The 113,551-nt window shown below is 65.0% G+C and carries 105 protein-coding genes, 1 pseudogene and 1 riboswitch (2 of these 107 running past the window's edge); of the genes and pseudogenes, 55 read left to right on the top strand and 51 right to left on the bottom strand.

Translation table 11 applies throughout. The annotated features are described in order from the left end of the window. Together B9Z03_RS23840 and B9Z03_RS23845 are read right to left on the bottom strand one after the other, a co-directional pair. Positions 1-157, bottom strand: partial view of a 3-oxoacid CoA-transferase subunit B gene (locus tag B9Z03_RS23840; protein WP_085466499.1) — the 5' portion only. 512 nt of this gene lie to the left of the window's left edge; the window shows 157 of its 669 coding nt (coding positions 1-157); the start codon lies at positions 155-157; its stop codon lies beyond the left edge, outside the window. Next, the gene (locus B9Z03_RS23845; RefSeq protein ID WP_085466500.1) at positions 154-873 is read right to left on the bottom strand and encodes a 3-oxoacid CoA-transferase subunit A; all 720 of its coding nucleotides are present in this window, start codon (positions 871-873) and stop codon (positions 154-156) included. The genes B9Z03_RS23840 and B9Z03_RS23845 overlap by 4 nt, the downstream gene beginning before the upstream one ends. 408 nt (positions 874-1,281) lie before the next feature. Here B9Z03_RS23845 and B9Z03_RS23850 point away from each other — a divergent pair, with 408 nt between their 5' ends. Together B9Z03_RS23850 and B9Z03_RS23855 are read left to right on the top strand one after the other, a co-directional pair. Further along, a complete protein-coding gene (locus B9Z03_RS23850; protein WP_085466501.1) occupies positions 1,282-2,052 on the top strand; it encodes an IclR family transcriptional regulator domain-containing protein in 771 nt (256 codons plus the stop codon). Positions 2,053-2,362: 310 nt separating this feature from the next. Next, positions 2,363-2,806 (top strand): hypothetical protein, encoded by a 444-nt coding sequence (locus tag B9Z03_RS23855; protein ID WP_085466502.1) that lies wholly within the window; start codon positions 2,363-2,365, stop codon positions 2,804-2,806. Positions 2,807-2,903: 97 nt separating this feature from the next. On the opposite strand, the gene B9Z03_RS23860 is transcribed toward B9Z03_RS23855, so the two are convergent. After that, complete coding sequence (locus B9Z03_RS23860) at positions 2,904-4,391, bottom strand: mannitol dehydrogenase family protein (protein WP_085466503.1); 1,488 nt, start codon at positions 4,389-4,391, stop codon at positions 2,904-2,906. Further along, positions 4,391-5,605, bottom strand: a complete 1,215-nt coding sequence (uxuA, locus tag B9Z03_RS23865) for a mannonate dehydratase (RefSeq protein ID WP_085466504.1) — start codon at positions 5,603-5,605, stop codon at positions 4,391-4,393. Before uxuA ends, B9Z03_RS23860 begins: the two co-directional genes overlap by 1 nt. 124 nt (positions 5,606-5,729) lie before the next feature. Continuing rightward, a riboswitch (TPP riboswitch) is annotated at positions 5,730-5,841 on the top strand. Here uxuA and B9Z03_RS23870 point away from each other — a divergent pair. From B9Z03_RS23870 to B9Z03_RS23885, 4 genes are all read left to right on the top strand, one after another. After that, complete coding sequence (locus tag B9Z03_RS23870) at positions 5,831-6,439, top strand: YkoF family thiamine/hydroxymethylpyrimidine-binding protein (RefSeq protein WP_085466505.1); 609 nt, start codon at positions 5,831-5,833, stop codon at positions 6,437-6,439. (Overlaps the previous riboswitch by 11 nt.) Positions 6,440-6,478: 39 nt before the next feature. Beyond that, the gene (locus tag B9Z03_RS23875; protein WP_244561827.1) at positions 6,479-7,078 is read left to right on the top strand and encodes an ECF transporter S component; all 600 of its coding nucleotides are present in this window, start codon (positions 6,479-6,481) and stop codon (positions 7,076-7,078) included. Next, positions 7,071-8,726, top strand: coding sequence for an ATP-binding cassette domain-containing protein (locus B9Z03_RS23880; protein WP_139832378.1), 1,656 nt, complete (start codon positions 7,071-7,073; stop codon positions 8,724-8,726). The genes B9Z03_RS23875 and B9Z03_RS23880 overlap by 8 nt, the downstream gene beginning before the upstream one ends. Continuing rightward, on the top strand, positions 8,720-9,448 hold the full coding sequence (locus B9Z03_RS23885; RefSeq protein ID WP_085466508.1) for an energy-coupling factor transporter transmembrane component T family protein: 729 nt from the start codon (positions 8,720-8,722) through the stop codon (positions 9,446-9,448). The genes B9Z03_RS23880 and B9Z03_RS23885 overlap by 7 nt, the downstream gene beginning before the upstream one ends. 9 nt (positions 9,449-9,457) lie before the next feature. Here the strand turns inward: B9Z03_RS23885 and xylA are convergent, their stop codons facing one another. Both xylA and xylB read right to left on the bottom strand, forming a co-directional pair. Continuing rightward, on the bottom strand, positions 9,458-10,768 hold the full coding sequence (gene xylA / locus B9Z03_RS23890; RefSeq protein WP_085466509.1) for a xylose isomerase: 1,311 nt from the start codon (positions 10,766-10,768) through the stop codon (positions 9,458-9,460). Then, the gene (gene xylB / locus B9Z03_RS23895) at positions 10,765-12,219 is read right to left on the bottom strand and encodes a xylulokinase (protein ID WP_085466510.1); all 1,455 of its coding nucleotides are present in this window, start codon (positions 12,217-12,219) and stop codon (positions 10,765-10,767) included. The genes xylA and xylB overlap by 4 nt, the downstream gene beginning before the upstream one ends. 232 nt (positions 12,220-12,451) lie before the next feature. Here xylB and B9Z03_RS23900 point away from each other — a divergent pair, with 232 nt between their 5' ends. Then, entirely contained in the window at positions 12,452-12,772 is a 321-nt protein-coding gene (locus tag B9Z03_RS23900) for a hypothetical protein (RefSeq protein WP_085466511.1), read from the top strand. Between the two features lie 434 nt (positions 12,773-13,206). Here the strand turns inward: B9Z03_RS23900 and B9Z03_RS23905 are convergent, their stop codons facing one another. The 15 genes from B9Z03_RS23905 to B9Z03_RS23975 all read right to left on the bottom strand — a co-directional run bounded on the left by B9Z03_RS23905 (position 13,207) and on the right by B9Z03_RS23975 (position 28,299). Next, positions 13,207-14,526 (bottom strand): tetratricopeptide repeat protein, encoded by a 1,320-nt coding sequence (locus B9Z03_RS23905; RefSeq protein WP_085466512.1) that lies wholly within the window; start codon positions 14,524-14,526, stop codon positions 13,207-13,209. 91 nt (positions 14,527-14,617) lie between these two features. Further along, positions 14,618-15,241, bottom strand: a complete 624-nt coding sequence (locus B9Z03_RS23910) for a LysE family translocator (RefSeq protein WP_085466513.1) — start codon at positions 15,239-15,241, stop codon at positions 14,618-14,620. A gap of 72 nt (positions 15,242-15,313) precedes the next feature. Continuing rightward, positions 15,314-16,039, bottom strand: a complete 726-nt coding sequence (locus B9Z03_RS23915; protein ID WP_244561828.1) for an MBL fold metallo-hydrolase — start codon at positions 16,037-16,039, stop codon at positions 15,314-15,316. Further along, positions 16,036-16,686 carry a sulfite oxidase-like oxidoreductase gene (locus B9Z03_RS23920; RefSeq protein WP_085466514.1) on the bottom strand — a complete coding sequence of 217 codons (651 nt, stop codon included), beginning with the start codon at positions 16,684-16,686 and terminating at the stop codon, positions 16,036-16,038. The genes B9Z03_RS23915 and B9Z03_RS23920 overlap by 4 nt, the downstream gene beginning before the upstream one ends. Before the next feature lie 94 nt (positions 16,687-16,780). After that, positions 16,781-17,527: a cysteate racemase gene (locus B9Z03_RS23925; protein ID WP_176247604.1), complete on the bottom strand. Its 747-nt coding sequence runs from the start codon at positions 17,525-17,527 to the stop codon at positions 16,781-16,783. Continuing rightward, positions 17,524-18,894 carry a dicarboxylate/amino acid:cation symporter gene (locus tag B9Z03_RS23930; protein ID WP_085466516.1) on the bottom strand — a complete coding sequence of 457 codons (1,371 nt, stop codon included), beginning with the start codon at positions 18,892-18,894 and terminating at the stop codon, positions 17,524-17,526. The genes B9Z03_RS23925 and B9Z03_RS23930 overlap by 4 nt, the downstream gene beginning before the upstream one ends. Positions 18,895-18,896: 2 nt before the next feature. Further along, positions 18,897-19,745, bottom strand: a complete 849-nt coding sequence (locus B9Z03_RS23935) for a substrate-binding periplasmic protein (RefSeq protein ID WP_085466517.1) — start codon at positions 19,743-19,745, stop codon at positions 18,897-18,899. 114 nt (positions 19,746-19,859) lie between these two features. Beyond that, the gene (locus B9Z03_RS23940; protein WP_085466518.1) at positions 19,860-21,026 is read right to left on the bottom strand and encodes an alanine racemase; all 1,167 of its coding nucleotides are present in this window, start codon (positions 21,024-21,026) and stop codon (positions 19,860-19,862) included. A gap of 11 nt (positions 21,027-21,037) precedes the next feature. Next, complete coding sequence (locus B9Z03_RS23945; protein WP_085466519.1) at positions 21,038-22,903, bottom strand: adenine deaminase; 1,866 nt, start codon at positions 22,901-22,903, stop codon at positions 21,038-21,040. After that, positions 22,900-23,556, bottom strand: coding sequence for a helix-turn-helix domain-containing protein (locus B9Z03_RS23950; protein ID WP_085466520.1), 657 nt, complete (start codon positions 23,554-23,556; stop codon positions 22,900-22,902). Before B9Z03_RS23950 ends, B9Z03_RS23945 begins: the two co-directional genes overlap by 4 nt. A gap of 13 nt (positions 23,557-23,569) precedes the next feature. After that, complete coding sequence (locus B9Z03_RS23955; protein WP_085466521.1) at positions 23,570-24,508, bottom strand: N-carbamoyl-D-amino-acid hydrolase; 939 nt, start codon at positions 24,506-24,508, stop codon at positions 23,570-23,572. A gap of 1 nt (position 24,509) precedes the next feature. Further along, a complete protein-coding gene (locus B9Z03_RS23960) occupies positions 24,510-25,598 on the bottom strand; it encodes an ABC transporter ATP-binding protein (RefSeq protein ID WP_085466522.1) in 1,089 nt (362 codons plus the stop codon). 3 nt (positions 25,599-25,601) lie between these two features. Beyond that, complete coding sequence (locus B9Z03_RS23965) at positions 25,602-26,390, bottom strand: ABC transporter permease (protein WP_085466523.1); 789 nt, start codon at positions 26,388-26,390, stop codon at positions 25,602-25,604. Between the two features lie 5 nt (positions 26,391-26,395). Further along, the gene (locus B9Z03_RS23970; protein ID WP_244561829.1) at positions 26,396-27,247 is read right to left on the bottom strand and encodes an ABC transporter permease; all 852 of its coding nucleotides are present in this window, start codon (positions 27,245-27,247) and stop codon (positions 26,396-26,398) included. A 17-nt stretch (positions 27,248-27,264) separates the two neighbouring features. Then, positions 27,265-28,299 carry an ABC transporter substrate-binding protein gene (locus B9Z03_RS23975; RefSeq protein ID WP_210191382.1) on the bottom strand — a complete coding sequence of 345 codons (1,035 nt, stop codon included), beginning with the start codon at positions 28,297-28,299 and terminating at the stop codon, positions 27,265-27,267. Positions 28,300-28,528: 229 nt separating this feature from the next. Here B9Z03_RS23975 and B9Z03_RS23980 point away from each other — a divergent pair, with 229 nt between their 5' ends. The 7 genes from B9Z03_RS23980 (at position 28,529) to B9Z03_RS24010 (ending at position 34,942) form a co-directional block, all read left to right on the top strand. Next, positions 28,529-29,503, top strand: coding sequence for a nucleoside hydrolase (locus B9Z03_RS23980; RefSeq protein ID WP_085466524.1), 975 nt, complete (start codon positions 28,529-28,531; stop codon positions 29,501-29,503). A gap of 220 nt (positions 29,504-29,723) precedes the next feature. Next, positions 29,724-30,200, top strand: coding sequence for a DUF3830 family protein (locus tag B9Z03_RS23985; RefSeq protein ID WP_085466525.1), 477 nt, complete (start codon positions 29,724-29,726; stop codon positions 30,198-30,200). 29 nt (positions 30,201-30,229) lie between these two features. Continuing rightward, positions 30,230-31,270: an ABC transporter substrate-binding protein gene (locus B9Z03_RS23990; RefSeq protein WP_085466526.1), complete on the top strand. Its 1,041-nt coding sequence runs from the start codon at positions 30,230-30,232 to the stop codon at positions 31,268-31,270. A gap of 24 nt (positions 31,271-31,294) precedes the next feature. Next, positions 31,295-32,116 (top strand): ABC transporter permease, encoded by an 822-nt coding sequence (locus B9Z03_RS23995; RefSeq protein WP_085466527.1) that lies wholly within the window; start codon positions 31,295-31,297, stop codon positions 32,114-32,116. Further along, entirely contained in the window at positions 32,109-32,912 is an 804-nt protein-coding gene (locus tag B9Z03_RS24000) for an ABC transporter permease (RefSeq protein WP_085466528.1), read from the top strand. The genes B9Z03_RS23995 and B9Z03_RS24000 overlap by 8 nt, the downstream gene beginning before the upstream one ends. A 12-nt stretch (positions 32,913-32,924) precedes the next feature. Next, the gene (locus tag B9Z03_RS24005; RefSeq protein WP_244561932.1) at positions 32,925-33,956 is read left to right on the top strand and encodes an ABC transporter ATP-binding protein; all 1,032 of its coding nucleotides are present in this window, start codon (positions 32,925-32,927) and stop codon (positions 33,954-33,956) included. 65 nt (positions 33,957-34,021) lie between these two features. Continuing rightward, on the top strand, positions 34,022-34,942 hold the full coding sequence (locus tag B9Z03_RS24010; RefSeq protein ID WP_085466530.1) for a LysR family transcriptional regulator: 921 nt from the start codon (positions 34,022-34,024) through the stop codon (positions 34,940-34,942). A gap of 20 nt (positions 34,943-34,962) precedes the next feature. Here the strand turns inward: B9Z03_RS24010 and guaD are convergent, their stop codons facing one another. From guaD to add, 9 genes are read right to left on the bottom strand one after another with little or no spacing between them, the layout of a single operon-like run. Then, positions 34,963-36,333, bottom strand: a complete 1,371-nt coding sequence (guaD, locus tag B9Z03_RS24015) for a guanine deaminase (RefSeq protein WP_085466531.1) — start codon at positions 36,331-36,333, stop codon at positions 34,963-34,965. A 2-nt stretch (positions 36,334-36,335) separates the two neighbouring features. Continuing rightward, a complete protein-coding gene (locus B9Z03_RS24020) occupies positions 36,336-37,670 on the bottom strand; it encodes an amidohydrolase family protein (RefSeq protein ID WP_244561830.1) in 1,335 nt (444 codons plus the stop codon). Further along, positions 37,667-38,521, bottom strand: coding sequence for an aromatic ring-hydroxylating oxygenase subunit alpha (locus B9Z03_RS24025; RefSeq protein WP_210191427.1), 855 nt, complete (start codon positions 38,519-38,521; stop codon positions 37,667-37,669). Before B9Z03_RS24025 ends, B9Z03_RS24020 begins: the two co-directional genes overlap by 4 nt. A 17-nt stretch (positions 38,522-38,538) precedes the next feature. Beyond that, positions 38,539-39,939: an 8-oxoguanine deaminase gene (locus tag B9Z03_RS24030; protein WP_085466533.1), complete on the bottom strand. Its 1,401-nt coding sequence runs from the start codon at positions 39,937-39,939 to the stop codon at positions 38,539-38,541. A 10-nt stretch (positions 39,940-39,949) separates the two neighbouring features. Next, a complete protein-coding gene (locus B9Z03_RS24035; RefSeq protein ID WP_085466534.1) occupies positions 39,950-40,885 on the bottom strand; it encodes an ABC transporter permease in 936 nt (311 codons plus the stop codon). A gap of 21 nt (positions 40,886-40,906) precedes the next feature. Further along, positions 40,907-41,959 (bottom strand): ABC transporter permease, encoded by a 1,053-nt coding sequence (locus tag B9Z03_RS24040; RefSeq protein ID WP_085466535.1) that lies wholly within the window; start codon positions 41,957-41,959, stop codon positions 40,907-40,909. 2 nt (positions 41,960-41,961) lie between these two features. Then, the gene (locus B9Z03_RS24045) at positions 41,962-43,545 is read right to left on the bottom strand and encodes an ABC transporter ATP-binding protein (protein ID WP_085467850.1); all 1,584 of its coding nucleotides are present in this window, start codon (positions 43,543-43,545) and stop codon (positions 41,962-41,964) included. A gap of 29 nt (positions 43,546-43,574) precedes the next feature. Next, positions 43,575-44,690: a BMP family ABC transporter substrate-binding protein gene (locus B9Z03_RS24050; RefSeq protein WP_085466536.1), complete on the bottom strand. Its 1,116-nt coding sequence runs from the start codon at positions 44,688-44,690 to the stop codon at positions 43,575-43,577. Positions 44,691-44,715: 25 nt separating this feature from the next. Continuing rightward, the gene (add, locus tag B9Z03_RS24055; RefSeq protein WP_085466537.1) at positions 44,716-45,756 is read right to left on the bottom strand and encodes an adenosine deaminase; all 1,041 of its coding nucleotides are present in this window, start codon (positions 45,754-45,756) and stop codon (positions 44,716-44,718) included. Positions 45,757-45,960: 204 nt separating this feature from the next. Between add and B9Z03_RS24060 the strand changes: the two genes are divergently transcribed. From B9Z03_RS24060 to B9Z03_RS24120, 13 genes are all read left to right on the top strand, one after another. Then, the gene (locus B9Z03_RS24060) at positions 45,961-46,233 is read left to right on the top strand and encodes a hypothetical protein (protein ID WP_085466538.1); all 273 of its coding nucleotides are present in this window, start codon (positions 45,961-45,963) and stop codon (positions 46,231-46,233) included. Then, on the top strand, positions 46,230-46,949 hold the full coding sequence (locus B9Z03_RS24065) for a Rieske (2Fe-2S) protein (RefSeq protein ID WP_085466539.1): 720 nt from the start codon (positions 46,230-46,232) through the stop codon (positions 46,947-46,949). The genes B9Z03_RS24060 and B9Z03_RS24065 overlap by 4 nt, the downstream gene beginning before the upstream one ends. Further along, positions 46,949-47,581 (top strand): glutathione S-transferase family protein, encoded by a 633-nt coding sequence (locus B9Z03_RS24070; RefSeq protein ID WP_085466540.1) that lies wholly within the window; start codon positions 46,949-46,951, stop codon positions 47,579-47,581. The genes B9Z03_RS24065 and B9Z03_RS24070 overlap by 1 nt, the downstream gene beginning before the upstream one ends. A gap of 50 nt (positions 47,582-47,631) precedes the next feature. Next, entirely contained in the window at positions 47,632-49,431 is a 1,800-nt protein-coding gene (locus B9Z03_RS24075) for an adenine deaminase C-terminal domain-containing protein (protein ID WP_085466541.1), read from the top strand. Positions 49,432-49,481: 50 nt separating this feature from the next. Continuing rightward, entirely contained in the window at positions 49,482-50,402 is a 921-nt protein-coding gene (locus tag B9Z03_RS24080) for a LysR family transcriptional regulator (protein WP_085466542.1), read from the top strand. A 91-nt stretch (positions 50,403-50,493) separates the two neighbouring features. Then, positions 50,494-50,994, top strand: a complete 501-nt coding sequence (locus B9Z03_RS24085; protein WP_085466543.1) for a thiamine pyrophosphate-binding protein — start codon at positions 50,494-50,496, stop codon at positions 50,992-50,994. Further along, on the top strand, positions 50,991-51,599 hold the full coding sequence (locus tag B9Z03_RS24090; protein WP_085466544.1) for a thiamine pyrophosphate-dependent enzyme: 609 nt from the start codon (positions 50,991-50,993) through the stop codon (positions 51,597-51,599). Before B9Z03_RS24085 ends, B9Z03_RS24090 begins: the two co-directional genes overlap by 4 nt. Positions 51,600-51,606: 7 nt before the next feature. Next, positions 51,607-53,172 (top strand): GMC family oxidoreductase, encoded by a 1,566-nt coding sequence (locus B9Z03_RS24095; protein WP_085466545.1) that lies wholly within the window; start codon positions 51,607-51,609, stop codon positions 53,170-53,172. A gap of 43 nt (positions 53,173-53,215) precedes the next feature. Then, positions 53,216-54,598: an amidohydrolase family protein gene (locus B9Z03_RS24100; RefSeq protein ID WP_085466546.1), complete on the top strand. Its 1,383-nt coding sequence runs from the start codon at positions 53,216-53,218 to the stop codon at positions 54,596-54,598. A 16-nt stretch (positions 54,599-54,614) separates the two neighbouring features. Beyond that, on the top strand, positions 54,615-55,481 hold the full coding sequence (locus tag B9Z03_RS24105) for an aromatic ring-hydroxylating oxygenase subunit alpha (protein ID WP_085466547.1): 867 nt from the start codon (positions 54,615-54,617) through the stop codon (positions 55,479-55,481). Further along, positions 55,478-58,639: a molybdopterin cofactor-binding domain-containing protein gene (locus tag B9Z03_RS24110; RefSeq protein WP_244561832.1), complete on the top strand. Its 3,162-nt coding sequence runs from the start codon at positions 55,478-55,480 to the stop codon at positions 58,637-58,639. The genes B9Z03_RS24105 and B9Z03_RS24110 overlap by 4 nt, the downstream gene beginning before the upstream one ends. Continuing rightward, positions 58,636-59,127 (top strand): (2Fe-2S)-binding protein, encoded by a 492-nt coding sequence (locus B9Z03_RS24115; RefSeq protein WP_085466548.1) that lies wholly within the window; start codon positions 58,636-58,638, stop codon positions 59,125-59,127. Before B9Z03_RS24110 ends, B9Z03_RS24115 begins: the two co-directional genes overlap by 4 nt. Then, entirely contained in the window at positions 59,124-60,626 is a 1,503-nt protein-coding gene (locus B9Z03_RS24120) for an aldehyde dehydrogenase family protein (RefSeq protein WP_085466549.1), read from the top strand. The genes B9Z03_RS24115 and B9Z03_RS24120 overlap by 4 nt, the downstream gene beginning before the upstream one ends. Before the next feature lie 90 nt (positions 60,627-60,716). Here B9Z03_RS24120 and B9Z03_RS24125 read toward each other — a convergent pair whose 3' ends face one another. Beyond that, on the bottom strand, positions 60,717-61,019 hold the full coding sequence (locus B9Z03_RS24125; RefSeq protein ID WP_085467852.1) for an STAS domain-containing protein: 303 nt from the start codon (positions 61,017-61,019) through the stop codon (positions 60,717-60,719). 15 nt (positions 61,020-61,034) lie between these two features. After that, complete coding sequence (locus tag B9Z03_RS24130) at positions 61,035-61,505, bottom strand: ATP-binding protein (RefSeq protein WP_085466550.1); 471 nt, start codon at positions 61,503-61,505, stop codon at positions 61,035-61,037. 417 nt (positions 61,506-61,922) lie between these two features. Between B9Z03_RS24130 and B9Z03_RS24140 the strand changes: the two genes are divergently transcribed. The 3 genes from B9Z03_RS24140 to B9Z03_RS24150 are packed head-to-tail and all read left to right on the top strand — an operon-like array spanning position 61,923 to position 65,762. Then, entirely contained in the window at positions 61,923-63,395 is a 1,473-nt protein-coding gene (locus tag B9Z03_RS24140; RefSeq protein ID WP_244561833.1) for a DUF308 domain-containing protein, read from the top strand. Then, positions 63,392-64,579, top strand: coding sequence for an MFS transporter (locus B9Z03_RS24145; RefSeq protein WP_280174849.1), 1,188 nt, complete (start codon positions 63,392-63,394; stop codon positions 64,577-64,579). Before B9Z03_RS24140 ends, B9Z03_RS24145 begins: the two co-directional genes overlap by 4 nt. A 16-nt stretch (positions 64,580-64,595) precedes the next feature. Continuing rightward, a complete protein-coding gene (locus B9Z03_RS24150) occupies positions 64,596-65,762 on the top strand; it encodes a M20 family metallopeptidase (protein ID WP_085466554.1) in 1,167 nt (388 codons plus the stop codon). A 59-nt stretch (positions 65,763-65,821) separates the two neighbouring features. On the opposite strand, the gene B9Z03_RS24155 is transcribed toward B9Z03_RS24150, so the two are convergent. The 4 genes from B9Z03_RS24155 to B9Z03_RS24170 all read right to left on the bottom strand — a co-directional run bounded on the left by B9Z03_RS24155 (position 65,822) and on the right by B9Z03_RS24170 (position 70,053). Continuing rightward, a complete protein-coding gene (locus tag B9Z03_RS24155) occupies positions 65,822-66,880 on the bottom strand; it encodes an ABC transporter ATP-binding protein (protein WP_085466555.1) in 1,059 nt (352 codons plus the stop codon). Positions 66,881-66,907: 27 nt separating this feature from the next. Continuing rightward, positions 66,908-67,750 (bottom strand): carbohydrate ABC transporter permease, encoded by an 843-nt coding sequence (locus tag B9Z03_RS24160; protein ID WP_085466556.1) that lies wholly within the window; start codon positions 67,748-67,750, stop codon positions 66,908-66,910. Continuing rightward, a complete protein-coding gene (locus B9Z03_RS24165) occupies positions 67,750-68,616 on the bottom strand; it encodes a carbohydrate ABC transporter permease (RefSeq protein WP_085466557.1) in 867 nt (288 codons plus the stop codon). Before B9Z03_RS24165 ends, B9Z03_RS24160 begins: the two co-directional genes overlap by 1 nt. 180 nt (positions 68,617-68,796) lie before the next feature. Then, on the bottom strand, positions 68,797-70,053 hold the full coding sequence (locus tag B9Z03_RS24170) for a sugar ABC transporter substrate-binding protein (RefSeq protein ID WP_176247606.1): 1,257 nt from the start codon (positions 70,051-70,053) through the stop codon (positions 68,797-68,799). A gap of 161 nt (positions 70,054-70,214) precedes the next feature. Here B9Z03_RS24170 and B9Z03_RS24175 point away from each other — a divergent pair, with 161 nt between their 5' ends. Both B9Z03_RS24175 and B9Z03_RS24180 read left to right on the top strand, forming a co-directional pair. Further along, entirely contained in the window at positions 70,215-71,219 is a 1,005-nt protein-coding gene (locus tag B9Z03_RS24175; RefSeq protein ID WP_085466559.1) for a LacI family DNA-binding transcriptional regulator, read from the top strand. A 21-nt stretch (positions 71,220-71,240) separates the two neighbouring features. Continuing rightward, the gene (locus B9Z03_RS24180) at positions 71,241-72,209 is read left to right on the top strand and encodes a nucleoside hydrolase (RefSeq protein WP_176247608.1); all 969 of its coding nucleotides are present in this window, start codon (positions 71,241-71,243) and stop codon (positions 72,207-72,209) included. On the opposite strand, the gene B9Z03_RS24185 is transcribed toward B9Z03_RS24180, so the two are convergent. Next, positions 72,189-73,100, bottom strand: a complete 912-nt coding sequence (locus tag B9Z03_RS24185) for a GntR family transcriptional regulator (RefSeq protein ID WP_085466561.1) — start codon at positions 73,098-73,100, stop codon at positions 72,189-72,191. The genes B9Z03_RS24180 and B9Z03_RS24185 overlap by 21 nt on opposite strands. A 207-nt stretch (positions 73,101-73,307) precedes the next feature. On the opposite strand from B9Z03_RS24185, the gene B9Z03_RS24190 reads away from it, so the two are divergent. The 7 genes from B9Z03_RS24190 (at position 73,308) to B9Z03_RS24220 (ending at position 81,507) form a co-directional block, all read left to right on the top strand. Continuing rightward, complete coding sequence (locus tag B9Z03_RS24190; protein ID WP_085466562.1) at positions 73,308-74,480, top strand: C45 family autoproteolytic acyltransferase/hydolase; 1,173 nt, start codon at positions 73,308-73,310, stop codon at positions 74,478-74,480. Positions 74,481-74,482: 2 nt separating this feature from the next. Beyond that, positions 74,483-75,427 carry an ABC transporter permease gene (locus tag B9Z03_RS24195; RefSeq protein ID WP_085466563.1) on the top strand — a complete coding sequence of 315 codons (945 nt, stop codon included), beginning with the start codon at positions 74,483-74,485 and terminating at the stop codon, positions 75,425-75,427. Beyond that, entirely contained in the window at positions 75,424-76,242 is an 819-nt protein-coding gene (locus B9Z03_RS24200) for an ABC transporter permease (protein WP_085466564.1), read from the top strand. The genes B9Z03_RS24195 and B9Z03_RS24200 overlap by 4 nt, the downstream gene beginning before the upstream one ends. Continuing rightward, positions 76,239-77,879, top strand: a complete 1,641-nt coding sequence (locus tag B9Z03_RS24205) for an ABC transporter ATP-binding protein (RefSeq protein WP_085466565.1) — start codon at positions 76,239-76,241, stop codon at positions 77,877-77,879. Before B9Z03_RS24200 ends, B9Z03_RS24205 begins: the two co-directional genes overlap by 4 nt. A gap of 10 nt (positions 77,880-77,889) precedes the next feature. Next, positions 77,890-78,753 (top strand): alpha/beta hydrolase, encoded by an 864-nt coding sequence (locus B9Z03_RS24210; RefSeq protein WP_085466566.1) that lies wholly within the window; start codon positions 77,890-77,892, stop codon positions 78,751-78,753. 46 nt (positions 78,754-78,799) lie between these two features. Next, a complete protein-coding gene (locus B9Z03_RS24215; RefSeq protein ID WP_244561834.1) occupies positions 78,800-80,335 on the top strand; it encodes an ABC transporter substrate-binding protein in 1,536 nt (511 codons plus the stop codon). A gap of 113 nt (positions 80,336-80,448) precedes the next feature. Beyond that, complete coding sequence (locus tag B9Z03_RS24220) at positions 80,449-81,507, top strand: peptidoglycan DD-metalloendopeptidase family protein (protein WP_085466568.1); 1,059 nt, start codon at positions 80,449-80,451, stop codon at positions 81,505-81,507. A 126-nt stretch (positions 81,508-81,633) separates the two neighbouring features. On the opposite strand, the gene B9Z03_RS24225 is transcribed toward B9Z03_RS24220, so the two are convergent. Together B9Z03_RS24225 and B9Z03_RS24230 are read right to left on the bottom strand one after the other, a co-directional pair. Then, positions 81,634-82,953 carry a protoporphyrinogen/coproporphyrinogen oxidase gene (locus B9Z03_RS24225; protein ID WP_085466569.1) on the bottom strand — a complete coding sequence of 440 codons (1,320 nt, stop codon included), beginning with the start codon at positions 82,951-82,953 and terminating at the stop codon, positions 81,634-81,636. Next, the gene (locus tag B9Z03_RS24230) at positions 82,950-84,596 is read right to left on the bottom strand and encodes a thiamine pyrophosphate-dependent enzyme (protein ID WP_085466570.1); all 1,647 of its coding nucleotides are present in this window, start codon (positions 84,594-84,596) and stop codon (positions 82,950-82,952) included. Before B9Z03_RS24230 ends, B9Z03_RS24225 begins: the two co-directional genes overlap by 4 nt. 411 nt (positions 84,597-85,007) lie before the next feature. On the opposite strand from B9Z03_RS24230, the pseudogene B9Z03_RS24240 reads away from it, so the two are divergent. The 6 genes and pseudogenes from B9Z03_RS24240 (at position 85,008) to B9Z03_RS24265 (ending at position 90,729) form a co-directional block, all read left to right on the top strand. After that, positions 85,008-86,411: pseudogene (locus B9Z03_RS24240) on the top strand (ABC transporter substrate-binding protein). A 29-nt stretch (positions 86,412-86,440) separates the two neighbouring features. Continuing rightward, positions 86,441-87,109: an aspartate/glutamate racemase family protein gene (locus B9Z03_RS24245; protein WP_176247611.1), complete on the top strand. Its 669-nt coding sequence runs from the start codon at positions 86,441-86,443 to the stop codon at positions 87,107-87,109. A gap of 14 nt (positions 87,110-87,123) precedes the next feature. After that, positions 87,124-88,116, top strand: coding sequence for an ABC transporter permease (locus B9Z03_RS24250; protein ID WP_139832506.1), 993 nt, complete (start codon positions 87,124-87,126; stop codon positions 88,114-88,116). Continuing rightward, positions 88,116-88,952, top strand: a complete 837-nt coding sequence (locus B9Z03_RS24255) for an ABC transporter permease (protein WP_085466575.1) — start codon at positions 88,116-88,118, stop codon at positions 88,950-88,952. The genes B9Z03_RS24250 and B9Z03_RS24255 overlap by 1 nt, the downstream gene beginning before the upstream one ends. Next, the gene (locus tag B9Z03_RS24260) at positions 88,949-89,920 is read left to right on the top strand and encodes an ABC transporter ATP-binding protein (RefSeq protein ID WP_085466576.1); all 972 of its coding nucleotides are present in this window, start codon (positions 88,949-88,951) and stop codon (positions 89,918-89,920) included. The genes B9Z03_RS24255 and B9Z03_RS24260 overlap by 4 nt, the downstream gene beginning before the upstream one ends. Then, complete coding sequence (locus B9Z03_RS24265; protein ID WP_085466577.1) at positions 89,920-90,729, top strand: ATP-binding cassette domain-containing protein; 810 nt, start codon at positions 89,920-89,922, stop codon at positions 90,727-90,729. The genes B9Z03_RS24260 and B9Z03_RS24265 overlap by 1 nt, the downstream gene beginning before the upstream one ends. A 37-nt stretch (positions 90,730-90,766) precedes the next feature. Here the strand turns inward: B9Z03_RS24265 and B9Z03_RS24270 are convergent, their stop codons facing one another. From B9Z03_RS24270 to B9Z03_RS24290, 5 genes are all read right to left on the bottom strand, one after another. Then, a complete protein-coding gene (locus tag B9Z03_RS24270; protein ID WP_085466578.1) occupies positions 90,767-91,828 on the bottom strand; it encodes a helix-turn-helix transcriptional regulator in 1,062 nt (353 codons plus the stop codon). Positions 91,829-91,928: 100 nt separating this feature from the next. Next, positions 91,929-92,516, bottom strand: coding sequence for a UbiX family flavin prenyltransferase (locus tag B9Z03_RS24275; protein WP_085466579.1), 588 nt, complete (start codon positions 92,514-92,516; stop codon positions 91,929-91,931). Beyond that, positions 92,513-93,346 (bottom strand): tryptophan 2,3-dioxygenase, encoded by an 834-nt coding sequence (gene kynA / locus B9Z03_RS24280; protein WP_085466580.1) that lies wholly within the window; start codon positions 93,344-93,346, stop codon positions 92,513-92,515. The genes B9Z03_RS24275 and kynA overlap by 4 nt, the downstream gene beginning before the upstream one ends. Further along, positions 93,343-94,536 carry a kynureninase gene (gene kynU / locus B9Z03_RS24285; RefSeq protein ID WP_085466581.1) on the bottom strand — a complete coding sequence of 398 codons (1,194 nt, stop codon included), beginning with the start codon at positions 94,534-94,536 and terminating at the stop codon, positions 93,343-93,345. The genes kynA and kynU overlap by 4 nt, the downstream gene beginning before the upstream one ends. 15 nt (positions 94,537-94,551) lie before the next feature. Continuing rightward, positions 94,552-95,943 (bottom strand): aldehyde dehydrogenase family protein, encoded by a 1,392-nt coding sequence (locus B9Z03_RS24290; protein WP_210191384.1) that lies wholly within the window; start codon positions 95,941-95,943, stop codon positions 94,552-94,554. A gap of 169 nt (positions 95,944-96,112) precedes the next feature. On the opposite strand from B9Z03_RS24290, the gene B9Z03_RS24295 reads away from it, so the two are divergent. From B9Z03_RS24295 to B9Z03_RS24305, 3 genes are all read left to right on the top strand, one after another. Next, entirely contained in the window at positions 96,113-97,441 is a 1,329-nt protein-coding gene (locus tag B9Z03_RS24295) for a UbiD family decarboxylase (RefSeq protein ID WP_085466582.1), read from the top strand. Positions 97,442-97,481: 40 nt separating this feature from the next. Beyond that, positions 97,482-98,021: a TIGR02444 family protein gene (locus tag B9Z03_RS24300; RefSeq protein ID WP_085466583.1), complete on the top strand. Its 540-nt coding sequence runs from the start codon at positions 97,482-97,484 to the stop codon at positions 98,019-98,021. 89 nt (positions 98,022-98,110) lie between these two features. After that, positions 98,111-98,491 (top strand): RidA family protein, encoded by a 381-nt coding sequence (locus B9Z03_RS24305; protein ID WP_085466584.1) that lies wholly within the window; start codon positions 98,111-98,113, stop codon positions 98,489-98,491. Positions 98,492-98,522: 31 nt separating this feature from the next. On the opposite strand, the gene B9Z03_RS24310 is transcribed toward B9Z03_RS24305, so the two are convergent. The 6 genes from B9Z03_RS24310 to B9Z03_RS24335 form a co-directional block, all read right to left on the bottom strand. Further along, positions 98,523-99,827, bottom strand: coding sequence for a branched-chain amino acid ABC transporter permease (locus tag B9Z03_RS24310; protein ID WP_085466585.1), 1,305 nt, complete (start codon positions 99,825-99,827; stop codon positions 98,523-98,525). After that, positions 99,824-100,834 (bottom strand): branched-chain amino acid ABC transporter permease, encoded by a 1,011-nt coding sequence (locus B9Z03_RS24315; protein ID WP_085466586.1) that lies wholly within the window; start codon positions 100,832-100,834, stop codon positions 99,824-99,826. Before B9Z03_RS24315 ends, B9Z03_RS24310 begins: the two co-directional genes overlap by 4 nt. A 4-nt stretch (positions 100,835-100,838) precedes the next feature. Beyond that, positions 100,839-101,519: an ABC transporter ATP-binding protein gene (locus B9Z03_RS24320; RefSeq protein ID WP_085467854.1), complete on the bottom strand. Its 681-nt coding sequence runs from the start codon at positions 101,517-101,519 to the stop codon at positions 100,839-100,841. Positions 101,520-101,557: 38 nt separating this feature from the next. Continuing rightward, positions 101,558-102,373 (bottom strand): ABC transporter ATP-binding protein, encoded by an 816-nt coding sequence (locus B9Z03_RS24325; protein WP_085466587.1) that lies wholly within the window; start codon positions 102,371-102,373, stop codon positions 101,558-101,560. A 61-nt stretch (positions 102,374-102,434) separates the two neighbouring features. Next, a complete protein-coding gene (locus tag B9Z03_RS24330; RefSeq protein WP_085466588.1) occupies positions 102,435-103,619 on the bottom strand; it encodes an ABC transporter substrate-binding protein in 1,185 nt (394 codons plus the stop codon). Positions 103,620-103,801: 182 nt separating this feature from the next. Beyond that, positions 103,802-104,683, bottom strand: a complete 882-nt coding sequence (locus tag B9Z03_RS24335) for an alpha/beta hydrolase (protein WP_432417012.1) — start codon at positions 104,681-104,683, stop codon at positions 103,802-103,804. A 184-nt stretch (positions 104,684-104,867) separates the two neighbouring features. Here B9Z03_RS24335 and B9Z03_RS24340 point away from each other — a divergent pair, with 184 nt between their 5' ends. The 7 genes from B9Z03_RS24340 (at position 104,868) to B9Z03_RS24370 (ending at position 112,879) form a co-directional block, all read left to right on the top strand. Further along, positions 104,868-106,487, top strand: a complete 1,620-nt coding sequence (locus B9Z03_RS24340) for an AMP-binding protein (RefSeq protein WP_085466590.1) — start codon at positions 104,868-104,870, stop codon at positions 106,485-106,487. Between the two features lie 95 nt (positions 106,488-106,582). After that, positions 106,583-107,107, top strand: coding sequence for a MarR family winged helix-turn-helix transcriptional regulator (locus B9Z03_RS24345; RefSeq protein ID WP_244561835.1), 525 nt, complete (start codon positions 106,583-106,585; stop codon positions 107,105-107,107). A 168-nt stretch (positions 107,108-107,275) separates the two neighbouring features. Next, positions 107,276-109,603, top strand: a complete 2,328-nt coding sequence (locus B9Z03_RS24350) for a bifunctional salicylyl-CoA 5-hydroxylase/oxidoreductase (protein WP_085466591.1) — start codon at positions 107,276-107,278, stop codon at positions 109,601-109,603. Then, positions 109,600-110,376: an SDR family NAD(P)-dependent oxidoreductase gene (locus B9Z03_RS24355; protein WP_085466592.1), complete on the top strand. Its 777-nt coding sequence runs from the start codon at positions 109,600-109,602 to the stop codon at positions 110,374-110,376. The genes B9Z03_RS24350 and B9Z03_RS24355 overlap by 4 nt, the downstream gene beginning before the upstream one ends. A 2-nt stretch (positions 110,377-110,378) precedes the next feature. Continuing rightward, positions 110,379-111,221, top strand: a complete 843-nt coding sequence (locus B9Z03_RS24360; RefSeq protein WP_244561836.1) for an enoyl-CoA hydratase family protein — start codon at positions 110,379-110,381, stop codon at positions 111,219-111,221. A 3-nt stretch (positions 111,222-111,224) separates the two neighbouring features. After that, entirely contained in the window at positions 111,225-112,448 is a 1,224-nt protein-coding gene (locus B9Z03_RS24365) for an acyl-CoA dehydrogenase family protein (RefSeq protein ID WP_085466594.1), read from the top strand. Between the two features lie 35 nt (positions 112,449-112,483). Next, on the top strand, positions 112,484-112,879 hold the full coding sequence (locus B9Z03_RS24370; RefSeq protein WP_085467856.1) for a RidA family protein: 396 nt from the start codon (positions 112,484-112,486) through the stop codon (positions 112,877-112,879). A 21-nt stretch (positions 112,880-112,900) separates the two neighbouring features. On the opposite strand, the gene B9Z03_RS24375 is transcribed toward B9Z03_RS24370, so the two are convergent. Beyond that, positions 112,901-113,551, bottom strand: partial view of an ABC transporter permease gene (locus B9Z03_RS24375; RefSeq protein ID WP_085466595.1) — the 3' portion only. Its footprint extends 258 nt past the window's final position; only the last 651 of its 909 coding nucleotides appear in the window; its start codon lies beyond the right edge, outside the window; it ends in the stop codon at positions 112,901-112,903.

The following is a 113,551-nucleotide window of genomic DNA, read 5'->3' on the forward strand; positions in this document are numbered from 1 at the left end:
CGAGAATGCCGTTCTCCGTGTGGTAGACCACCTCGCGCCCCGCGGGCTTGAACTTGGCGATCATCTCGGGGAAGCCGATGCCGAGATTGACATAGGCGCCGTCCGGCAGGTCCTGCGCCGCGCGCCAGGCGATCTGGGCGTTGGAGAGCTTCTTCATGCCTTCGCTCCCGCGCGCAGCAGTGCCTCTTCCTGGGCGGGGTGAGCCACCTCGACGATCCTGTTGACGAAGATGCCCGGCGTCACGACATGCTCCGGATCGATGCCGCCTGGCTCGACCACGCGGCTCGCCTGCACGATCGTCGTCTTCGCCGCCATCGCCATCAGCGGCGAGAAATTGCGCGCCGCCTTGCTGTAGGTAAGGTTGCCCTTGCGGTCCGCCAGCTCGGCCTTGATGATTGCGACATCCGCCTTCAGCCAGCGCTCCTGCACATACATCCGCCCGTCGAACTCGGCCTGCGGCTTGCCCTCGGCGATCTGCGTGCCGTAGCTCGTCGGCGTGTAGAAAGCCGGAATGCCCGCGCCGCCGGCGCGGATGCGTTCGGCCAGCGTCCCCTGCGGCACCAGCTCCAGCCCGATCTTGCCGGCGAGATAGGCATCGGTGAACGCCTTGGGGTCGGACGAGCGCGGGAACGAGCAGACCATCTTCGCGACCATGCCGGCATAGATCATCGCCGCGATGCCGACGGCGCCGTTGCCGGCATTGTTGTTGATCACCGTCAGGCCGCCGGGGGAACCCGTCCGCCTGTAGCGGTCCACCAGCGCGTGGATCAGCTCGATCGGCGCCCCCGCGCCGCCGAACCCGCCGATCATCACCGACATGCCGTCCTGGATGCAGTCGAGCGCATCCTCGATGCTGGAATAGACCCTGCTCATCCTCGCTCCAGACTCATTCGTAGTGGACCGATCTTCCAAGAAAGTTCGTATTGCGAACTTTTGTTTGATATGCGATACTTCTTATGACATGATCTTCATTAAGTCAAATCCCGGAAGCACCCGGCGCCTCCTCTCCCCGTCGCACAGGCCGAGAGGCGTTTGCCGACGACCGCTCTCTCCCCTCGCCGTCATCCTCGGGCTTGTCCCGAGGATCTGCGATCCTAGGCCAGTCCATCGCGACCCCGGCCATATTCCCAGATCTGGTCGGCAGGCAGATCCTCGGGACAAGCCCGAGGATGACGGCGCAGAAGGCTGTCCCGCCTCTGCCGGTTCTCGCAACATGCTCAGGTTCCACCGACCGGGGAGTCCGTGGGCGCCCGCTGAAACGGCGGCCGGCGGAGATACCCGATGACGGCGACCCAAGACCGCGACCATGTCGGCTCGCTCGAAAAGGGCCTGGGCGTGATGGAGATCCTCGCCGCCCATCCGGACGGCATGACGCTCACGGAGATGGCCGAGGCGGCGGGGCTCACCCGCGCCGGCGCGCGGCGCTTCCTGCTGACGCTGGTCGCTTCCGGCTATGCGCTGCAGGACGGCCGTGTGTTCCGCCTGTCGCCCCGCCTGCTGTCGGTGGCCCGTAGCTGGATCGGCGGCGCCTCGCTCTGGACCTTTGCCGAGCCCTACATGCGCGAGGTGTCCGGACGGCTCAACGAATCCTGCTCGGCCGCCGTACTCTCCGACCTCGATGTGGTTTATGTCGCCCGCGTCGGCTCGACCCGCATCCTCTCGGTCGCCCTGCATGTCGGCACCCGCCTGCCTGCATGGTGCACCTCGATGGGCCGCGTGCTCGCGGCGGGGCTGCCGGACACGGAGATTGACGCCTTCGCCGCACGCTCCGCCCCCTCCCCCCTCACCCCGAAGTCGATCACCGCCCCCGACCGCCTCGCCGCCGCCATCCGGACGGCGCGCGTCGAAGGTCACGCGCTCGTCGACGAGGAACTCGAACTCGGCCTGCGCTCCATCGCCGTCCCGATCCGCGACCGCAGCGGCCGCACCGTCGCTGCGATCAACGTCTCGACCCAGGCGGCCCGCCACACGGTCGAAGAAATGCGCCGCGACATGCTGCCGGCCCTACGTCAGGCGGCGGACCGGATCGAGGCCTATTTCGTCGTGCAGTAGCGCCGTCCTTCTCCCCTTGCGGGAGAAGGTGGCCGAACCGACGCGCAGCGGAGGCGAGGTCGGATGAGGGGTGTTGGACGGAGCGCGAGGTAGCAAAAGTCCGGCGTCGCTGATCCTCAAGGCTTCCTTTCGCCCAGCACGCTCATCCGTCGCCCTTCGTCCGAGTCGCCTCCCCCTGTCGGAGAACGACAGGCGTGGACGGATTTCTCTCGAAACGGCCATCAATCCCGAGATCCGCTCGCGATTTGCAGATTCTTTATCCACGCCCCATCCGGCATCCGCCATCATGACCGCGCGAAAGGAGGCGGCGATGGGTTGGACTGCGCGGGGCAGGAAGAAATGGGACATTATCGACGGCATCGCCATGATGCTGCTCTCGCTTGCCCATCTCGCCGAGCGCGCGGCCGGCGCGTCGCACCACGCCCGCTGCACGGCGCTGTGGGCCCTTCAGCGGGCCGACGGCATCGTCAGGGACTTCGTCGCCGATTCAGCGTGGGAGCTGGCGGGCGAGCACTGGACGCCTGCCGTGCCGGAAATCGACTACGGCTTCGAGCCCGACGATGCGATGGCGCTGGCAAGCTCCCTTCGAGCCCTTGCCCTCGCCGTTCTTGCCATCGCGCAACTCCGCCGCTGGATGAATCCACCCGAGGCTGACAGCGGTAGCCATAAAAGTCGATCGAACCCGGCCGACGGCGGGTCCGCCCAGCGGCGCGGCGCGGCGTTTCTTCGGGTCCAGTTCTGCGACACGTCGTAAGCGCGACCAGGACGATGAAGACAATCCAATTCTTCGCGCCCGCGCAATCCCTTCCGTGGCGACGCCCTTCTGCGTCCAAAAGCAGCTGTCCCGCCGCTTACCCTCTGGCCTCGCTCTCGATCGCCCTGCGCATGCCGTCGGCCAGCATCGTCTCCAGCCGCGACTGCACTGCGCGCCGCCACTCCGGGGCGGCGGCAAGTTCATGCGGAAACAGGCCGGGCAGTGCGAGCAGGCGGTCGACGATCGAGGCGGAATCGTCGTCCAGTCCGCCCAGAAGGGCGGCAATCTCCGCCTCGCGCGGGTCGCGCAGCGCATATCTCTGGCCCGTCTCGTCCATGCCCAGACAATACCGCATCCACGCGGCCGCGGCGAAGGCATAGGCATCCAGCGATCCGCCGGCACGCAGTGTGGCGATTGCCGGTTCGATCAGCCGCTGGGGCAATTTTTGCGTCCCGTCCATGGCGATCTGATACGTCTGGTGGGCGATAGCCGGGTTGGCGAATCGCGACAAAAGGTCGGCCTTGTAGGCTTCGAGATCGACACCCGGCACCGGATCGAGCGTCCGCGCCGCCGCATCCATGTGCCGCGCCACGAGCCGGGCGAGTGCCGCATCCCGCATCACATCGCGGACATATTGATGCCCGGCGATGTAGCCCGAATAGGCGAGCATGGAATGCGCGCCGTTGAGCATCCGAAGCTTCATCTTCTCGTAAGGCGCCACGTCCGTCGCGAAGATCGCGCCGCCGGCTTCCCAGGCCGGCCGGCCGGCGACGAAATCGTCCTCGATCACCCATTGCGTGAACGGCTCGGTCTCCACCGCCGCCCGGTCCTCGAAGCCCGTCAGCCTCTCCGCCTCCGCTAAGGTCGCCTCGGTGCTGGCCGGCGTGATGCGGTCGACCATCGTCGAGGGAAAGGTCACATTGGCCGCAATCCATTCGCCAAGCTCGGCATCGACCGCCGCCGCGAACTCGCCGACAAGCCTCTTCAGCACCTTGCCGTTGTGGGGAAGGTTGTCGCAGCACAGCGCCGTGAACGGCGCGACGCCGCGCGCCCGCCGCAGCCGCAGCGCCTCGACGATCAGGCCGACCGCGCCCGCCGGCCGGCGCGGGTCGGCGAGATCCGGCGCGACCGAGGCGTGCGCGCGGTCGAGCCCGCCGGTCTTCGGGTCGAGACCGTAGCCCTTCTCGGTAATCGTCAGGCTGACGATCTTCGTTTCCGGCGCCGTCAGCGCCGCCATCACCGCCTGCGGCTCGCGCGGCGCGACCAGCACCTTTGCGATGGAGCCCACCACCCGCGCCGACACGCCCTCGGCCCCGCGCACCACCAGCGTATAGAGCCCGTCCTGCGGATTGAGAGCGTCGGCGACATCGGGCGAGCGCAGCGAGACGCCGGCGATCATCCAGTCTCCACCCGCCGCCAGCGCGTCGTCGGTATAGACCGCCTGATGCGCCTTGTGGAACGCCCCCGTGCCAAGATGCACGATGCCGGTTTTTCGGGCAGCGCGGTCGTAGGCGGGAGCATGGGTGGAGGGGGGAAGAATGGACGAAGCGGAGAGGCGGGTCGCTCGCGCCGAACTCACAACCATCACCCTCTCCCCGCCACCGGATGCCCCAGCGCCGCCATCACGCCGCGCAGTTCCGCCAGTCCCTTCAGCCGGCCGATCGCCGGATAACCGGGCTGGGCGCCGCGCGTCAGGTCGTCGAGTATCTCCTGGCCGTGGTCGGGCCGCATCGGGATGACCGCATCCGCCCTGCCCGCCTCGCGCCGCCGCTTCTCCTCCGCCAGCAGTTCGGCCACCACCGCCACCATGTCGGTCTGACCCGCCAGATGCTCGTCCTCGAAGAAGGAGCACGGCACCTCCTCCGTGTCGCGCCGCACATTGCGCAGGTGGACGAAGTGGATCCGGTCCGCCAGCGCCCGCGCCATCGCCGGCAGGTCGTTATCCGGCCGCGCACCGAGCGAGCCGGTGCAGAGCGTCGCGCCGTTCGCCGGCACATCCACCCCATCCAGCACCGCACGATAATCCGCCTCGGTCGACATGATGCGCGGCAGCCCGAGCAGCGGGAACGGCGGATCGTCGGGATGGCAGCAGAGCCTCACCCCGAGCTCCTGCGCCACAGGCGCGACCTTGGCAAGGAAGTCGATCAGGTTCTGCCTCAGCCGCTCCGGCGAGACGCCGTCATAGGTGGCAAGATGCGCCGACAGTTCCGGCAGCGACCAGCTTTCCACCGCGCCGGGCAGGCCTGCGGTGACGTTCGCGGCGAGCTCCTTCTTCCCCGCCTCGCTCATACCGGCAAAGCGCCGCGCCGCCTCCTCCACGACGTGCGTGGGAAAACTCGCCGCCGCGCCCCTGCGCTTCAGGATATGGATGTCGAAGGCGGCGAAATCGGCAAGGTCGAACCGCATCGCCCGCCCGCCATGCCCGACACGCCAGGCGAGGTCCGTGCGGGTCCAGTCCAGCACCGGCATGAAGTTGTAGCAGACCACCTCGATGCCGGCGCGCGCGAGGTTGGCGAGGCTCGCTTTGTAGTGCTCGACATGCGCCTTGAAGTGCCCCGTCTGGGTCTTGATCGCCTCCGACACCGGCAGGCTCTCGACCACCTCCCATTTGAGGCCGCTCATCGACCCGTCGGGCAGGAAGGCGACCTCGCGCTGCCGCTGCTCTATCTCCTCGGCGCGCCACACCTCGCCGGTCGGCACGTGGTGCAGCGCTGTGACGATGCCCTCGACGCCGGCCTGGCGCGCATCCTCGACGGACACCTTGTCCTTCGGTCCGAACCACCGCCAGGTCTGCCGCATCGTTCTCCTCCATTCGCGCAAACTTGTATGGTAGTTCGCGCGAGTGGGTCAAGGCGGCTGTCGACCGCCTGACAAAATCTCATTTCGCCGCTTGCGTTGCGTCCGTCCGCGATGTTATCCGGCGTCCATTCGACAGGGGTGCTCCGTAATGCCGGGGCTGAGATGCGGGCGACATGTCCGTGGACCCTCAAGCTGATCTGGTTAATGCCAGCGGAGCGAGGCGAGATGTTCTCAGGCGCGCAGATTTCCCTGTATCCCATGTCCGACGACTTCGTCGGCATCATCCTCGGCGCGCTTCATGCGCTCGATCCCTACCGATCCGACTTCCGCATCGAGACCGACGACGTCTCGACCCTGATCGTCGGGCCGCCGGAACAGCTCTTCCCCGCCATGCGCGACCTCTTCGCCGCCGCGGCGCGAACGGGCACGCACTGCGTCCTCCACGCCACCGTCTCGCGCGGCTGCCCCGGCGAGCCGGACGATCCGATCTGCACGCCGCTCTCCGGGGCCGGCGTCCGCGGCGATCTGGCCGGACGGATCGCGCAGGCACGCAACGTAGTCGCCGCCGCGGAACTGGCGGGACAGACCGTCGCCGCGCAGTTCTCGCTCTATCCGCTCGGCGCCGTCCAGCACATGGACGAGATCTATGGCTGCATCGACTTCCTCAAGACGTCGGGTGTCTTCGATCGTTCGAAGAACTTCTGCACCAAGCTCAGGGGCGACGCCGGCCCCCTCTTCGCCACGTTGGGCGAAGCCTTCCTGCGCTTCGGCGCGCCGGAAGGACACGTGGCCATGGACCTGACGGTTTCGGCCAACAGCCCGTCCAAGATCTGACGGCCTTTCCCGCCGGCGGCCTGCGCCGGCACCTTTCCCATGTCTGGAGATATCGAGATGAACCAGTACGGCTGGACCTTGCGTGAAATCCTGATCGTCGCCGTGCTCGGCGCGGTATTCGGCGTGCTCTACCTCGCCTGGGTGCAGGTGTGGCTGATCGCGCAGGCGATCTTCGGCCCGGTGACGATGGACGTGGTGATGGGCTTCTGGTTCATCGTCTCGATCATCGCCGGCGCGATCATCCGCAAGCCGGGAGCGGCGCTGCTGTCGGAACTGCTGGCAGCACTCGTGCAGGTTCTGCTCGGCAGTCCGGCCGGCCTTCTGCTGCTCGTCACCGGCCTAGTCCAGGGCGCAGGCGCGGAGGCCGTGTTCGCCGCGACGCGCTGGAAGAATTACCGCCTGCCGGTGCTGATGGCGGCCGGCGTCGGGGCGGCCGTGTTCTCGTTCGTCTACACCTGGATCCGCTTCGACTACGGCGCACTCGCCCCCGGCCTGGTGGTCACGATGTTCGTCCTGCGCTGCCTCAGCGGCGCGCTGCTCGGCGGCCTGGCCGGCCACCTCATCACCGAGGCGCTCTACAAGACCGGCGTGCTCTCCGGCCTTGCGATCGACCGCGACCGCCGGTCCGGACATGCCTGACGATCTCGTCGCGTGGCGCGACCTGGCCGTCCGCTATCCCTATCAGGAACGCGACGCGGTCGGTCCGGTCACGTTGTCGCTACGGCGCGGCGAGAGGTTGCTTCTGCTCGGCCCATCCGGCGCGGGCAAGTCGACGCTGCTCGCCACCGTCAACGGCCTCGTGCCGAACGCCATCCCGGCGACGGTGGCCGGCAGCGTCAAACTGGCGGGCCGCGACGCAACCTCGCGCTCGCCGGCCGAATGGTCGGACACGATCGCCTGGCTGCATCAGGACGCCGAGCAGACGCTCTGCGGCATGAGCGTCGCCGACGAGATCGCCTTCGCGCTGGAGAACCGCCGCCTGCCGGAAGACGAGATCGGCCGGCGGGTCGAGGACGCGATGCAGCGCACCGGCATTCCCGTCGCCTGGCACGACCGCCGCACGGCCACCTTGTCGGGCGGCGAACGGCAGCTCGTCGCGCTGGCGGCCACGCTGGCGCAGGATGCGCCGCTGTTCATCGCCGACGAGCCGACCGCCCACCTCGCCCCGGAGGCCGCCGCGCGACTGCGGACGCTGCTGCTCGAACCGCGCGACGACCGCGGCGTGCTGGTCGTCGACCACCGGCTCGACGGCCTGATCGGCGACATCGACCGGGTGGCGGTGCTCGACGCCGCCGGACGGTTGTTCGCTGAGGATGCGCCGCGCAGGCTGTTCCGCACCCATGGCGCGGACCTCGCCGCCCGCGGCATCTGGCGGCCGGCGGCGTCGGGACTGGATGAAGAACTCTCCAGAGCGGGCATCACGCTCGATGTGCCACCGCTGTCGGTCGACGAGGCCCTGCGCGCCGTCGATGCATTGGGCAAGACCCAGCGGATCGCGGCGGCTAGCGCCATTCGATCCTTCGTTGCGGGCCGATGCATCTCCCCTGCCCCGGTAATGGGCAACGAACCGCTCGTGCGTCTGACAGACGCAGCCTGCGCGCCGCTGTTCGGCCCGGTCGTGTTGCGGGGCATTACGCTGGAGGTGAGAAGCGGCGAGTGCCTCGCCATCCTTGGCCGCAACGGCGCAGGCAAGTCGACGCTGAGTGCGACGCTGGCCGGTCTGCTGCGGCTGCTCGCTGGGCGCCGCGACGGCCCGCCCGGCGGCATGGCCTTCCAGAACCCCGAGAGCCAGCTGATGGCCGGCTCGGTGCGCGAAGAGATCGCGGACGCGCTCGGCCGGACGGTCGCGAAGGAGAAGCGGTTCGCGCAAGCGGATCAGCTGCTCGCGGACTGGGGGCTCGCCGGTCTCGAGCGGCGTCATCCGTTCGAGTTGTCGGCGGGCCAGAAGCGCCGGCTTGCGTTGCTCGCTCTGGTCGCCGCCGACCGCTGGCCGCTGTTGGTGCTGGACGAACCGACCGCCGGCCTCGACGCGGCAGGCGTCGAGGCCCTGTCGCGCCGGCTGCACTTCCTCGCGCAGGGCGGGCGGGCTCTGGCCGTCGTCACCCACGACATGGATTTCGCGCTGAAGACCTGCACGCGTGCGGTGCTTGTCGGCGACGGAGGCATTCTCGGCGACCGGCCGATGATCGAGCTCGCCCGCGATGCCGCCCTGCTCCGGCAGGCCGGACTGGAGGAGCCGGCGACGATGCCGGCCCTGCGTTGGCTGGAGGAACATGCACCATGCTGAGCCGGCTCCATCCGCTGCCCAAGCTCCTTGTCTGCCTCGCCTGGGTGAGCGCCTCGATCCTGGTCTTCGACGCGCGTTTCCAGGCGGCCATCGTACTCGTCGCGGCCGCGGCGCTGATCCTGCTCGAACGCAAACCGCCGCTCGTCGTGGCGGCGCTTATGGTCCCGTTCGCCCTATTCGGCTTCGGCTTCCTCACCACCAGCGTTCTGTTCCGAGAAGAGAGCGACTTCGCGCTGCGCATGGCGGGCGAGTCGCCGTTCGGCTCGGCGGCGTTCTCGGCCGGGATCGTGCTGTTCCTGCGCGCGGTGGCCTGCGGCATGGTGTCGGCGCTGTTCGCGCTGACCACCGATCCGGGCGGCTTCATCAAGGCGCTGATGGCGAACTGGCGGCTGTCGCCGCGCATCGGCTACGCGCTGTTCTCCGCACTGCACCTTGTGCCCGACCTCGCGGCGCAAGCGCAGCAGATCCGCCTCGCGCGCGCCATGCGCAGCGGCCGCCCGCCGCGCCGCATCCCCGGCCCGTTCGAAACTGCGTCCCTCGTCGTGCCGCTGCTCGCCTACGCCATCCGCCGCGCCAGCCGCGCGGCGATCGCGATGGAGGTGCGCGGCCTCGACGGCGGCCCCCGCACGATCACCGCCGCGCCACGGCTTGAGCGAGCGGATGGATGGTTCGTCGTGAGTGCTGTCGGCCTTCTTGGCGTGCTGGTTGTCACAGCGAGCTAAGGCCTAGCCTCACACGTAGCGATTGACCACGTTCTCCAGCCACTCCTGGCGGCCCGACTTCGGCTGCGGCTCGATCTTCTTCTTCACCACGCGCTCCGAGAGGTCTTCCAGCGTACGCTTGCCAGAAAGGATCGCCTTGCCTTCCGCACTCTTCCAGCCCGCGTAGCGTTCTTCCAGCGGACCGGAGAGCGCCTTGTCCTCGATCATCCTGGCGGCCGCCTTGAGGCCGCGCGCGCAGCAGTCCATGCCGCCGATATGGGCGACGAGCAGGTCCTGCGGGTCGAGCGACTGGCGACGCAGCTTGGCGTCGAAGTTCGTGCCACCGGTCTTGAAGCCGCCGGCCTTAAGCACCTCGTAGAAGGCGAGCGCCATCTCCGGTACATTGTTCGGGAACTGGTCGGTGTCCCAGCCGGACTGGTAGTCGTTGCGGTTCATATCGATCGAGCCGAAGATGCCCAGCGCGGCCGCTGTCGCCAGTTCGTGCTCGAACGTGTGGCCGGCGAGGATCGCGTGGCCCTGCTCGATATTGACCTTGACCTCCTTCTCGAGGCCGAAATCCTTGAGGAAGCCGTAGACCGTCGCGACGTCGTAGTCGTATTGGTGCTTGGTCGGCTCCTGCGGCTTCGGCTCGATCAGGATCGTGCCCTTCAAGCCGATGCGATGCTTGTAGTCGACGACCATCGACAGGAATCGACCGGCCTGCTCGCGTTCGCGCTTCATGTCGGTATTGAGCAGCGTCTCATAGCCTTCGCGGCCGCCCCACAGCACATAGTTCTCGCCCTTGAGCGTCTTGGTCGCGTCGAGGCAAGCCTTCACGGTCGCCGCCGCATAGGCGAAGACGTCCGGATCGGGATTGGTCGCGGCACCCGCCATATAGCGACGGTTGGAGAACAGATTCGCGGTGCCCCACAGAAGCTTGACCCCGGTCTCCTTCTGCTTGGCGCCGAGGAGGTCGACGATCTCCTCGAAACGGCCGAGACTTTCCGAGAAGGTCTTGCCCTCGGGCCGGATGTCGGCGTCGTGGAAGCAGTAATAGGGCACGCCCAGCAGCGTGAACATCTCGAAGGCGACGTCGGCCTTGAGCCTGGCGCCTTCCATGGTTTCGCCGAACCACGGACGCTCGAAAGTCTGGCCGCCGAACGGATCGCCGCCCGGCCAAGCAAAAGAATGCCAGTAGGCGACGGAGAAGCGCAGATGGTCCTCCATCCGCTTGCCGGCGACCACCTCGTCGGGATTGTAGAACCGGTAGGCGAGCGGATTGGTGGAGTCTGGCCCCTCATACTTGACCGGCTTGATGTCGCCGAAAAATCCCGTGCTCACGTCGTTGCTCCCTTGATGGCAGGATAAAGACCGCGCCAGCGCGTCCACGCGTCCTCATAGGACGGAAGGAGGCGGGCGTCGGGTTCGATGGTGGCGGAGGTCGCCGGCGGTGTACAGACGGCGAGCGGATCGGCGGAGGTGGCAGCGATGAGGCCAAGGCGGGCAGCGCCGAACGCTGCGCCGAAATCGCCATCGGCCGGGATTTCGACCGCGAGACCGAGCGCATCGGCGATGATCCCGAGCCAGTAGCGCGAACGCGAGCCGCCACCGATCGCGGTCACGCGGGCGAGTTCCGTGCCGGCCGCCCGTAGCGCCTCCAGATTGTCGCGCAGTGCGAAGGCGACGCCTTCAAGCACCGCCTGCGTCAAGGCCGCCCGCCCGCTCTCATGGCCGAGGCCCGCAAAGGCGCCGCGGATCGCGGCGTCGTTGTGTGGGGTACGCTCGCCGGAGAGGTAGGGGAGGAACGTGACCTTGCCAGGACCCTTTGGCACATCGCCAAGTTCGGCAGTGAGTTCCTGCGCGTCGCGGCCGGTGATCTCGCAGAGCCAGTTGAGCGAATCCGTTGCCGACAGGATGACACCCATCTGATGCCAGGTGTCCGGCAGGGCGTGGCAGAAGGTGTGGACCGCGCTTTCGGGGTTCGGCAGGTAGGAGGCGTTGGCGGCGAACAGCACGCCCGACGTGCCGAGGGAGACGAAGGCGCGGCCTTCCGCGACCGTGCCCATGCCGATCGCCGAGGCCGCATTGTCCCCTGCCCCGCCGGCGACCACGACATTGCCACCCATGCCCCAGCGCGCCGCGACAGAGCCGCGCAGGATGCCGCCGGGAGCGGTGCCCTCGACCAGCGACGGCATGTGCTCCTCGCCCAGATCCGTCGCTGCGAGCAGTTCCGGCGACCAGCGGCGCCCGCCTGTGTCGAGCCAGGACGTGCCGGCCGAATCCGACATTTCTGAAATATGCTCACCGGTCAGCCAAAGCCTGAGATAGTCCTTCGGCAGCAGTACCTTGCGCACCTGCGCGAAGATCTTCGGCTCGTTCGCCTTCACCCACGCGAGCTTCGGCGCGGTGAAGCCCGGGAAGACAATGTTGCCCGAGATCTTTCGGAACCTTGGATCAGCATCGAGCGCGGCCGCTTCCCTGAAGCTGCGCGTATCGTTCCACAGGATGCAGGGCCGCAGCACCTCATCACCGGCGCCGAGCAGCGTCGCGCCATGCATCTGGCCGGAGAGACCGATGCCTTTGACCGCCGCGATCTCCCTGGAATGGCTGGCCTTCAGCGCGTGAAGGGCTTCCTCGGTTGCCCGCACCCAGTCGGCCGGCTCCTGCTCGGACCACCCAGGATGCGGCCGCGAGACGTCGAGATGTCCGTTAGCCGAGGCGACAACGCGCTGGTCCCCGTCGATCAGCAGCGCCTTGACGCCGGACGTTCCGAGATCGAGACCGAGATACATGTTCCGCTTCCTCCCGGCCGGTCGCGCGTGCTCGTGCACGTCTCTTGGGTTCCGGCCAGACGCGATCGCGTCGACTCTCCCATACCAGAAGCGGCGCGAATTTGAACCGATTTTTTTCGCATCCCGGATTAATTCTGGTCGGACCAGCATTCGACGCTGTTTACGGGCCGCAATCCTTCAACCTAGACTAGCTGCCAGGTTGGGGGACTCCAATGTGAGAAGAATTACGACATTGCTCGCGCTGAGCTTGGCCGTCGGTGCCTGCACCACGAGCGAAGATGGCTACGCGCGCCTTCAGAGGGCCGTCAAAAACCCCGATATCGGACGCGAGGCGCATTCAGAATGCACTGAGATCGTCGGGATGAAATCCCAAAAGGTGCGTAAACAGCTTGCCGAAGCCATTGGGGTATCGCGGGCGATGGCGCCGAGCATCTACTGCAAGCGCGTTTTTGACGGCGTGACGTCTGGTCGTCTGACACGTGCCGACTGGGATTCCTTGGACAGCGGCAGGCCTACCGAGAACCTGATCAGGGTTGTCAGGGGCCGAGGCTGATCACAGCCTCCGTCAGCTTCTGCGCTTCGCCGCATCAGCCATGTCCCCTTGCACTCCGCGGTTGGGTGTGTAGCCTGATATTCAACAACTGCGCGGTGGGGGAAGTATGATGCATCGTACTGCGACTATGGCACTTGTCGTTCTGACGTTAGGCGGGTGCAGTACCAGCGGAAATCTTAGTTACAGCGATGGTCAGGCGGCGATGCGCCAGAATGACAAGATTCGCACAGATGCCATCACGATCTGTATTCGTGAATGGCAGAAAGAGTCTAGGGCGGAGCAGGAACAGATGGCGGCCTTCGCAGGCACCTCGGTGGCCGCCATGCCCCGGACGGTCTGCACTCGCGTGCTCAATGCTTGGAAAAGCGGACGACTGACAGAACAGGATATGAATTCAGCATTGCGAGGAAATCCGACTCCTAAGACGATCAGGGTCATACGGGGGTAAGGTCGCGAGCTCGGCTTTGGAATAATTTCGACAGTGGACTGTGAGGCCGCGCGACCATGCGTTCTTCCGTGAGTCTCTGTGCCCTCGCGGCATCTCCCGAGCGGATGGCGGCCTCGATCAGCGTCAGGTCGATCACGTCGCGCTGGGCGTGGCTGCCGCCGAAGCGATGGGCGATTGCGCGAATCGGACCGAGCAGTTCGACCGCAGTGCGGTAGTCGCCATTCTCGAAGGCGAGGATGCCTCGCGTCGCCGGCAGGCCGATGGCGCGGGTGAAGCCGGCATTGTCGCCGCCCCCCTCGACGGCCGCTTCCTGCGTCGCCAGCAAGGTCCGCGCCGCATCCGTCCGGCCGGCGGCGGCGAAGGCCATCATCGCATGCATATCGTTGAAAGCGTAGTTGCCGTCGCCGGCGAGCGGCGTCCAGTTGTCCGCCAGCACCTGCCAACGCTCGCCAGCCTCCACGCCGCCGAGATGCAGCCGCCACAGGAGCGCGGCCGCGTCGACCATGTTGAGCGCCAGCGTCGAGTGGTCGCCATAGATAGGCCCGTCATAGAGCGAGAATATCTCATCGTGCTCGCCGAGATCGTAATGGAACAGCGCGAGGTGCCACCAGTTGTGCACCTTCATGAAGCTGTCGTCCGCCCCGTTGGCGAAGGCCGTCTTCATCCAGCCGATGCCGTCGGCCTGGCGGCACTGCATTTCCATGACATGGGCCACCGCGTGCTGGCCCCATCCGTCGTGCGGCTCAAGCTCGACCGCTTTTCGGCCCGCAGCCTCTGCGGCGGTGTAGTCGCCCGTCTCTTCGAGACCGAAGGCATGGGCAGCAAGCAAGGCGTGATAGCCCGGCATCGCATGATCCCAGTGCGGCAGCGCGCCAGCGATCCGGTCGCGCAGCATCGGCGCGTTGCCGGTGAAGAAGTCGATCTGGTGCCCGGCCTGGAGCGCCAGCGCGTCACGCGGGAAGTCGCGCGCGACCGCCGCAAGGGTCTCGCCCGCGCCGTTCCATTCGCCGCCGACGAGGCGGCCGAGCGCGGCGACATGGCCGGCCTCGCGCGCGGTCATCGGCAGGTTCTTGACTGTCGCGTGGATTTGCCGCGCGACGTCCATCGCCGCCTTGTCGGTCGACAGGCCGTAGAGCCATGCCTTCAGCATCTGGGCCATGACGAAGCCGGGCGATTCCGCGATCGCCGCATTGGCGGAGGCCACCGGATCGCCGGTGAAGGTCTGCAATTGGCGCAGGCCCCGCTCGTAATGTTCGAGCGACGCCGCGTTCGCGCCGGTGACGATGTTGCCCAGTCTGTCGCGCATAGTCTCTTCGCCGATTGCCCGCGACAACCATAGACCCACCATCCGCGCCGGTCGAGAACGGGATCGACGCGGCGAAAGTGTCGCGGGGAATCTATTGCCCCTGCCGTATCGCCACCGTCGCGACACCGGCGCCGACGAGCAGCGAGCCGCCGGTGCGGTTGAAGATGCGGATGGCGCGTTCGCTGGCGAAGACGCTGCGGGCGCGCGCGGCGATCAGCGCGTAGCCGAAGGCGTTGCAGAAAGCGAGCACGAGGAACGTCGCCTCGAAGATCGCCATCTGGGGCCAGAAGTCGGCGTGGCGGTCGAGGAACTGCGGCAGGAAGGCGACGAAGAAGGTGATGCTCTTGGGGTTGAGCGCCGTGACCAGCCAGGCATGCGCCAGCATCTTCGCAGCGCTCGCGACATCGCGCCGCGGCTCCGCCCCGAGCGTGCCGCCAGCCCGGAAGAGCTTTACCCCCAGCCAGATGAGGTAGGCCGCGCCGATCCACTTCAGCACGGTGAACAGTGTCGCCGAGGCCATCAGCAGCGCGCCGATGCCGAGCATCGACAGCGTCATGGCGGTGAAGTCGCCGAGCGCAACGCCGACCGCCATCGGCAGCGCAGTGCGCCAGCCCTGGCCGAGCGCATAGGAGACCACGAGCAGGATCGTCGGGCCGGGAATGACCAGCAGCACCGCCGAGGCGGCGGCGAAGGCGAGCCAGGTTTCGAAAGTCATGGGAATGCTCCTCGCGTTGAAAGCAAGGATAAATCCCTCGGCCGGGAAGGATGTAAAGCGGAATTGTTTGGCTCAGACGCCGCTGCCGTTTTCCAGATAATTCCGCGCGATCTCGCGCATCCGCGCACCATCGAACGGTTCGCCGTGGCCGCCAAAGACCACCTTCGCATCGACCTCCTCGATCAGACGGCGCATCGTGGCGCGGTAGGCAACCTTGTCGCTGCAGGGCATGTCGTCGAGAAGCAGGTCGTCATAGATCGCGTCGCCCGCGAACAGCACGCCGTTGGCCTCGTCGAACAGCGCGATGCAGGGCGAATGGCCGGGCAGTTCAAGCACGGCAAACGAGCGGTCGCCGAGGTCGACCCGGTCGCCTTCCTGCAGCGGAAGCGTCAAGGGGGCCGGCTGGAGGCGATAGTCGGTGATCTTCCATCCTGGCATGGGCAACCGCGTCACGGGCGCCTCGCGCTCGCGATACTCCTCGGCATATGTCGCCTCGTCGGGCATCGTCTCGTAGAGCTCTGTTTCGGCGGCAAGGCCGGCGCGATCAGCAAACTCGTGCAGAGCGCCGACGTGGTCGACATGGACATGTGTGGCAAGCGCGAGGACCGGCTTGCCCTGGGTCAGCGGCAGCACGGGCTTAAGCGGCAGGATGCCCATGCCTGCGTCGACCAGGAGGTCACGGTCGCGGCCGCGCACGAAATAGAGGTTGGCGCTGTAATAGGGATCGACATAAGGCTCGGTGAGGCGGGTAACGCCGTGGCCCGCATCCGACAGGTGGTACCATTCGTCCGGCGTCACGAATAGCGCTCCTCGTTCCAGGGGTCGCCGCGGTCATGATAGCCATTTCGCTCCCAAAAGCCGGGCTTGTTGCGGTCGAGGAAATGGACGCGGTTGATCCACTTCGCACTCTTCCAGAAATAGAGATGCGGCACGACCAGTCGCACCGGACCGCCATGGTCGCGCGTCAGCGGTTTGCCTTCCCAGCTGTGCGCAACGATCGCGTCTTCCGCTGCGAAGTCCTCGATCGTCAGGTTGGTCGTGTAGCCGTCGCTGGAATACAGCTCGACGAAGCGCGCCTCCGGGCGCGGCATGACGACGTCCAGGAGATCGCGCGTCGATACGCCGTCCCAGCGGTTGTCGTAGCGCGACCAGGTGGTCACGCAGTGGATGTCGGTAACGAAGCTCGTCTGCGGCTGGGCCTTGAACTGCGAAAAATTCCAACTGACCGGGTGTTCAACCGCGCCGATGACGTCGAGCCGAAACGATTGCTCCGACACTTGCGGCGTCATGCCGAGGTCGAGGATCGGCCAGTCGCGCACGAGATGCTGGCCTGGCGGCAGGCGCTCATGCTCGCCGCGGACGACCTTTCCCGTCAGGAACTTCCCTTCGGCCGCCCATTTGCGCTTGGTTCGGGTGAGCTTGGTCTCGTCGGTCGGTTCAGTCATCGTGGCATCTCCTTCACCCAAGGTAGTCCCACGGATATCCGACGCAAGACCTATCGCGGCAGGGTGATCTCGCGCAGCACGATGAACCGTTCGCTCATCCGGCGCGTCTGCGCACCACCGGCCGGACATCGGCCGCGACATAGCCCAGTCGGCGAAGGCAGGCCATGGCGAGCGCCGAATTGCTGTCGAAGATCGCCAGCCCTGCGCCATCGACCTCCCGCGACATGACGGAGAGCTCGGTGCAGGCGAGGATCGCGGCCTCGATACCGGCCTGGCGACACGCGGCGAGCGCATTTCCGAGCGCAACGCCCGCGCTGGCGAGGTCGCCTGCCTTGACGTCGGCAATCGCGCGATTGACGTCCTGCTGGAAATCGGCGGCGGAGGGCACGCAAACCTCATATCCGGCGGCGAGCAGCCTGTCCTGATAGAAGCCGGACGATAGCGTGCCGGGGGTTGCAAGCACCGCGACGCGCCGCCCGGTGAAGCTGTGTCCCATCTCCTCGACGACACTGTCGACGATGTGAACCAGATCGGCCGAGGTTTCCGCGGCGAGGCGTTCGAACCAGTGATGCGCCGTGTTGCACGGCATGGCGATGCTTTCCACGCCCAGCGAATCCAGCATGCGGACCGCGACGAGCAGCTGCTTCAGCACCGCGTCCGACCCGCTGAGGATCGCTTCGGTGCGATCGGGAAGCTGCGGGATGCTGAGCAACACCAGTGGCAGGTGGTCGGTGTCGACCCGGGCCGGCGTGAGTTCGGTGAGCTTGCGGTAGAAGTCGGCCGAGGCAAGCGGGCCGAGCCCGCCGATGATGCCCAGCCGAAACTCGAGCCGCTCCGTCACGCCGGCTGCTCCGCGCCTGCCGGCTCCTCCATCGCCACCTCCCCGGCATGCGCGTCCGGCACTTCCCTTGTGTGCGGCGCGATCGCCGCGGTCGTCGCCGTGACTGTGCAGACGCTGGAGAGCGTCATGAACGTGTCGGACACGGCGTCGACCGCGACGAACAGGACGAAGGCGGCCTCGAAGGGCAGCTTCAGGTAGCCGCACAGGATCGACATCTGCGAAAGGATCACGAGGCCTGCCATGCCGGTGGTCGTGAGCGCGAGCAGCGACGAGGACACGCCGATCAGGGCGAGGTCGCCGAGGGAAAGCGTGCGCCCGTAGAGCTGGGCAATGAAGATCACCCCGCTGACATAGAGGAATATCGCGCCCGTCCGCAGCAGCGCCACGTTCAATGGCGCGAGAAGCTCGACAACGACCTGATTGAACCTGAGCCGTTCCACCAGCAGGTTGATGACCCAGGGAAGCGCTGCGACCGAGGACCGTGTCGTGATGACCACCATGAGCAGCGGCTGGAAGGCCTTGACCGTCGTCCAGTAGCCTTGCCTCGAACGCATAGCGACAATGCCGAACGCGACAAGCATTACCGCGAGGGTGGACAGCCCCATCACCAGCAGGAACCCGCCCATCAGTGTCAGCGGGTCCGGCCCCATCGTCGCCGTCTGCTCGGCGATCAGGATGAACGTCGCGAAGGGAAGCGCCCAGATGAACCAGTTGGTGAGGATGATGCAGGCGCGGTAGACCGCGTCGAGCACCCTCGCCAGGCTCATCGACGACTGCTGCGGCACCTGGCCGACGGCGAGGCCGAACAGGAGACAGAACAGCAGGACCTGGATCGCATCGCCCTTGGCAAGCGAGCCGAACACGTTGCTCGGCACCAGGCCAAGGATGATGGACACCGGGCCTACCGTCTCTTCCACATTGGCCGGTGGTGTCAGAGGAAGCTGCAGGTCCGTCGAGACCGCACCTTGCGAATTGATGAACCGGCCGAGTTCGATGCGCGACTGCGGATCGGAGATTTCTCCCGGCTGCAGGATCAGCGACAGCGTCCCGCTCAGCGCCACGCCCAGCACCGAGACGACGAGCACCGCCAACGCGATGCGCGGCAGGTAGCGCACGGACTGTGGATCCTGGACCATCGAGGTGATCGAGAAGATCACCGCCGAGATGAGGAACGGCAGCACCACCATCTTGAGGAGGTTGAGATAGGCGTTGGCGATCGGGCTCAGCGCATGGGCCACATCCGGCGCATACATGCCGCACAGGATGCCGAGGCCGATCAGCGCCAGCGTGGTGAAGGGCGAGCGCAGGATGCGCTTCACCAGCGTCAACATATCGAAGCGACGCCCGGCGGCTTCCGAGGCCGGCATCGTCAGGCGCCCCGCGCGGCGCGATAGCGCGCGATGATGGTGTCGGTCTTCATCATCTCGTCGCCCCGCGTGAGGTCGAGGAAAAGGTCGGCGAAGGAGGCGAGATGCGCCATGTCCGGCCGAACGCCGATCGCCAGCGTATCGGTGCGGTCGGTCAGCGTGATCGAGCGCGCGACGACCGTCAGCGAGGGGTCGTCGACCATGAGCTTCTTGATCTCGAAATCGTCGCGGTAGGCCATGTCGATCTCTTCGCGACGCACGGCGTCGACCATGGCCGCCCAGTCGGAATATTCGCGGACCTTGGCGTTCGGGAAGCTCGTCGCCGCGAATTCGGCGAAGGAAGAGTGGGCGATCACGCCAAGGTCGCCGCGGAAATCACGCACCACGTCGTCGGCCAGATGGCCGGCCGCAAGCCTCGCGAAACGGACGCGGTTGGTGATCAGGCCGTGGTTCAGCACGGCATAAGGCCGGGAATAGAGGATGAGGCGGCCTCGCCGCACGGTGCGGCTCAGCTTGCAGACGGCGAGGTCCGCGTCGCCGCGCGCGATCTGCTCGACCGCCTCGTCAAACGTCGTGGCGGAGCGATCGAAGACCAGTTCGAGGTCGAGCGCATGTGCCACGGCACGGGCCATATCGACGTCGATACCGGCGTCGGGGTCGCCAGCCTTCTCGAAGAAGGGTGGAGATCCGAAGCGGGGCATGGCGACTCGCAGCAGGCGCTGGCCTTCAGGGTGGGAAAGATCGCTCAGGAAACCGGTTTGCTGCGCGAAGGCAGGCCGGGTGACGACAAGGGCCGCCGCCCCGCCGATCACGGCGCGGCGCGATGGCCTGATGTCCGTTCCTGCCGCCATAGCCACCCCAAAATCGGTCCGAGCTCGGTCGCGGGAATCCCGACCGGAGGTCGAGTGGTAGTATTTATAGACGACCGGTTAAGAAAATCATCTGCCGATTCAATCCGGCCTCAACTACGCCTGGCCGACGCTGTTCGAGCGCGCGTCGATCGAGAGGTGGCGCGGTGGTTCGTCGCGCGCGAGCAGCAGCAGCCCGCCGGAGAGATTGGCGACCGGACAGGAATGGTTGGGCAGGATGAGCACCGGCGTGCCGATCGGCAGGCTGCGGCCAGCGAGCCGCAGAAAGGCGTGCTCTTCCGACAGCTTTTCAACCGTGAACGGCGTTTCCTCGCCTCCGGCCCAGGCCTCGCCATAGCTGGAGGTGCCCGAGGTGCCATGCGCGCCGAGATCGGACGAAAGCGTCTTGGAGCCGACACCGGCGATGGCGTATGTGCCGTTCGCCGAGACGATACGGGCTGCGATGCCGAGCGCAACGTCGTCGCGCGTGGCGATGCCAAGTCGGACGGCGGTAAGGTCGAGGAACGCGTAGTTTCCGGGTCGCACCTCATCCACGCCGTCGAAGCCGGCATTGGCGATCAGCGTTGGCGTGCTGCCGACGGAAATGATCGGCACTTCGATTCCGGCTCGCCGAAGACTGTCGCGCAGCTTCGCCATCAAGGCGAGTTCCTGCCGAGCGACCACGCGAATGCCGTCCGGATCGCCCGCGCCATAGGCGTGGCCCGCATGGGACAGCAGGCCCGCGAAGAAGAGATGCGAGGCATCGTCGATCTGCCGCGCCAGCGCATGCGCCGCCTCGCTATGCGGATCGACGCCGCAGCGGTGCAGGCCAACGTCGACCTTGACGAAGACCTTCGTTCGCCGACCGGCATCGGCTGCGGCGCGGGCGAGCGCCGACACACCCTGCGGGCTGTCGGCGATGAAGCGAAGCTCTCCTTCCCCCACGCGTTCGAGCAGGCGCCGAGCCTCCGCCGGCTCGATCATCGGATAGGCAAGCGTCACCGGCCCCAGGCCGGCGCGCAGGATCATCTCTGCTTCGTTGGCACGCGCGGTGGTGAACCCGGCCGCGCCTGCCTCGCGCTGCATCGCGGCGACGGCGAGGCTCTTGTGTGTCTTCACATGCGGATGCAGCGCCGCCTTGCCATGCGTGATCTGCGCCATCCGCGCGATGTTGCCGGCGAGCGCTTCGGCATCGACCACCACCTGCGGCGTCGGGCAGGCGTCAAAGCCGGGGAAACGGCGCGACAGGTCGAGCGGATGCCCGGACTTGGAGAGCGAAGACATGGCATGCTTTCTTAGAAGACCACCGGATGGGTCTGGCCGGTCTGGACGTTGACCAGGCCTTGCGGCGCATAGTCGCTCGGCGCGACGAGCACCCAGCGCCACGGTGCACAGGTAAGCGTCGCGAAGGCGAGGCGTTCGGGGAAGCCGGGAAACCAGCGCGGCTGGAAGGTCGGCTCGTACATCCAATCCACCTTGGCGCCCTCGGCGTAGAGATGCTGCATCTCTTCATGCAGCGCCTCGGCCGGCCGGCACGACATCAGTCCGGCAACCTCGTAGCGCACGCGGGCGACCACCTCGCCGCCGCGCACCAGCGCCCACCCGCCGTCGTTTTCGGCGAGCGCGTTGACCGCCGTCGCCATCGCCTCATCCGAAGAGCCGACGCACCAGATGTTGTGCTTGTCATGCGCCATCGAGCAGGCGAGCGCGGTGTCGGGCGTGCGTGGACCGCAGCCGAGCCAGAACATCTTCGACACCGCGCCCGTGCCGGAGAAGCGGTCGACGATCGAGAACTTGGTGATGTTGCGGCTCTCGTCGCGCTGCACCAGCCCGTCCTTCACCGGCAGGTCGAAGGTGAGAAAGTCGTCGGTCCAGTGGAAGGGACGGAGCACAGCCGCCTGCATCGTCGCGCGGCCGGGCTCGGCGGCAATGGCGAAGTCGGACGCTTCGAGCCGCCGGCCGATGTTGATCGTCTTCGTCGCCCATTCGGGCCAGTCGATCCGCGGCACGGCGGGCAGGTAGGTCTTTCCGTCCGAGACCTGCGCACCATCCGCCCAGACCTTGGCGATCTCGAATTCGGCAACGTTCGACAGAAGCACGATGTCGGCATAACGGCCGGGCGCGATCGAACCCACCCACGGCGTCAGCCGCATGTGGCGCGCCGGGTTGATCGTCACGCACTGGATCGCGATCTCCGGTGCCAGCCCGGCCTTGATCGCCAGCCGGACATTATGGTCGGTCGCGCCAAGCTCCAGCGTATCGGAGGCCGAGCGGTCATCGGTTGTCAGCGCGATCTGAGACCAGTCAGCAAGGCCCTTCTCCAACAGCCCGGCGATCACTTCCGGCAGGCTATGCGGGCGCAGTTCCATGAACAGGCCGCGTGACAGCTTTTCCCAGAACTCCTCGACCGTCCACGCCTCGTGGTCGGAGGCGAGGCCGGCGGCGGCAAACGCATTGATGGTGGGAATGTCGCGGATACCCGCCGCATGTCCCTCAACAACACCGCGTTGTTCGAAGGTGGCGCGGATCATGCCCCAGAGCCGGTCGTAGGACGGGTTTTGAGGATTCCAGACGGCCGGCCAGTCCATCACCTCGTCGAGGCCGGCCACCATCAGGCTCTCGCGCAGGAAATCGCGCTGCTCGTCATAGCCAAGCCAGCCGCCGCCGTGCTCGTAGCCGGTGGGCGGCACGGCCGACCCCGGCAGGGGGAAGATCTTCAGCGGCGAGCCAGCTGCGCGGGCCTTGAGCCAGAATTCGAGGGTCTTGCCGCCATTGACGTTGGAGAATTCATGGCTCGCCTCGCAGGTCCAGGTGTTGCCGCGCGGCAGCACCAGCGCAGCCTCCCATTCGGGCGTGAGATGCGAACTCTCGATGTGCTTGTGCACCTCGCCCAGCCCGGGCACAGCGGCAAGATCGGGCTCATGCACGCGCCGGCCGACCTCGCCGGGATAGGAGCCGGCATTACCGACATAGGCGATGCGCCGGCCCTTGATGACGATCTCCTGATCCTCGCGCCAGGTGCGGGTGGAGACGTCGAGCAGGCGGCCGACCCTGAGCGCCACGTCGGCCGGACGCTTGCCGAGCGCCACGAGCGTCAGGTCCTGACGGATTGCAATCTCGGTCTTCGCGTCCAGCGCGATGTCTTCGGCAGGCGAGGTCATTTGGCTGGACTCCCGCTCAAACGGTCCTGGCCGACGTCGCCCCGGCCGACGAGGCAGACCGACAGGATTCGCGCCGGGCGCTCGCTGGTCGAGGAGAAGCCGTGCGAGGACGAGCCGTCGAAATAGATCGAATCGCCCTGCGACAACCTGAGCGGCGAATAGGGTTCCATCTGGAAGACCACCTCGCCCTCCAGCACGTAGACGAACTCCTCGCCGCGATGCTTCGAGCGCACTGGCGCAGTCCCGGCGGCGCGGAACGGTATCTCGATAATCATCGGCTCCAGCGACTTGGCCGCGAGGTCCGTCGCCAGGGCCTCGTAGACGCCCATGTCGGTGGCGTAGCGCCGGCCTTCGCTGCGTCGCGTCACGACGCGCGCAGCGGTGGCGAAGCGCTCGCTCGGCGTGCCGAGAAAGTCGACGAAGTCGATGCCCAGCCCCTCGGCAAGCCGCACCAGCACACTGTAGGCCGGCGACGATACGTTGTTCTCGATCTTCGACAGGGCCGAGACGGACACGCCCGTGCGCTTCGATACGTCGGCCAGCGTCCACTTGTTCTCGAAACGCAGCTTGGCCAGCATCTGTCCGACCGGGTTCTCGGTCGGCCGCTCGGTGGCGGGCTTGATCTCCTCGATGGCGGCGCTGTTCTTCGTCATGCTCATTCGCCCCTCACTCCGGCAGAATCGGACCCTTGCGTTCGACGATCAGGCCATAATGGGCCGGCTCCCGATGGCGCGCAAAGTCGAAGATCGTCCGCTTGTAGAGCGCCCCCATCTCAAGGTCGCAGCGCGCCGAGATCAGCTCGTCGCCGGTGGTCGTCGCCATGGTGGCGATCTGACCCGATGGAGCGACGATCATCGACAGGCCGATCATGTTCGACCCTTCCTCGTTGCCGGCCTTGGCGGCGGCTGCGACCCAGGTGGCGTTCTGGTAGGCGCCGGCCTGGAGCGAAAGCTGGTGGTGGAAGCCGGTCAACTGGTCGAAATCGAACACACCGGTATGGTCGTCGGGCGTGTTGTAACCGACGAAGACGATCTCGGCGCCCTGCAGCGCCATCACGCGGTAGGTCTCGGGCCAGCGGCGGTCGTTGCAGATGCACATGCCCGCGATGCCGCCCAGCGTGCGCCAGACCGGAAAGCCGAGATTGCCCGGTTCGAAATAGCGCTTCTCGAGATGCTGCGCATCGCGCCCCGGCACCGGCTCGGCATGGCCGGGCAAGTGGATCTTACGGTATTTTCCGACGATCGCGCCGGTCCTGTCGACGATGATCGAGGTGTTGAAATGCCGCCGAAGGCCATCCTCGACCGCGAGCTCCGCATAGCCGATGTAGAAGCCGATACCGAGCTCGGCCGCAGCTTCGAACAGCGGTTGCGTCTCAGGTCCCGGCATCTCGGTCTCGAAATAGAAATCGATCTCGGTCTGGTCTTCGATCAGCCAGCGGGGGAAGAAGGTCGTGAAGGCAAGCTCGGGGAAGACGACGAACTCGACGCCCCTGCCCTTCGCCTCGCGCAGCAGTTCGACTTGGCGTTTCACCACCCGCGCCCGGGTGTCCGCCTTGGCGATCGGCCCCATCTGCGCGCAGCCGACGATGACATTGCGGTGGGTCATCTCAGATATCCTCTTCGGTTCTTGCAAGCGTCTCGAACGGCAGGATCGCGCTCTGCGCGGGGTTGATCGACAGATGTGCAACCTGGCCGGGCGACTGAGGCGCCTCGGCGTCTCCATGCGCGATGAGCGTACCCGTCCCACCGGCGCAATGATACTGGTAGGCGCGGCCGAGATAGGTCCTGAGGCCAAGTGTTACAGGAATCGCCCCGCCCGGCGTGCCGCCAAGCAATAGGCCCTCGGGCCGCGCCGCGAGCAGCGCCTTGTCGGGGATCGGACCGAACTCCTTCTCCGACATGGCGATCTCGGTGCCGTCCGACAGCCGCACCGTTGCCTCGCTCCCGTCGCGGGCGACAACCTCGATCGGCAGAATGTTCTCGAAGCCGACGAAGCGGGCGACGAAGGCGTTGGCGGGCCGCTTGTAGAGCACTTCCGGCGCGTCGAGCTGGACGATGCGGCCGGCATTCATGATCGCAACGCGGTCGGAGATCGAGAACGCCTCCTCCTGGTCGTGGGTGACGTAGAGCGCGGTGCGCTCGCCGGCCTGCTGCAGCCGGCGGATCTGAACCCGCATATCGATGCGCAGCTTGGCGTCGAGATTCGACAGCGGCTCGTCGAACATCATCAGCGGCGGATCGATGACCAGCGCACGCGCCAGTGCCACGCGCTGCTTCTGCCCGCCCGACAGCGCAGCCGGCAGGCGGTCGACAAAGCGGGTCAATCCGACGATCTCGATCATCTCGATCGCCTTGCTGCGGCGCAGGTCGGACGCCATGCCGCGCTGCTTCAAGCCGAACATGACATTCTCCAACACCGAGAGGTGCGGCAGCAGCGCATAGTTCTGGAAGACGAGGCCGATATCGCGCTTGTGGATCGGCAGGTGCGTAAGGTCGCGGCCGCCGAGCCGAACCTTGCCCTCGCTCGGCGTCATGAAACCGGCGACTACTCGCAGTGTCGTGGTCTTCCCGCAGCCGGACGCGCCGAGCAGCGATACGAGTTCGCCGGCTCCGACCTCGATGTTGAGATCGTCCAGGACCTTGGTCGGACCGTGATGGGCGGAGATACCCGACAGGGAGAGCGGAACGCTGCTCATGACCTACCTCATGACCGCGGACAGGCCGAGGCTGCGCTCGACGATCACCATCACAGCGACGGTCAACAGCATCAGGAGCACGGAGACGGCGGCGACGGAGGGATCGAAATACTGCTCGACATAGGTGAACAGCTCGATCGGCAGCGTGCTGATGCCCGGGCCTGTCAGGAACAGGGAAATCGACACGTCGTTGAGCGACGTGATGAAGGCGAGGATGAAGGCCGCCACAATGCCCGAAGCGATGTTGGGCAGGATGACGACGAAGAAGCTCTTCAGCGGCGAGCAGCCGAGGCTGACGGCTGCCTCGTCGGCGCTGAAGTCGAATGTGGCGAGGCTCGCGCCGACGACGCGCACAGCATAGGGGGTCGCGAGGATCGTGTGGCCGATCAGCAGCGCCGCCATCACAGGCAGCTCGAGCGCGACGATCACGGTTTTCAAAAGCGCGAAGCCGAACACGATTTCCGGCACCAGCACCGGCAGGAAGAAGATCGAGCCATACCAAGACGGCAGGCCGGACCGGTAGCGCGCCAGCGCATAGGCGACTGGCACGCCTAGCAGCAGCGCGAAGGTGGTGCCGAGCGTCGCGACGATCAGGCTGGTCTGGAAGGCGGCCAGGAAGCTCTCCTTGCCGAGCACATTGTCGAACCAGCGGAGCGACAGGCCCTGCGGCGGGAAGGTGAGATAGGTCGTATCGCTGAAGGCGGCACCGAAGATGATGACCAGCGGCGCGAGCAGAAACAGGAACACGCCTGCCGCCACGATGCCGACGAAGGGGTGGAGGGGCTTGCGCATGCCTATCAGCCCATCGCCGGATTGAAGCGCCGCGCGACGCGGTTCGCGACGAGGATGATGACCAGCGTCATGGCGACCATGATCACGGCGATGGTGCTGGCGCTCGTCCAGTCGAACGAGACCATCGCCTTTTCGTGCAGCAGCGTGGGCAGGATCATCTGCGCCTCGCCGCCGAGCAGCCGGGCGGTGGCGAAAGCCGCGAGGCTGCCGGTGAACACCAGCACTCCGCCGACGATGAGGCCGGGGATCGCGAGCGGCAGGGTGACCTGGAAGAACACTCTGAGCGGGCTCGCGCCGAGCGACGAGGAGGCCTCGAGCACGCTCTCGTCGATGGCGTCGAGCACGCCCACCAGCGACAGGATCGCCAGTGGCGTGAACAGGTAGACGAGGCCGATCACCATCGACGTGCGGGAGAAGAGCAGCGGCACGGGCTCGTCGACCAGAGCGGAGAGCATCAGCGCCTCGTTGACCATGCCGTTGCGGCCGAGAATGACCATCCAGGCGAAGGAGCGGACGATCGCCCCGGTGAGGAGAGGAAACACCGAGGCGATCATGAGCACCTGGCGCAAGACGCCGCGGCTGCGCGAAATCGCCGTCGCTGCGAAGAAGCCGAGCGTCAGCGAGATCAGCGTCGTCATGGCGGCGACGCCGAGGGTGCGGTTCAGCACCAGCAGATTGTATTCGCTGGAAAAGAACGCGACGTAGTTGGCGAGCCGGCCGCCCTTCGGACCGATGGTCTCGGAAAACGTGTCGCCGATCGGGGCCACCAGCAGCAGCACGACTGCCAGCGTTCCCGGCAGAACCAGGAGCAGCGGGGCCAGCCGTGCGAACTGGCGGCGGAGGATCGGAGAGAACACGGCCGGCTGCCCTCAGCTCACTGACCGAAGATCAGGTTCCAGCGCTTGGACCAGTCTTCCTTGGCGTCGAGCAGCTTACGGTAGTCGGGCTTGCGCAGCGACGCGATCGCTTCGGCGCCGTAGGCGGCGGATTTTGCCTCTTCAGGCGTCAGCTCGACCTTCTTGTTCACCACGCCGTCGCCGACCGCGATGGCGAGATCCTTCTGCACCTTCGGGTCGAGGCGGAAATTGATGAAGGCATGTGCAAGGTCCTTGTTCTCGGACTTCGCGGCGATGTTCATCGTGTTGAAGATCACGAAGTTGCCCTCATCGAGCGGCGCCCACTTTGCGGTCGGGATCGCGGCCTGGATTGCAGGCACGGCGAAGTCTTGCAGCGCGCCGACGATCACCTCGCCGGTCGAGAACAGGTTCACCAGCTCGGAGCCGGAATTGTAGGTCTTGACGATGTTCGGCTTGAGTTCGGCAAGACTGGCGAAGGCGGCGTCCGGATTCGCGAAGGCGTCGACGCCGACCCGGTCACCGGCGACGATGACGGTCATCGGGCCCGACGTGGTATTGAAGCCGGGCATCGCCACCTTGCCCTTGAACTCCTCGCGCCACAGATCCTTCCACGAGGTGATCGGGGCGCTGACCTTCGCGCTGTCATAGATGATGCCGTAGCGTCCGACCGTGTAGCCGGGGCCGAACTTCTCGCCCTGCGGCGCCTTGGCGATGTCGTAGAGGTCGGTGAGGTTCGGCAGCAGTGCCGGGTCGATCTCGGCGAAGGCGCCTGAATCGATGCCCTGTTGCGAGAAGGCGTCCGTCAGCCAGATCACGTCCACGCCGCCGCGGATCTTCAGCTTGTTGAGACGATCAGGATTGTTGCCGCTCTCGATGACGACCTTGGCGTTGAACTGTTTTTCGAACGGCTTGTAGAGGAACTCCTGAAGCTTCTCCGCGCCATAGCCCCATTCCGACACGACGAGCGTGCGGGGCTCCTGCGCTGCGAGCGGGGTTGTGATCACGGAGGCCAGCACCATCGTGGCGAAGCCTCGCATCTTGAAGGACAGCATGTCGGGATACCTTTCGGATCGAGGAAAACGGGCGTCCTGCCTAATCTTTATGCAATCTCGTTGCAGCACCAAATGTTAATCAGATATCGTTTTTCTGGCAACAAATTTTTCTTCTAGAAAATTCTGATAGACACAGAAACCTCAATGCGCGGGAGTCTGGACCAACGGATGGCGCTTGAACGGTGAACCGCCCACGTTAGGGAAGATGGACGCGAGACGGAGCATGCATATGCACAAGGTGATCTTCGATACCGATCCCGGCATCGACGATGCGATGGCGCTGCTGTTCCTGCACCATCATCCCGACGTCGAACTGGTCGGCATCACCACCGTCTTCGGCAACGGCACGATCGAAGAAACCACCCGCAATGCGCTCTACCTAAAGGAAGCGTGGGGCATCGCCGCGCCGGTGGCGCGAGGCGCGGCCGCGCCGATCGACCCGGCACGGACCCGGGGCACCCCGCCGCGTATCGTTCACGGCGACAACGCGCTCGGCAATTTCCCCCTGCCCGACCGCATCGCGGCGCAGCCCGATCCGCGCCCGGCGCATCACTTCATCATCGACGCCGTGCGGGCCGACCCCGGCAATGTCAGCATCGTCGCCGTCGGCCGGATGACCAACCTGGCGCTGGCGATCGCCGAGGCGCCCGACATCGCGAGCAAGGTCAGGCAGGTCGTGCTGATGGGCGGCGCATTCGCAGTTCCCGGCAATGTCAGCCCCGTCGCCGAAGCCAACATCATGGGCGACCCCGAGGCGGCCGACATCGTGATGACCGCGCCGTGGAAACTGGCGGTTATTGGCCTCGACGTGACGATGAGGACGGTGATGACGCGCTCGCACCTCGCCGAACTCGCACGGCGCGGCGGCGAGCGCGTGCAGTTCCTGTCGAGCATCTCGCAGCACTACTTCGACTTCTATTCGCGCTTCCTCGAAGACGGCATGGCGGTCCACGACAGCTGCGCCTGCGCCTATCTCGTCGCGCCCGGGCTCTTCACGATGCGCAGCGGTCCGATCCGCGTCGTCGCCTCGGGTATAGCGGACGGCCAGACGATCCAGAAGCCGGACGGACGGCGCTTTCCGCCGAACGCATGGGACGGCAAGCCGAGCCAGCTCGCCTGCATCGACATCGACGCCGAGGGCGTTCTCGATCTCATCGGCGACACCCTCGTCGGTGTGCCGTCCGACCTGGCGAAAGCAGTCTGAGCTCGTCGACACCGATCTAAGGTTCGTATCCGCGCGCGGAAACCACCTCGCTGGCGCCGTAGCCACACGCTGTCTCCAACGAACACGGCGGCAGATTGCGCGCATGCACCGTTCGCGGCCATGTCGATAAAAATACTTGATCGATCGAATTCCGATTTGGAATTGGACAATTCGCTGGCAGTGCCTGGAAATATGGCATCTTCAATGTATGGGAAGACCAATGCCGGATCGGAAACTCTACCTCAAATTCGTGGACAGCGACGTCACGGGCATCATAACTCTTTATTGGGACAACGCTCCCGAGACTTGCAAGGCGCTTTGGGGCGCGCTGGAAAAGCCGATCCGCTGGCCCGCCACGCACGCCATGTTCTCCGGTCCGGAGATCATGATGGGCCTGCCGGAAGAGAACCGGAATTTCGACCCGACCAAGCTGCCGCCGGAGAACCAGACGGTCCTGCCGGATCCGGGCGAGTTGCTGTGGTTCTACCAGCCCAAGAACTTCTTCAAGATCGATCCGACCGAGTTCTGGGAAATCGGTCTGTTCTACGCCGCCGGCGGGCGCACCTTCGGCCCGACGGGCTGGATTCCCTGCACCTATTTCGGCCGCATGACCGAGAATCTCGACGGCATCGCGGCGCAGTGCCGCCTGATCCGCACCGAAGGCGCCAAGGTCGTCGAAATCGGCCGTCTTTCCTAGATACGATAGAAGCAAGAAAGGGGAATTTCATGACTTCAGCATTCAAGACCACCATTCTCGGCGTGTCGGCTATCGCTCTCACCGCCGGTGCGGCGCTTGCCCAGGACAAGACGCTGACCATCAACTCCTTCGGCGGCGCCTATGAGGAAGCGCACAAGAAGTGCGTCATCGGCCCGTTCGAGCAGGAGACCGGCGCGAAGGTCCAGATCGTCACCGCCTATTCGGCCGACGCCTTCGCCCAGTTGCGCGCCCAGAAGGAAGCGCCGCAGTTCGACGTCATCAACTTCTCCGGCGGACAGGAGATCGTCGGCGCGGCGGAAGGCCTGCTCGCCCCGATCGATGCGGCGAAGCTGACCAACGCCGCCGACCTCTACGACTTCGCCAAGGCCAACCTCGCCGGCGGCGAAGGCCCAGCCTATTCGATCGCGGCGATCGGCCTGGTCTACAATTCCGAGAAGTCGCCGAAGGCGCCGTCGAGCTGGAAAGACCTGCTCGATCCGGCCATCGGCGAGCACTTGGTGCTGACCGACATCTCGAACGGCTATGGCATGCTGGGCTTCCTGATGCTCAATCAGGTGGAAGGCGGCGACCTGACCAACATCCAACCCGGTCTGGACGCGGTGAAGAAGCTGATCGACGGCGGCGCGGTCGTCGTGTCGAAGTCGCCGGAGATCCAGCAGGAATTCGCGCAGAACGACGCCTGGGTCGCGCCCTATGCATCGGACTATGCCTTCACGCTGCGCAAGGCCGGCCTTCCGGCCAAGTTCGTGCAAGGCACCGAAGGCACGCCTGCCAGCTACATCACCACCAACCTGGTGGCGAACCGGCCGAATACCGACCTGGCGCTGAAGTTCATCGACATCTCGATCTCGCCGGCAGCACAGGCATGCTTCGCCGAGGCATTGCGCTACACGCCTACCAACGCCAAGGTCGAGCTGGCCCCTGAAGTGGCGGCGGACGTTGCCTATGGCGCCGACAGCGTCAAGGGTCTGATCCGTTTCGATCCCAAGGCGATCGAGGCGAATCGCGCGGCCTGGGTCGAAGCCTGGAAGAAGACCATCGCACAGTAAGCGATCGAGAAGGAGCCCGGACGGGTGAGCGACCGTACTGAAAACCTGCTGCTCATCCTGCCCGGGCTCCTGCTTCTGGCGTTGGTGTTCTTCCTGCCGATCTTCCAGATGCTCGCACTCAGCATCTCCGGGCCGGACGGCCCGACGCTGCAGCACTTCGCCCGCTTCCTGGGCGATCCCTACTATCTCGGCATCCTGTGGCGCACCGTGCGCCTGTCGCTGGTCATCACGCTGATCTGCGCGCTCATCGGCTTTCCCCTCGCCTACATCATGGCGCGCGTCGGGCCGCGGCTCAGGCTTTGGCTGATCGTCATCGTCATCCTGCCGCTGATGACCAGCGTCGTCGTGCGCACCTTCGGCTGGATGGTCCTGCTCTCGCGCTCCGGACTGATCCCAGAGCTGCTGCGCGACCTCGGCCTCGTGAAACGCAACTTCGCGCTGATGCAGACCGAAACGGCAATCGTCATCGGCATGGTGCAAGTGCTGCTACCATTCATGGCCCTGTCGATCCTCGGAGTGATCACCCGCATCGACCCGCGGCTGGAAGAAGCGGCGCGCACGATGGGCTGCTCGTTCCTCCAGACGCTGCGGACGGTGATCCTGCCGCTGTCGCTGCCAGGCATCGTCGCCGGCTCGCTGCTCGCCTTCACCCTGTCCGCGAGTTCCTTCGTGACGCCCAGCCTGCTCGGCGGCTCGCGCATCGAGGTGCTCGCGGCGTCGATCTACGGTTCGGTCACGCAGACGCTGGACTGGCCGTTCGCGGCGGCGCAGGCGGTCATCCTGTTCGTCGGCGTTCTTCTGGTGCTGGTCCCCTACATCAAGGTTACAGGACGCGCCCATGGTTAGGGCTGTTCCCACCTGGTTGCGCGTTGTCGCGGTCATCTTCGTGGTGCTCACCGCGTTGCTGCTTCTGGCACCGCTCGTGGTGGTCGCCGGCGCATCGCTGAATGCCAGCCAGTTCGTGCAGTTCCCGCCCGACGGCCTGTCGCTCGAATGGTATCGGAAGGTGCTGTCCTCGTCGGAATACCTGTCGGCTGGCTGGACGAGCCTGCAGATCGCGCTGCTGGTCACTGTCAGCGCCACGTTGATCGGCGGCGCTGCGGCGATCGCCATTCACCGGGACCAGTTGCCGGGCTCGCAGGCGCTGTCGGCGCTCTTCCTGTCACCGCTGGTGTTGCCGACCATCATCTACGCCATCGGCATGCTGATGCTGTGGAGCTCCGTCTTCGGGCCGGTGACGTTCCTGACGCTCTGGATCGGCCACACCGTTGTCGCTATCCCCTACGTCGTGCGCACCACGCTCGCCGTCCTGTCGGAGTCCGACCCGTTCCTGGAGGAGGCAGCGCGCACCATGGGCGCACGGCGGTTGCAGCGCCTTTGGCTGGTGGTGGTGCCGCAATGCGCGCCGGGTCTGGCGGCCGGTGCCTTCTTCGCCTTCAACGTCTCATTCGACGAGGCGGTGCTGTCGCTGTTCCTGCGCAAGCCGGGACTCACGACCCTTCCCGTCCAGATCTACGGCCAGCTGGAATTCAGCCCGGACCCCTCGGTCGCGGCCGTCTCGACCATCATGATTGCGATCACCATCATCTTGATTTTCTGCATAGATCGCCTGCTCGGCATCAAGAATTTCGCGGAGACCTGACCCTTGCCCGCGGTGAAACTCGACACGATCCGGAAATCCTTCGGCAAGGTGGCCGTGCTGCACGGCATCACGCTCGACATCGAGCCGGGTGAATTCATCAGCCTGCTCGGCGCCTCCGGCTGCGGCAAGACCACCTTGCTGCGCATCGTCGCCGGTCTGGAGAGCGCGACTGCCGGCAGCGTCCACATCGACGGGCAGGACGTGACGGACCTGCCGCCGGAGGACCGCGACATCGCGATGATGTTCCAGTCCTATGCGCTGCTGCCGCATCTCTCGGTCTCCGAAAATGTCCGCTTCCCCTTGCGCATGCGCCGCATCGGCGCGCGCGACGAGCAGCACGAGCGGGTGAGGAAGGCTCTAGAGACCGTCCAACTCGGCAATCTGGCCGACCGCAAGCCGCGCCAGCTCTCCGGCGGCCAGCAGCAGCGTGTGGCGCTGGCACGCGCCATCGTCTCCAATCCCAAGGTGCTGCTGCTCGACGAGCCGCTGTCCAACCTCGATGCGCGGCTGCGCGAGGACATGCAGGTCGAGCTGATAGAGATCCACAAGCGGCTGGGGCTGACGACGATTTTCGTCACCCATGACCAGGAGGAGGCACTGAGCCTTTCCGACCGCATCGTGCTGCTCAATGCCGGCCGCGTCGAACAGGAAGGCGCGCCGGCCGCGATCTATGCCAAGCCGGCGACAGAGTTTGCATCCAATTTCCTCGGCTCGGCAAACATCCTGCCGGCAACGGTCGAGGCGACGGGCGCGGGTCCGGTCGCCGTGCTCGCCGACGGTCAGCGCCTGCCGCTGACGAAGGACGAACCGGCCCGTGGCAGCGTTCGGCTCGCCCTGCGGCAGGAGGACATTCGCCTGGCGCAAGGAGACGGTCTCGCGGCCGAGGTGCGCACGCGTGTCTATCTCGGCGCGCGCAGCCGCTACGTGCTGTCACTGGCCGGCCAGCCGGTACGGGTGCTCGCCTCCAACGACACACTCTTCGAGCCGGGCCAGCGCGTCGCGCTCGCCATCGCACCCGACAGGGTCCGAGTGATCCCCAGCTAACGCCACGGTGCCGCATGACCGGCAAGGTACTGCGCCGGAAGAGAGTTGCTGCTAGAGCGTCGATCATGCGAACGCTCGACATGGTGACGTTTCTCGTGCTTGCCCGGAACCGGCATTTCGGCCGCACCGCGCAGGAGCTCAACACGACGCAGCCGGCGATCTCTTCGCGCCTCTCGCAGCTCGAATCCGAGTATGGCTGCAAGCTCGTCCACCGCAGCGACCGCGAGTTTCGTCTCACGCCTGAAGGCGAGCGCGTGCTGGAGGTCTTTCAACGCGTGGTCGAGAGCCTGCAGGATCTCGAGACCGAGCTCAAAGCCGGCTATGTCGGCGCGGTCGCCAATGTGCGCATCGGCGCGATCGACTCTGTCGCCTCGACCTGGATGCCGCACCTGATCGAGACCCTGCGCGACATCGCGCCCAACCTGCGCATCGAGCTGACGGTCGACGGCACCAAGGACCTGGTGCACGACATGGGCAAGGGCAAGTTCGACCTGATCTTCTGCCTCGACCCGGCGATCGGCGACGGCTTCCGCAGCTTCGTCGCCTGCGTATGGCAGATGATCTGGGCCGGTTCGCCGAAGCTGGTCGACGCGCGCGCCGAATACACGGTCGATGAACTCGCGCGGATGCCGATCATCACCTTTCCGCGCGACACTCCGCCGTATCGCCAGATCGCGCCCTACTTCCAGGACGAGCGGGTTCTGGCCTCGAAGATGACGAGCTCCAACTCGCTCTTCGCGATCATCAACCTGGTGATCGACGGTTTCGGCGTGGCAGCGCTGCCGACGGTGACGATCGACCGAGAGCTCAACACCGGGCTGCTCTTGCCGATGAACGTGTCGAAGTGGTTCCCTCCGATGCCGATCGTCGCGACCTATCAGTCCTCGACGCACCAGAAGATCATCCAGCTCGTGGCCGACCAGGCCCGCGAAAGCGCCCGCGCCTTCTGCGAGCGCGCCAAGACGGGCGCGGCCTGGACGATCTGACGGCCGCGATGTTGCAACCGTCAGGCGACGTGAGCGCCGCCGACCCAGACGCCAGCGATATTCGGCTTCGAGGCGGTGTAGAGGATCGTCTCCAGCAGCATCTCGTCGTTGGCCTCGACGTCCCAGAGCCGGATCGTGCCATCTTCCGCGGCAGGGTCGATGGCGAGGGCGTCGAAATGGCAGCCGGGGGCGAAACGGCCGACCGGCAGGTTGAGCGCATCGCCGCCGCCCGCCGTCGCGAGATGGAAGGCCTCGCGAAAATCGATGCGCGCATCGACCATGGCTGAACGCTGGCGCGGCGGCAGCGCCGGATCGACACCGCTTTCCAGCATGCGCGACACCATCACGGCGGCGCGCATCGCGTCGAGGATCGAGCTGATCGGCCCGCCGGATATGTCGGTGCCGAGGCCAACGCGCACGCCCTTCTCCAGCGCGGCGCGCAGCGGAAAGACCGCACCGGCGAAATAGGCGTTGGACACCGGGCAATGCGCTACCGCCGCCTGTCGCGCGGCAAGCAGGTCCATGTCGTCGGCGGTGAGGAAATTGCTGTGCGCCAGCACGCTTCCCGCGCCGAGCAGGCCGAAACGGTCGAGGCTCGCCGCATCGGTCATGCCGTGCCGGGCAAGCACATAGCCGTGCGCCCAGTCGCTCTCGGAACAATGGGTCTGCACATGGCAGCCACAATCGCGCGCGAGCTCGCCAAGGCCTTGCAGCGTCGCGTTCGTGCAGGAGGGAATGAAGCGCGGCGTCACCACCGGGCGCACCCTGCCGTCGCGATTGGCCGGATGCGATCGAATATGATCGATCACCTCCCATGTGCCGGCGATTGCAGCCTCGGGGGATGCGTCGCGGTAGTAGTCCGGGCAAGACTGTGGATCGTCCATCGCCACCTTGCCGACCAGTGCACGTTGCCCCTCTTCCAGACAGATGTCCGCCAGGATGCGCGTCGCCTCGACATGGACGGTCGCGAAGTAGAGCGCCGTCGTCGTGCCGGTTGCGAGCAGGTCGGCCACAAGCCGCCGATAGACGCGCCGGGCAAAGGCGGCATCGGCGTAGCGCGCCTCCAGCGGGAATGTGTATTTGTGCAGCCAGACTTCGAGCGGGACATCGAGCGCGCGGCCGAGCTGCGGATATTGCGGCGCGTGAACATGGAGGTCGACGAAGCCCGGAAGCAGCAACATGCCATCGGGCAAGGTCGAAAGCACTCCGGTTTCGCGGGCCGTGGCCAGAGCCCGCTCATAGTCCTCCTCGCCTGGCCGTGTGACCGTCCGGATCACACCGTCTTCGCCGATGGCGATCAGGACCTCGTGCAAGGCATCGATGTCGCCGCGTTCGGGCGCATGAAAGCCGGAGGCCAGCAGGGTGCGTCCGCGAAGGCCGAGCCCTTGCATGGCTACAGGCTGCGATCGCGCAGCGCGAGCGCCTTCTCGCGGAATTTGGCCCGGATCTCCGCCTCGTCGATGCCCACAAGCACACGGTCCTCCATGACGATCCGGCCGTCGGCGATGGTGGTGACCACGTCGTCGGCGCGCGCCGAATAGACCAGCGCCGCTGCCTCGTCATAGACGGGCAGGCAGTGCAGGCGGTCGAGATCGACGATGATGACGTCGGCCTTCATGCCGGGCGCGAGGATGCCGGTCTCAGGACGGTTCATGGCAATCGCCGATCCGGCGGTCGCCATCTCCAGCAGCTCGTTCGTCTTCAGGAATTCGACGTCGTTCGTCTTGTCCTTGTGGATCATGCCGGCGAACTTCATCTCCTGGAACATGTCGAGCGCGTTGTGGCTGGCAGGCCCGTCGGTCGCGAGACCGACCGGAACACCCGCTGCGCGCAAGTCGCGCAGGCGCGCCGTGCCCGAATTGAGCTTGGCATTGCAGCACGGGCAGTGTCCGATGCGCGTGCCCGTCTCGGCCATGATGGCGATGTCGTCATCGGTGAGCTGCGTGCAGTGGGCGGCAGTGACGTCGGGGCCCAGGAAGCCGAGGGAATGGACCCATTTGACCGGCGTCGTGCCGTAGGTGTCGGCGACGTAGGCGACTTCCTGCGGCCCTTCGGCGAGGTGGGTATGGATTGCAACCTTCTCCGCGTCGGCTACCTCGCGTACCAGCCGGAACATCTCCGCGCCACATGAATAGGGCGCGTGCGGCGAGAGCGCGAGATGAACCCGATCTCCGCCGGAGCGATGATGCTTCTTTACGAGGTCGCCGAAGGTCTCCAGCGTCTTCCACGACCAGTCCGTGATCGAGGCGTAGATGCCCCGGTCGGCGAAACCGTAGCCGAGCGTAGCGCGCAGCGGGATACGATGAAGCGCCTCGATCTCAGGCTCGACCGCATAGGCATCGAAATGCTCGTTGAAGGTAGTGATACCCGCCTTGGCCATTTCCGCGAGCCCGGCGAGACTTGCCCAGTAGAGCGTGTCCGGGTCGAAATTGCGCTTCAGGCGCCACATCGTCGACAGCCATTCGAAAAGCTGCACGTCTTCCAGCAGGCCGCGCAGCAGCATGTTGGAGGCAATGTGCGTGTGGCTGTTGACGAAGCCGGGCATCACGACGCGGCCGTTCGCGTCGATGATCTTCTTCGCCCCGTCGGTCCCGACCGCATCCGCCGTGCCGACCTCCCGGATCGCATTGCCCTTGATGGTTACGACACCACGCGCGATCTTCGCCGCCCCGCCCATCGGCAGGACGACAGCGTTGACGATGGCGATGTCAGGCCCTTCGACGGTCATGCCGCCTGCGCCGTCGTGCCGTAAACAATGCCTTTCTCCTTCAGCCAACGACGGTAGGCGACGGAGGAAGCGTCGGCGCGCGTCGGGATTTCGGCGCGTGGCTCGAGCGGTAGAAGCACCGGCCGCTGGTTCTCCAGGATGATGCGGTCCTGCAGGAAGATGACCTGTTGGAAAGCGACGAGCTCGCTGACGGTCGAAACCTCATCGATGAGAAACATGACCGGATGCGCGCGGCAGCGGCCGGGGTCGAGCGGCTGGACAAAGAGACAGATCACGTCCCAGCGGTTGGCCGAGTTCGGGCATGTCTTGTAGAGCATTACCGCGAAGGGGTTGGTGACCCTGTACATGTATTGGGTCATGATTCCCCCGGTTGCCGAAAGCGCGGCCTGCGGCTGGAAGAACTCGCAATTCGTGGCCCAGACCTCGTCGACGTCGCGGCGGATCTCGGTCGTGTAGTGCCGCACCTCCGTATGCGGTTCCGCGCCGAGGATGTCGGTGTGGACGAATGGGAAATGCGCCATGTCGAGGAAATTCTCCACGACGCGAGGACCGGAGGCCTTGACCGAAATGGCCCCGCAGACGACGAGCCGCCGATCGGGCTCATGCGCTTCGGGGATGGACGGAATGTCGCCGGCCGGCTCGCCGAGGCTCGCCCAGAGATAGCCGTAACCCGTCTTCGCTCGCACGACGGCGCCCGTGTCGGTCCGGGAAACGGAGATCGCCCCGTCCGCGGCGCGGGTCACATTCAGGTCGTAGCCGAGAAGTCGGTTGGAGCTTTCGCCGACCGGAACGTCATCCAGCGCATCGATACAGTACCACTGGTCGAGGGCTGCCTTTTCCGCAGGCTTCATCGTCATGACGTCGCTCCTCATTGCTCGTAGACACGGTCCATGGTCGCCGCGTGCTCGGCGAGCGCGGCTTCCACGTCGAAGGCGCGGAACAGGCCCTTGCCGATGATCTCGCGGCCGTTGATGTAGGAATAGTCCACCTTGAACGGGCCGCAAAGCACCAGCGCGGCCAATGGATCGCGCTGCGTACCGGAGAGGCCGATCTGGTCGCGCTTCACCGCGATGAAGTCCGCGCTCATGCCGGGCGCCAGATAACCGATATCGTCGCGTCCAAGCAGGGCCGCGCCACCGCGCGTCGCCATCTCAAGCGCCTCACGCGCCGACAATGCGCTCGGCGTGCCGCCGAAGCCGCCCCGGCCGCCGGGCTTCTCGGAAAGGTAGTGGTGCGGCGCGACGCGCTGGAGCATCAGTGCCAGCCTTGCCTCCATGAACATGTTCGACGTGTCGTTGGAGGCCGAGCCGTCGACGCCGAGCCCCACCTTCACGCCCTTGTCGAGCATCTCGCGGACCTTGGCGATCCCCTGGCCGCAGCGCATATTGGCCGACGGGCAATGCGCCACGCCCGTGCCCGTCGCAGCGAAACGGTCGATCTCGGCGCTGGTCATGAAGATCGAGTGCGCAAACCAGACGTCATTGCCGAGCCAGCCCACGGACTCGGCGAACTCGACCGGCCGCATGCCGTAGATCTCATGGCAGTACTTCTCCTCGAACAATTCCTCGGCAAGATGGGAATGCAGGTTCACGCCGGGATGCCGCCGAGCAAGCGCTGCTGCATTGCGCATCAGGTCGGGCGTCACCGAGAAGGGCGAGCACGGCGCCAGGATGATCCGGCTCATCGAATGGCGGGAATTGTCGTGGTAGGCACCGATCAGCCGCTCGGCGTCCTTGAGGATGGCATCTTCGTTCTCGACGCAACTGTCCGGCGGCAGGCCGCCTTGGCTCTCGCCGCGGGACATCGCCCCACGCGCGGCGTGGAAACGCAGGCCGAGCTCGCGCGCAGCCATGATGGTCGCGTCCAGCGTGCAGTTGTTCGGCAGGATATAGAGATGGTCCGAGCTGGTGGTGCAGCCAGAGTGGATCAGCTCGGCCATCGCGACGCGCGCCGATATCCGGATCGCGTCGTCGTCCAGCCGGGCCCAGATCGGGTAGAGCGTCTTCAACCAGACGAGCAGCTCGTCGTCCTGCACCATGACGCGGGTCAGGTTCTGGTACATGTGGTGATGCGTGTTCACCATGCCCGGCATGACGACATGGCCGGAGAGATCGAGCACCTCGTCCGCCCCGCTCGCCGCGAACTCCGCCGTCGTGCCGACCGCCTCGATGGCATTGTCGCGCACCAGCATCGCGCCGTCGGCGATCTCGCGGCGCCCGTCATCGAACGTGGCAAGGAGATCGATGTTCCTGACCAGAAGTGTCGTCATCCCGATCGCCTCAGCGCACGTCGCGGAAATAGGGTTCGCCGAGTGCCGCGGGCGCCGCCATCATCCGCCGCACCTTCTGCCAGGCGAGGACCGGCACGATGATGAGCGCGATGGTGCCGAGATAGGGCAGCATGGAGAGCACGGGAGCGGCGATCGGCCAGTTGCGCGCCTGGCCGACGAAACCGAGGGAGGTGATGAGGCCGAAGAGAAGCGCGGCGAGCACCGCGTTGAGCGGCCGGTAGCCCGCGAAGATGACGAGCGCCACCGCGATCCAGCCGCGGCCGGCCACCACGCCCTCCGACCAGGAGGGCACGAAGGCAAGCGTGAGATAGGCCCCAGCGCCAGCAGCAAGCGCCGCACCGGCGGAGACATACCAGAAACGCATCCGCTGCACCGGTATGCCGGCCGCGTCAGCCGCGGCCGGGTTCTCGCCGACCGCCCGCATGTCGAGCCCGTGACGGGTGCGGAACATGAGGTAGTGCAGCGCCACCGGCAGGATGATGTAGATCAGGTAGACGAGGATGTTCTGCGTGAACAGCGCGCGGCCGAGGAGCGGGATGTCGCTGAGCAGCGGGAGCGGGATCGGCGTGAAGGTAGCGGGCGCGGGCATGCCGGAATAGGCCTTGCCGATCGTGGCGGCGAGGCCGGTGCCCATCAGTGTCAGCGCCAGTCCGCACAGTACCTGGTTGGCCCGGATGTAGACCGTGGCTGCGGCGAAGACCATGCCGGCGAGGAGGCCGACGAGCAGCGCGAGGAAGAAGCCCAGCATCGGGCTCGGCACGGCGACCACGGTTGCGATGCCGGTGATCGCGCCGACGGCCATCAGGCCCTCGACGCCGAGATTGACGACGCCGACGCGCTCGGCGAGCACCTCGCCAAGGGCGGCAAGCGCCAGCACGCCGCCGGCAAGGATAGAGGTCTGGATCAGGCCGGCGATCAGGTCCATCGCAAAACTCCGTCTGCTCGATCAGCCATTCGCCGGCTCCGCGCGGGTGATGCGATAATGCGCCGCCTCGTCGCCGATCGCGGTGAAGAACAGGATCAGGCCGGTGATCGCAAGGACGGTCGAGACGTTGACGCCCTGGGTCTGCAGGATGATGCCGGAATTCAGGATCACGCCCATCAGCGCGGCGCCGGCCAGCACGCCGAGCGCCGAGCCGCGCGCCAGCACCGCGACCATGATGCCGAGATAGCCGAAATTGTTGGAGATGCCGCCCTGCAGGCGGTGGACCGTTCCCGCCACCTCCAGCATCCCGGCGACGCCGGCGATCGCGCCCGACAGGAGCATGACCGTGATGAGATGGCGTCGAAACGGCATGCCGGCATATTTCGCAGCACTTGGATTGGAGCCGGCGATGCGGACCTCATAGCCCCAGCGCGAGTAGTTGAGCGTGGCCGCGACGACGAAGGTCAGAAGAATCGCGATCGGAAAGCCCCAATGCACGATGCCCCACAACTCCGGCACCTCGTGCGGCAACTTGGCCGTCGTCGCAAGCGCGCGGCCGCTCGGATCGAGCCACGGGCCGGTCGCGACCCAGTAGACCAAAAGCGTCGCGACGAAGTTGAGGAGCAGCGTCGTGATCAGCTCGCTGACATCGGCATAGGCGCGCGCAAGCGTCGGAACGAGGATCCAGACCAGCCCTCCCAGCGCGCCGGCGACGAACATCAGCGGCAGGAGCAAAATCGTTGGCCCCGGGACGAATAGCGCGACGCCGGTCGCGGCAAAGGCGCCGGCATAGAATTGCCCCTCCGCGCCGATGTTCCAGGCGCCGATCTTCAGCGCAACGGCGACGGAGAGGCCAGTCAGGATCAGCGGCGTGACGAGCAGGCCGACATCCTCAAGCCCGAAGCTGTTGCCGAAGGTCGAGCGCACCACCTGCGTGGCAAGGCCGATGGGGTTGGCACCCGACGCGGCGAGCACGAGGCCGGCCACGACGAGCGCGAGCACGATGGCGATCGCGCGCGCGGCAAGCGCCACGGCGGGCTGGGCGGAGGGAACGCGCTGGATACGGAACGACACGCTCAGGCTCCTGCCATGTCTGCGGCGGCGAGACGTTGCCCGCCCATCATGAGGCCGATCGCCTCTATGTTGGTTTCAGCAGTTTTGACGACGCCCATGACCTCGCCGTGGAACATGACGGCGATGCGGTCGGAGAGATTGAGAAGCTCCTCCAGTTCCTCCGAGACGAGGAGCACCCCGACACCGGCGTCGCGCAGTTCGACGAAGTAGCGCATCATGGTGTTGATCGCCCCGACATCGAGGCCCCGGCTCGGATAGGCGGCGATCAGGACCTTCGAGGCGATGCGCATTTCCCTGCGCGCCACCAGACGCTGCTGGTTGCCGCCCGAGAGGTTTCGCACCGGCATCGAAAAGTCCGGCACCTGAACGGAGGCGGCGTCGGCGATCGATCGCGCCAGCGCGGTGGCAGCACCGGGCCGATAGAAACCACCGTTGGAGACCGGCGGCTTGCCGTATTCGCGGATGACGGCATTGTCGGTAACGCTGAGCGCCGGAGCGAGGCCGCTGTGCAGCCGATCCTCGGGAATGTGGCCGACGCCGAAGGCGGCGAAGTCCCCGGCACCCGCCGCGGAAAAATCCTCGCCTCCGACCAGCACCTGTCCCGAAGCGAGCTGACGCATGCCGGTCAGCACCTGGCAAAGCTCCTTCTGCCCGTTGCCGGCGACGCCTGCGATGCCAAGGATTTCCCCGGCATGAACGTCGAGCGAGACATTGCCGAGCACGCGGTTGCCGAGCCCGTCGAAGGCCGTGACGTCGCGCAGGCTGAGCACCGGCTCCGAAGAGACCGGAGCTGCGCCGGGCGCGCGGCCGCGCAGGTCGCTGAGCACGATCTCGCGCCCCACCATCAGCTTGGCGAGCATCTTCTCGTCGCAGTCGGCAGTTCTTTCCGTGGTGACCTTGCGGCCGCCGCGCAGCACCGTGATGCGATCGGAAATCTCCAGAACCTCGTCGAGCTTGTGGCTGATGAAGACCACTGCATTACCGCGCGCCACGAACTCCTTCAGCGCCTTGAACAGCTCGCCGGCCTCTGCCGGCGTCAGCACCGCCGTCGGCTCATCGAGGATCAGCACGCGGGCATTGCGAGCGAGCACGCGCAGAATCTCCACCCGCTGCTGTTCTCCGGTGGAGAGATCGCCGACATGCGCCCCTGGCCGCACCTCCAGATTGAGCGCGCGACCAAGCTCTGCCGTGCGGCGTTCCAGCTCCTGGCTGGTGATCCGGCGCGGCGTCTTCTCCCAGCCGAGATGGATGTTCTCGGCGACGGTGAAGGCCTTCACCAGCTTGAAGTGCTGGTGGACCATGCCGATGCCCGCGGCGATGGCGTCCATCGGCGATGCGAAGGTCCTGGCGTAGCCGTCGATGATGATCTCGCCGGCATCTGGCTGATAGATGCCGGTGAGGATGTTCATCAGCGTCGACTTGCCGGCGCCGTTCTCGCCCAGCAAGGCATGGATCTCCCCCGGCATCACGTCGAGGTCGACGTCCTGGTTGGCGACGACGCCAGGGAAGTATTTGGCGATGCCCTTCAGGAGCACGATCGGAGGCGTGCCGGGCTCCAGCTCGGCACGCACATCTGCTTCGGGCATCGCGTTCATGGACATCCGGACTGTCGGGATCAGAGGCCGCTGACGCCTTCGATCGACCAATCCCAGTTGTAGAGTTCCTCTTCGGTCATGCGGTGGCCGGCTGCCACCTTGACGTTGCCCTTGGCGTCCTTGATCTCGCCTTCGAACGGGCTCCAGCCGCCGAGGATCTTGTCGCGCACGGCATCGGCCTGCTTGGCGACCTCCGGCGGGACCGTCTCGCCCCAGGCGTCGCGGTCGACGCCGGCGCCCATGGCGAGCAGCGTTTCGCTCGGCGTCCACTTGCCCTCAAGGCGCATCCGCACCTGATCGACATAGTATTTCTTGAAGTCGATGACGATCGAGGAGACGTAGGCCTTCGGTCCATAGCGGCGGATATCGGTGTTCCACATCACCGCCTTGGCGCCGCGCTGTTCTGCAACCTGCAGGTAGCCGGCCTCGTCCATGATGCCGAACAGCAGGTCGCAGCCATTGTCGAGCAGCGCGGTGCCGGCCTGGGTCGCGGCCTGCGGGTCGAACCAGGAGTTGATGACGATCGCCTGCATCGTGGCGTTCGGATTCACCGAGCGGGCGCCCATCAGGAATGCGTTGGTTCCCGAGTAGACGGACGGCACCGGGAAGGAAGCCACGTAGCCAAGCTTGCCGCTTTTGCTCATCAGGCCGGCGGCGACCCCGGTCACATAGGTCGGATACCAGTGCTGGAGGTAGTAGGTGCCGAGATTGGAAAGCGGATTGCGGCCGTCGCACTCGTAGAAGGCCACATCCGGCGAGCGGTTCGCCACGTCATAGAGGAAATCGCCGTAGTTGGAGGTCGCGAACACCATGTTGGCGCCCTCGGACACGAACTGGCGGAAGGTGCGGGTCGCGTCGGCTGAATAGGGAATGCTCTCGACGAAGAGCGTCTTCAGCTTCGGGAACGCCTCCTGGACCGCCTTCATGCCCTGGTCGTGGCTCCAGGTCCAACCCTCGTCGGTGACGGGGCCGGTGTGGCCGAAGGCGATGACGGCGTTCTCCTCGGCCACCGCCGGCAGCGGCTCCTGGGCGCGGGCCGGGGTGATCAGGCCGGTCTTGGGAAGGATCAGCGAAGCGCCCGCGGCGGCGCCGATGTTGAGGAAGCCGCGACGTGTCAGATGCGATAGCTTGAGCATGTTGGTTCCTTTACGTCTTGTCGTGTCAGGCTTGGGAGGTGAGTTCGCTTGCAATGAGCCCGTCGATTTCGGCTGACCATTCGGACATCCACGTCCGCTTGGTCTCTGGATCGAGCCAGGAGGCCGCGAGGCCGGCGAGCGCGACCTCCTTCAGCCGAGCCGGCGACAGGCCGAAATTCTTGGCGATCAGCGCATATTCGCGATCGAGCGTCGTGCCGAACATCGGCGGATCGTCGGTGTGGATCGTAACGTTGAGTCCCGCGTCCATCATCCGCCGGATGGCGTGGTCGGGCGATGCAAGGTCGCGCCAGACTGTGGTGACGAGCGTGGTGCTGGGGCAGCAGGTGAACACGACGTCGAGTTCGCGACAGCGCTCCATCAGGGCCGGATCGTCGACGACGTGGTATCCGTGGTCGACCCGCCGCAGGCCGAGTAGATCGACCGTATCGCGGACATAATCCGCCGGGCCATCCTCGCCCGCATGGTTGGTGACGTTGAGCCCCGCCGCCTTGGCGCGCTCGACAATGCCCAAGAACATGCCGGGCGGATTGGGCCGCTCGTCATAGTCGAAGCCGATGCCGATGATCTCCGCCGGACGTTCGGCGAGCACCATGTCGAGGAAGCGCTCGCCGCCCTCCGCGCCGAGCGGCTTGGCATGGGCCGGAATGAGCTTGGCGACGAGGCCGTACCGCTCCCTGGCGCGGCGGAAGCCGTCGAGAATGCCTTCGAGCATGGTCGAATAGGTCACGCCGTGTGCCAGATGCGCATGCGGGCTGAAGAACAGCTCGACATAGCGCGCACCGCCCAGCGCGCAGCGCTCCAGCGCTTCGAAGGTGATGCGCGAGAAGTCGTCGGCGCTTCGGACCGACGCGCAGACGAGATCATAGACCTTCAGGAAATCGAGCAGGTTCCCGTAGCTGTAGAGGTCTTCGGTGGGCTTGCCGTCGGGCAGCGCCACGCCATTCTGCGCCGCGAGTTCGGCGAAGGTCGAGGCAGACACGGCACCTTCCAGATGCAGGTGCAGTTCGGCCTTTGGTATGCGGCGAAAGAAACCCTCTAGCGACATAGCACCCTTTTGTCCCGAGCGGGAGTTGTTCGATATTCTGAACGTTTATCCCGCCACCTGTCCTTCCATACGCAACACATGTCAGGGAAAACAGGCTTGCACAAGTCGAAATTTGATGCCTAATTAGACAAGAAATCAAGTTGCACAATAATTATGCAAAAAGTCACAAACCGGGCACGACATGATTGAGCGAAGGACGCAGCGATGGCTGTGACGGAGACGGTGCGGATCTCCTTCACTGGTAGGTTTGTGCCGCCGAGCTTTCTGGACTTCGTCGACCGGCGCGCGGCGCGCCTCGATCTGGACGTCTCGATCACCAGCGCGGATCCCGCCCGAGTGGCCGTCGAGGTTTCGGGGCAGCCGGATCTCATCGACGCGTTCGAGATGGCGTGCAGTCTCGGTCCGCTGGACTGCATCGTCCTCGATTGCAACCGCGCAATTGTTCACACAGGCAGAATGGAGAATGGGCACCGATGACCTTTGAAGGCTGGCACCCAGTAGCGCTTTCCTCGTCCATCGAGCCGGGAAGCTCGGCGGGCACCCATATCTCCGGAAAGGAATACGTGGTGTGGCGCGACAACAGCGGCGTCGCGCATGTCTGGGAGGACCGCTGCCCGCATCGCGGCATGAAGCTGTCCTTTGGCTTCGTGCGCGGCGACCACATCGCCTGCCTCTATCACGGCTGGCAGTACGACACCGGCGGTCGCTGCCGCTACATCCCCGCCCATCCTGCCCTCGAAGTGCCGGCGACGATCACCGTGCCGGTCTTCTCCACATTCGAGGCCCTCGGCATGATCTGGACGAGCGCAGAGCCGGAGGCCACGCGCGCTCCGCCGCCGGCCGTTGCCGGAGAAACCGTGCCGGTACGCAGCCTCTACGTCGACAGTGATGCGGATCAGCTTCTCGAGGCGGTGCGCGCAAACCTCCCCTCGCCTTTTACGGGCGAAGGCAACTCGACCATATCGCCCGCCGGCGGGAGCCTGTGGCGTATCTCGGCCGGCGACGACAGACTGCTCGTCGGGCTCCAGCGCGTCGCCGACGGCCGCGCCGCGCTGCACATCGTGATCGAAGGGCCGGCGTCGGTCTATGCCGGCGCGGGACAGGCGCATTTCCTCGGCTGGACGACCGATGTCCGCTACGCGCTGGAACACAGACCGGCGCTGATTCCCGCCGCCCGCGCGGAGGCCGTCTGATGTCCGGTCTCACGCTCTACAACTACGACCTCGACGAGAATTGTTACAAGGTCCGGGTAGCACTCTCCATGTTCGGGCTCGACTACAAGACGGTCGTCGTCAACGCCTTCCCCGGAAAGGAACATCTGACGCCGCGCTTCCTGGCCATGAACCCGGCCGGAAGCCTGCCCATCCTCGAAGACGGCGATCTCACCTTGTTCGGCTCGGAAGCCATCCTCGCGCACCTAGCCGCTTCACGGGACGAGGCGCGGACATGGCTGCCCGCCGGGGGTGCGGATTTCGCCCGCGTCATGCAGTGGCTCACCTTCTCCGCTGGCGAACTCTCCGTCGCTGTCGCAGCGAGAGCGCATGCTTTGCTCGACGCACCGGGCGACGAGGCCGCCCTTCGCGCCGGAGCGCGCAAGGCCTTGCGCGTCATGGATGATCACATGACGGCACGCGGCTTCGCGGGCGCGGACTGGTTCGCGACGGGTGGTCCCACTCTTGCCGACATCGCGCTCTTTCCGGCCTTCGCGCTGAGCCGTGATTTCGGCGTCGACCACGACGAATATCCCGCGCTGCGGCGTTGGGCGCGCCGCTTCCGCACCCTGCCGGGCTTCCTGACGATGCCGGGAATTCCAGACTATCATTGACCAGCGATTCGTATGCCGCGCGACGTTCTATGCCGGCCATGGAGTTCAGAATGGGTACACTGACGCGCTTTTCCGTACAGCCTCTCTCGGCCATGACACGCCGGCTCGCGGCAGTCGCCATGGGTTCGGCCGAGCCTGATCTGGTGATCGGCGGGGCGCGCGTGCTCTCGACCTATTCCGAACGCATCCTGCCCGACCGCGAGGTCTGGATCGCCGGCGGCCGCATCGCGGCCGTCAAGCCGGCGGGCAGCCACAAGGGCTCGGCGAAGCGCTACGATGCCAAGGGCGGTATCATCGCTCCCGGCCTTGTGGACCCGCACATCCATATCGAATCGAGCATGGTCACCGCCTGCGCCTATGCGGAAGCGGCACTCCTGAACGGCACCACGACGATCTTCTGCGACAGCCACGAGATCGGCAACGTCATGGACGTCGCCGGGGTCGAGGCGATGCTGGAAGACGCGCGCGAAGCGCCGCTGTCGATCTTCCTCACCGTGCCGAGCACGGTTCCCGCAACCTCGCCGCAACTCGAGACGGCCGGCGGCGACCTGACCCCGGACAAGATCGGCGCGCTGTTCGACAAATGGCCAGAGGCGGTGGCACTGGGCGAGAAGATGGACTTCGTGCAGGTCGCCATGGGCGACGAGCGCAGCCACGCGATCCTCGCCGCGGCGCTGCAACGCGGGCGGCCCGTCTCCGGCCATGTCTACGGCCGCGAATTCGTCTCCGCCTATGCCGCGTCCGGCGTGACGGACACTCACGAGGCCATAGACCGCGAGATTGCTGACGACATGCTGGAAGCCGGCATCTGGCTCTTCCTGCGCGGCGGCCCGCCGACGACGCCGTGGCACAGCCTGCCGCAGGCGATCAGGACGATCACCGAACTCGGCGCCTCGCACAAGCGCATCGCCGTCTGCACCGACGACCGCGATGCCGACGACCTGCTCCTGTTCGGTCTCGACTGGGTGGTGCGCGAGGCGATCAAGGCCGGCATGAGCCCTGAAAAGGCCTGGAGCATGGGCTCGCTGCACGGCGCGACCCGGTTTGGGGCGGAAGGCGAGATCGGCGGTCTGGGCGGCGGCCGCCGCGCCGACCTCGTGCTGCTCGACGACGCCATGAAGCCGGTCAACACTTGGTACGGCGGCGAACTGGTGGTCGAGGGCGGGAAGATCACGCCGCTGCTCGATCGCGAACTGTCGACCCGCTATCGCTATCCCGAAGCGGCCTATCACACGGTCAAGCTGCCCAAGGAATTGAAGCTGACGCCTGAGCTGCCGACGGAACCCGTGACCGTCAACGCAATAAGGACCGAACTGCCGGGCATCACCCTAGGCCACGAGAAGATCCGGCTCGAACCCGCCAACGACTGGCAGAGCCATTTCGACCGCCACGGTCTCTGCTTCGTGACGGTGGTGGAGCGGCACGGCAAGTCGGACGGCAACGTCGCGCACGGGCTGCTCAGCAACTTTGCGCTCAAACGCGGCGCAGTCGCTTCATCGGTCGGCCACGACAGCCACAACATCATCATCGCCGGCGTCAACGAGGCCGACATGCAGGTCGCACTGCGCGCGATCCAGGACACGCAGGGCGGGGTCTGCGTGGTCGTCGACGGCAAGGTAACCGCCATGGTCGAATTGCCGATCGCCGGACTTCTCTCCGACAAGCGCGTGACCGAAGTGGCCGAGGAGATGAAGCTGCTGAAGAAGGAATGGGAGGCCGCCGGCTGCTCGATCCCGTATATGGGCTTCAACCTGATTCCGCTGTCGGTGATCCCGGAAATCCGCATCACCGACAAGGGACTGGTCCTGGTGCCACAGATGGAGATCGCGCCGTTGTTCGAGGACGCATAGGACATGGCCGTCTTGGGAAGCCGGCGCCTACCTTTCGGGATTATGCTCTAGTGGACCTCTTTCGCTCGGGCCTCGTCTCGCCGCGCATCCACTACTTCCAGCTCGTGGCGCGATTGGGCTCGGTGCGCCAGACGGCACAGGTGCTGAACGTTGCGCCGTCCTCGATCAGCCGGGTCATCAAGGGTCTTGAGGACGAGATCGGAACGCCACTCTTCGAGCGCGTGCGCCAGCGCCTCAAGCTCACCAGCGCTGGCGAGCTGTTGCTCTACCATGCGCGGCAGAGCAACACCGAGCTGACGCGCGCCTGGTCGGAGATCAACGACCTGCGAGGGCTGAACCGCGGCGCGGTGTCGGTGACCGTGGTGGAGAGTGCCGCGCGCGGCCTGATGACCGAGGCGCTGAAGACGTTCTGGGCGCGTCATCCGCTGATCACGGTGGACATCCGCGTAGCCGGCTCGCAGCAGGCGTGCGACGCGGTGGCGGAAGGCGAATGCGACATCGCATTGGCGTTCGACGTGCGTGTGCCGCGCAACGTGCGGCGGATCGCCGCCGCGGCCCTGCCGCTCGGCGTGATCGCCTCTCCCGAAAGCCGCTTCGCCGGCCGCAAGAACCTGAAACTGTTCGACCTTTCCGGCGAGCAGGTCATTCTGTCGGATGCAAGCCTGGCGCTCGGCCTTTCGGTGGACGATGCGATCAACCGCTCGATCATCGACCTGACGCGCCGTTCGCGCACCAATTCGATCGCCCTGATGGTCGAGCTCGCGCGCATGAACCTCGGCGTCGCGCTGCAGACGCGCATCGGGGTCGAGAACGAGCTCGCCGAAGGCAGCCTGATCTTCCTGCCGATCAACGACGCCAAGCTGCCGCCGCGCCGACTTATGCTGCTGACGCGCACCGAGCGCGAGATGTCCGAGGCGGCATCCGCGTTCGCCACCCTGCTCGCCCGAGCCATCGAGGATCTCGGCGACTAGTTGTTGCATTTAGCGCACCGTCATGGCGCAAAATGATGCACTATCCGGAACAACTTCGGTTTGCGAAATTGCTGTCTCACGGAGACGTCACATGAAGCAGAGCGCCGTCGAAGCGGTCATCAGGGGCTTGAAGAAAGCGGGGGTCAGCATCGTCTGCTACCTGCCGGATTCGCTGTTCAAGGAACTCTACCCGGCGCTCGACGCCGACCCCGACATCCGCACCATCCGAGTCACCAACGAGGGCGAAGGCGCGGCGATCTGCGGCGGCGTCTTCCTGTCCGGCAAGCGCGCGGCGCTGGTGATGGAGAACTCCGGCCTGCGCGCATCGGTCGAACCGCTGGCACGCATGGGGCTGGGCGCCGGCATCCCGGTGGTCATGCTGATGAGCTATCGCGGCGAACTCGGCGAGAACAACTGGTGGGCGATCCCGCACGGCATCACGATGGAGCCGGTGCTGAACGCGCTGCGCATCCCCTATCGGGTCGTGCGTGAGGAAGACCAGATCGAGCAGTCGATCGTCGACGCCTACAATTGGTCCTACAACGCCTACTACCACTCGGCCATCGCGCTCGGCGGGAGCGTCGTTCGATGAAACGCTACGACTGCATGAAACTCCTCGCCGCGCGTCTCAAGGACGAGTTGGTGATCCTGTCGCTCGGCGCGTCGGTGGACGAATGGTACAATGCCGCCCCGCATATGCGAGAGGCCAGCCTGTTCCAGCAGCAGCTCGGCTGCGTGACGCCGCAGGCCTTCGGCCTCGCCGCCGGCCTGCCGCACCGCCGCATCGTCTCGCTGGATACCGATGGCGGCATGATGTTCAACCTCGGCATCCTCGCCACGCTCGGCAACGAGCAGCCTAAGAACCTCTTCGTCGTCGTCTGGGACAACGAATGCTACCAGTCGATCGGTGGCCCGCCAACGCACACCGCCTTCGGACGCGTCGACATCGCCGCGATTGCGCGCGGCGCGGGCGTCGAGAACGCCTACACCGCGCGCACGCTGGAGGAATTCGAAGCCCATTGCGAGGCTGGCCTCAAGGCAGACGTTCCCTATGTCGTCGTCGCCAAGGTGGCGGGCACCGTCCAGCCCGACATCAAGCGCAAGCACTCGGACGGCCGCGAGGACAAATACATCTTCGTGCGCCATGTCGAGGCGACGGAAGGGATCGTCATCATGGGGCCGAGCGAGCACAATTGACGGTTTGATGTCCTCCGAAGCCCCCACCCTCCCCGTCCGCGCCCTGAAAGGCGGCTACGACTATGTCGTGATCGGCTCGGGCTCGGGCGGTTGCGCGGTGACGCGGCGGCTGGTCGACGCCGGCGCGGACGTGCTGCTGATCGAGGCAGGCCCGCCGGGGATCGGCGTCAATGAGATCGACGACCCGGCAAAATGGGTTCCACTCGGACGCAGCGCTTATGACTGGGGCTACGACTATGCGCCGACGCCCCGCGTCAATGGCCGCACCATCGGCATCCCGCGCGGCAAGGTGCTGGGCGGCTCTACCTCTACCAATGCGATGATGTGGTATCGTGGCCATCCGCTCGATTACGACGCATGGGAAAAGGCCGGCGCCAAGGGGTGGAGCTTCGCCGACTGCCTGCCCTATTTCCGCCGCTGCGAAGATTGGGAAGGAGGAGCGAGCGAATGGCGCGGCGCGGGCGGCCCGCTGCGCATCGAACGTGCGCCCGACACCCATCCGGTCGCCCAGGCGCTGATCGACGGCGCCGCCTCGCTCGGCATCCCGGTGATCGACGATCCCAACGGCCCCGACAACGAAGGTGCTGCGCGCGCCAACTTCAACATATCTGGCGGCAGGCGCTGGAGTTCTGCGCGCGGCTATCTTCAGCCCATCTTCGACCGGCCGAACCTGACCATCCTGACCGGCTCTCTCGCCGTCGGACTGGTGCTCGACAACGGTCGCAGCGTCGCGGTGCGTCATCTCGTCGACGGAGCCGTCCGCGAGACCCGCGCGCACCAGAAGATCATCCTCGCGCTCGGCGCGATCGACACGCCGCGGCTGCTGATGCTGTCCGGTATCGGCGATCCCACAGAGTTGGCGCGGCTGGATATAGCCGTCGCGCATGCGCTGCCGGGCGTCGGCCGGAACCTGCAGGACCATCCGCTGGCGCAGGCCTGCGTCCTTCGGGCGAAACACCCGCTCGGACCCGTGACCGGCAATGGCGGCGGCTCGATGGTGAACTGGAAGTCTCGTGCCGGCCTGCCGCAGGCCGACATCCATGCGTTTCCCGTGCAGGGCAACAGCGCGGAATCGGCCATACGCGCACGCTACGACACGTCGGGCGATGTATTCTCCTTCGGCGCCGGCCTCATGCGCTCGAAAAGTGTCGGCTATCTCAGGCTTCTGGAGGCCAAGCCCGGCGGCTCGCTGGAGATCCAGCCCAACTTCCTTGCCGAGCCCGACGACGTCGACGCGATGATCACCGCGGTCGAGATGACAATCGAGATGGCCGCGGCGGATGCCAATGCCGATCTCTTCGGCGGCTTCGCTGCGCCCGACCGCCGGCTGACCCGCAGTGAGACCGTGGCTTTCCTGCGCGACGCCTGCTCGACCTTCTTCCACCTCAGCGGCACCTGCCGCATGGGCGAGGACGACGAAGCCGTGGTCGACAGCCGGCTGAAGGTGCATGGCCTGGAAGGACTGATGGTCGCGGACGCCTCGGTTATGCCCATCATCCCCTCATGTAACACCCACGCGCCCACGACCATGATCGGCGAGCGCGCGGCGGATTTCGCGATGGGGTTGGTATGACAATTGCCTTTCCAATACGCATGTGCAAGCAGGAGAATGGCCGATGACGAATGGCGCACTTATCCTCGCCGCCGACGCTCTCCTGACCATGGATACGGCAAACACGACGCTGGCGGACGGGGCGGTCTTGATAGACGGCGGACGCATCGCCGCGGTCGGCACGCTGGCAGAACTGAGCGCGGCGAATCCTGGGACACCGGTCAAGAAGATCGCCAATGCCGTATTGATGCCGGGGCTGGTCAACGCGCACGCCCATTCGGGCTTCCTGCGCGGCACGGCCGAGCATCTGCCGGTCTGGGACTGGCTGACGCTGCACATCAACCCGATGCACCGCATGCTGGAGCCGCATGAGGCGGAGGCGGCCTCGTGGCTTTGCTATGCCGAGTCCGTTCTGGGCGGCACGACGACGGTCGTCGACATGTGGCGTTTCATGGACGGTAGCGCCAAGGCAGCAGAGGCGGTCGGCAACCGGCTGGTCGCCGTTCCCTATGTCGGGGAGCATCCGGACTACGATTACTTCGACACACTCGACATGAACGAGGCGCTGATCGAAACCTGGCATCGCAAGGCGGACGGCAGGGTTAATGTCTGGGTTGGGCTGGAGCATCTGTTCTACGCCGACGAGGCCGGCCAGCGGCGCGCCATCGAGCTGGCGAAGAAGTACGGCACCGGCTTCCACACCCATTGCAGCGAGGCCGAAATCGAGCTGGCCGAGTTCCAGAAACGCTATGGCAAGCGCCCGATGTTCGCGCTGGAGGAACTGGGCTTCTTCGAGAGCCCGCGCACCATGATCGCCCACGGCGTCTGGCTTGATTCCGCCGAGATCGAGCTGATCGCGAAATATCCCGTCTCGGTCGCGCACAATCCCGTCTCGAACATGAAGCTCGCCAGCGGCATCGCGCGCGTCGGCGAAATGCTCGCGGCGGGCGTGCCCGTCGGCATCGGCACCGACGGCGAGAAGGAGAACAACAATTTCGACATGTTCGAGGAGATGAAGGTCGCCTCGCTTGTCGGCAAACTGAAGGATCTCGACGCCGCCGCGATGGACAGCTGGGACGTGCTGAGGATGGCGACGATCACCGGCGCGAAGGCGATCGGACTGGACCATGAGATCGGATCGATCGAGGCAGGCAAGCGCGCGGACATCATCGCCGTGCGCACCGACACACCGCGCATGACGCCGTTCTTCGCCGACGGGCCGTATTTCAACCTGCACCACAACCTCGTCCACGCGGTGCGCGGGGGCGACGTGATGCTGACCATGGTGGAGGGGAACATCCTGGTCGAGGACGGCCAGTTAAAAACCGCCGACCTGAAGGACATCATCGCCGAAATCCATCGTGTCGCGCCCGGCCTTTTCGCCCGCAGAGCCGCGTGGCTGGCGCAGAATGCGGAAGGCACTATGCAGTGGACGAAGACATCGTGACACGGAGACCCCGATCATGAAAACGACGGACAGGGCTGCGCTGGATGATTGGTACGCGGTCGAGACCTCCACCGATCTGACCACCATGCCGCTGACGACGCGGCTGCTCGGCCAGGACATCGAGCTTCGGCGCGACGGGGAAGGCAGGCCGGTCGTGCGAGAGATCCTGGATGACGGCGCGCGCGGGCCGGCGCTGCCCGCGCAGGAGCGCTATGGCTGCATCTGGACGACGCTCGGCCATCCCAACCGGGACATATTCGACATTGCCGAGGCGCTAGAGACCGACCGCCGCTTCGTACCTTGCGGTTGGGTGAAGATGCGCGCATCGGGCCTGCGCGTGGTCGAGAATTTCCTCGACATGGCGCATTTCCCCTTCGTCCACACCGACATTCTCGGCTCCGAGCCGCACACCGAAGTGCCGCAGTACCTGAGCGAGATCCGCCGCGACGTGGACGAGGTGTGGGCGACCAACTGCACCTTCTTCCAGCCGCGCATCGCCGCCACCGAGTCGAGCGGCGACTTCGTCCACCTGACCTACCGGGTTCCGAGCCCCTTCGTGGTCATGCTCTACCGGGTTTGCCCGACTGCGCCCGATAGGCTCGACGCTATCGCGCTCTTCATCCAGCCGATGGAGGAAGGCCTCTGCCGGGCGCAGCCGGTGATGTATCTGGTCGACAAGACTTCCACGCACACGGCGCTGCTGAATTTCGAGCAGGTGATCTTCCTGCAGGACCGCATCATCGTGGAAAACCAGCGCCCGCTGCTTTTGCCGCTCGAGCCGCGTGCGGAAATCCCCACGCGGGCCGATTCCTCCTCGATCGCCTACAGGCGCTGGCTGAAGGAAAAGGGCATCCGCTTTGGCACGACGATGGGAGCGGCATGACCACTGCGCCGCACAGGATGCGCGTATTGCGGCCCGCGACGATCGCGGAAGCGCTGGAGCTGGCGACCGAGCCCGGCGCGCGCCTCGTCGCCAGCGGCACCGCACTGCAGCTCGACTGGGCAAAGGGCGCCGCGCAGCCGCGCATGCTGGTCGCGCTCGACCGGATCGCCGGCCTTGGCGACGTCTCGATGGCGGTGGGCAAAGTCCGCATCGGCGCGCTGACCACGCTCGGCGCGTTGGAGCGGGATGCCGCCATCTTATCGGCGCTGCCGCTGCTTCACGCCGCCATCCGCTCGACGGCCGGCCCGAGCGTACGCACTCTCGCGACCATCGGCGGCAATGTCGCCGGCCGCGCCGGCTGCCTCCTGCCTGCGCTCCTGGCTCTCGACGCAGAGGTTATCGTATCGGATGGCTCCGGTGAAATGACGCTTCCTCTCACGGACTGGCTGTCGGGGCAGGCGCACGAGCCCCAAATCGTCACGGCAATCGTGGTTCCCTTGCCCGCAAGCGGAAGCCTGTGGACGCACCGCAAGATCGGCCTGCGCGCCGCCTTCACTCCGGGGGTGATCAGTGTTGCAGCAAGCCTCTGCTGCACGGGCGGTAGGATCGCATCCGCGCGCCTCGCGGTCGGCAGCGGCTTGGTCGAGCCGGCGCGACTTCATCAAGCGGAGGCGAGACTGACGGGTTCGGAGCTCGCCGGTGTCGATTGGAGCGGGCTCCACGACGCCATCGTACAGGAAACCGTCGCACCGGACGACGCGTTCCGCTCGGCGCGTTACCGCAGGCGCGTGGCCGCAAACGCACTCGTCCATGGCCTGGGTGGCGCTCTCCCCCACAGCGGGCGGGTGAAAACGGCGGCAGTCGCAACGCAGCCCGAACCGCTCGCCGGCGAAATCCGTCTTACGCGCGAGTCGGCAGGTGCGCGCTGGCACGTTCGGCCGGACGGGCCGCCGAAGATCGCCGGGCGTCTCGAATACCTGACCGACCCGCGCGAGCCGGGCATGCTGGTGGCGCGCATCCTGCGAGCCGGCGTTCCCCACGCGCGCATCCTGTCGATCGACATCTCCAGGGCTGAGGCGCTGCCAGGCGTCGCCGCGGTTGTCACACATAGCGATATCGCGGGATCGAACGCGTTCGGGATCGTAGTGCAGGACCAGCCGGCGTTCTGCTTCGATAAGGTGCGCTACGCAGGCGACGCGGTCGCCGCCGTCGCGGCCAAGGACGCGGAGACGGCCGCGCGGGCACTCGACCTCATCGACGTCTGCTACGAGCTCTTGCCAACCGTCTGCGATCCGCAGTCCGCGCTGCTTGCCGGTGCGGAGCCGATCCATTCGACCGGCAATCTGCAAAGACGGCTGGAGTTCAGGCGCGGGGACACCGCCGAGGCTTTTCGGCGCGCTGCCCACGTCGTGGAGGCGACCTATGTGACGCCGCGCCAGATGCATGGCTTCATGGAAACCGAAGGCGGCTTTGCGAGGGTGGAAGAGGACGGAACGCTGACGGTCTGCGCCGGCGGCCAGCACGGCAGCCGCGACCGCCTGCAGTTGTCCCGCATTCTCGGAATGCCGGAGGAGAGGATCAGGGTCGTGACCAGCCCGACGGGCGGCGCCTTCGGTGGCAAGGACGAGCTGACCGTGCAACCCGCGCTCGCCCTTCTGGCGCTGAAGACCGGCCGGCCGGTGCGCATCCAGCTCGACCGCGCCGAGTCGGTTCTGGCTGGCACCAAGCGCAACCCGATGCGCATTCGCATGCGCACTGCCTGTGACCGGGACGGCCTGCTGGTCGCGCAGGAAGTGGACCTCCTGGCCGACGCGGGCGCTTATGCATCGCTCGGTCCCGGCGTGATGGAGACGGCGCTGGAACACGCCTGCGGCCCCTATCTGGTGCCGAACGTGCAGACCGAGGGGCGTCTCGCCTACACCAACAATGGCGTCTGCGGCGCGTTTCGCGGCTTCGGCGCAAACCAGATGAGCTACGCGATCGAGTGCCAGATGGACCGGCTCGCGGGCATGTGTGGCCTCGACCGTTTCGAGATCCGCAGGCGCAATATGCGCCGGCCCGGCTCACGCGGTTATCTTGGCCAGCACGTCGCGCCCTCCGAACGATTGCTCGAAATGTTGCAGACAGCCGAAGCGGACCCGATATGGCGGCAGCAGCGCGGGCTGTCGGACGATGGCACCGAGCTGATCGGCACCGGGATGGCGATGAACTACCAGGGCAACGGGCTGGGCACGCTGCCGCCCGATCCCGGCGGCGGCGCATTGAGGCTGGCGCCCGATGGCGCTATCGAAGCGCTCTACGGGCTGGACGAGATGGGCCAGGGACTGCTCACCTCGGTCAGGAGCGCGGTCGCCACGGCGCTCGGCTGCGGGCGCGAGGACGTCCGTCCCGTCACCGGTGACACCGGCCGCGCCCCGGACTCCGGTTCGACGACCGCGAGCCGCGGCACCTATGTCGCATGGAGGGTGGCCGAGAGCACCGCGCCCGCCTTTGGCGCTGCTATCTGCAAGGCCGCCGGCAGGCTGCTCGGCCGCGAAGCCGAGGCGCTTGCGATCGTGCCGGGCGGCGTGGCCGAGCGAGGTTCGAACAGCGGCGAGATTCTCCTCACCTTCGCCGAGATCGCGCGGTCGATGCCCGAAGGTTCTCTGCCCTCCGTCGAGACCACCTTCGAATTCCCCAAGTCGGATTACATTGACGGCAATGCCCGGCTGATCTTCGCCTTCGGCGCGACGCTGGCGCGCGTGGCGGTGAGCCGCATCACCGGGCAGGTGCGCGTGCTCGACCTGCACCAGCATACGGCCGCCGGGCCGATGCTCGACCTCGCCGCCTATCTCGGCCAGATCGAGGGCGGCGGCGTGCAGGGCCTCGGCTTCACGCTGAGCGAGGACGCGCTGATGCAGGACGGTCGCCTCCTCACCACCAATCTCGACACGTACATGCTTCCCGGCATAGCCGATGCGCCCCAAACGCTCGCCAGCTTCGCGCTCGAGGACCTCGATGAGGGCGACCCATTCGGCCCGCGCGGCGCCGGCGAACTCGGCATCGGCGCGGTGACGCCGGCGATCGCCAATGCCGTGGCCGACGCGACCGGTTTCTGGCCCGAGACGACCCCGTTCAATCCGGAGCGGCTGCTGGACGTCGTCGGAGCTGCGGCATGACCGTTGCTTTCCGGCTCAACGGCGAAGCAAGGCAGGTCTCGGCGCCCGCGGAAAGGCGGCTGATCGACCTGCTGCGCGACGATCTCGGCCTGACCGCGGCCAAGAAGGCCTGCGGCATCGGCCGCTGCGGCAGCTGCATGGTGTTGCTCGACGGCCAGCCGGCCAATTCCTGCCTGCTCATGCTCTGGCAGCTCGACGGCCGCGACATCGTCACGCCCGAGGGCCTCGACGCGTTGCCCGAGGCCCGCGCGGTCCGTGCCGAGCTTGCGGCGGAGAACGCCTTCCAGTGCGGCTATTGCGCCCCGGGCTTCTCGATGACCCTCACCGCGCTGCTGCGTGCGGACCCGCAGGCCGGCGAGGCCGAGATCCGCGCAGCGCTCGAAGGCAACATCTGCCGCTGCACCGGCTATCATTCCATCATTCGCGGCGCTCTCGCGGCCGCCGAGGCACTGCGCAGGATGCGCAACCCTACCGGAGACAGGCCATGACGATCCTCGTCCGCACGCCCAAGCCCGGCGCGGAAGCGCACGCCTTCCTGTCGAGGCCGCGAAAGCAGCATCTGATCGCCGGCGAGTGGCGCGACGCCTCCGACACAGGCCTGCTGGACACGTTTGATCCCGCAACCGGCGACCTGCTGGCGCAGCTCGCAAGCGGCACCGCTTCGGACGTCGACGATGCCGTGGCCGCAGCAAGGAAGGCTTTCGAGAGCGATGCCTGGCGCGGCATGACGCCGTCGGCGCGCGGCAAGCTCTTGTGGCGCGTGGCCGAGCTGATCGACCGTCATGCCGACGAACTGTCCGAACTGGAGGTGCTGGATCAGGGCAAGTCGCTGAAAACCGCCCGCTTCGGCGAAATCCCGGCCTCCGCCGAGCAGTTCCGCTATTTCGCCGGTTTCGCCACCAAAATTCTCGGCACGACGATCCCCACCTCGATCGCGCACCAGCCCGCCGGGCGCAAGGTCTTCGCCTACACCACGCGCGAGCCGATCGGCGTCGTCGCGGCGATCACACCGTGGAACTCGCCGCTGCTGATGGCCGCCATGAAGCTCGCCCCGGCGCTTGCCGCCGGCTGCACGGTGGTCCTGAAGCCCGCGGAGGAGACTTCGCTGACCGCGCTGCGGCTCGGTGAACTGCTGATCGAGGCGGGGCTGCCGGCGGGCGTCGTCAACATCCTCACCGGGCTCGGCGAGACGGTGGGAGCCGCGCTTGCCGCACACGGCGACGTCGACAAGGTCGCATTCACCGGCTCGACCGAGGTCGGCAAGCTCATCGTCACCGCGGCCACCGGAAACCTGAAGAAGCTGACGCTGGAGCTCGGCGGCAAGTCTCCGGCTATCGTCCTGCCGGACGCCGAGATGGACCTTGCCGTACCCGGCGTCGCGCGCGGCATCTTCGCCAATGCAGGCCAGGTCTGCGTTGCTGGCTCCCGTGTCTACGCGCACCGCTCGATCTGCGACGAGCTCATCGAAGGACTGGCCGCCGAAGCTGCGAAGCTGCGGCTCGGCCATGGCCTCGACGCCGAGACGGACCTCGGCCCGCTGATCAGCGACCGGCAGGCGGAGCGGGTCGCGGCCTATGTCGCGGAAGGACAGGAAGCGGGCGCCGAAGTCGTCGCGGGCGGCGTTCGCGAGCATGCCTTCTACGCGCCGACGGTGGTGACGGGCGTAAGTCCGAATATGCGCATGATGCGCGAGGAGATCTTCGGGCCCGTGGTCGCCGTCACGCCCTTCGACGATGTTGGCGAGGCGCTGGCCTATGCCAACGATTCTCCCTACGGCCTGGCGTCCAGCGTCTGGACCCGCGACCTATCCGCCGCGCACCGCACCGCCGCCCGCATCCGCGCCGGCACGGTGTGGATCAACTGCCATTCCTACTTCTCGCCAGAGTTGCCCAAGGGCGGGCACAAGCAATCCGGCTGGGGCTACGAAAACGGCGCGCCAGGCCTGGAGAACTATCTCGAGACCAAGACGATCTGCGCATTGATCTGAGGGCAGTGAGGTTGCAAGTCGATCAGGCCCGCATCGCGCTGATCAGACCGGCCGACGTTTGGGATCGCCGGTCGATCGACCGGGCCGCCGTCACGCGATCCTGAAGATCGTCGAGAACCCCGATATATCGAAAACCTCCCGGACGCTCGGCTGGAGACCGGACAGCGACAGGTCGCGTCCGACCGCCTTGACCTGCTTGGCCGCTATCAGCAGCGAGCGCAACCCGGAACTCGCGACATAGTCCACGCCGGACATGTCGATGACGATGGCGGTCGCCGAGTCCCGGATCGTCTCGGAAATGTAGGTCTCGAAGCTCTTGGCATGGACCGTGTCGAGCCGGCCGACCACCTGCATGAGGATATGGTCCGGAAACTCTTCCTTGCTGATGTTCATGACGATGTCCTTCACCTATGCCGGCGGAGACTGGTCTTCGCGGTCGAGACGGCGGCCGAGCGACAGGCGGTTGAGGCCATCGATCCGGCGATACGAAAACTCGTCCAGCATGCGCCGCATGAGACGGATGCCGTGCCCGCCAATGACCGCGCTCTCGATGGACAAAGGCAATGGTTTTTCTTCGAGCGACGTCGGATCGAACGGCGTTCCGTTGTCTGTGACATGCAGCAGGATCATGTCCGGCTGCCTGGCGCAGTCTACTGAAAGGACCTGCGCCGAGGACGTCTCCTCGGTAAAACCGTGCATGATCACGTTCGTCAGCGCCTCTTCCAGGCTGAGCTGGAGGGCGAAACGGGTGCGCTCCGGCCAGCCGTCGCGCTCGGAAAGTGCTTCCAGCCAGGCGATCGCCCGCCCGACTTCGTCGAGCTGGACGGCCAGGCTGAGCGTCTCCGTCTCTCCCTCGAAGCCGCTGTCACGGCATGCCATTCTGTTGCACTCCGCAGTGTCTTATGGTCCGCCAGCACCAGGTCCGTTCCGTGACCGGGTGTACTTCGCTGCCCGGTGACACAACGATATGAAAAGCCCGCCGATGGAGTCGACGCCAGCAATCCCATCGGCACCTAGCTTGCACGACAGGCAAACGATTATCACGCTTCATGGTGAACGAACCATCAAGCACGGCGGCCACTCCCTCGTCCGCCGCCACGGAGACCGGTCGCACGACGGTTGATGAGCTGATCGAGGCGCTGGCGGAGATCGAACTGCTCTCCGCCGAACACGACGACCTGAAACTGCGGTACAAAACCACGGTCGAGCAGGGGCGAAGCGGTGGAGGAAGAGTTGGCCGAAAGCAACCTCGCGCTGCAGAAGACATAGGCCCGGTCGGAGGTCGCGCCTAGGGCTGTGACCGGCACGCGTGACGGGGTTTACCGGCATGGAATTGCTGTTGTACTTTCCGGCCAAGGGCAGGCAGTGAGTCATGCGCATTCTCGCGCGGCGGCAATCCACGATGCGCCCGCGGAGTCGTCAAACGGAGCGATGCTCAAACTGGCCTTCCTGCTTGTCGGCCCCGAGGCGTTTCGCGCGCGCTGGTACGTGCTGGCCATTCTCGGCGGCCTCATCATGGCGCTGGCGGCATTGCTCGCCATCGACGCCGTGGATGGTGTGACCGCGGTCACGCAGGAGACGATGGGCGGGGTGTTCGTGGTCAACGGCGTGCTCGCCCTCCTGGGGGTGCTGGGCGGCGGCGCGGAAAGTCGGCTGCGCAACCTTACCCTGGCGAAGGCTGCTGGGCTCATTGTGCTTGGCGGGCTGATCCTGGGATTCCCGTTCAGGACGGACATCGCGCTGGTCGTGCTGTTCAGCCTCACATTCGCTCTCGACGGAGCGGGGCGCATCACCACCGCCAATCTGGTGCGCTTTTCAGGCTGGCGAATGACCGTCGCGATCGGCATCGCCGAGCTGCTGGTGGCCGTCCTCATACTCACCGACTGGCCGCTGCCCGACAACCGCGACATTCCCTTCTGCATCAGCCTGCTGATGGCGCTGACGGGCTGGCTTCTGGTGCGCGTGTCGCTGATGTTCCGAACGCTGGAGAGCGAGGCGGCGATCCTGCTGCTGCCCATATTCGGCGGACGCGGCTGGTACGACAATGCGCCGGTGCTGATCGACACGGGCGAGGTCGTGACGGTCGAAAACCCGATGGTGGTCCATGTCTGGACGCCGGTCGGTTCGGCCTACGAGCCGGAACGACGGCTTCTGGTCGACCGCTACATCGCGGCGGTGGACGGTAACGGCGTGATCTCCACCGGCCATTCGGCGCTGGAGATGCTGCCGGACGTCTATATCAGCCACTATCCGGCCAATGAGGTGGAGCGCTCCGGCCGCGACTTCATCCAGTCGCTGCGCGGCACCGCCGACAACGACCTGCCGGGCCGGTTCCTGCCTTCCTACGCATACGAGCGGGACTGGTGGTGCCCGGCCGATGCCCATGTGGAGTTACGCAACTTCAATCCGCGCCGGCTGCGGGCTTTCTGGATCGGCTACCGGCAGGACAGCACCTACAACCTGACCAACCGGAACTGCTCGGTCGTCGTCGCCGCGGCGCTCGACGCGGCGCTGGAAGGCGCGCTGGAAAGCCGCAATCCGTGGCTGCGCCTCGTCCGCCTACTGATTAATCCTGACCTCTGGCTCGCCGCCATGATCCGCCACCGGGCGGCTTCCATGACCTGGACGCCGGGCATGGTGCTTGACTATGCGCGCACCATGGCGCGGATCGTCGATCGGCGCGAACTCGCATGGGGGCAGCGCCTGTTGCGCTTCCTTCGCCGTATCCGCCCGCACCAAGCCTCGAGCAGCAAGGCGCACACCACGTGAGCACCCTTCTCGCACCTGAGGCGCGCGCCTCGAACAACTTCTCCCGCGCGGCGGTAATCGCCATGGCGGCCATGTTTGGCCTGACCTACAGCCTGAGCGCCGCGCTGATCGCGCTCGACCTGTCCGCGCACGGTCTGAGCGAAACGCTGATCGGCGCCAACGCCGCCATGCACGCAGTCGGCGTGTTGGTGACGGCGATGATCCTGCCGCGGATCGTGGCCTTGATCGGCATACGGCGTCTGGCGATCCTCGCGCTGGTCACCGCGGCCGCCGTGCTCGCCGCCTTTCCGGCGATCCCCGTGATCTGGCTCTGGTTCGTGCTTCGGCTCGCGCTGGGCATGGCCTCGGAGATTCTCTTCGTCCTGTCCGAAGCCTGGACCAACAGCCTGAGCACCGAGGAGACTCGCGCGCGGACGATGGCGGCCTATACGGCGGCGCTCTCGATCGGCTTCGCGCTCGGGCCACTGATCCTGACCGCGGTCGGCTTTTCCGGCTACGCGCCCTATCTGGTGGGCGCTGCGATCACCCTGGTGGCAGCGACCTTCATCGCCCTACCGAAAGTGACGGCGCCCGCGTTCGACGGTCCGGCCGGCGGCAATCCGGTGCGCTTCATGCGCCTGGCGCCCGTCGCGATCGCCGCGACCGTGCTGAATGCCGCGATAGAGACGGCGGGCCTGTCCTTTCTCGCCATCTACGCCATCAACCTCGGCTGGCCGGAAGGCGATGCGAGCAGGCTGATGTCGTGCATGATGATCGGCGCGATATTGCTGCAGCTACCGATCGGCTGGCTGGGCGACAAGATGGATCGGACAAAGCTCGTCCTCGCCCTTGCGACCGTGGCGGCACTCGGAGCGCTGGTTTGGCCCATAGCTCTAAAGAGCCCGCTCGCGACCTATGCCCTGCTGTTCGTCTGGGGCGGTGCGTTCGTCGGTATCTACACGATCATGCTCACCCTGGTCGGCAGTCGCTTCAAGGGAACGGAGCTGATCGGCATCTATGCCGCGATGGGCTTGATGTGGGGCCTCGGCGCCCTGATTGGCCCGCTCGCGGCCGGCCTCGCCATGGAGACATCACGCCACGGCCTCGCCTTTTTCGCCGCCACCGCCTGTGCTGCCTTCGCAGGCTTCGTGCTGCTGCATCGGCGGGGTGAAAGACGAAAACACGCCGGGCCGGTTCGACGTTGAGACGACGGAGCATGATGTGAGCGACGACATTACTCGACGCCTTGTCGAAGGCATTCGACGCTGGGCGCTGCTGGAAAGCCCGTCGAATCGTCCCGAACATGTCGAGCGCCTCGTCGGACTGGTTGCAGACGACTATGCAGCCATCGGCGCGGAGTGCAGCCGCCCTGATCTCGGCCCCGGCTGCGCCCGTCCGCTGATCGCACGCTTCAACGCACGTGTCTCCGGCAACGATCGGCCACGGATTCTCATCGTGGGCCACCTCGACACCGTCCATCCTGTCGGCAGCATCGACGGTCCCATGCCCGTGCACATCGACGGCAATCGCCTTTACGGCCCAGGAGTCATGGACATGAAAGGCGGAAACTACCTGGCGCTCGATGCCCTGCGCCGGATGCGGCAGGCAGGCACCATGCCTGCCGTTCCGATCACGGTCCTGCTGAACACGGACGAGGAAATCGGCAGCCCCTACAGCCGTGAGCTGATCGAAGCGGAAGCAAGGGCGCATGACTGCGTCCTCGTTCCGGAGCCATCCCGTGAAGGTCATGCGGTGATCGGGCGTTTTGCCTTCGCGCGCTTCAGGCTCACGACGCATGGAGCCCCCGCCCATGCCGGCGCCGACAACGCCTCGGGCCACAGCGCCATCCGGGCGATGGCAAGGCTGGTCGAGCAGATCGAAGGCCTGACTGACATGAAACGCCTCGTCTCATTCAATGTCGGCATCATCCACGGCGGCGAATTCGTCAACGTCGTGCCGCTATCCTGCTCGGCGGAAGTCCTCGCCGTCGCCGATACGGAAGAGAACCTCGCTTATGTCCGCAGGATCATGTCCGAGCTGCAAAGTCCTTCGCCAGGCGTGCGACTCGACGTCCAGCCTGGACCGGTCCGCCCTCTGTTCCTGCCCGGCGAGGGTACGATGCGGCTGTTTTCAGCGGCTCAGGACATCGCGTCCGACCTTGGGCTGACGCTGACCGGGCGCGTGTCGGGCGGCGGCAGCGACGGCAATTTCACCGGCGCCCTCGGCATCCCGACCCTGGACGGGATAGGCGTCGCGGGCAAGGGTCCTCACACACTCGGCGAACATCTTGAGACGGACACGCTCGCCGCCCGGTCGGAACTCATCGAAAGGCTGATCTCTGCTATCGCCAACGGGCGCGTGCCGCTGACGCGACGCCACGGATCGTAAGCATAGGCCGAGCTTCCGCAGCCGACCGCGGATTCCGGTCGCTCGTTCCCGATCGCCTCTCAAGGAACGATGCGTAGTCCTTCCCCGGCGTCGAACAGGTGGATGTCAGTTTCCGATATTCCCAGGTTGATCCTGTCGCCGGGGCTCACCCTGGTGCGCGTTCGCAACAGCACGACCAGCGGCTGCCCCGCGACGCGCACGAGAAGCTGCGTGTCGGGACCGGTCGGTTCCACCACCTCCACGACACCTTCAAACCCACCGTCCCGCGGCAGGATCGATTCAGGACGCGCGCCCCACAGCACTTCGCGGCCTTCCTGCGCGCCGATGCCTGCTGCAAGCGGGAGCCTGGTGCCGTCCGCGCTCACCACCGCCCCTTCGCGCACCGTTCCCTTGATGAAGTTCATGGCGGGCGATCCGAGGAAGCCGCCGACGAAGGCGTTGGCGGGTTGGTCATAGAGATCGAGCGGCGCACCCTCCTGCTCTATTTTCCCGGCCTGCATGACGACGATGCGATCCGCGAGCGTCATCGCCTCGATCTGGTCGTGCGTGACGTAGATCATCGTGCTGCCGAGACGCTGATGCAGCGCCTTGATTTCGGTGCGCATCTGCACGCGCAGCTTCGCGTCCAGGTTCGACAGCGGCTCGTCGAAGAGAAACAGCTTCGGATCGCGCACGATGGCGCGGCCGGTTGCGACGCGTTGCCGCTGGCCGCCCGAGAGCTGACCGGGATAGCGGTCGAGCAGATCTTCTAGCCCAAGGACAGCGGCGGCCTCATCGACCTTGCCATCGATGAATTCCTTCCACTCCCCACGCAGCTTCAGCGAGAAGCCCATATTGGCGCGGACCGTGAGGTGCGGATAAAGCGCGTAGTTCTGGAACACCATCGCCACGTCGCGCTCCTTCGGCTGGAGGCGTGTCACGTCGCGATCGCCGATGACGATCCTGCCGGAGGTCGACGCTTCGAGCCCTGCGATCAGCCTCAGCAATGTCGACTTGCCGCAACCGGAAGGACCCACCAAGGCGACGAATTCGCCGTCACGCACGTCAAGGCTGATCCCGCGCAGGATCTCGGCCTGGCCGAACGTCTTGCGGAGGTTCTCGATCTTCATGGAGGACATGGATTGATCCCTACAACTTTCGGGAAGTCACTTGATTCCGCCGGAAATCAACGTGCGCACGTAGAACCGCTGGATCAGCAGGAAGGGTATGGTTCCGAGCAGGATAGCGAGGTTGGTGGAGGCGAATAGTCCGCCCCAATCGTTCTGCTCGAAGTTGATGTTGCGAGCGATCGCGACCTGCACGACGGCATATTCGGAGTTGCTGGCCGCAACCACCGGCCAGAAGAACGAGTCCCACTGCGAGAGGAACAACATCAGGCTCGATGTCGCGATCGTCGGCCAGGAGAGCGGCATGGCGATGCGGGTGAAGATATAAAGCCACGACGCCCCGTCCACTCTCGCCGCCTCGTAGAAATCACGCGGGATCGAGGCAAAGAACTGCCGGAACAGGAAGATGACCATGCCGTTGGCAATCTCCGGCACGATCAGCGCCTGGTAGGTGTTCGCCCATCCAAAGGCCCGGATCATCACATAAAGAGGCAGGACGATCGCCTCGAACGGCATCATGAAGGATACAATCACCAGCAGGAACAACAGGTTCTTGCCGCGAAAACCGAACACCGCGAACGCGAAGCCGGCAAGGGCGTTGACCACGACGCCGAAAAACACGGTGGTCAGCGCCACGAAGGTCGAGTTCTTCACGGCGAGCGGAAAGTCGCCGTTGAGGAGCGCACGGTAATTGTCGAGCGTGAAGCGCGACGGAATGAACGTGCTCCAGCCGAACTCCGAGACCGGTTGGAAGATCTCGCTCTGCGGACGCAACGAGGCCAGGGCAAGCCACAGCAGCGGGAACACGACGATGAAGGCGAGTATGGAGAGCAGCCCGTAGCGGAGCATGACTGCGTGGGGGCTCTGAAACTGACTATCCATCAGGTCCGCTCCTCTGGTGAGCGCATCAAGCGGAATTCGAGAACGACGATCAGCAATATGATGCCGAGGAGTATGGTCGATATCGCGAGGGACCGGCCGATGTCGGAGAAGGTGAACGCCGCGCGATAGGCCTGGAACATCAGCACAGAGGTCGAGCCGCTCGGCCCGCCGGAAGTCAGGATGTAGACCGGAGCGAAGAACAGGAAGTTGATCGCCGTGTCGGCGACGAGCACGAAGGCCATCGGCTTGCGCATCAGCGGCAGCGTCACATAGCGAAAGCGCTGCCAACCGGACGCGCCGTCGATCGTCGCGGCCTCATGCACCGTGGACGGGATGGAGTACAGCCCCGCCAGAAGGAAGAGCATCCAGTAACCGGCTCCCTTCCACGTAGCGATGCCGATCAAGGTGTAGAGCGCCTGCTCCTGGCTTCTGTGGAATGGCTGCGCACCGATGCCAATCCACTCCAGGAAGCCGTTCATCGGCCCCAGATTGCCGTCGAGGAACAGGCCGAACAGCACGGCGCTGATGCCTGTCGAGACCGCCATCGGCAGCACGAGCAGCGTCCTGTAGAGCCACAGGCCGGGGAGAGGCCGGAACACCAGGAGAGCCAGCGCAAAGGCGACAGCCAACTGGAGCGGATTGATGATGATGTTGAAAAGCAGCGTGATCTGCAGCGACGACCAGAATTCCGGATCCGTCAGCAGATACTCGAAGTTTTCCAGCCCCACATAGCGCAGGTCTCCCATCAGCGACACGCCGGTGAGGCTGCCGCCAAGGGCCACCCCGATCGGCGTCAGGCGGAAGATCAGCAATCCGGCGAGAGCCGGAGCAAGAAAAAGGTAGGGCGTCCACCGGGACGAAATCATGCGCGCTCACTCGCAACGAGAATAGGGCGAAGCAACTGTCGTATCCCGCCCGGCCACCAAGGCCCGACGTGAAACCGCCAATCATGCCGCGCCTCTGGAACTGTCGTGGCGCGGCAAGCTAGGCCGCTATCCGCCGCCCGGAACAGCCGCTCAGGAAATATGACCTGAACGGATGATCGGTCAGCGGTATTTTCGCATCTCGCGATCGATGTTCTGCGCCGCACGGTTCAGCGCCTCGCGAACATCGGCTCCGGTGTTGATGTCCTGCATCGCCGACTTCAGGAAGTCCTCGTATTCGCGATAACCAGGCGTAGCCGGGCGCGGTGTCGCGGTGTTCGCAAGCTCGTAGCGAACGATTTCCCAGGCGGGGTCGACGAAGTTGGAACCGGCGCGTTCCTCCCAGATCTGCTTGAGAGCCGGCGGATACTGGCGCAGGTCGAACCACAGGTTCATCGCGTCACGGGTGGACAGCCAGCGCACGAAAGCCTGCGCCTGCTCCATATGCGCGGTGCGCGGGTTGATGCCCACGTGCCAGCTGCCCGTCGGCGTGACCGGCTTGCCCTTGGCGAAGTAGGGATGCGGCGCGATGCCGAAATCGAGATTCTCGAATTTCTTGAACCCGACCAGGTTCCAGGTGCCGCCGATGATCATCGCCAGCTTGCCCGAGCCGAACATCTCCTGGGTAACACCGGTCTGGAAGGCTCCCGCGGGACCGACGTTATGGGTCTGGTAAAGCTCCTGATACCAGGTCATGGCGTCGACCATCGCATCGCCATTGACGTATCCGTCCGCAGTCAACCGGTCCGGCCCGATGACCTCGGCGCCCCGGCTCTGCGGCACGCAGAGCAGCTGGTACGGGTTGCAGTTCTCGAAGGAGAAACCGAACTGCCCGGCTTCCGGCTTGGTGAGCTTCTGGGCAATCGGCAGAAGCTCTTCCCAGGTCATGCGCTTCTCCGGATCCGCGGACGGCTCAGGCAATCCGGCCTCGGCGAAGAGCCTCTTGTTATAGAACATGATCTGCGACGAGGTGCCGAGCGGCATCGCATAAAGCTTGTCGGCGTAACTGCCCTGAACGAGGGTCGTCGGAACGAAGCGATCGAGATCATTCGCCAACATCTCGCCGAGATCGAGAAGATGTCCCCTAGCCGCGTAGGACGCCGTCAGCGGGCCATCGACCAGATAGACGTCGGGAAGCTCGTTGCGTGCCTGAAGCCTGACTTCCAGCGTCTTGAAAAGCTCGGCGATCGGAAGCCGCTCGGCGGCGATCTTGATACCGGTCTCCTTCTCGAAGGCCGCCATCAAGGGCGTGACCTGTTCTTCCGGCCATCCCATCCACGGAACAGAAAGCGTCGTCGACTGCGCCGAAGCGCGCCCCATCGAACCGAACAGTGCCGTGCTGGCCACCCCCGCCATGAACTGGCGTCTTCCGATATTCATAGCAAACCCCATTGTGAGATTTCCGTTTCGTTCCCATCGGTGCCGCCCGTTTTGGGTTGTGCACACGTGTGAATAGTGCATAGTAACTATCGCGGCTAGTCAAGACCTAAGTTCGGCTCCATCAATCCCCAAGTGATTGAGGATGGCCTGGAGGTACGGGTTTGGAGAGAGATGGCAGGAAGGTTCGGTCGTTCGAGGTTGCCGAGCTCGCCCAGATTTCGCGCTCGACCGTGTCGCGCGCGCTTGCCGGAGACCCACGGATTTCGAATACCACGCGCGAGCGCGTTCTGGCCGCCGCAGCCGAGCTTGGGTATCAGCCGAATCTGATTGCCCGCAGCCTCAAGAACCAGAGCACCGGCATTGTGGGCGTCGTCGTCACCGACCTCAACAATCCCTATCATGCCCATGCGCTGCAGCTTCTGATCGAGAAAATGGGGGCCAAGCGGCTCGCACCGTTGGTCTTCGCGGGCAATACCGCCGAGGGCGCCGAAAAGGCGATCGAGCGCTTGATGAGCTATCAGGTCGACGCCGTGATCGCCCTGGCTGCACCGTTCACACAGCATATCATCAACGCCTGTCTTGCCGGCTCCAAGCCGCTCGTCCTCATGAACCGTCACGACGGCGGCGAGCCGGTCAGCGCGATCGGCGGCGACAGTTTTGCGGCGGGCGCGATGGTTGCGGATCATCTCATTTCGCGGGGGGGCGAACGCTTCGCCTTCTTTGGCGGCGAAGACAACACGACGATCAGCCGCGAGCGCGAACAGGGATTTTCGCAGCGGCTGCGGGAGCATGGGCGAAGCGTCGACATAACGGTGGCAAGCCCCTACGCCTATGACGCGGCCCGGGAGAAGGCGCACGAAATATTGCGTGCAAAACCCGACGCCGTGTTTTGCGCGAACGACACGCTTGCGTTCGCGCTGATGGATGCCGCGCGTCCGACAGTGGGGATGGACGGCATGCCGATGATCGTCGGCTACGACAATTCGGCGCTGGCCTCCCGGCCTGTCTACAACCTGACCTCGGTGGACCAGAACCTGGAGGACATGACCACCCGCACGGTGGACATCGCCCTCGCGCTGGCCGGCGATTCGGTGCGCCAGCCGGTGCGCCTCACGATCGAGCCATTCCTCGTCGAACGCGCATCGACCCGACCCCGCAATTCCTAGACCCGACTTCAGGAAGACATGATGAGCAAGGTACTGATCGACTGCGATCCCGGTCACGATGACGCGACCGCCATTCTCTACGCGGCGCGGCATCTGGAACTCGTCGGCATATCGACGGTCTACGGGAACCAGTCGGTCGAAAAAACGACCAACAACGCCCTGTCACTGAAAGCGCTGCTAGGCTTGGACGTGCCGGTGGCGCGCGGGTGCGAGCAGCCTCTCAACCACGTGTTTTCCCATGGCGGCGACGTGCACGGAAAGACGGGCATCGACGGGGCCGAACTGCCGCCGCCTGAAGGAGAGGCGGAGGACATCCACGCCGTCGACTTCATCATCGAGATGGCCAGCAGGCACCGGGAGGAGTTGGTGCTCTGCCCGATCGGGCCTTTTACCAATGTCGCCCTGGCGCTTCGCAAGGAACCGCGGCTGAAGCACTGGCTCCGCGGCATCAGCGTCATGGGCGGCACCACGCAGATCGGCAATACAACGCCTGTCGCAGAGTTCAACATCTGGAGCGATCCCGAGGCGGCCGATATCGTCTACCGCGCCGGCGTGCCGATGTGGATGGTCGGCCTCAACGTCACGCGCCAGGTGGGAATAGACCTGCAGGACATCGAGAAGCTGGAGAGTGGGAGCACCGTCGCCAGGACCTTCGGCGGACTGTTCCGCTTCTTTCGCGAAAGCCTGCAGAAAATCCACGGGCTCAGCACCGCATCGATGCATGATCCATGCGCGCTGGTGCCTTTCATCGTGCCGGACCTCATCACCTACCGTGAATGCCCCGTCGAGATCGAAACAAGCCACGGTCTCACTCGCGGAATGACAGTCTGCGATTTCCGCAACCTCACCAAGGCAAGACTGGAGAACATCAGAGGCCAGGCAAACGCCAACTGCCGCGTCGCGGTCGCGGTTGAGGGACGCGCCTTGGTGGATCACATCGTCGAAACGATCATGGAGTGGCCGGAGCGTTCAGTCCACGTCGTCGCGTGATGCTCGTCGGATGTGTCGCCCGAGCAAAGCCGAGGCGAAATTGAAGTCGCCCCGCTCGATTTCCTCGATGATGGCGAGGTGGTCGGCGCAGGCCTCGCGCAGGCGCCTTTCGCTCAGATGCGAGAAGTCGCTGAACTCCGTCATGCGCCGCAGGCTGTTCTGCCGTCGCACGGCCTGCACCAGAAAGCGGTTTCCTGACCAGGAGACGATGGTTTCGTGGAAGTTCGCGTTGGCGCTGAACCAGTCGGCGCGCTCGATGTCGCGTATGGCTCGGCCCGCGATGTCGGTCTGCTCGCGCTTCAGCGACGCCAGTTGTGCGGCGTCGGGGCTGTAGCTTGGAACAAGCAATGCGCCGCATTCGACGATCAGGCGAAACTCGTAGCTTTCGTCGACGGCGCGGTCGGTGACGAGACATTCGGCGAACTGCCATCCATGCCCGCGGCGGCGGTCCACCAGTCCTTCGGCAGACAGGCGCATCAGCGTTCGCCGCACGGCTCCCCGCGTCGCAGAGAAACGTTCGACCAGTTCGGTCTCAGAGACTTCCTCGCCGATCTCGCCACTTGCACGCGCGGACATCATCGCATCGTAGAGCGTCTCAAGGTCGGAGGCCGGTATGACTTCCTTCAGGTCGTCATCCGGACCAAGCGCTCGAGCAAGGACAAAGCCCCGATTCTCCGCCCCACGAACCAGCCCGCGCAGTTCCAAGGACTGAAGAACCTGCCGCACGGGCGTGCGCGACACGCCGAGTTCCCTGGCCAGCACAGAATCGGAGAGCTTGTCGCCGGTCTCCCACCGGCCCGCGTCGATCATCATGATGATCTTGCGGGCGATCTCGGCCTGGAGGCTGCTCAGGCCTGAGGTTTGTCCGTTTGCTGTGATGGCGGTGCCCATGCAAGGTCCATGTTTTTTCTACACGCAAATTACTGCGCGGTTCTGTTCTTCGTCCATCGAAAATACGTCGCCGGCGACGGCGAGGCCCCCCTTCGGAGTGAGAACTTGGGAATTCAAAATACGCAGAGCGCCCAAAATTAGCTTGAATAAATGTCTTATGTATATAGAAAGAACATTCTGACGAGCCTACGACGGCGTGGAGACAGAATGCACGTCCAGCCTTTTCCCTTTGCGACCCTGACCGGAGAGCCGCACGAGCGGGGTCGACAATACGGCCTTCTGCTGACCGGTAGGATCCGTCTCAGCGCACAGCTGTACGGGGGCACGCTGGAAGCGCTCGGCCTGCCTCTCGAGCGTCGCGAAAGCCTCATTCGGGAATATTCGCAGAAGATCGCCGAGTTTGACGCGGCCTATCTGGAAGAGATGGAAGGTATCGCCGAAGGGGCAGACGTGTCTCTGGCCGACATCGTCATGATCAATGCACGCACCGAGGTCATCGCGCTTGCAAGGGCCGAACTGGGCAAGCCAGAGCCGACCGAGGGCGATCCAGATGACGGTTGCACCTGTGCGCTTGTCATGCCGGAGCGCAGCGCAACAGGACGGCTGATCCATGGCCAGAACTGGGATTGGCGGCCCGAATGCGCCGAGACCGGCGTCGTCCTACGCGTGCGCCGTGACGATGGACCGGACTTCGTGACGTTCGTAGAAGCTGGCGGTCTTGCGCGCAGCGGTTTCAACGCCGCCGGCGTGGCGATCACGGCCAACTATCTCGAATGCGACCGCGACTACACTCAGCTCGGCCTTCCGCTCAGCCTCGTCCGCCGCAAGGTTCTCGAGCAGGAGCACTTCGCCCTCGCAATGAAGGCCGTAGCGACGACGCCTAAATCCTGTTCCAACAACATCATGGTCTCGACTTCGGCTGGATTCGGTATCGATTTCGAGTGCGCGCCGGACGAGGCGTTCCCGCTCTATCCCGAGGATGGCCTTCTCGTTCATGCCAATCACTGGGTCAGCCGGGTCGCGCTTTCCAAACTGCGCGACACCGGCCGTGCCTGGGTTCCGGAGAGCTTCTACCGCGACTGGCGCGTCCGCAAGCTGATGGATGAGCGCGGGCGGAAATTGACGGGTGCCGACATGAAGGCAGCATTGTTTGACGATTTCCTGACGCCCTATTCGGTCTGCCGGCCACCGCGCAAGAGCGAGACGAACGGTATTTCGAGCACTGTCGCCATGGTGATCATCGATGCCGGCGCAGGTGTCATGGAAGTGGCTCCCATGCCCTCGCTGAGCCGGGATTTCCTGAGCTATCCCCTTGACGACACGGCGGCGCTTCCAGAGGGTTGCGCGCCGCGTGCCACCTCCCTCTCGCTGGATGCGTGACGATGGGCAGCTTCATCCTCCGGCGGTTCTTCATGGCGTTGCCAACGTTGATCCTGGTGGGTGTCGCTGTCTTTGTGCTCGTTCGGTTGATCCCTGGCGATCCCGCGGCCTTGATGCTTGGCGACTCGGCAGATGTCCGCGCGCTTGAGGCCCTGCGTCAGCGCATGGGACTCGACCGCAACCTGCCGGAGCAGTTCTTCCTCTGGGCGGGCAACATCCTTCAGGGAGATTTCGGCCACTCGATCGTCAACGGACGGCCGGTTCTCGACACTATCCTCTCCCGTTTCCAGATCAGCGCCCAGGTTGTGATCGTCGCCGTGGTCCTTGCTACGTTCGTCGCGGTGCCACTCGGCATGCTCGCGGCATGGCGGCAGAACAAACTCTCCGATCTGGTACTGGTCAGTTGCGCCACGCTGCTGATGTCGGTGCCGACATTCTGGTTGGGCATGCTGCTGCTGCTTTTCTTCGGACTGCATCTCGGCTGGCTGCCGATCGTCGGCTACGTCACGCTGGCCGAGGATTTTCGTGCCGGCGCGCTCTATCTGGTTCTGCCGATCGTCACCCTGTTCCTGCACGAGACCGGCGTCATCCTGCGCATGGCCCGCGCCTCCACGCTGGAGGTCCTGAACCTCGACTACATCACCCACGCCCGCTCTAAGGGCCTGCCGGAATCCACGGTGATGTGGCGGCACGCCTTTCGCGCATCGTTCGGCCCCACCTGGACGCTGCTCGGGCTCATCATGGGCAACCTCCTGGCCGGTGTCGCGGTGATCGAGACCGTGTTCACTATTCCGGGCCTCGGGCGGTTGCTGGTGGAGGCGATCTTCGCCCGCGACTATCCGGTCATCCAGGGCTGTCTGCTGTTCATCGCGGCCATCTACGTGCTGGTGAACCTGCTGATCGATCTGATGTATCCGCTTTTCGATCCGAGGGTGACGGCACAATGAAGCTTCCCCCTCTCAACCTGCTGGTCGGTGGCGCGCTCGCGGGCGCAGTCTTCGTCGTCGCCGTGCTCGGGCTGGTCTGGACGCCCTACGATCCGCTGGCGATGGACTTCACTGCCCGGCTCGCCGCTCCGAGCGGCGCGCACTGGATGGGAACCGACGAATTCGGCCGCGACGTCGCCAGCCGGCTGATGAGCGGCGCGTCGACCAGCGTGCAGATCAGCCTGACGACGGTGTGTCTGGCAGTCGCAGCCGGGACCATCATCGGCGCGCTTTCAGGCTTCGCGCGCGGTTGGACCGACCGACTGATCATGGCAGCCAACGATGCGCTGCTTGCGTTTCCTGGCATCCTGTTCGCGCTCGGCCTTCTGGCCGTGCTGGGGGCGAACAAGAACGGCATCATCCTCGCCTTGGCGCTCGTCTACATGTCGTCCGTCGTCCGCGTCGTGCGCGGTACCGTTCTGAGCCTGCGCGAACGGGAGTTCGTAGAGGCCTCGCAGATCATGGGCAATTCGTTCCTGTTCACGATGCGCCGCCACATCCTGCCGAATTGCCTTGCGCCGATCACAGTGCTGGCGACCTCAATGTGCGGCTGGGTGCTTCTGGCGGAGAGCTCGCTGAGCTTCCTCGGGCTGGGTGTCGCGCCGCCCGCGCCGACATGGGGCAACATGCTGGCGGGCAGCCGCTCCTATCTGGAGCAAGCCGTCTGGCTCGGCATCTTCCCAGGCCTTGCCATCTCGCTCGCCCTTCTGGGCATCAACCTGCTCGGCGATGCCCTGCGTGACAGGCTCGATCCACGCATGAGGAGGCGGGGATGACGATGCCGCTTCTTGAGATCGAGGGGCTGACCCTCGGGACGCCAAACAGGTCCGTCATCGCGGTCAGGGACGCGAGCCTCGGTATCGCGCCGGGGGAAGTGATCGGCATCGTCGGCGAAAGCGGCTCGGGCAAGACCATGCTCGGACGCGCCGTATTGGGGCTCTGTCCACCGACCATCATCATGCATGGTGGCGAAATCCGCTTTCGCGGCCAGACCCTCTCCACCCTGCCGCCCGAGAGGATGCGCCAGCTTCGCGGCGGGCAGATCGGCATGGTTTTCCAGGAGCCAATGACCTCGCTCAACCCGACGCTGACCATCGGCCGCCAGATGGATGAGGGGCTCGAGCTCCATGGGGGCGGCACAAAGGCCGAGCGCAGGGAAAAGATCCTGTCAATGCTCGAACGGGTCGGAATCACCGACGGCGCATCTGCGCTGACGGCATTTCCGCACCAGTTCTCCGGCGGCATGCGCCAGCGCATCATGATCGCATCGGTCATGCTGCTGAAGCCGGCGCTGCTTATCGCCGACGAGCCGACGACGGCGCTGGATGCCGTCACGCAGCGCGAGGTGATGGACCTGCTTGCCACGCTGGCGCGCGAGAGCGGAACGGCCATCATGCTCATCAGCCACGACCTGCCGATGGTCGCACGCTACTGCAGCCGCGTCGTGGTGATGGAAAAGGGCAACATCGTCGAGCAGGGCGCGACGGTCGATCTGCTGGCAGCGCCGAAACATCCATACACCCGCAAACTTCTCGCCTCGCTCCCGGTCCGCGGCGCGGCGCGCGACATCGCCGTCGCCGATCCCGTCATTTCCGTGCGCGACCTGCGCGTGAATTTCTCGACGCGGACGGGCATCTTCGGGCGCAGCGGCCGCAAGGCCGCGGTGAAAGGCGTCAGTTTCGATATCCGTCCCGGAGAGGTGCTGGCGGTGGTCGGCGGTTCCGGTTCGGGCAAGACTACGGTGGCGCGCGTCGTTGCTGGGCTCAACAGCGAGTTCAGCGGAACCGTGCTGTTCAACGGCCAGCCGCCGCGGCACGACATGACGTCCTTCCGGCGCGAATGCCAGATGGTTTTCCAGGACCCGTTCTCCTCGCTTGATCCGCGCATGAAGGTCGGAGCGCTGATCACCGAAGGACTGCACGCGGTTCCGGACGTGCCGCGCTCGCAATACCGCGCCCGACTTGCCGAAGTGCTCGAGCAGGTCTCGCTGGACATCGGCCTCGCCGATCGTTTCCCCCATGAATTGTCGGGAGGCCAGAGGCAACGTATCGCGATTGCGCGCGCCCTGATCCGACGCCCCTCCTTCATCATTGCCGACGAGGCAGTGTCAGCACTGGACGTAACGGTGAGAGCACAAATTCTGGCGCTGCTTGCGCAGCTCCAGTCACGACTTGGCTTCGCCTGCCTCTTCATCACGCATGACCTCGCCGTCGTCGAACAGATCGCCGACCGCGTCATCGTCATGCATCAGGGAGAGATCGTTGAGGAAGGCGCCCGCGACGACGTGCTCGACCATCCGAGCCATGCTTACACGCGGCGCCTGCTGAGCGCCATTCCCGTGCTCGATCCCACTGGGAACGGCGGGTTGCGCCTGCGCTGGCGTAACGAATCCGAAGCCGGCCCCGCCAACTGAGGAAGCCCAGATGAGTGCGATCTCCACTCCCACGACACGCCGCGAGGGCCACGGAATTCGCCTCAGCTTCTATGATTTCGGTGCGACGCCCTACTTTGCCAGCCAGATGGATCAACGGTGCAGCTACTGCCTGTACGTGCCACAGGACTACGATGAGGCGGCAAGCGACGAATACGATCTTGCCGTCATCGTCCATGGAACGGGCCGCACAGCGACGCAGTACCGCGACCGCTTTGCTGCCTTCGCCGAGGCGCATCGCTGCATCATCCTCGCGCCGCTGTTTCCGGTCGGGCTGGTCGTTCCAGGCGACCTGACCAACTACAAGCGTATCGAGTTCCACGGCATGCGCTTCGACCTCATCCTTCTTTCAATGGTCGAGGAGGTGCGCGCCAAATACCGTGTGCGCCCAGGCGGCTTCCTGATGTACGGCTATTCCGGCGGCGGGCAGTTCGCACAGCGCTTCTTCATGCTCCATCCACAGCATCTGCGCGCGGTGTCCATCGGGGCGCCGGGCATCGTGACACTGCTCAACCCGGACTACGACTGGTGGGTGGGCGTGCGCGATCTCGAAGCGCGCTTCGGCATCCGGCCCGATATCGCTGCCATGCGCGCTGTCGACGTGCAGACGGTCATCGGCAGCGAGGACAATGCGACGTGGGAGATCACCATCCCGCGCGAGAGCCCGTTGTGGATGGACGGCGCCGACCTTCAGGGCGTCAACCGCCTCGATCGCATCGAGGCCCTGGCGAAGTCCTTCGAAGCCTATGGCATCCGCGTGCGCCGAGATGTTGTGCCGGGTGTAGCCCATTCGCCGTTCGAGATGGTCGGGCCGGCAGAACAATTCTTCACCGAAATGGCCTCGAAGGCTCTCTGAGAAGAGCCGTGGGACCGCAATCTCAACCTGAATGGGAGTAACAGCAATGCACCTGAAACTGATAGCGGCCACGTTGGCCGCGATGTCACTCACCGCGGCGGCTTCGCATGCGCAGGAAAAGCCCTTGCGCATAGCGCTTCATTCCGACGTCGCCAGCATCGAGCCCGGCGTCAACCGCGACGGCAATTCCGACATGGTCCTCGCCCATGTCGTGGAAGGGTTGGTGGCGTTTGGAGACGACCTCTCCGTCAAGCCGATGCTGGCGGAAAGCTGGACCGTCAGCCAAGATGGCAAGGCGTACGATTTCAAGCTTCGCGAGGGTGTTGCCTTTCATGATGGAACGCCGCTAACCGGCAAAATCGTGAGCTGGAATTTCGAGCGCTATCTCGATCCGGCATCCAACTTCCAATGCCGCGGCCGATATGACGGCAGCATCGGCCCCGCGATCGAGAGCGTCGAGGCGACCGGAGAGCATTCCGTGCGTGTCACGTTCTCAAGTGCCGCGCCTAACTTCCTCATCACCATGGCCACCGTCCAGTGCACGCCATGGATTATCGCGCCATCGTCGCTGGACGCCGCCGGCAAATTCCAGAAGCCGGTCGGCACCGGTCCCTACGTCTTCGCCGGGCAGGAACAGGGTCGCTATCTCGACCTGACCCGCTTCGCGAACTATGCAGCCCTTCCGGGAGACCGCGACGGCTATGCCGGCAACAAGACGTCAAGCATCGAAACGCTGCGTTTCATGACAGTTCCCGATGCGAGCACCCGCAGCAACGGTATTCAGGCCGGCGAGATCGACGTTATCGACGAGGTCGAGCCAAGCCTCGTGGACAGCCTCAAAGCGCGTGGGCTCACCGTCGACATAACCCCGACGCCCGCCACGATGGTGCTTCAGTTGCAAACCCGCAAGATCGAGGATGTTCGCATTCGCCAGGCGATCGCCCATGCGCTCGACCTGCCGCAGCTGACGGCCGCATTGGGCGGCGATCTCTTCCATCCGAACCCTTCGCTTCTGGCCGACGGCACCTACTACTACGACAATTCGGCCGCCGCCTGGCCGCAGCCCGATCTCGCGAAGGCCAAAGCCTTGCTCGCGGAAGCCGGCTACGACGGCCGCCCGATCAGCATCCTCGTCGCGAACCGCCAGAACCGTGTCCAGGTCGCCACCATCATCCAGGCGATGCTGGGCCAGGCCGGTATCAATACCACGCTCGACGTGCGCGACTGGGCGACCCAGCTCGACTACTATCGTCGCGGTGACTATGAGCTCGCCGTGTTCGCCTATTCGGCACGTCTCGATCCGCTGCTGTCGTTCCAATCGATGATCGGCAGCAAGGACGAGGAGCCGACCCGCATGTGGGAATCGAAGGAGGCCGAAGCGTTGCTCGCCAAGGTCAGCGTTCTCAGCGATCCCCAAGCCCGTAAGCCCATCTTCTCGGAACTCAACGCCTTGATGGGCAAGGATGTGCCGATATTGGGCCTGTTCAACCTCACGGTCGTCACAGCACTTGGCGCCGACATCGAAGGCTACAAAGGCTGGCCGGCGGGGATGCACCGCTTCTGGGGCGTAACGCGCAAGTGAGGGCCAGCAAGCCCGCCTTCGACATAACGAACAAGGGCCTCGACCGCACGACGACCAACCAGGCGACGCTTGCGAAGTAGTCGCCGCGGAGGCATCCCGAGCCCCCGGAAGCGATGGCAACGGCTGCCAGGCAGGACGAGGGACACGAGACATGGCGGTGGCTCGCGCCACCGCGAGCTGGAGGGCGCGATGCGCCTTCCAGCCGCATGGGTAGCGCTGCCGCTTTACCACGACACCGAGGATTGACCGATATGAGCACCAAAACGCTGAGAGCGCTGGTCGCCGACCCGAACGTCTCCATTCCCGACATCGGCCTCGCGCTGTCGCGGCAACTGGAGACATGGTCCGATCGTGAAGCGCTGGCGCTCCTCGATAGCCTGTCGGTCGGCACGCCGCTGGCGGATCGGCTCGCCACGATCGCGCCGGAAATGCTGACGGCTGTTCTGCGATCAGGCGCGGGTCTTCCCGCCAGTCCGCATTCGGCGGCGATCGCAGCATGGATCGCCGCCAACCCTGCCCGCTGGAGCAAGGTGCTGTCGCCCGACGCGCGCGAATGGAGCAGGCTCGTCGTATCGCTCGGCGGCGCGCAGTCGGACATCGCTTTCGCCTCGGCGCGACAGGATCGCGAAACCTCGCAGCGCCTTTACGACGCCACCATGGCAAACGCCGGCGCAACGCTCGCCATCGGCACATGGATGGAGCATCGTACGGTCTACTCCACCGACAACTACCTGTCGGTGCTGGTGCCAGGCACGCGCCGCGACCACCACCTGGGATATGACCTCTTTGCCCCCGCCCTGACGCCGCTCTACATGCCGATGCCGGGCACGGTCGTGCAGGCGGGCATCATCGATGAACGCCTCGACTATGGCGGCTTTCTCGTCACGCGCCACGAAATCGCGCCCAGTGTGGCGTTTTTCGCGCTATGGGGACATCTGTCGCATGACTCCGCCCGCCGCTGGTCGCCCGGCGACAACGTACCGGAAGATGCAGAACTCGCGCGGATGGGCGATTTCGAAGAAAACGGCTGGTGGCTGCCCCATCTCCACCTGCAGCTGTCAACACTCGAATTCTCCGACTTCAGAAAGATGCCCGGCGTCGGCGAGGCAGCATGCAGGCCCCTTTGGACCGAGATTTTCCCGAATCCCTGGCACTTGGTTCTCGGCGATTGACGAATGCGCCATCACAACAACTTGCGCTGACAGAGCCGAGGCGCCGCTCATTACCCTAAGACATGCAAGTCCCTTCCACGGCGCGCTCCAACTCCTGTGCGCTGACGCGCCCGTGCAGTTAAGGCTCTATTTCCAGTGGCGGGCAATGTCCGATGCCGCGCGCTCGCCGCTTGCCGCAGCCCCCGTTATCAGTGACTGCGCAAGGTAGTCGCCGCAGAAATAGACCCTGCGCCGCGCCACCGATTGACGGTTCCGGAAATCGGCGACGGCGCGGGCATAGCCGGGATAGAAGACCGGCAGCTTTCGCGCGATCCACTGGTTGTGGACGTCGACGCAGTCACGATCCAGCGTCGGATAAAGCGAGCGCACCCTTTCTCCGACGAGTTCGTCCAACCTGTCGGTCATGCCGCGCTCCAATGCCTGCTCGACCGCCTCCGGCGACAGCTGCGCATAGAGCTGGGGAACCTGTCCCGTCGCCTCGTTGCCCGGAACCTGCTGCCATGTGGCGATTGGACCGGAAGCGGCGCGCGTGAAGAAACTCATCGCCGGAGCAAGCTGGCGGTTGAGCCGGTAGTGGACGATGCCCAGCGCATTGTAACGCACGCCGGAAAAGAAGCTGCGGTCCTCGGCGGAAAGGCCCGGAAAGAGCGCCGCCGCGAGCGAGCCTTCGGTCGCGCAGACGACGAGGTCGGCCTCGTACGTCACCGCCTCGCCTTGCCGCTCGGCATGGATAAGGCAAGGACCGTTCTCGCGCGTCTCGACCGAAACGACCCGTGTGCCGAGCGCAAGATCCACTCCTGCAGCTAGAGCTTCCGGTAGCTTGCCCATTCCTCCGGCCAGCACATGAACCGTGTCGCGTCCGACGAGGTGCGGCGTGACCGACGCGAAGAACGCCGCCGAAATGTCCTCGGCGTTCCAGCTGCGGGTGCCGCGGAACACGGGCTCGATCATCCGCTCGAGAACGCGGGGCCCGAGCGCATCGCGGATATGGTCGGCCAGCGTGACTCCATCGGCAGCCAGGGCAGAGGCCGCATCGTCCGGATCGGTCCGATTGCGCGCGGCCAGCATCTTCAGCCCGAACGGCAGGAAGCGGAGCCGCTCCATGACCGAAAGCCCGGGCGTGAAGAGGCTCTTGACGCCGGGCATCAGCTCCACGGTCCATTTCCCGTCGACGTCGCGGCATTCGGCCGAGAGACCGCGCACCGGGATCAGAGCCGATGCAAGACCGATTTCCTTGAGCAGCGCATTGAACGGGCGGCTGAAGGCGTAAAGGAGACGAGCGCCGGCATTGAAGCGGATACCGCGAACCTCCCGGTCGCCCACACGTCCCCCCACGGTTTCCGCTGCTTCCAGCACACGCACGGAATGCCCCGCCTGCACCAGTCTGCGTGCGGCGACGAGCCCTGAAATGCCCGCCCCGATGACGACTATGGTCCTTGCGCTCACGGCCGCAACGCCTCCGGTCCAGTCACGAGTTCAATCAGCGCCGGTCCGTTCTGATCCAGGGCTGCCACCAGCGCGGCGGGAAACTGCTCCGTCTGCTCGACCCGGATTCCCAACGCGCCGAAGGAGCGCGCATAAGCGGCGAAATCGATCGCCGGCAGGTCCGTTCCAACCGTGCGGCCGAACTGTCTCGACTGGCTGGCCGCGATGGCTCCGTAGCGGCTGTTGTTGACGACAATCATCGTCACCGGCAGTTGGTAAAGTACCGCAGTGGCGAGTTCCTCGCCATGCATCAGGAAACAGCCATCGCCTGCCATACCGACCACGTGCCGGCCGGGAAAGGCGGCCTGAACACCGATAGCCGCCGGCAGCCCGTACCCCATGGCTCCGCTCTTGGGGCCGAGCTGGGTGCCGTAAAGAGCGTGCGGGAAATACCGCTGTGGCCAATGCGCATAGGCGCCGGCGCCCACGGTCAGAACGGCATCCGGCGGCAACGCCGCCCGCAGAGTTCGACAGATCTCATGCATATCCAGCGGACCTTTGCCCGGCTGCCCGGTCGTAAACGTCTCGCGCATGGCGCGCAGCGGCCCACTCCAGGACGTCCAGTTCGGCATCTCATGAGAGCCAAGCGCGCGCATCAGAGGCTCGAACAGGGTTTCGGCAACGGCGCAGACTGGCATGGTCGGCCGATAGACGCGGTTGAGTTCACCTGCGTCGGGATGGACGTGGATCAGCTTCTGCGTCGGCTGAGGCGCGTCCAGCAGCCGAAAGCCTTCAAAGATGCCGGCACCGAACGTGTTGATCTCGCCCAGGCGCATTCCGGCCACCACGACGACGTCCGCGCGAGCAACCGCCTCGAGAATGGCGGGATCGGCCCCGATGCCCAGTTCGCCCACGAAATAGGGATGGTCCGCCGGCATCAGGTCCCGTCGCCGATAGGAGGTCACAACGGGGATTCCGACACTCATGGAGAACGCCGAAAGCGCCGCGACCCCATTCTGCGACCATCCTGTACCGCCGACGATCAGGATCGGGTTCTCCGAAGCCGCGAGCATGGAGGCGACAGCTTCGGCCTGCGCGGTCGATACCTCTGCCCGAGGCACGAACGGCGGCAGCAGTACCGGCGCGGTGGTCGTCTGGCTCCAGACATCCTCCGTGACAGCAAGGACGACGGGCCCGCGCTGTCCCGTCATGGCGGTCGCCCATGCACGCGACAGAAGCTCGGGGAGACGTCTGGCATCGGTGCAGGTTCCGATCCATTTCGCAACGGGAGCGAATGCGATTGAAAAGTCATTGTCGAGAAATGCCTCGCGACCCGCCTGCCTCAAGGGAGGCTGGCCCACGATCAGGATCATGGGTGCAGCGTCGGTGAAGGCGGTGTGCAAGGCCAGCGAGGTATTCAGCGCGCCGGGCGCTCGTCCGGCAAGACAGATGCCTGGCCGGTTGCGCAACTGCCCCGCAGCCTGCGCCATATAGGCCATCCCGCCCTCGTGGCGGCAGGAGATCAGCTGAATGCCCGCACCGTCGGCGGCATCGAGCGCCTCCAATATCCCCTCGCCGGGAACGTGAAAGACCGGGCCGCAATCCCATGCCTTGAGCGTCTGCGCAAAGAGCTGCGCTCCCGTGATGTCGGCAAGTCCAGTCATAGCGGCGTCCTTTCATCTCCGATCAATGCAGCAAGCCGAAGGCGAGCCGCAACACGGTGCAGCGCCGGCATTGTCCGGAATGGGCGGATTTCGAAAAAACGAGACCCATAAGAGAAAGCCGCGGCCCTAGCGAGATCGAGCCGGCTATCGATACTGCGACCCAGCGAAAGCTACGCATGAAACGTTTGCCCGACTGGATTGGAGCGCGAGATGAGTGACGTTAGCACGACCGCCATGACGATAAATCGCCGCTACCTGCTGGCCGGCTCAGCGGCCCTGCTGGCCGGAAGCCTCATGCCACTCGCCGCGTCTGCCGCGGGCGGCAGCCTGGTCATGACCATCAATCCCGAGCCGAACGCCATGTTGAGCGCCTTCAACACTGCCTCTCCGGTAGCGGTCATCTCAGGCAAGATGACCGAGGGTCTGATCAGTTACGATTTCGACCTCAAGCCGCAGCCGGAGCTGGCGACCTCGTGGGAAGTGGCGCCGGACGGCCTGTCCATGACCTTCAAGCTGCGCGACGGAGTCAATTGGCATGACGGCAAGCCATTCAGTTCGGCCGACGTGGCCTATTCAATCATGGAAATCCTCAAGCAGCACCATCCGCGCGGCCGCGGCACCTTCGCCAAGGTGACCGCCGTAGAGACGCCGGACCCGCTGACCGCCATCGTCAAACTCAGCCAGGCGACCCCTGCCCTGCTATATGCGCTGGCCGGATGGGAGTCGCCGATGGTGCCGAAACATGTCTACGAAGGCACCGATATTCTGAAGAACCCCGCGAACAATGCGCCAATCGGCACAGGCCCTTTCAAGTTCGTCGAATGGCAGCGCGGCAGCCATATCGTTCTGGAAAAGAACCCCGACTACTGAGACGCCGGCAAGCCGCTCCTCGACAAGCTGGTGGTGCGGATCTACTCCGACCCGAGCGCCCGCGTCGCCGCTTTCGAGGCGGGCGAATTGAACCTGGGCGGCGATGGTCCGATCCCCCTCAACGAAGTCAAGCGTTTCCAGGACAATCCGGCGTTCAAGGTCGAGACGCGCGGCACGGAAATGAACAACAGCCTCGACGTGCTGGAAACCAACCTGCGCAACGAGCACCTCGCCAAGCTCGACGTTCGCAAGGCGATGATGCACGCCATCGACCGCGACGCCATGATGAGGATCGTCTGGTACGGCCTCGCCGAGCCGCTGTCCGGACCGATTCCGCAGACGTTGCCACATTTCTACAGCGCCGATGTTCCGTCTTATCCGTTCGACACCGCCAGGGCGGAGGAACTGCTCGATGGTGCAGGCTATGCAAAAGACGCGGATGGAACCCGCTTCAAGCTCCGCCTGGTCTACCCGACGACCGGCGACACCTATGAGCGGGCTGGACAGTTCCTGCGCCAGCAGCTGCGCAAGGTAGGTATCGAACTGGAGCTGCAGGCGGCGGATGTGCCATCCTTCATCCGGAAGGTCTATGGCGAATACGATTTCGACCTCTCGATGTTCCCGGCATCGGTGACTGCGGACCCCTCGATCGGTTTGCAGCGGTTCTACCATTCCGCCGCGATCAAGCAGGGCACGCCCTTCGTCAACGCGTCGAGCTACAGCAACCCGGAGATGGACGACGTGCTGTCCAAGGCGGCGGTCGAGCCGGACGTGGCCAAGCGCGCGGACCTGTTCAAACGGTTCCAGCAGATCGCCATGACGGATCTCCCGATCCTTCCTCTGGCAAGGCCGGTCTACGTGACGGTCGCCAGCGCCAATGTGCGCGACTTCGTCACCGGACCGGAAGGTGTCCGCAGCCGTTATGCGACGCTGACGCTGGGGTGATCGAACAACTGCCCATCGTCGGAGTGATAATGCTCCGCACGGCATTTCCGCGCCCTCCTGGCGACATCGGGAACCCGAAAACTTTCGGGTCCCGCGTCGTGTATGAGGTCGTGGAGGGTGCGACTGTGGCCCGCGTTTTGGATGAGGACACTTGGGACGGTGCACTTTCGGCTTCGTTCGCCGAGGCCCGCGACGGCCTAATCGCCCGGGGCGCCGGGATTGTCACTACATCCTGCGGCGCTCTCGCGGTGCACCAGCAATGGCTGGCAAGGGATTGCCCCGTCCCGCTAACAACGTCCGCTTTGCTGCAACTGCCGCGGCGCATCGCCGAGTTCGGCTCGGTCGGTGTGATGGCAATGGACAGCAGAAGCATCGGCCCGCGCCATCTCGCGGCCGCCAATGCGCCGGCCGACATTCCTCTGATCGGGCTGGAGCAAGGTGCTGAGCTTTACCCGGTGCTGCGTGCGAACAGGCCGGACGTGCCGTTGGATTCAGCCCGCGCAGAGGCCGACGTGGTGGAGGCCGGACGTCGGCTGCTCGCTGAAAATCCCGGGCTGCGCGCCATCGTCCTCGAGTGCACGAACCTACCTCCCTATCGCGCCGCGCTGTCGCAAGCGCTCGGCATACCGGTCTTCGACATACTCACCTGGCTGGAGGAGGTCTGGCACGAGGCTGAAACCTCGCACCTAAAGCACTGATGGACAGAAACGACATGTCAGCAAGGCGACGAAAACTGCCACTTCGCTTCATCGGCAAGAGAATTCTGCAGGCGACGCTGACTATCCTCGGCATCGCGATCATTAATTTCCTTCTGCTTCAGCTGGCGCCCGGAGACGCGGCCGACGCCCTGGCCGGAGAAGCCGGCACCGCGGATGCCGAGTACCTGGCCAATCTCAGGCGGGAGTTCGGTCTCGACCGTCCATTGTGGGAGCAACTCGCCGCCTTCCTGATGCGGATCGCCACGTTCGACCTCGGCTATTCCTTTCGCTATGGCGAGAATGTCTCGACGCTGATCTGGGACAGGCTGCCGGCGACGCTGCTGCTGATGGCCACCAGCATCGTCCTCGCCCTCGTGCTGGGAATCCTCTTCGGCGTAACCGCGGCTCGGCACTTCAACCGGCTGCCGGACAGGCTGATTTCACTTGGAGCCCTCCTGTTCTATGCCACGCCGCCATTCTGGATCGGACTGATGATGATCCTCGTATTCTCGGTCTGGCTCGGCTTAACGCCCACTGGTGGCATGCACGACATTACTGCCGAAGGCTCCGGCATCGCCGGCGCGCTCGACGTGGCTTGGCATCTCTTACTGCCGGCACTGACGCAGGCTTTCTTCTATCTGGCAATCTACACTCGGCTGGTCCGGGCAGGCATGCTCGATGTGCTGAACCTCGACTACATGAGGGTGGCTCGCGCCAAAGGCATCTCGGAGCGGCGGATTGCGTATCGCCACGCCTTGCGCAATGCCGTGCTGCCGCTGATCACCGTGGTGGGAACCAATATCGGCGGCTTTCTGGGCGGCGCCGTCCTGACCGAGACGGTGTTCTCATGGCCTGGCATCGGTCGACTCATGTTCGACGCCATGTTCCAGCGGGACCTCAATCTGCTGCTGTCGATCCTGGTGCTCAGCTCGATCTTCGTCGTTCTGGCAAACCTGATCGTGGACCTTCTCTATCCGGTCATAAATCCAACGGTCGAACTGCGTTGATGCGTTATCTTCAACTCGTTCTGCACAACTGGACGACCGCCCTGGGTGTGCTGTTGCTGGGCGCGGTCCTTGCTATGGCTCTGACGGCCCATCTGATCTTCCCGGGCGACCCCTACGACATGGTCGGCGCACCGCTGACCTGGCCCGGAGAATATGCCGAGACGCCGCTCGGCACGGACAGCCTCGGGCGCGACATGGCCGCAGGCCTCTTCTACGGCGCGCGCGTGTCCCTGCTGGTCGGCTTCTCTTCAGCCTTCGTGGCGGCGATGATGGGCATATTGGTCGGCGCCTTCGCCGGCTATTACGGCGGCTGGACCGACGACGTGCTCATGCGAGTCACCGAGCTGTTCCAGACGATCCCGCAGTTCATGCTCGCCATCGCGGTCGTGGCCGTGCTCGGGCCTTCGGTGACGGTGATCATCGTGTCTTTGGCCGCCGTGTCCTGGCCGGCCGTCGCGCGTCTGGTCAGGGGCGAATTCATGATCATGCGCGAACGCGCCTTCGTGCACGGCTGCATCGTCGCCGGCATGAGCGACATGCGCATCATCTTCGCCCAGATCCTGCCCAACGTGATGCCTGTCATCATCGTCATGTCGACCATCCTCGTCGCGACCTCGATCCTGATGGAATCAGCGCTTTCCTTCCTCGGTTTCGGCGACCCGAACGTCCTGACCTGGGGCACGATGATCGGCATGGGGCGCGGCCAGCTCCGCGACGCATGGTACATCATCGCCATCCCGGGCCTGGCGCTGCTGCTTACCGCGCTTGCACTCAACCTGGTTGGAGAAGGGCTCAATGACGCTCTGAACCCGCGCCTGCGGCAGAGGAAGGGATGATGGCCACGCCATTGCTGAGCATCAACGACCTGCAGGTCCGCATCCGCGCAAATCCGCGGGCGCAGCTCCTGCGCGGCGTGTCGCTGTCCGTCGGTCGTGGCGAGACGCTGGCCGTGGTTGGCGAAAGCGGATGCGGCAAGTCGCTCACCTCGCTTTCGGTCATGGGCCTTCTTCCCGACGGACTCGAGAAGCATGCCGGAACAATTCAGTTCGATGGTACCGACCTTCCGGTCACCGACAACGACGCAATGCGCAAGATCCGCGGCAGGCGCATCGGCATGGTCTTCCAGGAGCCGATGGCGGCCCTCAATCCTGTCTACTCCATCGGCGACCAGGTCGCTGAAGTGATCCACGAACACGAGACGGTGAGCAAGGCCGAAGCCATGGCGCGCGTCGTGGAATTGCTGACGCAGGTGCAACTGCCGGACCCCGCCCGCATCGTGCACGAATATCCGCACCGACTGTCGGGCGGGCAACGGCAGCGCGTGGTCATCGCGATGGCGCTTGCCTGCCGTCCCGACCTGCTGATCGCCGACGAGCCGACGACGGCGCTCGACGTCACCGTGCAGGCGCAGATCATGCGCCTTCTGCGCGATCTTCAGGAAGAGATGGGCATCGCAATCCTGCTGATCACGCACAATCTGGGTCTGGTGGCGCAGATGGCCGACCGGGTCGCCGTGATGTATGCCGGAAGCAAGGTCGAGGAAGCCGCGACGCGCGAGCTGTTCGCCCGGCCGCGCCATCCATATACGCGCGGGCTGCTTGCCGCCACGCCGCGCCCCGGACGGCGACGTCCTGGCGAGCCGCCGTTGACCGAGATACCCGGTGTCGTGCCCTCGGCTACCGACATGCTCGATGGTTGCCGTTTCCGGCCACGCTGTTCGGTCGCCGTCGATCTTTGCACCCGGCAAGATCCGTCTTTTGCCGACAGCGTCGCCTGCCATCTGTCCACCCGGGAGCATGCGTGATGACCCCGCTCCTTTCCGTGCGCGATCTCCATTGCAGTTTCGAAACGACGCGCGGGCATGTGCACGCCGTGCAGGGCGTGAGCCTTGATCTTAACGTCGGTGAGACGCTCGCTCTGGTCGGTGAATCCGGATGCGGCAAGACCACGTTGGCCCGCTGTATCCTCGGCTTGCAGCGGGCCACTTCGGGCGAGGTTCTTCTCGACGGCGAGAATTTGGTCGGCTTGTCGCGGCGCGAGGCGCGGCGGCACCGACCGCGCATGCAGTGCGTGTTTCAGGATCCCTTCGCCTCGCTCAATTCGCGAAAGCGTGTGGAAGATCTGATCCGGGAGCCGCTCGACGTGCATCGCATCGGCACGGCGGCGGAACGGCGCCGCCAGGTTCAGGAACTGATGGAACGTGTCGGCCTGCGCCCCGACTGGGGCAAGCGCTTCCCACACGAGTTTTCCGGCGGCCAGCGGCAGCGCATCAGCATTGCGCGAGCCCTGGCGCTTCGGCCCGCGGTGCTGATCTGCGATGAACCCGTCTCCGCCCTCGACGTCTCCGTGCAGGCCCAGATTGTCAATCTGCTATGGGAGCTGCAGCGCGATCTCGGCATGAGCTATCTCTTCATCACGCACGACCTGATGCTGGTGGAGAACTTCGCCGACCGCGTGGCCATGATGTACAAGGGAAGGATCGTCGAGGAAGGCCGCGCCGTCGACGTCTGGCGCTCACCGCGGCACGAATTCACAAAGACACTGATCGACGCGATCCCGATACCGGATCCAGACGTGCGCATGGGATCGGGGTCGTCGGTTTTCGGACGATAGAAGTCTTCTGGCAAGCGTCGCTGGCGCCCGGACTCCATCAGGACGCGTTGCTTGACGCCAACCGGTAGCGCGCCTGTTTAGGCGTCATGCCGAAATGTGCACGGAAAGCCGAGGTGAAGCTCGCCTGATGACGAAAGCCGACCGCATACGCCACAACCGCGATCGATGTTTCGTCTTTCGCCAGAAGCTCCATCGCACGATCCATTCGATGACGATTTCGATAGGCGAAGATCGTAGTCCCATAGAGCAGGCGAAAGCCGCTCTTCAGCTTGGTCGCGTTCGTGCCCAGTCGTCTGGCGAGCCTTGGAATGGTGAGTGATTCCGAAAAGTCGTTTGCCAGAATCTGTCGCGCCTGGTCGAACATCGTGAGTTCGCGCGCAGTGAAAACGATCGACTGCTCCTCGGCACTGCCCACCCGATGCAGGGCTTCGACCGCAAGGACGAGGAGTTCAATGACCCGAGCGGCGGCAAGCGGCAGATCCCGCTGGGCAGTGAACCTGATCTCGAACAGATTCCGCAACCGGCGCAGGAACTCTGGATCGATCTTCTGTTCTGTCATGGCGACGGTCTCTTCGCCCGGTGACAGCAATTGTCTGACCACGCTCTGGCCAACGTCCATGCCGAAACTGTCTCTGAGCAGAGCGGGGCGGACATAAAAGCTCGCCATCCTGTACCTGCCGGGCTGGCAGACGACATCGTAGGCCATGCCCGTAGCTTGCTGGCAGACGATCAGCGAGACGTTGGACGTTGCAGTCGCGTCCCGCTCCTGAGGCAGCGACAGTTCTACCGGCCCCTCGAGCAAAAGATGAAACTCGAGCAGCCCCTCGGCCACGACATGTTCCTGGCGGACCGCATAGTATTCGCAATCTGTAAGAACCACGAATATGCCGTCCGCCGGCGAAAGAAACCGCCAGGATCCCTTGCCGTCGCTCGGCGGCAGATCGAAACACGAATAGCGCAGGCTGAGATGCGTATCGACCTGCTGGGACGCTTCCGCGGAGGAGGCAAGATTCCGGAAGGCCGCCGCGACCGTTCCCTCCCGTCCCCCGAAATAGGCGCGGAACAATCCTCCTCTGCCTGCCACAGCCTCGCGGTCCATCGTCTTCTCCAGCCCGTTCTCACGGCCAGGCCAACGTATCACCGTTTGGGCTTGCTTTGCATCGCGGACAAGAGTGGCCGGTCTTCCGGACAAGATCGGCTCAGACAGAGTCTTTCCATCGGCGCGTCAGGCCGTTTTCGATGCCGAAGATATCGAGCACCCGACCTATCGAGTGATCGATCATCTCGGCAAGGCTGTCCGGCCGGGCGTAGAAAGCGGGCAGCGGCGGCGCGATGATGGCGCCGATTTCGGCAAGTTGCACCATGGTCCTGAGATGGCCGAGGTGGAGCGGCGTCTCCCGCACCATGAGCACGAGCGGTCGGCGCTCCTTCAGCGTCACGTCGGCGGCGCGTGTCAGCAGACCCGAGGTCACGCCGGTGGAAATCTCCGACATGGAACGAACCGAACATGGCGCGACGACCATGCCCATGGTTCGGAAGGAGCCCGAGGATATCCCGGCGCCGATGTCGGTCTGCTGATACCAACGGCCCGCAAGCGCCCGCACCTCGGCCACCTTGTAGTCCGTCTCGTGCGCAAGCGTGATTTCGGCCGAGCGCGACATGACCAGATGCGTCTCGATTCCGGCATCACGCAACGCTTCCAGCATCCGCACGCCATAGATAACGCCAGAGGCGCCCGAGATTCCGACGACGATGCGCCCTGCCCGCACGGAAGTGCCTTCGCTCACAGGTCGGTCCTGACGTGCCAGAGCTCGGGAAACAGCTCGACGTCGAGCATCCGTCGCAGATAGGACACGCCGCCGGTGCCGCCGGTGCCGCGCTTGAAACCGATGATGCGCTCCACTGTCGTCACGTGATTGAAGCGCCAGCGGCGAAAATAGTCCTCGAAATCGACGAGCTTCTCGGCCAGTTCGTAGAGCGGCCAGTAGCGCTGCGGATCGCCGTAGACCTGTCGCCAGGCTTCCTGAACCTTCGGATTGTTCGTTCTCGCCTGCCTGATGTCCGCACGCGGTTCGTCGCCCACATCGAAGCCGTTGCGCTTCAAAAGCGCGATCGCCTCGTCATAGATGGAATTCTCTGACAGGATGACTTCCAGTTGCGCGGAGATCTCGGGCCTGTGCTCGTGAGGTTTCAGCATCGCCAGATTGCGGTTTCCCGCAAGGTACTCGATGGCGCGATACTGCCAGGACTGGAACCCCGAGGACTGGCCGAGTGAGGGCCGCATGATGTTGTATTCCGACGGCGTCATGGTCCTGAGCACGTCCCACGCGGAATTCAGCTGATCAAAGATGCGAGCCACACGCGTCAGCATCTTGAAGGCCGGCTGCAGGCGGTCTTCGCGCACCGCCTTCGCGGCCGATCTCATTTCATGGATGGCGAGCATCATCCACAGCTCCGAGGTCTGGTGCTGGATGATGAACAGCAGTTCGTCATGCGCATCGGACAAGGGTTCCTGCGCACCTAGAATTCTGTCGAGATGCAGATAATCACCGTAGGACATCTTGCGGGCGAAGGACATCTCCGCGCCCTCGGCCGAGGGATCATACTGTTTCGTCATGTCACGGAGGCCTTGCGATGGTATTCGGGTCTGTCCCACAGTCGCTTGTCCAGCACGTCGGCGAGCACTCCAATTGCCCGATCGATATCGGCGGCGCCGAGATAAAGCGGCGTAAAGCCAAAACGCATGGAATCCGGCGCCCGGAAATCGCCGATGACGCCCCGCGCGATCAGCGCCTGCATGACGGCATAGGCATGCGGATGTCTGAACGAGACCTGGCTGCCGCGCACAGCCGGGTTGCGCGGACTGCCGAGTTCGAGTCCGGGACAGGCGGTCTCCACGCCGGCGATGAAGCGTTCGCTCAGTTCGATGGACTTCGCCCTCACATCGCGCATCTCGACGCCCTCCCAGACATCCAGAGCGGCCTCCAGCACCGTGAGCGCAATGACAGGAGGCGTGCCTACGCGCATCCTCTCGATGCCCGGCGCCGGGCGGTAGTCAAGATCGAAGGCAAAGGGCGCTTCGTGCCCCATCCAGCCTGAAAGGCTGGGACGCGCGCGGTCGGCGTGGCGCGGCGCGACATAGATGAATGCCGGCGCGCCGGGACCGCCGTTCAGATATTTGTAGGTGCAGCCGACGGCGAAATCGACGTCCGCCGCCGTAAGGTCGACATCGACCGCGCCGACGGAATGCGCCAGGTCCCAGATCGCGAGCGCGCCAGCCCGATGCGCCTTGGCGGTGATGGCCTTCATGTCGTGCCGGCGGCCGGTGCGATAGTCGACTTCGGTGATCATCGTCGCCGCGACCGTCTCGTCTATGCTCTTCTCCACCTCTTCGGGGCCGACCACCTTCAGTTCGTAGCCGCGTCCAAGCGAGGTCAGGAGACCTTGGGCGATGTAGAGGTCGGATGGGAAATTGCCATCGTCAGAGAGCACCACGCGACGATCGGGGTTGAGCTCCAGCGCAGCGGAAAGCGCCTGGTAGACCTTGATGGACAGTGTATCTCCCATCACCACGGTTCCCGGCGCGGCGCCGATCAGTTTTGCAACTCGGTCGCCGACCTTGCGCGGCTGCACATACCAGCCAGCGGTGTTCCAACCGCGGATGAGCTGTTCGCCCCACTCCTGCATCAACATGGCTGACAGCCTCTCGCGAGCAGCAAGCGGAAGCGGCCCGAGCGAGTTGCCGTCCAGATAGACGACACCCTCCGGCAGATGGAACGCTGCGCGCGTCTCGTCAAAATCAGTCATGCCGACCCCTTCCGATCAAGCTGCGGCCGAGCGTATCACGATCGCCTTCTTGCGCAGGAAACGTCGGAAGCCGCCATAGCCGTAGCGGCTGCCGCCGAGGCCGGAATAGCCAAACGCGTTCTTCTCTGCCAGGGCGCCGACCCCACCCATGGTATCGAAATCGTTGATCCACATGCCGCCCGCATTGATGCGGCTGCCGAGTTCGATCGCCTTTGCCTCGTCGCCGATCACCGCCGCCGACAGGCCGAACTCCGTGTCATTGGCAAGCCTTACCGCTTCCTCCTCGGTGTCGAATGCCATGATCGGCACAATCGGGCCGAAGGTCTCGTCGTGCATCACGGCCATGTCCTGCGTCACGTTTGTCAAGACCGTCGGCTCGCACCAGAGCCCGCCACTGTGTTCGACGATATTGCCACCGGTCAACACCTTGGCCCCTTTGGCGATTGCGTCGTCAAGCTGGCCGCGCAGGATATCCGCCTGGCGTGCGAAGATGATCGGGCCGAGCTCGCCATTGCGGATGTCCTCGATGTTCATGGCAAGCGCCTTCATGCGGGCGACGACACGTTCGCACACCGCGTCGTAGACGCCCCGCTGCACATAGACGCGTTCTATCGCGCAGCAGAGCTGGCCCGAATTCTCTACCGCTCCTCGCACCAGAATCTCGGCGGCGAAGTCCGGCTCCGCGCTGTCCAGCACCACGGCCGGATCGCTGCCGCCCAGTTCGAGGAAGACGGGCTTGAACTGCGACGCCGCTCGTTCCTGGACCTTGCGGCCGGTGCGCACAGATCCGGTGAAGACAAGCGTGTCCGTGGCATCGACGATCATCGCGCCTGTCTCGCCGTCACCTTCGAACACGTCGAGCACGTCGCGCAGATGCTCCACCTCCGCGATGGCCGCACGGAAGGGCTTGATGAAGCGCGGCGTCACCTCCGACGGCTTGATCGCCACCGCAGAGCCGGCAAGCAGGGCCGTGATGGCATCGATCATGCACAGGATGAGCGGGTAGTTCCACGGCGAGATGATACCCACGAGTTCGTAGGGCACATGCTGTTGCTGGAAGCGCAGCGTCGGGTCGGACGAGTTGCCGCTCGCTTCGGCCAGCGCTTCGGCCGCCGTGGCGCAACGCATGCGCGTGATGCCCTTCAGTCCCTCTATTTCATTGACCGACCATTCGTAGCGGCCGGTGTCCGCGCAGAGGGCCTGGAGGATGGCATCGTAGTGCCTGTCTACCGCGTCGCACAGCTCCAGCATCGCCTTGACCCGGCCATCGATGCCCAGCGCCAGCCATGCCGGCTGGGCAGCGCGAAGCTCCATGCAGCGCGCCATCAGTTCCTCACGGGAAAGCGGAGTAATCGCATAGTCGTTCGCGCCGGTGCGCGGATTGCGAATCTCAAGCATGCGGGTCATCGTTGGTCCTCTTCAGTTGGCCGGAGGATGGCCGAGCGTTCCAATCCTGCAAAGAGGCACAATTCGCGTTGTGCCGAATTCCAAAAAGTTTGGGCTGGCGCGACAAAAGCGCGGACTATTGCCCGCCGCGGCAAAACGATTAACTGGCAGGCTCGAACCGGAGACGATCATGCGGCCATTTGTCGATACCCTTGCCCAGCAGGGCGAACTCTCGGTGGTACGCAGACCCGTCGATCCGCGCCATCAGCTTGCCGCCGTCACCAAGGCAGTCCAGAAGGCGGGTGACCAAGCCGTCCTGTTCGAAAGGGTCGAGGGCACGAGTTTTCCGGTCGTCTCCAACCTCTACGGCAGCCATGAGCGCCTCCGCCGCCTGATCGGAGCCGGTGACAAGACATTCTGCCAAAGGTGGATCGAACTGACGGATGCCTGCATCGCCGGCCGCGACGCCGACGTGCTGGAGCGGGCTCCCATCTCCATAGAATCCGAATTCGTGAGCGGAACGCTCTCGGACCTCCCCGCCGTCACCTATCACGAGCGCGATGCCGGACCTTATTTCACCTCGGCGATCTTCCTGGCGCGCGAGCCGGACAGCGGCGTGCCCAATCTGTCGTTCCACCGCTCCATGTATGTGTCGGACGCTGAACTGAGGGTGAGGCTCGGCTCCACCCACGACCTGGCTCGCTATCAGGTCAAGGCAGAATCGCGCGGAGAGGCGCTGCCCGCCGCACTGCTTCTGTCCTGTCCGCCGGAAATCTTCCTCGCCGCCTGTGCCTCTCTCCCCTACGACGCGTCGGAACTGGTGATGGCTGCACAGGTCAGCGGCGGAAAGATTCCGATGCGGCGCTGCAAGACGATCGATCTCGAGGTTCCGGCCTCGGTCGACATCGTCGTGGAAGGCCGCTTCCTGCCCAACGTGAAACGGCCGGAAGGTCCGTTCGGCGAATTCATGGGCAACTATGTTGGCGTAGGCGACAACCACGTCTTCGAGATCAGCCACGTGAGCTACAGGCCCGATGCGATCTTCCACGCGCTCGTCTGCGGCTCGCCGGAAGACCTTCGGCCTCTCGAGGCCGTCACGGCGGCGCGTGTCTATCGTCACGTCGCGGCACAGGTGCCGGGCGTGATCGACGTCTGCTGCCGGCCGAACGTGATGATCTCCATCATCAAGATTCGTAAGACCTACGAGGGCCAGGGCAAACACGCGATCCTCGCGGCGCTCGGCTCCTATCTCGACTACAACAAGGTTGTGATCGTGGTCGACGAAGACGTGGATATCTACGATCTTGATGATGTCATGTGGGCTTATATGACGCGCGGAAGGGCGGATACTCGCGCCATGATTCTCAACGACATTCCGGGCTTCTACCGTGACCCGCACAAGGACCATTGGGGGCGGCTCTGCATCGACGCGACCATGCCGTTCGGACGCGAAGCGGAATTCGCGCGCAAAACCATCCCCGGCGAGGACGCGATAGATTTGCGCGAATGGCTCGCGTGATGCCTTCCGTTGGGAAACGCATCGTGTCCGGCCGCGGCGCATGAGCGCTTTTCCCGCTCACCCGGCCTGGGACTTCGTCGTCGGCCTCTACGGCCAGCCGGAGGTCGCGCCAGCCTGCCTCGAATTGCAGGAGCGGCATGGGATCGATGTGACGATGATGCTGTTCTGCCTTTGGCGCGGCTCGATCGACGGGCAGCCGCTCGGTGCCCGGATGGCGCCGCTCGCTCAGGCAGCTCGAACATGGCACATGTCGGCGGTCTTGCCGATGCGCGCAGCCCGACGCTGGCTGAAGGAAGACGCGAAACGTCTCGACGATCGGGCGGGGACATCGCTCTATAAGACCGTGCTCTCCGCCGAGATCGACTGCGAGCACGGAGAACTGCTGATGCTCGCGCGGCTTGCCGAGTTGCAGTGCGACACACCTGACGCAGGCTCGCCGCAAGCAATGGCCGAAAACCTTGCCACCTTCTTCAAAGAGACGGGAACCAGCCTCGCCGAGGGCGACCGGGCTGCCATCACGGCAATCCTCTACGGGGCCGGTGCGGCAGAGGAAATCCGGCGCGTTCTGCCGGTCGCATAAAAGGTCCGCCCGATCGCACAAGTAGGCCGCGTTTCGTACTCACAGGCCTTCGCTAATGTCGCTCCTCATCAACATGAGGAGCCTGCCACTTGAAGAACCGCATCTTTTCCGGAGCGCCGTCGGAAGACTTCGCCGGCTACGCCAAGGCGGTGATCGACGGTTCGACGATCTATGTCTCGGGCACCATGGGACAGGACCCGGCAACCGGCGCCATGCCGGAAAGCGCGTCGGACCAGGCGCGCAATGCGTTGGCCTCGATCGGCTCGGCGCTGGCCAAGGCCGGAGCCAGCCTGAAGAATGCCGTGGCCTGCCGCGTGTATATTACCGATGCGAGCTATCTAAAGGACATCGCGCCCGTGCTGGGCGAAGTTTTCCGAGACATACGCCCTACGAACACGCTGCTGATCTGCCAGTTGCCCGCACCAGGCGCCAAGGTCGAGATCGAGGTGACCGCCTCGACACGAGCCTAGCGGGCGGCGCTTATACCCGGAAAGAGAGATCTCACTTTCCGGGTATCAGGCCTTGCGGCCTGAATCGCAGCATCACGATCAGGATCACGCCCATCACCACCAGCCGCATGTGCGCGGCGCTTTCGATCAGGTGCTGCTTCAGCGGTCCATCGGTCATACCGGACGTGGCCAGAGCCATCAGGCTGTTGCCCCATGGCTCGACCTGTACCCATAGATACCAGATCAGGAAGCCGCCCAGCACCGCGCCCAGGTTGCTGCCCGAGCCACCGACAACGACCATGACCCAGATCAGGAACGTATAGCGCAAGGGCTGGAATGCGCCGGGCGTCAACTGGCCTTCCAGGGTGGCGAGCATAGCGCCCGAGATACCCAGAACGGCGCAGCCGAGAACGAATATCTGCAAGTGCCGGCGGGTGACGTCCTTGCCCATTGCGGCTGCCGCGACCTCGTTGTCGCGGATCGCCCGCATCATTCGCCCCCAGGGCGAATGCAATGCCGCCTCCGACAGCCAGATCAGCACCAGCAGCACCGCCAGGAACATCGCCGCATAGAGCAGCTTCACCACCACCGCCGAAGCGGCGACCGGGTCCGCCCCGATGCTCGAGGCAAAAGCCAGGAAGCTCTGGCTTGCCTGGAGATCGACTTCGAACGGCACCGGCCGCGGAATGTCGACGATGTTCTTGACGCCGCGGTCCAGCCAGTCTTCGTTCTTCATCACTGCGATGACGATTTCGGCAATGCCGAGCGTGGCGATCGCCAGATAATCCGAGCGCAGCCCGAGCGCCGTCTTGCCGATCAGCCAGCCCGCGCCGGCGGCAAGAAGAGCACCGACCGGCCAGGACAAAAGAACCGGAAGACCAAGGCCCCCAATATTACCCTGGAGGGCCGGATTGATTGCCTCTACGGCGGTGACCGCAGGATCGAGAACCCACCGATAGGCGAAGAAGCCGATCCCGAGAGCGATGGCGAGCAAAAGAATCCGCCAGCCGCTTTTCTTCGGCATTCGTCTGTAGAACAGCGCTCCGGCTGCGATGACGGCAGCGCCGAACAGAAGAGCCGCGGCGATCCTGAAGCCGCCGGCCTGCCAGGCACCGGAAACCGGATCGAGCGCCACCAGGACGGCCGCAAGGCCGCCAAGCGCCACGAAACCCATGGTTCCGACATTGTAGAGCCCGGCATAGCCCCACTGAATATTGACGCCGAGCGCCATGACCGCCGAAATCAGGCCCATATTGACGATGGTAAGCGCCGCGTTCCAGCTCTGCGTGAGGCCGGTGATGACGATCAATGCGCCGACCGCGAGGAACAGCAGCGTGTTGCGACCCGCCACGCTCATGCCGCCTTGCCTCGGAAAATGCCGGTCGGCCTGAACAGGAGGACGAGGATGAGAACGATAAAACTTACCGCCACCTTGTAGTCGGTTGAGAGGAGCTGCAGCAGGCCTTCGGGTTGCCATTCGGTCGGAAGCAGGTAGCTGGCCAGTTTCTTGAAGCTGTAGGTGACCAGGATCTCCGAAAAGGCGACCACGAAGCCGCCCGCCACCGCGCCGATCGGATTTCCAAGACCGCCCACCACGGCCGCGGCGAAAACCGGAAGGAGGAGCTGAAAGTAGGTGATCGGTCGAAACGACTTGTCGAGGCCGTAGAGGACGCCCGCGAGCGTGGCGAGTGCAGCCGACAGCACCCAGACGATGGTCACCACACGCTCCGGATTGATGCCTGAAAGCAGCGCCAGGTTTTCGTTGTCGGAGAAGGCCCGCATCGATTTGCCGGTGCGGGTGCGCTTCAGGAACCAGTGGAGCCAGCTGACGACGACGATCGTCGTGACCAGCGTGATGGCCTGCGCCGTGCGCAGGGCCATCGTCTCTGTCAGTCCGGTCCACTGGCGGAATTGCGCCGCGGTGAAAATGAAGCGCTCACCATCGGCGAACTGCCTGTCTTCGACGCCGATGAGGATGCGCACCAGACCACCCATGACGAACATGACCCCCAGCGACGCCATGACCAGCGTGATCGAAGGAACCTTCCGGGTCCGATAGGGTCGGTAGACCAGCCGGTCCGTCAGGAGCACGACGGCTATCGTGGCGATCATGCCGGCCGGCAGCGCGAGCAAGGCAGTCGGCAACGGTGCGATGCTTATGCCGGCCGCCTGGATCCCCCACATTGCCAGGATCGTCGCCATGGTGCCGAAGGACATCGTGTCGCCATGGCCAAAATTGGAGAAGCGCAGGATGCCGTAGACCAGCGTGGCGCCCAGCGCGCCGAGCGCGAGCTGCGAGCCGTAGGTCATCGCCGGGAGGAGCACGAAATTCGCAAATACGACGAGCGCGTTGAGCACATCCATGCCGTCACCCTCCCAGGAAGGTGCTGCGCACCTCGGGATCGGTCAGCAATTCCTTACCGCTTCCGGTGAAGCGGTTTGCCCCCTGCACCAGCACGTATCCGCGATCGGCGATCTCGAGCGCCTGCCGGGCGTTCTGCTCCACCATCAGTACCGTGACGCCCGTGCGGGCGACGTCGATGATACGGTCGAAGAGCTCGTCCATGACGATCGGGCTGACGCCCGCCGTCGGCTCGTCGAGCAGCAAGACGGAGGGTTCCGTCATCAATGCGCGGCCGACCGCGACCTGCTGGCGCTGTCCGCCGGAAAGCTCGCCAGCCGGCTGGCGCCTCTTGTCCTTCAATACCGGAAACAGCGAATAGACCTGCTCCATTGTCGGGCTGAAATCGTCCCGGCGCAGGAAGGCGCCCATTTCGAGGTTTTCTTCCACCGTCATGGACGGGAACACGTTTTCAGTCTGCGGCACGAAGGCCATGCCCTTGGCGACGCGCTCCTGCGGGCGTAGCCGGGTGATATCTTCGCCCCCCAGCCGCACTCCTCCGGTCCGCAGATCCAGCATACCGAACATGGCCTTCATCGCCGTCGACTTGCCCGCGCCGTTGGGACCGACGATGACGGCGATCTCGCCCTTCTCGACGGCGATCGTGCAGCCGTTGAGGATGTCTGCGCCACCATAGCCGCCGACCATGGCTTCACCGATCAGGAAAGGAGGCGCGCCTGTGGACGTCACGGTGCCGCCACCCCGATCATGGCCTCGCCGGCCCCCTTGCCAAGAACCTTGTTCTTGAGGCCGGTGCCGAGATAAGCCTCGATCACCCGCTCGTCGCGCACGATGTCGGCCGGCGCGCCCTGGGCCAGCACTTTTCCCTGCGCCATCACGATGACGCTGTCGCACAGCCTCGCGATGAAATCCATGTCGTGCTCGATGACGCAGAATGTGTAGCCGCGTTCCTTGTTCAGCCGCACGATCGCGTCGCCGATCGTCCTGAGCAACGTGCGATTCACGCCAGCGCCGACTTCGTCGAGAAAGACGATCCGCGCATCCACCATCATGGTGCGGCCGAGTTCGAGCAGCTTCTTCTGCCCACCCGACAGGTTGCCGGCCCGCTCCTCACGCACATGGGCAAGGCCGAGGAATTCCAGAACGTCTTGCGCCTTGGCGCGAAGGCCCTCCTCCTCGCGCTCGATCCGGCGACGGTGCACCCATGTGTTCCAGAGCGTCTCGCCGCTCTGTCCGCCCGGCACCATCATCAGGTTTTCCAGCACGCTCATCGAGGAGAATTCATGAGCGATCTGGAATGTCCTGAGCAGGCCCCTTGCGAAGAGCTGGTGCGGCGGCAGGCCGGTAATGTCTTCGCCCGCCATCGTCACCGTGCCGGAAGTTGGCCTGTGGACGCCTGCGATGACGTTGAAAAGGGTCGACTTCCCGGCGCCGTTCGGCCCGATCAGTCCGGTAATCGCGCCGGCGGGAATCGTCAGAGAAACGCCGTCCACAGCGTGGAAGCCGCCGAAATGCTTATGGATGTCGTGACAGACAATCATCAGCTCAAGACTGTTCCGGCGCGACCCGTCGCCCACCTAGCGACGGGTCGCACTCGATACGTCAGTGAAACTTCACCGTCTTCATCGCGCCGCCCTCGATCTCCACCTCGCGGTAGGATCCGGCGCTTTCGCCCTTGCCGATAAATTCCACGTTGGACGCGCCGACATAATCGACATCGCCGCCAGCCTTGAGGATTTCCAGCGCCTTGGCGAGATCGCCCGGGAAGATCTTCTCGCCCGGAGCATTCACGACGTCCATGATCTTGCCCTTGTAGTCTGCCGGCTTTGCCGAATTCGCGGCCTGCATCGCAAGCAGCATGATCGCCGCCGCGTCATAGGTCTCCGGGACGAAGGTGGCCGTGCCGTTGATGCCAGCCGCCTTCGTCATTTCCAGAAGCTTCGCCGCGCCGGGGCTGTCGGACCCCGGCAGGTCGCCAAACGCGCCATCGATCTGCGAGCCGAACTTCTTGATCAGGCTTTCGCCCCACATGCCGTTCGGAAACACGAACTTCGAGAACGCGCCCGTGTCGAGAACCGTCTGGACGACGCCGGCTCCGCCCTGGTCTGCATAGCCGGCCACGACGATGGCATCACCACCGGCCGAAGCCAGGGCGCCGACTTCCGCCGAGTAGTCGCTCTTGCCGTCCTCGTGCGGGGCGCTCAGCGTGATCTTGCCGCCGAGCTTTTCGAACGCCGACTGGATGGAGGCGGCGATGCCCTTGCCGTAGTCGTTGTTGGTATAGCTGATCGCCGCGGACTTCACGCCACGCTCGGTCATGATCTGGGCGAGGATCTCTCCTTCGCGGGCATCCGACGGAGCCGTGCGGAAGAACAGTCCCTTGCTGTCGATGGTGGACAGGCCAGGCGACGTGGCCGAAGGCGAGATGAGAACCATGCCGTTCGGGATGGCGACATTGGTCAGGACCGCGCTCGTCGCGCCCGAGCAGGTCGGGCCAATGATGCCGGCCACCTTGTCGGACGTCACGAGCCGTTCAGCGGCCGCGGTGGCGGCGCCTGCATCGATGCAGGTCTCGTCGCCGCGGACCGGAACCACCTTGGCGCCGCCCAGGAACAGTCCGGAATCGCTGACCTCCTTCATTGCCAGCTCAGCGGCCTGGGCCATCGGCGGCGTGAGGCTTTCGATCGGACCGGTGAAGCCCATTTCGATACCCACCTTGACGTCTTCGGCGCTGGCAGCGGCCGAAAGCGCGAGGCATGCCGCGGACGCGATCAGAAACTTTTTCATACTGGCTCCCATAACTTCCCTCTCAGTATTTGCAGGATGGCAAGGACGACCGTCCGGTGCATCCAGTTCTGGCTTGCACTACTCTATGTCGACGCCATTTGGGATGGCAAAACACCAGTTCCCGAAAACGGTCGTCAGTTTTTGTGATTTCGGTCCTTTGCTTTCATTCGTGGATCGTCGCCTCAGCTCAAAAGCGTCTTCGTCAGCGGGTGATCGGCGCTCGCCAGCCCGTCGACGATGCTGAAGTGATGACGATCCGGCTCGACTACTTCCGCAGTCGTCGCGCCCAGTCCGGTCCACATGTTGGCAAGCAGGGCAGATTGGCGAAGAAATTCCTGGCGCTCCCCGCCGCCGACCCAGCAGGTGATCCGCGCATCGGCCATCGGCCGCAGCAGCGCCGGACTTTCGGCCAATGCTTCCGCCTCGTCGATCCGCAGCTTCGCGTTCATCCCTGTTCTCATGAGCGGGCGCAGATCGTGCAGGCCCGAAATGGAAACGACGTTGCGAATGCGGACGCGAACCGCGTCCGCAAGAGGCGACGGTGATGAAATCATGCGGCTGGCGAGATGCCCTCCGGCCGAATGGCCAGTCAGCGCGATCGGACCCTCGACCAATTCCGCCGCCTTGCCGATGGCCGACGCGACCTCGCCCACGATGTCGGTAATTCGTGCCTCCGGGCACAGCGTATAGGTCGGCATGGCCACGGCATAGCCGGCGTCCACCGACCCGGCGGCGAGATGCGACCAGGCGCGCTGGTCGAACGCCATCCAGTAGCCCCCGTGAATGAACACCACGAGCCCCGTCGGCCGACCTTCCGGCAGGAAGAGATCGAGGCGATGCCGGGCACCACTGCCATAGGCAATGTCCAATCTAGAGCGCCCCTGTGCGGCAAGGCGGTCGCGGAACGATTGCGCAGCCTCGAACCACGCCGCGGGCCACCGCTCGCTTCCGGCAATATTGGCCGAGTTGGCGTAGGCGTTGTCCCAATCCTGGATACGGTATTCGAGCAAGGGGCCCTCCCTTTCGGCAACGTGCAATAGCAATGGCCGGACATCCCCGGCCACGTCAACAGAACTCTCAAAAAAACTTTATGCTTGAAATAAATTCGGCCCCATGAGAGCCTTCGTGGTGAGTGGAACAACTGGCGCGGACACAACGCGTGCGAAAGAGCCGAACCTCGATCGAGGTAGAACGGCCACGCATCAAGCGACGCTGCCGTTCGCGCGGCCGTGGGCTCATGGAGAACAAATGCTCGGGCAATCTGCACACATCGACACGTTCGCTCGGGACAATCTCCCGCCCCAGGACCAATGGCCGGATTTCCTGCTCGACGGCTTCGACTATCCCGAACAGATGAACGCCGCGGTCGAGTTGACCGACCGGATGGTCGAAAAGGGTTTCGGCGACCGGACGGCGCTGATCGGCAACGGACGGCGGCGCACCTACAAGGAGCTTTCCGACTGGACCAGCCGCATCGCGCATACGCTCGTAGAGGACTACGGCGTGAAACCCGGCAACCGGGTGCTGATACGTTCGGCCAACAATCCGGCGATGGTCGCCTGCTGGCTCGCGGCTACCAAGGCCGGCGCGGTGGTGGTCAACACCATGCCCCTGCTCCGCGCAGGAGAATTGGCCCAGATCGTCGACAAGGCCGAAATCTCCCTGGCGCTGTGCGACACCCGTCTGATGGACGAGATGCTCGCCTGCGCGAAGGACAGTGCCTTCCTGAAACGCGTGGTCGGGTTCGATGGCACCGCCAACCACGATGCGGAGCTCGACCGCGCGGCTCTCGACAAGCCGGTACGGTTCGATCCCGTGGACACAGGGCGCGATGACGTGGCGCTCCTCGGCTTTACCTCCGGCACGACGGGGATACCCAAGGCCACGATGCATTTCCACCGCGACCTGCTCATCATCGCGGACGCCTATGCGAAGGAAGTGCTCAAGGTCACACCCGAGGACATCTTCGTCGGCTCACCGCCGCTCGCCTTCACCTTCGGCCTGGGCGGCCTCGCGATCTTTCCGCTTCGCTTCGGGGCGGCGGCGACATTGCTCGAGCAGGCGACGCCGCCGAACATGATCTCGATCATCGAGAACTACCGTGCCACCATCTCCTTCACTGCGCCGACGGCCTACAAGGCGATGCTGAAGGCGATGGACGGCGGAGCGGATCTGTCATCGCTGCGCATCGCCGTGTCGGCCGGCGAAACCTTGCCCGGGCCGGTCTTCGAGGAGTGGACACGCAAGACAGGCAAGCCGATCCTCGACGGGATCGGCGCGACGGAAATGCTGCACATCTTCATTTCCAACCATCTCGACGACTGCAAGCCCGCATGCACCGGCAAGCCGGTCGGCGGCTACGAGGCGATCATCGTGGACGAGAACATGAATGAAGCGCCGCGGGGCACGGTCGGAAGGCTGGCGGTGCGAGGGCCAACCGGTTGCCGCTACATGGCGGACGAACGCCAGCGCGACTACGTGCGCAACGGCTGGAATCTCACCGGCGACAGCTTCTTTCAGGACGAGGACGGCTTCTTCCATTTCGCCGCGCGATCGGACGACATGATCGTCAGCGCCGGCTACAACATCGCCGGACCGGAAGTCGAGGCGGCGCTGCTGTCGCACCCGGATGTCGCCGAATGTGCGGTCATCGGCGTGCCGGATCCGGAGCGCGGCCAGATCGTGGAAGCGCATGTCGTACCGGCCGAAGGCGTGGAACGCGACGCTCGGACGATCAAGCGGCTGCAGGATCACATCAAGGCGACGATCGCTCCCTACAAATATCCCCGCTCCATCAAATTTACCGATTCTCTTCCGAAAACGCAGACCGGAAAGATCCAGCGTTTCCGCCTTGCCGCGGAAGTCTGAGCGCCGAGGCCGGCGAGCCTGTTCATGATCGCCGGCCGGCACTACAAGGCTGCGATGCGCATCGCAGCCAACCTTGGCAGGAGTGAACTTTCATCGTGAGCCGTGACAGCACGATCAAGACAATCTCGCCTGACTGGGTGGACGGCGAGACAAAGGTGCTGGAAGCGCCCGCCGACCACGGCCGGGAACTGCGCCTGTGGCTCAGGCTGCTGACCTGCTCGACGCTGGTCGAGACCGAGATCCGCCGCCGTCTGCGCGAGCAGTTCGACTGCACGCTGCCGCGTTTCGATCTCATGGCACAGCTCGAACGCGCCAGGGCCGGCATGGTGCTCGGCGAACTTTCCAAGCGCATGATGGTGTCGCCCGGCAACATGACCGCCCTGGTCGAGCGGCTTGCCGAAAGCGGCCATGTCAGCCGCACTGTCTCGCCGACCGACAGACGTGTCCAGATCATCGCGCTGACCCCTTTCGGCCGCGCCGAGTTCAAGAAGATGGCGGCCGCGCACGGCGATTGGATCGCCGAACTTTTTGGCGATCTGGCCGCACGGGACAGCGAAACGCTGTTCGACAAACTCGGCAAGCTCAAGAGCTCCGTCGTCACGGCGCTGGGGCGGAGCTGAGCCGCATCCCGGGCTGTCAGCCGTAGTCGATCCTGCCAATCGTTCGAACGTTCAAGTATCGCGAGCCGATGGCCAATTATTTTAAGCTTGAAGTTTTTTTCGGCCTGATCCATGGTCCGGTATGACCAGGCTGGGCTTCGGTCCGGTGATGAAGCGGCGGAGGACGGCATGCGCATTGTTTGCATCGGCGGCGGACCGGCCGGGCTCTATTTCGCACTGCTGATGAAGAAGCAGCACCCTGCACACCAGGTCACCGTGGTCGAGCGCAACCGTCCCTTCGATACCTTCGGCTGGGGTGTCGTGTTTTCCGACGCGACCATGCAGTCGATGCGGCAATGGGATCCGCAGACGGCGCAGGCCATCGAAATCGCCTTCAACCATTGGGACGACATCGAGCTGGTGTTCAAGGGGCGCAGGATCCGCACCACCGGCCATGGCTTTGTCGGCATCGGCCGCAAGAAGATGCTGAACATCCTGCAGGAACGCTGCATCGAGCTTGGTGTCGAACTGGTCTTCGAACGCGACGTGCAAAGCGACGAGGAATTCGCGGATGCTGACCTCGTCATTTCGTCCGACGGTGTCAATTCGCGCATCCGGGCAAAGTATGCCGAGGTCTTCAAGCCGGACATGCTGATGCGGCCGAACCGCTATATCTGGCTCGGCACGGACAAGCGCTTCGACGCCTTCACCTTCGATTTCCGCCGCACCGAGCATGGCTGGTTCCAAGCTCACATCTACCGCTTCGACGACACGACCTCGACGTTCATCGTCGAGACCACCGACGAGGTGTTCAAGGCGCACGGCATCGACAAGATGGATCAGGACCAGTCCGTCGCATTCTGCGAGAACCTGTTCGCCGAAACGCTCGACGGCCACCGCCTGATGACGAATGCGCAGCATCTGCGCGGCTCGGCCTGGCTGAACTTCGGGCGCCTGATCTGCGAGAAGTGGAGCCACTTCAACGGCAACAGTCACGTCGTCCTGATGGGCGACAGCGCCCATACCGCCCATTTCGCGATCGGTTCCGGCACCAAGCTCGCCATTGACGACGCGATCGAGCTGACGCGGCAGTTTGATCTCATCGGCCACGACAAGGCCAGCATTCCGGCCGTGCTGGCGGCCTATGAAGAGATCCGGCGCGTCGACGTCGCGCGCATCCAGAACGCGGCGCGGAACGCGATGGAGTGGTTCGAGGTCGTTGGCACACGCTACGCCGACACGCTCGAGCCCGAACAGTTCATGTATTCCATGCTGACGCGTTCCCAGCGCATCAGCCATGAAAACCTGCGCCTCCGCGACAGGGACTGGCTCGAAGGATACGAGCGCTGGTTCGCGGCGCGCGCCGGCGTCGACCCGGCCCCGAACGGCGCCGTGCCTTCGCCCATGTTCACGCCGTTCCGGATCAGGGGCCTGACGTTGAAGAACCGCATCGTCGTCTCGCCGATGGCGATGTATTCGGCGACGGACGGCGTGCCCGATGATTTTCACCTGGTTCATCTCGGCTCCCGGGCCATGGGCGGCGCGGCACTCGTCTTTCCCGAAATGACCTGCGTGTCGCCCGACGCCCGCATCACACCCGGCTGCCTGGGTCTTTGGAACGATGCCCAGTCTGCCGCCTTCAGGCGTCTGGTGGATTTCATCCATACACAGACGCCGGCCAAGATCGGCCTCCAGCTCGGCCATGCCGGCCGCAAGGGCGCCACCAAGGTCGCCTGGGAAGGCATCGACCAGCCGCTGGAGCATGGCGGCTGGCCACTGATCTCCGCATCCGCACTGCCCTATCTGAAGACGTCCGTCGTTCCGCGCGCCATGACGCGCGACGACATGGACCGGGTGCTGGCCGATTTCATCGCTGCGACGGAACGTGCGCGCGACATCGGCTTTGACATGCTCGAACTACACGCGGCGCATGGATATCTTCTGTCCAGCTTCCTTTCGCCGCTCACCAATCTGCGCGACGACGAATATGGCGGCAGCCACGAGAACCGCGCCCGGTTTCCGCTGGAAGTGTTCCGCGCCGTTCGCGCTGTCTGGCCGCAGGACCGGCCGATGTCCGTGCGCTTGTCTGCCCATGACTGGTACGAAGGCGGCAACACGCCGGAAGACGCGGCCATCTTCGCGCAGATGTTCAAAGACGCCGGTGCCGATATGATAGATTGCTCCTCCGGCCAGGTGGTGAAGGAAGAGCGGCCGGTCTACGGGCGCCTGTTCCAGACGCCTTTTTCGGACAAGATCCGCAATGAGATTCAGGTGCCCACGATCGCTGTCGGCGCCATTTCGGAGGCGGACCATGCCAATTCGATCATTGCCGCCGGACGGGCGGATCTCTGCGCCGTTGCCCGCCCGCATCTCGCAGATCCGTTCTTCGTCATGCACGAAGCAGCCAGGATCGGATATGCCGAGCAACCTTGGCCGAAGCAGTATCATTCGGCACGCGCGCAATATGTGAACAATCTGGCACGTGCTGCAGCTCCCGCCATAGTGAGCAAACCATGACAGCGCGCCATGCTTTGGTTACCGGCGCCGGCAGCGGCATCGGCAAGGCCATCGCGATCGCGCTGGCCGCCAGGGGCCACCGCGTCAGCCTCGCCGGCCGACGCGAGACGCCACTCAAAGCCGTGCAGTCAGAGATCGCCGCGGCCGGCGGCGAGGCCCTGGTTCTCGACGGCTTCGACGTCACCGACGCGTCTCTCGTCGAGGGCGGTGTCGCCAGAGCTGTAGGCCGTTTCGGGGACATCGCCGTGCTGGTCAACTGCGCAGGCGAAGCGCCTTCCGCGCCCTTCGACAAGACGGATCCCGCATTGTGGAGCCGGGTGATCTCGATCAACCTTACCGGCGTCTACCTGGTTACCCACGCAGCGATCGCTTCCGTGAGGCGCGCCGGCAGCGGGCGCATTGTCAACGTGGCGAGCACGGCGGGCCTCACTGGCTATCCTTATGTCTCGGCCTATTGCGCGGCCAAGCATGGCGTCGTCGGGCTGACGCGCGCGCTGGCGCTGGAACTGGCCCGCAGCGACGTCACCGTCAACGCGGTATGCCCCGGCTTTACCGATACGCCGCTGCTGGACAACGCGGTCGAGACCATCATCGGCGCGACGGGCCGCTCGGCGGCTGAGGCCCGAACGAGCCTCACCCGCGCCAACCCGCAGGGGCGGCTGGTCACGCCGCAGGAAGTCGCCGACGCGGTGCTCTGGCTCACGTCGGAAAACGCGACCGCGATCACCGGTCAGGCGATTGCCGTCGCCGGCGGCGAAGTTCTGGGAGGATGACAATGACCAATCCGATGCAAGACAAGAAGCGACCCTTTCGGAGCCACCGGCCGAAGCACTTCCTGCTCGAAACCGACGATGATGGCCGCGTCGCCACCATTACGCTCAACCGACCCGAAAAAAAGAACCCGCTCACGTTCGAGAGCTACGAGGAGCTGACCGACCTGTTCCGGGCGCTTGGCCGCGCCGACGATGTGCGGGTGGTGGTGCTGACCGGCGCGGAGAACAATTTCTCCTCGGGCGGCGATGTCTTCGACATCATCGAGCCACTGACCAGGATGTCGATGCCGGACCTGCTCGACTTCACGCGCATGACCGGCGACCTCGTGCGCCAGATGCGCGCCTGTCCGCAACCGATCATCGCTGCCGTCGACGGAATCTGCGCCGGGGCGGGCGCCATTCTTGCGATGGCCGCGGACCATCGCATTGCCACGCCGGAGGCAAAGACAGCCTTTCTGTTCACGCGTGTCGGCCTCGCCGGCGCCGACATGGGCGCCTGCGGCATCCTTCCGCGCATCATCGGCCAGGGCCGCGCGGCAGAACTCTTGTTCACCGGCCGAGTGATGACCGCTGCCGAAGGCCATGCCTGGGGCTTCTACAACGCGCTGCACGACCGAGCCGCCCTCCTCGGCGCAGCACAGGCATTTGCGCGCAACCTCGCCGACGGCCCGTGGTTCGCGCACGCGATGACGAAGAAGATGCTGGACCAGGAGTGGGCCATGGGCATCGACCAGCTCATCGAGTCGGAGGCGCAGGCACAGGCGATCTGCATGGCCACCGGCGACTTCCGCCGCGCCTTCGAGGCTTTCGCCGCCAAGACTAAGCCCGTTTTCGAGGGACGCTAGATCATGGCGTCGTCTTCCGCACCGGCCCGCACCCCAGCTCGCGATCATCTGGACTGGCCCTTTTTCGCTGACGACCATCGCGTGCTGGCCGGCGAACTGGACGCCTTCGTCGCCAGAGGTGGGCTGGGCGAGATCGACCATGCCGACGCAGACGGTGCCTGCAGGAGCCTGGTCATAAGGTTGGGCGACGCCGGCTTCCTGCGCCACTGCGTGCCGGCCGCCTTCGGTGGCGCGTCCGAGGCGATCGACAGCCGCTCGCTGTGCCTCATCCGCGAGACGCTTGCATTCCACGACGGCCTCGCCGACTTCGCCTTCGCCATGCAGGGGCTCGGCACCGGTGCCATCAGCCTGTCGGCCTCCGAGGAACTCAAGCGGGCGATCCTGCCGAAAATCGCCAGGGGCGAACTGATCTCCGCCTTCGCGCTGACCGAACCCGAAGCCGGTTCAGACGTGGCGGCGATGAGCAGCAGCGCCCGCCGAGCCGGCGACCATTATGTGCTCGACGGCGAAAAGATCTTCATCTCCAACGGCGGCATTGCCGACGTCTATAGCGTCTTCGCCCGCACCGGCGAGGCTCCCGGAACACGTGGCATCTCGGCCTTCGTCGTCTTTGCCGACACGCCCGGCTTCGAGATTGCCGAGCGCATCGAGACCATCGCGCCGCATCCGCTCGCCCGCATCCGCTTCGACAATTGCCGCATCCCTGTTTCGCAGCTTCTCGGACAGCCCGGTGAAGGCTTCAAGATCGCCATGCGCACGCTCGACATCTTTCGTCCCTCGGTCGCGGCCGCGGCGATCGGCTTTGCCCGGCGCGCCCTCGACGAGGCCGTGGCACATGCCAGATCGCGCAGGATGTTCGGGGCAACGCTGGCGGACCTGCCCACTGCGCAGAGCACCCTTGGCGAAATGGCGACGGCGATCGACACGGCCTCGCTGCTCACGGTGCGTACGGCCTGGCGACGCGACGTCCAGAAGCTGCCGATCACCCGTGAAGCTGCAATGGCCAAGATGACGGCGACGGAAAACGCGCAATGGGTCATCGACCAGGCGCTACAGATGTTCGGCGGACGCGGCGTGCGCGTGGGCGAAATCACGGAACGCCTCTACCGCGAAATCCGCGCGTTGCGCATCTACGAAGGCGCCACGGAGGTGCAAAAGCTCATCATCGGTCGTGAGCTGATGAAAGCGGCATCGCCGCGCTCCCCCGCAGAAAAGGACCGCGTATGACCGCCCCTCCCCGCAAGGCCGAGACGCCGAGCAACATACACCGTGTTCTGCAACCCGAGGGCTGGAAGCAGCCGCTGGGATACGCGAACGGCATTGAAGCCCGGGGCCGCATCCTCTTCATCGGTGGTCAGATCGGCTGGAATGCGCGCTGCGAATTCGAAACCGACGACTTCGTGGCACAGGTGCGTCAGACCCTGCTGAACATCGTCGACGTGTTGAAAGCGGGCGGCGCTGGGCCGCATCATATCACTTCGATGACCTGGTATTTCACCGACAAGAAGGAGTATGTCGACAACCTGCGCGCGATCGGCCAAGCCTATCGTGAGGTCATCGGCCGCCATTTCCCCGCCATGGCTGCCATGCAGGTCGTCGCGCTGGTCGAGGACCGTGCGAAGATCGAGATCCAGGCGACCGCGGTCGTGCCGGAGTAGCGTCGGCCTTCAGTTGACTTGTCACAGCGCGCGCGGTGCGATCCTGGCGCGTGCCGTCAGTGCAAGAGCCAGAAGCGTCATGGCGTAGGGCAGGATCGAGAAGAGTTCCGTCGGCACGAAGCTCATCCCGCCTTGGGCCCGAAGGCCCAGGCTCTCGAAGAATGAGAAGAGGAGCGCTCCCGCGAAGGCTCCGGGCACCGACCAGCGACCGATGATGACGACGGCGAGCGCGACATAGCCGCGGCCGTTGGTGAGCCCGTCATTGAAGGCGCCGAGCACACCGAGCGTGATCGCGGCGCCCGCGAGCCCCATCAGCGCACCGCCGAGTATCAATGCCACATAGCGCACCAGCGCCGTGTTGACGCCTCGCATCTCCGCCCCTGCCGGATCGTCGCCCACCGCCTTCAGGATAATACCGATGCGGGTCCTCGCCAGCACCAGAATGCCCACGACCATCGCGGCGAACGCCGCGTAGGTCATCAGGTTCTGCCGGAACAGTATGGGACCGATGAACGGGAGATCGCTCAGGAAGGGCACCTTCCATGTTGGCGTCAGCGGCACGAAGATCGCCATCTGGCCCGAAGGCTGCCAGAGCTGGAAGAGATAGGAAGTCAACCCCGCGCCGATGAGCGAGATGGCGATGCCGATGATGATCTGGTTGGCCCTGAGCCG

The sequence above is a fragment of the Mesorhizobium australicum genome, assembly GCF_900177325.1.
Lineage (GTDB): Bacteria > Pseudomonadota > Alphaproteobacteria > Rhizobiales > Rhizobiaceae > Mesorhizobium_A > Mesorhizobium_A australicum_A.

Excerpts from the sequence above, each read along its gene's own strand:
- B9Z03_RS23965 (WP_085466523.1), bottom strand. The coding sequence starts at position 26,390 with ATGCGCAAGCCCCTCCACCCCTTCGTCGGCATCGTGGCGGCAGGCGTG.
- B9Z03_RS23855 (WP_085466502.1), top strand. The coding sequence starts at position 2,363 with ATGGGTTGGACTGCGCGGGGCAGGAAGAAATGGGACATTATCGACGGC.
- B9Z03_RS23955 (WP_085466521.1), bottom strand. The coding sequence starts at position 24,508 with ATGACCCACCGCAATGTCATCGTCGGCTGCGCGCAGATGGGGCCGATC.
- add (WP_085466537.1), bottom strand. The coding sequence starts at position 45,756 with ATGTCGCTAGAGGGTTTCTTTCGCCGCATACCAAAGGCCGAACTGCAC.
- B9Z03_RS24200 (WP_085466564.1), top strand. The coding sequence starts at position 75,424 with ATGAAGCTTCCCCCTCTCAACCTGCTGGTCGGTGGCGCGCTCGCGGGC.
- B9Z03_RS23920 (WP_085466514.1), bottom strand. The coding sequence starts at position 16,686 with ATGACTGAACCGACCGACGAGACCAAGCTCACCCGAACCAAGCGCAAA.
- B9Z03_RS23980 (WP_085466524.1), top strand. The coding sequence starts at position 28,529 with ATGCACAAGGTGATCTTCGATACCGATCCCGGCATCGACGATGCGATG.
- B9Z03_RS24010 (WP_085466530.1), top strand. The coding sequence starts at position 34,022 with ATGCGAACGCTCGACATGGTGACGTTTCTCGTGCTTGCCCGGAACCGG.
- B9Z03_RS24195 (WP_085466563.1), top strand. The coding sequence starts at position 74,483 with ATGGGCAGCTTCATCCTCCGGCGGTTCTTCATGGCGTTGCCAACGTTG.
- kynU (WP_085466581.1), bottom strand. The coding sequence starts at position 94,536 with ATGACTGATTTTGACGAGACGCGCGCAGCGTTCCATCTGCCGGAGGGT.
- B9Z03_RS24035 (WP_085466534.1), bottom strand. The coding sequence starts at position 40,885 with ATGGACCTGATCGCCGGCCTGATCCAGACCTCTATCCTTGCCGGCGGC.
- B9Z03_RS23960 (WP_085466522.1), bottom strand. The coding sequence starts at position 25,598 with ATGAGCAGCGTTCCGCTCTCCCTGTCGGGTATCTCCGCCCATCACGGT.
- B9Z03_RS24165 (WP_085466557.1), bottom strand. The coding sequence starts at position 68,616 with ATGATTTCGTCCCGGTGGACGCCCTACCTTTTTCTTGCTCCGGCTCTC.
- B9Z03_RS23885 (WP_085466508.1), top strand. The coding sequence starts at position 8,720 with ATGCTGAGCCGGCTCCATCCGCTGCCCAAGCTCCTTGTCTGCCTCGCC.
- B9Z03_RS24215 (WP_244561834.1), top strand. The coding sequence starts at position 78,800 with ATGCACCTGAAACTGATAGCGGCCACGTTGGCCGCGATGTCACTCACC.
- B9Z03_RS24020 (WP_244561830.1), bottom strand. The coding sequence starts at position 37,670 with ATGACCGTCGAAGGGCCTGACATCGCCATCGTCAACGCTGTCGTCCTG.
- B9Z03_RS24120 (WP_085466549.1), top strand. The coding sequence starts at position 59,124 with ATGACGATCCTCGTCCGCACGCCCAAGCCCGGCGCGGAAGCGCACGCC.
- B9Z03_RS24290 (WP_210191384.1), bottom strand. The coding sequence starts at position 95,943 with ATGACCCGCATGCTTGAGATTCGCAATCCGCGCACCGGCGCGAACGAC.
- B9Z03_RS24265 (WP_085466577.1), top strand. The coding sequence starts at position 89,920 with ATGACCCCGCTCCTTTCCGTGCGCGATCTCCATTGCAGTTTCGAAACG.
- B9Z03_RS24340 (WP_085466590.1), top strand. The coding sequence starts at position 104,868 with ATGCTCGGGCAATCTGCACACATCGACACGTTCGCTCGGGACAATCTC.
- B9Z03_RS23935 (WP_085466517.1), bottom strand. The coding sequence starts at position 19,745 with ATGGCGGCAGGAACGGACATCAGGCCATCGCGCCGCGCCGTGATCGGC.
- B9Z03_RS24105 (WP_085466547.1), top strand. The coding sequence starts at position 54,615 with ATGAAAACGACGGACAGGGCTGCGCTGGATGATTGGTACGCGGTCGAG.
- uxuA (WP_085466504.1), bottom strand. The coding sequence starts at position 5,605 with ATGCGGCAGACCTGGCGGTGGTTCGGACCGAAGGACAAGGTGTCCGTC.
- B9Z03_RS24190 (WP_085466562.1), top strand. The coding sequence starts at position 73,308 with ATGCACGTCCAGCCTTTTCCCTTTGCGACCCTGACCGGAGAGCCGCAC.
- B9Z03_RS24260 (WP_085466576.1), top strand. The coding sequence starts at position 88,949 with ATGATGGCCACGCCATTGCTGAGCATCAACGACCTGCAGGTCCGCATC.
- B9Z03_RS24085 (WP_085466543.1), top strand. The coding sequence starts at position 50,494 with ATGAAGCAGAGCGCCGTCGAAGCGGTCATCAGGGGCTTGAAGAAAGCG.
- B9Z03_RS24230 (WP_085466570.1), bottom strand. The coding sequence starts at position 84,596 with ATGACTGGACTTGCCGACATCACGGGAGCGCAGCTCTTTGCGCAGACG.
- B9Z03_RS23940 (WP_085466518.1), bottom strand. The coding sequence starts at position 21,026 with ATGTCTTCGCTCTCCAAGTCCGGGCATCCGCTCGACCTGTCGCGCCGT.
- B9Z03_RS24115 (WP_085466548.1), top strand. The coding sequence starts at position 58,636 with ATGACCGTTGCTTTCCGGCTCAACGGCGAAGCAAGGCAGGTCTCGGCG.
- B9Z03_RS24365 (WP_085466594.1), top strand. The coding sequence starts at position 111,225 with ATGGCGTCGTCTTCCGCACCGGCCCGCACCCCAGCTCGCGATCATCTG.
- xylB (WP_085466510.1), bottom strand. The coding sequence starts at position 12,219 with ATGTATCTCGGTCTCGATCTCGGAACGTCCGGCGTCAAGGCGCTGCTG.
- B9Z03_RS24050 (WP_085466536.1), bottom strand. The coding sequence starts at position 44,690 with ATGCTCAAGCTATCGCATCTGACACGTCGCGGCTTCCTCAACATCGGC.
- B9Z03_RS24060 (WP_085466538.1), top strand. The coding sequence starts at position 45,961 with ATGGCTGTGACGGAGACGGTGCGGATCTCCTTCACTGGTAGGTTTGTG.
- kynA (WP_085466580.1), bottom strand. The coding sequence starts at position 93,346 with ATGACGAAACAGTATGATCCCTCGGCCGAGGGCGCGGAGATGTCCTTC.
- guaD (WP_085466531.1), bottom strand. The coding sequence starts at position 36,333 with ATGCAAGGGCTCGGCCTTCGCGGACGCACCCTGCTGGCCTCCGGCTTT.
- B9Z03_RS23985 (WP_085466525.1), top strand. The coding sequence starts at position 29,724 with ATGCCGGATCGGAAACTCTACCTCAAATTCGTGGACAGCGACGTCACG.
- B9Z03_RS24065 (WP_085466539.1), top strand. The coding sequence starts at position 46,230 with ATGACCTTTGAAGGCTGGCACCCAGTAGCGCTTTCCTCGTCCATCGAG.
- B9Z03_RS24160 (WP_085466556.1), bottom strand. The coding sequence starts at position 67,750 with ATGGATAGTCAGTTTCAGAGCCCCCACGCAGTCATGCTCCGCTACGGG.
- B9Z03_RS24170 (WP_176247606.1), bottom strand. The coding sequence starts at position 70,053 with ATGAATATCGGAAGACGCCAGTTCATGGCGGGGGTGGCCAGCACGGCA.
- B9Z03_RS23945 (WP_085466519.1), bottom strand. The coding sequence starts at position 22,903 with ATGACCTCGCCTGCCGAAGACATCGCGCTGGACGCGAAGACCGAGATT.
- B9Z03_RS24090 (WP_085466544.1), top strand. The coding sequence starts at position 50,991 with ATGAAACGCTACGACTGCATGAAACTCCTCGCCGCGCGTCTCAAGGAC.
- B9Z03_RS23910 (WP_085466513.1), bottom strand. The coding sequence starts at position 15,241 with ATGACTTTCGAAACCTGGCTCGCCTTCGCCGCCGCCTCGGCGGTGCTG.
- B9Z03_RS24110 (WP_244561832.1), top strand. The coding sequence starts at position 55,478 with ATGACCACTGCGCCGCACAGGATGCGCGTATTGCGGCCCGCGACGATC.
- B9Z03_RS23845 (WP_085466500.1), bottom strand. The coding sequence starts at position 873 with ATGAGCAGGGTCTATTCCAGCATCGAGGATGCGCTCGACTGCATCCAG.
- B9Z03_RS24255 (WP_085466575.1), top strand. The coding sequence starts at position 88,116 with ATGCGTTATCTTCAACTCGTTCTGCACAACTGGACGACCGCCCTGGGT.
- B9Z03_RS24220 (WP_085466568.1), top strand. The coding sequence starts at position 80,449 with ATGGCAACGGCTGCCAGGCAGGACGAGGGACACGAGACATGGCGGTGG.
- B9Z03_RS24155 (WP_085466555.1), bottom strand. The coding sequence starts at position 66,880 with ATGTCCTCCATGAAGATCGAGAACCTCCGCAAGACGTTCGGCCAGGCC.
- B9Z03_RS24045 (WP_085467850.1), bottom strand. The coding sequence starts at position 43,545 with ATGCCCGAAGCAGATGTGCGTGCCGAGCTGGAGCCCGGCACGCCTCCG.
- B9Z03_RS23850 (WP_085466501.1), top strand. The coding sequence starts at position 1,282 with ATGACGGCGACCCAAGACCGCGACCATGTCGGCTCGCTCGAAAAGGGC.
- B9Z03_RS24185 (WP_085466561.1), bottom strand. The coding sequence starts at position 73,100 with ATGGGCACCGCCATCACAGCAAACGGACAAACCTCAGGCCTGAGCAGC.
- B9Z03_RS23905 (WP_085466512.1), bottom strand. The coding sequence starts at position 14,526 with ATGCGCGACAGACTGGGCAACATCGTCACCGGCGCGAACGCGGCGTCG.
- B9Z03_RS24245 (WP_176247611.1), top strand. The coding sequence starts at position 86,441 with ATGCTCCGCACGGCATTTCCGCGCCCTCCTGGCGACATCGGGAACCCG.
- B9Z03_RS24360 (WP_244561836.1), top strand. The coding sequence starts at position 110,379 with ATGACCAATCCGATGCAAGACAAGAAGCGACCCTTTCGGAGCCACCGG.
- B9Z03_RS24295 (WP_085466582.1), top strand. The coding sequence starts at position 96,113 with ATGCGGCCATTTGTCGATACCCTTGCCCAGCAGGGCGAACTCTCGGTG.
- B9Z03_RS24300 (WP_085466583.1), top strand. The coding sequence starts at position 97,482 with ATGAGCGCTTTTCCCGCTCACCCGGCCTGGGACTTCGTCGTCGGCCTC.
- B9Z03_RS23880 (WP_139832378.1), top strand. The coding sequence starts at position 7,071 with ATGCCTGACGATCTCGTCGCGTGGCGCGACCTGGCCGTCCGCTATCCC.
- B9Z03_RS23875 (WP_244561827.1), top strand. The coding sequence starts at position 6,479 with ATGTCTGGAGATATCGAGATGAACCAGTACGGCTGGACCTTGCGTGAA.
- B9Z03_RS24180 (WP_176247608.1), top strand. The coding sequence starts at position 71,241 with ATGAGCAAGGTACTGATCGACTGCGATCCCGGTCACGATGACGCGACC.
- B9Z03_RS24325 (WP_085466587.1), bottom strand. The coding sequence starts at position 102,373 with ATGATTGTCTGTCACGACATCCATAAGCATTTCGGCGGCTTCCACGCT.
- B9Z03_RS24320 (WP_085467854.1), bottom strand. The coding sequence starts at position 101,519 with ATGGTCGGCGGCTATGGTGGCGCAGACATCCTCAACGGCTGCACGATC.
- B9Z03_RS24310 (WP_085466585.1), bottom strand. The coding sequence starts at position 99,827 with ATGAGCGTGGCGGGTCGCAACACGCTGCTGTTCCTCGCGGTCGGCGCA.
- B9Z03_RS24075 (WP_085466541.1), top strand. The coding sequence starts at position 47,632 with ATGGGTACACTGACGCGCTTTTCCGTACAGCCTCTCTCGGCCATGACA.
- B9Z03_RS24205 (WP_085466565.1), top strand. The coding sequence starts at position 76,239 with ATGACGATGCCGCTTCTTGAGATCGAGGGGCTGACCCTCGGGACGCCA.
- B9Z03_RS24130 (WP_085466550.1), bottom strand. The coding sequence starts at position 61,505 with ATGGCATGCCGTGACAGCGGCTTCGAGGGAGAGACGGAGACGCTCAGC.
- B9Z03_RS24100 (WP_085466546.1), top strand. The coding sequence starts at position 53,216 with ATGACGAATGGCGCACTTATCCTCGCCGCCGACGCTCTCCTGACCATG.
- B9Z03_RS24355 (WP_085466592.1), top strand. The coding sequence starts at position 109,600 with ATGACAGCGCGCCATGCTTTGGTTACCGGCGCCGGCAGCGGCATCGGC.
- B9Z03_RS24095 (WP_085466545.1), top strand. The coding sequence starts at position 51,607 with ATGTCCTCCGAAGCCCCCACCCTCCCCGTCCGCGCCCTGAAAGGCGGC.
- B9Z03_RS24030 (WP_085466533.1), bottom strand. The coding sequence starts at position 39,939 with ATGACGACACTTCTGGTCAGGAACATCGATCTCCTTGCCACGTTCGAT.
- B9Z03_RS24330 (WP_085466588.1), bottom strand. The coding sequence starts at position 103,619 with ATGAAAAAGTTTCTGATCGCGTCCGCGGCATGCCTCGCGCTTTCGGCC.
- B9Z03_RS24270 (WP_085466578.1), bottom strand. The coding sequence starts at position 91,828 with ATGGACCGCGAGGCTGTGGCAGGCAGAGGAGGATTGTTCCGCGCCTAT.
- B9Z03_RS23990 (WP_085466526.1), top strand. The coding sequence starts at position 30,230 with ATGACTTCAGCATTCAAGACCACCATTCTCGGCGTGTCGGCTATCGCT.
- B9Z03_RS23930 (WP_085466516.1), bottom strand. The coding sequence starts at position 18,894 with ATGCCGGCCTCGGAAGCCGCCGGGCGTCGCTTCGATATGTTGACGCTG.
- B9Z03_RS24000 (WP_085466528.1), top strand. The coding sequence starts at position 32,109 with ATGGTTAGGGCTGTTCCCACCTGGTTGCGCGTTGTCGCGGTCATCTTC.
- B9Z03_RS23975 (WP_210191382.1), bottom strand. The coding sequence starts at position 28,299 with ATGCTGTCCTTCAAGATGCGAGGCTTCGCCACGATGGTGCTGGCCTCC.
- B9Z03_RS24025 (WP_210191427.1), bottom strand. The coding sequence starts at position 38,521 with ATGAAGCCTGCGGAAAAGGCAGCCCTCGACCAGTGGTACTGTATCGAT.
- B9Z03_RS23950 (WP_085466520.1), bottom strand. The coding sequence starts at position 23,556 with ATGACGAAGAACAGCGCCGCCATCGAGGAGATCAAGCCCGCCACCGAG.
- B9Z03_RS24315 (WP_085466586.1), bottom strand. The coding sequence starts at position 100,834 with ATGGATGTGCTCAACGCGCTCGTCGTATTTGCGAATTTCGTGCTCCTC.
- B9Z03_RS24125 (WP_085467852.1), bottom strand. The coding sequence starts at position 61,019 with ATGAACATCAGCAAGGAAGAGTTTCCGGACCATATCCTCATGCAGGTG.
- B9Z03_RS23870 (WP_085466505.1), top strand. The coding sequence starts at position 5,831 with ATGTTCTCAGGCGCGCAGATTTCCCTGTATCCCATGTCCGACGACTTC.
- B9Z03_RS23860 (WP_085466503.1), bottom strand. The coding sequence starts at position 4,391 with ATGGTTGTGAGTTCGGCGCGAGCGACCCGCCTCTCCGCTTCGTCCATT.
- B9Z03_RS24070 (WP_085466540.1), top strand. The coding sequence starts at position 46,949 with ATGTCCGGTCTCACGCTCTACAACTACGACCTCGACGAGAATTGTTAC.
- B9Z03_RS24210 (WP_085466566.1), top strand. The coding sequence starts at position 77,890 with ATGAGTGCGATCTCCACTCCCACGACACGCCGCGAGGGCCACGGAATT.
- B9Z03_RS24350 (WP_085466591.1), top strand. The coding sequence starts at position 107,276 with ATGCGCATTGTTTGCATCGGCGGCGGACCGGCCGGGCTCTATTTCGCA.
- B9Z03_RS24250 (WP_139832506.1), top strand. The coding sequence starts at position 87,124 with ATGTCAGCAAGGCGACGAAAACTGCCACTTCGCTTCATCGGCAAGAGA.